The sequence below is a fragment of the Streptomyces sp. NPDC041108 genome, assembly GCF_055592645.1.
Map to the genome: position 1 here is coordinate 352,830 of NZ_JBVIYK010000001.1, position 115,343 is coordinate 468,172.

The 115,343-nt window shown below is 72.2% G+C and carries 88 protein-coding genes and 3 pseudogenes (2 of these 91 cut by a window edge); 43 read left to right on the forward strand and 48 right to left on the reverse strand.

Going from position 1 to position 115,343, the window contains the following annotated elements:
• Nucleotides 1-574 carry the 3' end of a damage-control phosphatase ARMT1 family protein gene (locus ACZ6BB_RS01465; protein WP_471613296.1) on the forward strand. 587 nt of this gene lie to the left of the window's left edge, so 574 of the gene's 1,161 nt are visible here — the last part of the coding sequence; the start codon falls outside the window, past its left edge; it ends in the stop codon at nt 572-574.
• Nucleotides 575-705: 131 nt separating this feature from the next.
• Nucleotides 706-2,913 (forward strand): germacradienol/geosmin synthase Cyc2, encoded by a 2,208-nt coding sequence (gene cyc2, locus ACZ6BB_RS01470; protein WP_471613297.1) that lies wholly within the window; start codon nt 706-708, stop codon nt 2,911-2,913.
• A gap of 11 nt (nt 2,914-2,924) precedes the next feature.
• Here cyc2 and ACZ6BB_RS01475 read toward each other — a convergent pair whose 3' ends face one another.
• Nucleotides 2,925-3,521, reverse strand: coding sequence for a glutamine amidotransferase-related protein (locus ACZ6BB_RS01475; RefSeq protein ID WP_471614090.1), 597 nt, complete (start codon nt 3,519-3,521; stop codon nt 2,925-2,927).
• Between ACZ6BB_RS01475 and ACZ6BB_RS01480 the strand changes: the two genes are divergently transcribed.
• The 4 genes from ACZ6BB_RS01480 to ACZ6BB_RS01495 all read left to right on the forward strand — a co-directional run bounded on the left by ACZ6BB_RS01480 (nt 3,492) and on the right by ACZ6BB_RS01495 (nt 7,409).
• Entirely contained in the window at nt 3,492-4,163 is a 672-nt protein-coding gene (locus tag ACZ6BB_RS01480; RefSeq protein WP_471614091.1) for a LysR family transcriptional regulator, read from the forward strand. The two genes, ACZ6BB_RS01475 and ACZ6BB_RS01480, sit on opposite strands and share 30 nt — an antisense overlap.
• A gap of 252 nt (nt 4,164-4,415) precedes the next feature.
• Nucleotides 4,416-5,033, forward strand: a complete 618-nt coding sequence (locus tag ACZ6BB_RS01485) for a PDZ domain-containing protein (RefSeq protein ID WP_471613298.1) — start codon at nt 4,416-4,418, stop codon at nt 5,031-5,033.
• Nucleotides 5,034-5,360: 327 nt separating this feature from the next.
• Complete coding sequence (locus ACZ6BB_RS01490) at nt 5,361-6,434, forward strand: M24 family metallopeptidase (RefSeq protein ID WP_471614092.1); 1,074 nt, start codon at nt 5,361-5,363, stop codon at nt 6,432-6,434.
• Between the two features lie 48 nt (nt 6,435-6,482).
• Complete coding sequence (locus tag ACZ6BB_RS01495; RefSeq protein WP_471613299.1) at nt 6,483-7,409, forward strand: aminoglycoside phosphotransferase family protein; 927 nt, start codon at nt 6,483-6,485, stop codon at nt 7,407-7,409.
• A gap of 108 nt (nt 7,410-7,517) precedes the next feature.
• Here the strand turns inward: ACZ6BB_RS01495 and treZ are convergent, their stop codons facing one another.
• Nucleotides 7,518-9,263 (reverse strand): malto-oligosyltrehalose trehalohydrolase, encoded by a 1,746-nt coding sequence (gene treZ, locus ACZ6BB_RS01500; protein ID WP_471613300.1) that lies wholly within the window; start codon nt 9,261-9,263, stop codon nt 7,518-7,520.
• Between the two features lie 240 nt (nt 9,264-9,503).
• On the opposite strand from treZ, the gene ACZ6BB_RS01505 reads away from it, so the two are divergent.
• The 3 genes from ACZ6BB_RS01505 (at nt 9,504) to ACZ6BB_RS01515 (ending at nt 11,977) form a co-directional block, all read left to right on the forward strand.
• Nucleotides 9,504-10,055 carry an FHA domain-containing protein gene (locus ACZ6BB_RS01505; protein ID WP_471613301.1) on the forward strand — a complete coding sequence of 184 codons (552 nt, stop codon included), beginning with the start codon at nt 9,504-9,506 and terminating at the stop codon, nt 10,053-10,055.
• Nucleotides 10,056-10,250: 195 nt separating this feature from the next.
• The gene (locus tag ACZ6BB_RS01510) at nt 10,251-11,573 is read left to right on the forward strand and encodes a M14 family zinc carboxypeptidase (protein ID WP_471613302.1); all 1,323 of its coding nucleotides are present in this window, start codon (nt 10,251-10,253) and stop codon (nt 11,571-11,573) included.
• Nucleotides 11,570-11,977 (forward strand): SSI family serine proteinase inhibitor, encoded by a 408-nt coding sequence (locus tag ACZ6BB_RS01515; RefSeq protein WP_471613303.1) that lies wholly within the window; start codon nt 11,570-11,572, stop codon nt 11,975-11,977. Before ACZ6BB_RS01510 ends, ACZ6BB_RS01515 begins: the two co-directional genes overlap by 4 nt.
• Nucleotides 11,978-12,026: 49 nt before the next feature.
• Here ACZ6BB_RS01515 and ACZ6BB_RS01520 read toward each other — a convergent pair whose 3' ends face one another.
• The 3 genes from ACZ6BB_RS01520 to glgX form a co-directional block, all read right to left on the reverse strand.
• Entirely contained in the window at nt 12,027-13,280 is a 1,254-nt protein-coding gene (locus ACZ6BB_RS01520) for a M14 family zinc carboxypeptidase (RefSeq protein ID WP_471613304.1), read from the reverse strand.
• Between the two features lie 217 nt (nt 13,281-13,497).
• Nucleotides 13,498-15,834, reverse strand: coding sequence for a malto-oligosyltrehalose synthase (gene treY, locus ACZ6BB_RS01525; protein WP_471613305.1), 2,337 nt, complete (start codon nt 15,832-15,834; stop codon nt 13,498-13,500).
• Between the two features lie 122 nt (nt 15,835-15,956).
• Nucleotides 15,957-18,086: a glycogen debranching protein GlgX gene (gene glgX, locus ACZ6BB_RS01530; protein ID WP_471613306.1), complete on the reverse strand. Its 2,130-nt coding sequence runs from the start codon at nt 18,084-18,086 to the stop codon at nt 15,957-15,959.
• Nucleotides 18,087-18,414: 328 nt separating this feature from the next.
• On the opposite strand from glgX, the gene ACZ6BB_RS01535 reads away from it, so the two are divergent.
• The 3 genes from ACZ6BB_RS01535 to ACZ6BB_RS01545 all read left to right on the forward strand — a co-directional run bounded on the left by ACZ6BB_RS01535 (nt 18,415) and on the right by ACZ6BB_RS01545 (nt 21,000).
• Nucleotides 18,415-19,662 (forward strand): SAV2148 family HEPN domain-containing protein, encoded by a 1,248-nt coding sequence (locus ACZ6BB_RS01535; RefSeq protein ID WP_471614093.1) that lies wholly within the window; start codon nt 18,415-18,417, stop codon nt 19,660-19,662.
• Between the two features lie 136 nt (nt 19,663-19,798).
• A complete protein-coding gene (locus ACZ6BB_RS01540; protein WP_471613307.1) occupies nt 19,799-20,518 on the forward strand; it encodes an exonuclease domain-containing protein in 720 nt (239 codons plus the stop codon).
• Nucleotides 20,515-21,000, forward strand: coding sequence for a GNAT family N-acetyltransferase (locus ACZ6BB_RS01545; protein WP_471613308.1), 486 nt, complete (start codon nt 20,515-20,517; stop codon nt 20,998-21,000). Before ACZ6BB_RS01540 ends, ACZ6BB_RS01545 begins: the two co-directional genes overlap by 4 nt.
• 16 nt (nt 21,001-21,016) lie before the next feature.
• On the opposite strand, the gene ACZ6BB_RS01550 is transcribed toward ACZ6BB_RS01545, so the two are convergent.
• The gene (locus ACZ6BB_RS01550) at nt 21,017-21,880 is read right to left on the reverse strand and encodes a phosphotransferase enzyme family protein (RefSeq protein ID WP_471613309.1); all 864 of its coding nucleotides are present in this window, start codon (nt 21,878-21,880) and stop codon (nt 21,017-21,019) included.
• 306 nt (nt 21,881-22,186) lie between these two features.
• Here ACZ6BB_RS01550 and mgt point away from each other — a divergent pair.
• Together mgt and ACZ6BB_RS01560 are read left to right on the forward strand one after the other, a co-directional pair.
• Nucleotides 22,187-23,480, forward strand: a pseudogene (mgt, locus tag ACZ6BB_RS01555) (macrolide-inactivating glycosyltransferase).
• A 200-nt stretch (nt 23,481-23,680) separates the two neighbouring features.
• The gene (locus ACZ6BB_RS01560) at nt 23,681-24,637 is read left to right on the forward strand and encodes a CDP-alcohol phosphatidyltransferase family protein (RefSeq protein ID WP_471613310.1); all 957 of its coding nucleotides are present in this window, start codon (nt 23,681-23,683) and stop codon (nt 24,635-24,637) included.
• Nucleotides 24,638-24,707: 70 nt separating this feature from the next.
• On the opposite strand, the gene ACZ6BB_RS01565 is transcribed toward ACZ6BB_RS01560, so the two are convergent.
• Complete coding sequence (locus ACZ6BB_RS01565) at nt 24,708-26,972, reverse strand: MMPL family transporter (RefSeq protein WP_471613311.1); 2,265 nt, start codon at nt 26,970-26,972, stop codon at nt 24,708-24,710.
• Nucleotides 26,973-27,207: 235 nt separating this feature from the next.
• On the opposite strand from ACZ6BB_RS01565, the gene ACZ6BB_RS01570 reads away from it, so the two are divergent.
• Both ACZ6BB_RS01570 and ACZ6BB_RS01575 read left to right on the forward strand, forming a co-directional pair.
• Nucleotides 27,208-27,756 (forward strand): DUF1697 domain-containing protein, encoded by a 549-nt coding sequence (locus ACZ6BB_RS01570; RefSeq protein WP_471613312.1) that lies wholly within the window; start codon nt 27,208-27,210, stop codon nt 27,754-27,756.
• 51 nt (nt 27,757-27,807) lie between these two features.
• On the forward strand, nt 27,808-28,407 hold the full coding sequence (locus tag ACZ6BB_RS01575) for a TIGR03086 family metal-binding protein (protein WP_471613313.1): 600 nt from the start codon (nt 27,808-27,810) through the stop codon (nt 28,405-28,407).
• A gap of 28 nt (nt 28,408-28,435) precedes the next feature.
• On the opposite strand, the gene ACZ6BB_RS01580 is transcribed toward ACZ6BB_RS01575, so the two are convergent.
• The 21 genes and pseudogenes from ACZ6BB_RS01580 to ACZ6BB_RS01680 form a co-directional block, all read right to left on the reverse strand.
• Nucleotides 28,436-29,179, reverse strand: coding sequence for a sirohydrochlorin chelatase (locus tag ACZ6BB_RS01580; RefSeq protein ID WP_471613314.1), 744 nt, complete (start codon nt 29,177-29,179; stop codon nt 28,436-28,438).
• 5 nt (nt 29,180-29,184) lie between these two features.
• A complete protein-coding gene (locus ACZ6BB_RS01585) occupies nt 29,185-30,087 on the reverse strand; it encodes an ABC transporter permease (RefSeq protein ID WP_471613315.1) in 903 nt (300 codons plus the stop codon).
• Complete coding sequence (locus tag ACZ6BB_RS01590) at nt 30,074-30,862, reverse strand: ABC transporter ATP-binding protein (RefSeq protein WP_471613316.1); 789 nt, start codon at nt 30,860-30,862, stop codon at nt 30,074-30,076. The genes ACZ6BB_RS01585 and ACZ6BB_RS01590 overlap by 14 nt, the downstream gene beginning before the upstream one ends.
• A 36-nt stretch (nt 30,863-30,898) precedes the next feature.
• Nucleotides 30,899-32,008: an aliphatic sulfonate ABC transporter substrate-binding protein gene (locus tag ACZ6BB_RS01595; RefSeq protein ID WP_471613317.1), complete on the reverse strand. Its 1,110-nt coding sequence runs from the start codon at nt 32,006-32,008 to the stop codon at nt 30,899-30,901.
• A 219-nt stretch (nt 32,009-32,227) separates the two neighbouring features.
• Nucleotides 32,228-33,562 carry a sulfate adenylyltransferase subunit 1 gene (locus ACZ6BB_RS01600; RefSeq protein WP_471613318.1) on the reverse strand — a complete coding sequence of 445 codons (1,335 nt, stop codon included), beginning with the start codon at nt 33,560-33,562 and terminating at the stop codon, nt 32,228-32,230.
• Between the two features lie 2 nt (nt 33,563-33,564).
• Entirely contained in the window at nt 33,565-34,503 is a 939-nt protein-coding gene (gene cysD / locus ACZ6BB_RS01605; RefSeq protein ID WP_471613319.1) for a sulfate adenylyltransferase subunit CysD, read from the reverse strand.
• The gene (cysC, locus tag ACZ6BB_RS01610; RefSeq protein ID WP_471613320.1) at nt 34,500-35,147 is read right to left on the reverse strand and encodes an adenylyl-sulfate kinase; all 648 of its coding nucleotides are present in this window, start codon (nt 35,145-35,147) and stop codon (nt 34,500-34,502) included. Before cysC ends, cysD begins: the two co-directional genes overlap by 4 nt.
• Nucleotides 35,144-35,899 carry a phosphoadenylyl-sulfate reductase gene (locus ACZ6BB_RS01615; protein WP_471613321.1) on the reverse strand — a complete coding sequence of 252 codons (756 nt, stop codon included), beginning with the start codon at nt 35,897-35,899 and terminating at the stop codon, nt 35,144-35,146. The genes cysC and ACZ6BB_RS01615 overlap by 4 nt, the downstream gene beginning before the upstream one ends.
• The gene (locus tag ACZ6BB_RS01620; protein ID WP_471613322.1) at nt 35,896-36,075 is read right to left on the reverse strand and encodes a hypothetical protein; all 180 of its coding nucleotides are present in this window, start codon (nt 36,073-36,075) and stop codon (nt 35,896-35,898) included. Before ACZ6BB_RS01620 ends, ACZ6BB_RS01615 begins: the two co-directional genes overlap by 4 nt.
• Nucleotides 36,072-37,763, reverse strand: coding sequence for a nitrite/sulfite reductase (locus ACZ6BB_RS01625; RefSeq protein WP_471613323.1), 1,692 nt, complete (start codon nt 37,761-37,763; stop codon nt 36,072-36,074). The genes ACZ6BB_RS01620 and ACZ6BB_RS01625 overlap by 4 nt, the downstream gene beginning before the upstream one ends.
• Nucleotides 37,764-37,932: 169 nt before the next feature.
• On the reverse strand, nt 37,933-38,016 hold the full coding sequence (locus ACZ6BB_RS01630; RefSeq protein WP_309474722.1) for a putative leader peptide: 84 nt from the start codon (nt 38,014-38,016) through the stop codon (nt 37,933-37,935).
• 92 nt (nt 38,017-38,108) lie between these two features.
• Nucleotides 38,109-38,690 (reverse strand): GNAT family N-acetyltransferase, encoded by a 582-nt coding sequence (locus ACZ6BB_RS01635; RefSeq protein WP_471613324.1) that lies wholly within the window; start codon nt 38,688-38,690, stop codon nt 38,109-38,111.
• Between the two features lie 81 nt (nt 38,691-38,771).
• Entirely contained in the window at nt 38,772-40,202 is a 1,431-nt protein-coding gene (locus tag ACZ6BB_RS01640; protein ID WP_471613325.1) for a hypothetical protein, read from the reverse strand.
• Between the two features lie 191 nt (nt 40,203-40,393).
• Nucleotides 40,394-41,722 (reverse strand): helix-turn-helix domain-containing protein, encoded by a 1,329-nt coding sequence (locus tag ACZ6BB_RS01645; RefSeq protein ID WP_471614094.1) that lies wholly within the window; start codon nt 41,720-41,722, stop codon nt 40,394-40,396.
• Between the two features lie 355 nt (nt 41,723-42,077).
• Nucleotides 42,078-43,721 carry an acyl-CoA dehydrogenase family protein gene (locus ACZ6BB_RS01650; protein ID WP_471613326.1) on the reverse strand — a complete coding sequence of 548 codons (1,644 nt, stop codon included), beginning with the start codon at nt 43,719-43,721 and terminating at the stop codon, nt 42,078-42,080.
• A 15-nt stretch (nt 43,722-43,736) separates the two neighbouring features.
• A pseudogene (locus ACZ6BB_RS01655) lies at nt 43,737-44,114 on the reverse strand (IS200/IS605 family accessory protein TnpB-related protein); the annotation flags it as partial.
• Nucleotides 44,115-44,486: 372 nt separating this feature from the next.
• The gene (sbnA, locus tag ACZ6BB_RS01660) at nt 44,487-45,497 is read right to left on the reverse strand and encodes a 2,3-diaminopropionate biosynthesis protein SbnA (RefSeq protein ID WP_471613327.1); all 1,011 of its coding nucleotides are present in this window, start codon (nt 45,495-45,497) and stop codon (nt 44,487-44,489) included.
• 47 nt (nt 45,498-45,544) lie between these two features.
• A complete protein-coding gene (sbnB, locus tag ACZ6BB_RS01665) occupies nt 45,545-46,585 on the reverse strand; it encodes a 2,3-diaminopropionate biosynthesis protein SbnB (protein ID WP_471613328.1) in 1,041 nt (346 codons plus the stop codon).
• A complete protein-coding gene (locus tag ACZ6BB_RS01670) occupies nt 46,582-47,646 on the reverse strand; it encodes a TauD/TfdA family dioxygenase (RefSeq protein ID WP_471613329.1) in 1,065 nt (354 codons plus the stop codon). Before ACZ6BB_RS01670 ends, sbnB begins: the two co-directional genes overlap by 4 nt.
• Nucleotides 47,643-50,105: a non-ribosomal peptide synthetase gene (locus tag ACZ6BB_RS01675; RefSeq protein WP_471613330.1), complete on the reverse strand. Its 2,463-nt coding sequence runs from the start codon at nt 50,103-50,105 to the stop codon at nt 47,643-47,645. The genes ACZ6BB_RS01670 and ACZ6BB_RS01675 overlap by 4 nt, the downstream gene beginning before the upstream one ends.
• Before the next feature lie 14 nt (nt 50,106-50,119).
• Nucleotides 50,120-52,630 (reverse strand): Pls/PosA family non-ribosomal peptide synthetase, encoded by a 2,511-nt coding sequence (locus ACZ6BB_RS01680; protein WP_471613331.1) that lies wholly within the window; start codon nt 52,628-52,630, stop codon nt 50,120-50,122.
• Between the two features lie 566 nt (nt 52,631-53,196).
• Here ACZ6BB_RS01680 and ACZ6BB_RS01685 point away from each other — a divergent pair.
• Nucleotides 53,197-54,321, forward strand: a complete 1,125-nt coding sequence (locus tag ACZ6BB_RS01685) for a YihY/virulence factor BrkB family protein (protein WP_471613332.1) — start codon at nt 53,197-53,199, stop codon at nt 54,319-54,321.
• A 64-nt stretch (nt 54,322-54,385) separates the two neighbouring features.
• Complete coding sequence (locus ACZ6BB_RS01690; protein WP_471613333.1) at nt 54,386-55,072, forward strand: helix-turn-helix domain-containing protein; 687 nt, start codon at nt 54,386-54,388, stop codon at nt 55,070-55,072.
• Nucleotides 55,073-55,094: 22 nt separating this feature from the next.
• Here the strand turns inward: ACZ6BB_RS01690 and ACZ6BB_RS01695 are convergent, their stop codons facing one another.
• From ACZ6BB_RS01695 to ACZ6BB_RS01705, 3 genes are all read right to left on the reverse strand, one after another.
• The gene (locus tag ACZ6BB_RS01695) at nt 55,095-55,499 is read right to left on the reverse strand and encodes a VOC family protein (RefSeq protein ID WP_471613334.1); all 405 of its coding nucleotides are present in this window, start codon (nt 55,497-55,499) and stop codon (nt 55,095-55,097) included.
• 109 nt (nt 55,500-55,608) lie between these two features.
• Nucleotides 55,609-57,711: a sulfatase gene (locus ACZ6BB_RS01700; protein ID WP_471613335.1), complete on the reverse strand. Its 2,103-nt coding sequence runs from the start codon at nt 57,709-57,711 to the stop codon at nt 55,609-55,611.
• A gap of 202 nt (nt 57,712-57,913) precedes the next feature.
• Nucleotides 57,914-59,023, reverse strand: coding sequence for a LacI family DNA-binding transcriptional regulator (locus ACZ6BB_RS01705; RefSeq protein WP_471613336.1), 1,110 nt, complete (start codon nt 59,021-59,023; stop codon nt 57,914-57,916).
• Between the two features lie 394 nt (nt 59,024-59,417).
• Here ACZ6BB_RS01705 and ACZ6BB_RS01710 point away from each other — a divergent pair, with 394 nt between their 5' ends.
• On the forward strand, nt 59,418-61,106 hold the full coding sequence (locus tag ACZ6BB_RS01710; protein WP_471613337.1) for a carboxylesterase/lipase family protein: 1,689 nt from the start codon (nt 59,418-59,420) through the stop codon (nt 61,104-61,106).
• Nucleotides 61,107-61,378: 272 nt separating this feature from the next.
• Here the strand turns inward: ACZ6BB_RS01710 and ACZ6BB_RS01715 are convergent, their stop codons facing one another.
• A complete protein-coding gene (locus ACZ6BB_RS01715) occupies nt 61,379-62,137 on the reverse strand; it encodes a GbsR/MarR family transcriptional regulator (protein WP_471613338.1) in 759 nt (252 codons plus the stop codon).
• A gap of 231 nt (nt 62,138-62,368) precedes the next feature.
• Between ACZ6BB_RS01715 and ACZ6BB_RS01720 the strand changes: the two genes are divergently transcribed.
• The 3 genes from ACZ6BB_RS01720 to ACZ6BB_RS01730 are packed head-to-tail and all read left to right on the forward strand — an operon-like array spanning nt 62,369 to nt 64,831.
• Entirely contained in the window at nt 62,369-63,040 is a 672-nt protein-coding gene (locus ACZ6BB_RS01720; RefSeq protein ID WP_471613339.1) for a DUF4097 family beta strand repeat-containing protein, read from the forward strand.
• A 43-nt stretch (nt 63,041-63,083) separates the two neighbouring features.
• Complete coding sequence (locus tag ACZ6BB_RS01725) at nt 63,084-64,049, forward strand: ATP-binding cassette domain-containing protein (RefSeq protein ID WP_471613340.1); 966 nt, start codon at nt 63,084-63,086, stop codon at nt 64,047-64,049.
• A complete protein-coding gene (locus tag ACZ6BB_RS01730; RefSeq protein ID WP_471613341.1) occupies nt 64,046-64,831 on the forward strand; it encodes an ABC transporter permease in 786 nt (261 codons plus the stop codon). Before ACZ6BB_RS01725 ends, ACZ6BB_RS01730 begins: the two co-directional genes overlap by 4 nt.
• A gap of 166 nt (nt 64,832-64,997) precedes the next feature.
• Here the strand turns inward: ACZ6BB_RS01730 and mmuM are convergent, their stop codons facing one another.
• Nucleotides 64,998-65,951 carry a homocysteine S-methyltransferase gene (gene mmuM / locus ACZ6BB_RS01735; protein WP_471613342.1) on the reverse strand — a complete coding sequence of 318 codons (954 nt, stop codon included), beginning with the start codon at nt 65,949-65,951 and terminating at the stop codon, nt 64,998-65,000.
• 134 nt (nt 65,952-66,085) lie between these two features.
• Here mmuM and ACZ6BB_RS01740 point away from each other — a divergent pair, with 134 nt between their 5' ends.
• Complete coding sequence (locus ACZ6BB_RS01740; RefSeq protein ID WP_471613343.1) at nt 66,086-67,555, forward strand: amino acid permease; 1,470 nt, start codon at nt 66,086-66,088, stop codon at nt 67,553-67,555.
• A 60-nt stretch (nt 67,556-67,615) separates the two neighbouring features.
• Here the strand turns inward: ACZ6BB_RS01740 and ACZ6BB_RS01745 are convergent, their stop codons facing one another.
• Complete coding sequence (locus ACZ6BB_RS01745; protein ID WP_471613344.1) at nt 67,616-69,727, reverse strand: autotransporter; 2,112 nt, start codon at nt 69,725-69,727, stop codon at nt 67,616-67,618.
• Nucleotides 69,728-69,963: 236 nt separating this feature from the next.
• Between ACZ6BB_RS01745 and ACZ6BB_RS01750 the strand changes: the two genes are divergently transcribed.
• Nucleotides 69,964-71,037 (forward strand): glycoside hydrolase family 43 protein, encoded by a 1,074-nt coding sequence (locus tag ACZ6BB_RS01750; RefSeq protein WP_471613345.1) that lies wholly within the window; start codon nt 69,964-69,966, stop codon nt 71,035-71,037.
• A gap of 11 nt (nt 71,038-71,048) precedes the next feature.
• Nucleotides 71,049-72,461 (forward strand): RICIN domain-containing protein, encoded by a 1,413-nt coding sequence (locus ACZ6BB_RS01755; RefSeq protein WP_471613346.1) that lies wholly within the window; start codon nt 71,049-71,051, stop codon nt 72,459-72,461.
• A gap of 7 nt (nt 72,462-72,468) precedes the next feature.
• Here the strand turns inward: ACZ6BB_RS01755 and ACZ6BB_RS01760 are convergent, their stop codons facing one another.
• A complete protein-coding gene (locus ACZ6BB_RS01760) occupies nt 72,469-74,229 on the reverse strand; it encodes a rhamnogalacturonan lyase B N-terminal domain-containing protein (protein WP_471613347.1) in 1,761 nt (586 codons plus the stop codon).
• Between the two features lie 189 nt (nt 74,230-74,418).
• On the opposite strand from ACZ6BB_RS01760, the gene ACZ6BB_RS01765 reads away from it, so the two are divergent.
• Together ACZ6BB_RS01765 and ACZ6BB_RS01770 are read left to right on the forward strand one after the other, a co-directional pair.
• Nucleotides 74,419-75,465 carry a rhamnogalacturonan acetylesterase gene (locus ACZ6BB_RS01765; RefSeq protein WP_471613348.1) on the forward strand — a complete coding sequence of 349 codons (1,047 nt, stop codon included), beginning with the start codon at nt 74,419-74,421 and terminating at the stop codon, nt 75,463-75,465.
• Nucleotides 75,466-75,712: 247 nt separating this feature from the next.
• Complete coding sequence (locus ACZ6BB_RS01770; protein ID WP_471613349.1) at nt 75,713-77,464, forward strand: DUF2264 domain-containing protein; 1,752 nt, start codon at nt 75,713-75,715, stop codon at nt 77,462-77,464.
• 299 nt (nt 77,465-77,763) lie between these two features.
• Here ACZ6BB_RS01770 and ACZ6BB_RS01775 read toward each other — a convergent pair whose 3' ends face one another.
• On the reverse strand, nt 77,764-78,348 hold the full coding sequence (locus ACZ6BB_RS01775) for a TetR/AcrR family transcriptional regulator (RefSeq protein ID WP_471613350.1): 585 nt from the start codon (nt 78,346-78,348) through the stop codon (nt 77,764-77,766).
• 171 nt (nt 78,349-78,519) lie between these two features.
• Nucleotides 78,520-79,839 carry a jacalin-like lectin gene (locus tag ACZ6BB_RS01780; RefSeq protein ID WP_471614095.1) on the reverse strand — a complete coding sequence of 440 codons (1,320 nt, stop codon included), beginning with the start codon at nt 79,837-79,839 and terminating at the stop codon, nt 78,520-78,522.
• 272 nt (nt 79,840-80,111) lie between these two features.
• Here ACZ6BB_RS01780 and ACZ6BB_RS01785 point away from each other — a divergent pair, with 272 nt between their 5' ends.
• Nucleotides 80,112-81,821: a PHP domain-containing protein gene (locus ACZ6BB_RS01785; protein ID WP_471613351.1), complete on the forward strand. Its 1,710-nt coding sequence runs from the start codon at nt 80,112-80,114 to the stop codon at nt 81,819-81,821.
• 8 nt (nt 81,822-81,829) lie between these two features.
• Nucleotides 81,830-82,336 (forward strand): hypothetical protein, encoded by a 507-nt coding sequence (locus tag ACZ6BB_RS01790; RefSeq protein WP_471614096.1) that lies wholly within the window; start codon nt 81,830-81,832, stop codon nt 82,334-82,336.
• 354 nt (nt 82,337-82,690) lie between these two features.
• Here the strand turns inward: ACZ6BB_RS01790 and ACZ6BB_RS01795 are convergent, their stop codons facing one another.
• The 6 genes from ACZ6BB_RS01795 to ACZ6BB_RS01820 form a co-directional block, all read right to left on the reverse strand.
• Nucleotides 82,691-85,606 carry a glycoside hydrolase family 2 TIM barrel-domain containing protein gene (locus ACZ6BB_RS01795; protein WP_471613352.1) on the reverse strand — a complete coding sequence of 972 codons (2,916 nt, stop codon included), beginning with the start codon at nt 85,604-85,606 and terminating at the stop codon, nt 82,691-82,693.
• A gap of 21 nt (nt 85,607-85,627) precedes the next feature.
• Entirely contained in the window at nt 85,628-86,443 is an 816-nt protein-coding gene (locus ACZ6BB_RS01800; protein WP_319692373.1) for a carbohydrate ABC transporter permease, read from the reverse strand.
• A 59-nt stretch (nt 86,444-86,502) separates the two neighbouring features.
• Nucleotides 86,503-87,471, reverse strand: coding sequence for a carbohydrate ABC transporter permease (locus ACZ6BB_RS01805; protein WP_471613353.1), 969 nt, complete (start codon nt 87,469-87,471; stop codon nt 86,503-86,505).
• Nucleotides 87,472-87,491: 20 nt separating this feature from the next.
• A complete protein-coding gene (locus tag ACZ6BB_RS01810) occupies nt 87,492-88,757 on the reverse strand; it encodes an ABC transporter substrate-binding protein (RefSeq protein ID WP_471613354.1) in 1,266 nt (421 codons plus the stop codon).
• A gap of 249 nt (nt 88,758-89,006) precedes the next feature.
• The gene (locus ACZ6BB_RS01815) at nt 89,007-90,296 is read right to left on the reverse strand and encodes an ROK family transcriptional regulator (RefSeq protein WP_471613355.1); all 1,290 of its coding nucleotides are present in this window, start codon (nt 90,294-90,296) and stop codon (nt 89,007-89,009) included.
• Between the two features lie 207 nt (nt 90,297-90,503).
• Nucleotides 90,504-91,751, reverse strand: a complete 1,248-nt coding sequence (locus ACZ6BB_RS01820) for an FAD-binding protein (protein WP_471613356.1) — start codon at nt 91,749-91,751, stop codon at nt 90,504-90,506.
• Between the two features lie 155 nt (nt 91,752-91,906).
• On the opposite strand from ACZ6BB_RS01820, the gene ACZ6BB_RS01825 reads away from it, so the two are divergent.
• From ACZ6BB_RS01825 to ACZ6BB_RS01855, 7 genes and pseudogenes are all read left to right on the forward strand, one after another.
• A complete protein-coding gene (locus ACZ6BB_RS01825) occupies nt 91,907-92,914 on the forward strand; it encodes a hydroxyacid dehydrogenase (RefSeq protein WP_471613357.1) in 1,008 nt (335 codons plus the stop codon).
• A gap of 121 nt (nt 92,915-93,035) precedes the next feature.
• Nucleotides 93,036-93,407, forward strand: coding sequence for a hypothetical protein (locus tag ACZ6BB_RS01830; RefSeq protein WP_471613358.1), 372 nt, complete (start codon nt 93,036-93,038; stop codon nt 93,405-93,407).
• A gap of 296 nt (nt 93,408-93,703) precedes the next feature.
• Nucleotides 93,704-95,047 (forward strand): radical SAM protein, encoded by a 1,344-nt coding sequence (locus ACZ6BB_RS01835; RefSeq protein WP_471613359.1) that lies wholly within the window; start codon nt 93,704-93,706, stop codon nt 95,045-95,047.
• A 405-nt stretch (nt 95,048-95,452) separates the two neighbouring features.
• Entirely contained in the window at nt 95,453-96,994 is a 1,542-nt protein-coding gene (locus ACZ6BB_RS01840) for a cellulose binding domain-containing protein (protein WP_471613360.1), read from the forward strand.
• A gap of 269 nt (nt 96,995-97,263) precedes the next feature.
• Nucleotides 97,264-98,100, forward strand: a complete 837-nt coding sequence (locus ACZ6BB_RS01845) for an alpha/beta fold hydrolase (protein WP_471613361.1) — start codon at nt 97,264-97,266, stop codon at nt 98,098-98,100.
• 325 nt (nt 98,101-98,425) lie between these two features.
• The gene (rsgA, locus tag ACZ6BB_RS01850) at nt 98,426-99,535 is read left to right on the forward strand and encodes a ribosome small subunit-dependent GTPase A (protein ID WP_471613362.1); all 1,110 of its coding nucleotides are present in this window, start codon (nt 98,426-98,428) and stop codon (nt 99,533-99,535) included.
• A gap of 266 nt (nt 99,536-99,801) precedes the next feature.
• Nucleotides 99,802-99,987, forward strand: a pseudogene (locus ACZ6BB_RS01855) (methylated-DNA--[protein]-cysteine S-methyltransferase); the annotation flags it as partial.
• A gap of 60 nt (nt 99,988-100,047) precedes the next feature.
• On the opposite strand, the gene ACZ6BB_RS01860 reads toward ACZ6BB_RS01855, so the two are convergent.
• Entirely contained in the window at nt 100,048-100,530 is a 483-nt protein-coding gene (locus ACZ6BB_RS01860) for a DUF456 domain-containing protein (RefSeq protein ID WP_471613363.1), read from the reverse strand.
• A gap of 389 nt (nt 100,531-100,919) precedes the next feature.
• On the opposite strand from ACZ6BB_RS01860, the gene ACZ6BB_RS01865 reads away from it, so the two are divergent.
• Together ACZ6BB_RS01865 and ACZ6BB_RS01870 are read left to right on the forward strand one after the other, a co-directional pair.
• Complete coding sequence (locus tag ACZ6BB_RS01865) at nt 100,920-102,923, forward strand: protein phosphatase 2C domain-containing protein (RefSeq protein ID WP_471613364.1); 2,004 nt, start codon at nt 100,920-100,922, stop codon at nt 102,921-102,923.
• 440 nt (nt 102,924-103,363) lie between these two features.
• Nucleotides 103,364-103,858, forward strand: coding sequence for an ATP-binding protein (locus ACZ6BB_RS01870; RefSeq protein ID WP_471614097.1), 495 nt, complete (start codon nt 103,364-103,366; stop codon nt 103,856-103,858).
• Between the two features lie 163 nt (nt 103,859-104,021).
• Here the strand turns inward: ACZ6BB_RS01870 and ACZ6BB_RS01875 are convergent, their stop codons facing one another.
• Together ACZ6BB_RS01875 and ACZ6BB_RS01880 are read right to left on the reverse strand one after the other, a co-directional pair.
• The gene (locus ACZ6BB_RS01875; protein WP_471613365.1) at nt 104,022-105,080 is read right to left on the reverse strand and encodes a DUF2637 domain-containing protein; all 1,059 of its coding nucleotides are present in this window, start codon (nt 105,078-105,080) and stop codon (nt 104,022-104,024) included.
• Nucleotides 105,081-105,416: 336 nt separating this feature from the next.
• Entirely contained in the window at nt 105,417-106,283 is an 867-nt protein-coding gene (locus ACZ6BB_RS01880; RefSeq protein ID WP_471613366.1) for a (2Fe-2S)-binding protein, read from the reverse strand.
• A gap of 198 nt (nt 106,284-106,481) precedes the next feature.
• Here ACZ6BB_RS01880 and ACZ6BB_RS01885 point away from each other — a divergent pair, with 198 nt between their 5' ends.
• On the forward strand, nt 106,482-107,366 hold the full coding sequence (locus tag ACZ6BB_RS01885; protein ID WP_471613367.1) for a GntR family transcriptional regulator: 885 nt from the start codon (nt 106,482-106,484) through the stop codon (nt 107,364-107,366).
• A gap of 194 nt (nt 107,367-107,560) precedes the next feature.
• On the opposite strand, the gene ACZ6BB_RS01890 is transcribed toward ACZ6BB_RS01885, so the two are convergent.
• Nucleotides 107,561-108,337 (reverse strand): hypothetical protein, encoded by a 777-nt coding sequence (locus tag ACZ6BB_RS01890; protein WP_471613368.1) that lies wholly within the window; start codon nt 108,335-108,337, stop codon nt 107,561-107,563.
• Nucleotides 108,338-108,487: 150 nt separating this feature from the next.
• Nucleotides 108,488-110,173 carry a PucR family transcriptional regulator gene (locus tag ACZ6BB_RS01895; protein ID WP_471613369.1) on the reverse strand — a complete coding sequence of 562 codons (1,686 nt, stop codon included), beginning with the start codon at nt 110,171-110,173 and terminating at the stop codon, nt 108,488-108,490.
• A gap of 341 nt (nt 110,174-110,514) precedes the next feature.
• On the opposite strand from ACZ6BB_RS01895, the gene ACZ6BB_RS01900 reads away from it, so the two are divergent.
• From ACZ6BB_RS01900 to ACZ6BB_RS01915, 4 genes are all read left to right on the forward strand, one after another.
• Nucleotides 110,515-111,402, forward strand: coding sequence for an FAD binding domain-containing protein (locus tag ACZ6BB_RS01900; protein WP_471613370.1), 888 nt, complete (start codon nt 110,515-110,517; stop codon nt 111,400-111,402).
• Complete coding sequence (locus ACZ6BB_RS01905; protein WP_471613371.1) at nt 111,402-112,004, forward strand: (2Fe-2S)-binding protein; 603 nt, start codon at nt 111,402-111,404, stop codon at nt 112,002-112,004. The genes ACZ6BB_RS01900 and ACZ6BB_RS01905 overlap by 1 nt, the downstream gene beginning before the upstream one ends.
• 2 nt (nt 112,005-112,006) lie before the next feature.
• Complete coding sequence (locus ACZ6BB_RS01910; RefSeq protein WP_471613372.1) at nt 112,007-114,394, forward strand: xanthine dehydrogenase family protein molybdopterin-binding subunit; 2,388 nt, start codon at nt 112,007-112,009, stop codon at nt 114,392-114,394.
• A 323-nt stretch (nt 114,395-114,717) separates the two neighbouring features.
• Nucleotides 114,718-115,343 carry the start of an NCS2 family permease gene (locus ACZ6BB_RS01915; protein WP_471613373.1) on the forward strand. The gene runs 820 nt beyond the window's last position, so only the first 626 of its 1,446 coding nucleotides appear in the window; it begins with the start codon at nt 114,718-114,720; its stop codon lies beyond the right edge, outside the window.

Below are 115,343 nucleotides of genomic sequence, written 5' to 3' on the forward strand. Positions count from 1 at the left end.
CACCGCCGGGCGCACCCTGTGCCTGGTCGCCGACAACGCGGGCCGGGAACTGATCCCCGACCTCCTCCTCGTCGACCATCTCCTCACCCACGGCCACTTCGCCCGTGCCGTCCTGCACCTGAAGCCGTACCCGTACTTCGTCTCGGACGCCACCACCGCCGACACCCTGGACGCGGTGCGCCACCTGGTCGCGGCGAAGACCGACGCGGGGGACCGGCTCCACGCCGCCCTCTCCGAAGGCCGCCTGACCCTGCGCACCCACCCCTTCTCCTGCGCCCCGCTGCCCTACGCGGCCATGCCCGCCGACCTGCGCGCGGAGTTCGCCTCCGCCGACCTGACCCTGATGAAGGGCGACCTGAACTACCGCCGCCTGGTGGGCGACCGCCTCTGGCCCCCCACCACTCCCTTCGCGGAGGTCACCTCCTACTTCCCCGGTCCGGTGGGGGCCCTGCGCACCCTCAAGTCCGACGTCGTCACCGGGCTGACCCCCGAGACGGAGACGGCCCTCGTGACCGCCGAGGCACAGCGCTGGCGCACGAGCGGGACGAGAGCGCTGATCCAGGTCAGGGCCTGACGGGCGCGGGCGTCCGCCGAGAGCCGTGCCCCGGTCCACCGCGCACTCGGACTCACGTCCAGATTCACGCGATGGTGTGATCATGTACCCCCGTCCGGATGCCCGCCGCACGCCACGGGTAGGGCCCGGCCATGACGCAGCCGTTCGTACTCCCGCACTTCTACCTGCCGTATCCCGCGCGGCTGAACCCCCACCTCGAAGAGGCCCGTGCTCATTCCTCCGTGTGGGCGCGGGAGATGGGCATGCTGGAGGGCTCCGGCGTATGGGACCAGGCGGACCTGGACGCGCACGACTACGGACTGCTGTGCGCGTACACCCATCCCGACTGCGACGGGCCGGCGCTCTCGCTCATCACCGACTGGTACGTGTGGGTGTTCTTCTTCGACGACCACTTCCTGGAGCTTTTCAAACGCTCCCAGGACCGTCCCGGCGGCAAGGCCCACCTCGACCGGCTCCCGCTGTTCATGCCGCTGGACCTCTCCACCCCCGTACCCGAGCCGCGGAACCCGGTGGAGGCGGGCCTCGCCGACCTCTGGGCCCGTACGGTGCCGTCGATGTCGATGGACTGGCGCCGCCGCTTCGCCGTGGCGACCGAACATCTGCTCAACGAGTCGATGTGGGAGCTGTCCAACATCAACGAGGGCCGGATCGCCAACCCGGTCGAGTACATCGAGATGCGCCGCAAGGTCGGCGGCGCGCCCTGGTCGGCCGGCCTGGTCGAGTACGCGACCGCCGAGGTACCGGTGTCCGTCGCGGGGGCGAGGCCGCTGAGGGTCCTGATGGAGACGTTCTCCGACGCCGTCCACCTGCGCAACGACCTGTTCTCCTACCAGCGGGAGGTGGAGGAGGAGGGCGAGAACAGCAACGGCGTGCTCGTCCTGGAGACCTTCTTCGGCTGCGGCACCCAGCAGGCCGCCGAGACCGTCAACGACATCCTCACCTCCCGGCTGCACCAGTTCGAGAACACCGCGCTCACCGAGGTCCCCGCGATCGCCGTGGAGAAGGGCCTCACCCCGGGCGAGGTCGCCGCCGTCGCGGCCTACACGAAGGGCCTGCAGGACTGGCAGTCCGGCGGCCACGAGTGGCACATGCGCTCCAGCCGCTACATGAACGAGGGGGCCACGTCCGCGCGCGGCCCCCTCGACCTCGGCGGTGCGGTCCTCTCCGGCCCCGCCCTGGTCACCCGGGCCGGGCACGGCACGTCCGCCGCGGACGTGGGCGCGCTGCTGGCGACCGCCGCCGCGGAACGGCTGCGGGCCCACACGCACCAGCCGTACCAGAAGGTGGGACCCTCGCGCCTGCCCGACTTCCACATGCCGTTCCGGGTCGAACTCTGCCCCCACCTGGACGGCGCCCGCCCCCGCCTCACCGCCTGGGCGCACGCGATGGGCATCCTGTCCGAGGGCGTCTGGGACGAGGAGAGGCTCGCCGCCGCCGACCTGCCGCTCTGCTCGGCCGGCCTCGATCCCGACGCCACCCCCGAGCAGCTCGACCTCAGCTCCCACTGGCTGGCCTGGGGCACCTACGGCGACGACTACTACCCCCTGGTCTTCGGCCACCGCCGCGACCTCGCCGCCGCACGCCTGACCACGGCCCGGCTCTCCGACTGCATGCCCGTCGACGGTGAACAGGCCCCCCTCCCGGCGAACGCCATGGAACGGGGCCTCATCGATCTCTGGACGCGGACGACGGCGGCCATGACCCCCGACGAACGGCGCGGTCTGAAGGAGTCCGTCGACAAGATGACCGAGAGCTGGGTGTGGGAGGTGTTCAACCAGATCCACCATCGCGTCCCCGACCCGGTGGACTACCTGGAGATGCGCCGCGCCACCTTCGGCTCCGACCTCACCCTCAGCATGTGCCGGATGGGTCACGGCCCGCAGATCCCGCCGGAGGTGTACCGCAGTGGCCCCGTCCGCTCGCTGGAGAACGCGGCCATCGACTACGCGTGCCTCATCAACGACGTGTTCTCGTACCAGAAGGAGATCGAGTACGAGGGTGAGGTGCACAACGCGATCCTCGTCGTGCAGAACTTCTTCGGCTGCGACTACCCGGCCGCGCTCGGTGTGGTCCACGATCTGATGACCCAGCGGATGCGGCAGTTCGAGCACGTCGTCGCCCATGAACTCCCCGTCGTCTACGACGACTTCCGGCTGTCACGGGAGGCCCGCGCCATCATGGGCGGCTATGTGACCGACCTGCAGAACTGGATGTCCGGCATCCTCAACTGGCACCGGGCGGTGGACCGTTACAAGCCGGAGTTCCTGGCCCGCCGGGCCCACAACTTCGTCCCGGACCGGCCGCCGGTCCGGCCCTTCGCGACGCTGCACGCGGGCTGAACCCCACCGCGTCAGGCCGGGTGGGGTGCCGCCGCCCGGGTCGCGTGCTCGACCGCGGCCCGGGCGAACGCCCGCACGACCGGGTGCGGTCGGCCGCCGTCGCCGGCCAACTCCGGCTGGAAGAGCGTGGCCAGGAAGAAGGGGTGGCCGGGCAGTTCGGCGATCCGGACGTGCCCGTCCTCGTCGTGCCCCGAGTACCGCAGGCCGTGCGCGCGCAGGGTGTCGAGGTGACGGGTCGGCCCGTACGCGCAGAAGTACCGCTCCACCGACCGCTCGGTGTTCATCACGGACTGCGCGAGCGAACCGGGCTCGACGAGGACCGTCGCCTCGTGCCCGATCAGGGAACAGGCGAGCGGTTCGATGAGGAAGTCCTCGGCCTCCGGCTCGTTCTCGGCGTGCGCGACCCGGGTGAGCCCGCACACGTGCCGGGCGTACTCCAGCAGCGCGTGCTGGAAACCGCCGCACGTCCCCAGGAACGGGATGCCCTCCTCCCGTGCCGTCCGGATCGCGGACAGCACCCCGGCCTCGCTGCGGTACGGGCTGCCCGGCTCTCCTCCTTCTCCGAGGCGGCCCGCGAACTGGGCTACACCCAGTCCGCGGTGTCCCAGCACATCGCCGCGCTGGAGCAGGACCTCGGGGCCCCGCTGCTGAACCGGCGCCCCGTCCTGCCCACGCCCGCGGGCGAGCGGCTCCTCGAACACGCCGGACCCCTGCTGCTGCGCCTGGACGCGGCCCGCGCCGACGTCGTACGGATGGCGACCGCCCCCGAGCACGGGCTGACGCTGGCGGCGACCCCGACGGCACTCGGCCCCCGTACGGTCGTCGCGCTGCCCGCCGCCGGGGTGACCCTGCGGACCCTGGCCCGGGACGGCATCCCGGCGGCCGTCGCCACCGGCGCGGCCGACCTCGGCCTGGTCGACGGGCTCGCCGCCCCCAGCGACCCCCTCCGGCTCCCCGACGTGGCACCCCTCAGCACCCGCGGCGTCGGCGAGGAGGCCGTCTGCGTGATCCTCCCCGCCGGTCACCCCCTCGCCCGCCGCCCCGGACTGCGCCTCACCGACCTCGTCGACGCCCTCCCCCACTGCCTTAAGGGCGTGGGAGGTGCCCCCAGCTCGACGCCCCCGGCGCGGGCCTCCCCCTGGACCGGCTCCGCGCGGCGAGCGGCACCGGCGGCGTCCGCACCGGCCTCCGGTACGAGGGCACCGACCTGCGTACCCTCACGACCCTCGCCGCCGCGGGTCACGGCCTGACCGTCCTGCCCCGCGGCTTCGCGGCCGACGTCCCCGGCGCGGTCGCCGTCCCATTGGTCGAGCCGCGCCTCGTGCACCGCACGGAGATCGTGTACGGCGGCACACCCGGCGGAGCCGCCGCGGCCCTGGTCCGGGAGCCGGCCGGGCCGCAGTCGGCACCCGGGCCGATATGACGGGGTGTCAGTCTCACTCTTTCGTGGCTCGTCGGGCCGTGACGGCCCGGGTAGGTGTCCGGCCGGAGGTGGCGACACCATGGAACAGTCCGCGTTGAGACCCAAACCCATGCCGGGCCGGGAGTCCGGTGACGACCGGCCGTCGGGCACCGCCCGGCGCCCGCACGCCGCACCCCGCCGCGCCCGGCAACGACTGATCACCCTGCTGTTCGCCCTGGTCACCTGCGTGATCCTCGTTCTGTCGGGCGTGGGGCTCGGCACGATGGGCGCCACGGTGATCGGCATGAGCCGACTCGCGGAGTCGCGGGAGACCGCGCCGCGGGCCGCCGCCCCGCCCGACAGCGGCCGGTCCCGGCCGGGGGCTCCCAGGTCGGCCCCGGGGCAGGGGAGTTCACTGTCCGCGATCCCCATGGCGGCCGTGCGCCCGACCCTCGGCGTCGATGTCGTCGACGCCCCCGGGGACGCCCGCGGCCGAGGCGCGCTCGTGGCCGGTGTCCATGTGCCCGGCGCCGGGTACCGCGCGGGCCTCGTCCGCGGTGACGTCGTCCTGTCCCTGGGCGGCACCCGGACCGGTACGGCGGCCGACCTCGCGCGGGCGATCGCCGCCGCCCGCCCCGGAACGGCGCTCAGACTCGCCGTGCGCCACGCGAACGGCGCCCGGCAGTACCTGGTGGCCGTACCGGGGGTGGCCACCTGACCGGCACCGTCGTCCGCGAAGGCCGACCGCCGGGTCCGGGGCCAGGCACCCGCCGGAGAGCCGCGTCGGAGCGCCCGCGCCGGGGCTGCGCGGCGACCTGGCCCCGCGCAGGCCGAGGTGATGCCGCAATGGGCTCGCGTGCGCCGCGGCGGAGGGGCAGGATGCTGCCCGTAGGCCCAGGGCAGCTCCGAGCGGACGGAGGCAAGGATGACCGGCACATCCGGCGAGCAGGACGCCGCGGCGCCCCGTGGCTCCGGCGGCCCGCCCTCGCCCGTCACCGCCGAGGGGCCGCTCCCGCCCTTCACCGCCGACGACCACCGGGCCCGGATGCGGCGCGCGGCACGGGCCGCCGCGGACGCCGGGCTCGACGGGCTGCTGGTCGCACCCGGCCCGGACCTGGTGTGGCTGACCGGGCACCGGCCGCCGGAGACCGAGCGGCTGACGATGCTCGTACTGCGCGACGGCGAGGACCCCGTGCTGGTGGTCCCCACCCTGGAGGCCGCGGACGCCGCCGCGGCGCCCGGGGGCCCCGCGCTCACGCTCCACGACTGGACGGACGGCAAGGACCCCTACGAGGCGGCCCTCGCCGTGCTCGGCCCGGGCGGCCGCTTCGGCGTCAGCGACAACACCTGGGCGCTCCACCTGCTCGGCCTGCGGCGGCGGCTGCCCGGGACGGAGTTCACGGCGCTCACCGAGGCCCTGCCGATGCTGCGGGCGGTGAAGGACGCGGCCGAGCTGCGGCGGATGGCGGCGGCGGGTGCGGCCGCCGACCGGGCGTACGAGGAGATCCGACAGGTGTCCTTCGCCGGGCGCCGGGAGGCCGAGGTCGCCGCGGACCTCGCCGCGCTGCTGCGCCGGTTCGGGCACTCCCAGGTCGACTTCACCATCGTCGCGTCGGGTCCCAACGGCGCCAACCCGCACCACGAGGCCGGGGACCGCGTCATCCGCGACGGCGACATGGTCGTCCTCGACTTCGGCGGCCTCAAGGACGGCTACGGCTCCGACACCTCCCGGACCGTCCACGTCGGTGAGCCGGCCGCCGAGGAGCGCGAGGTGCACGACGTCGTGCGGGCCGCCCAGGAGGCCGGGTTCCGCGCGGTACGGCCCGGCGCGGCCTGCCAGGACGTCGACCGGGCCGCCCGCGCCGTCATCACCGACGCCGGGTACGGCGACCGCTTCGTCCACCGCACCGGGCACGGCATCGGCGTCACCACCCACGAGCCGCCGTACATGATCGAGGGGGAGGAGCTTCCGCTCGTGCCCGGGATGTGTTTCTCGGTCGAACCCGGGGTCTATCTGCCGGGCCGTTTCGGGGTCCGGATCGAGGACATCGTGACGGTGACCGAGGACGGCGGCCGACGCCTCAACAACACCACGCGCGAGATGGCGGTGGTGGAGTGACCCACCGCGTACCCTCGCTGCTCTGAGCCCCCGGACGACGGCGCGACCATGACCCAGGCACCGACACCCACCGCGGACAGCGTCCGCCTGCTGGTCCGTTCCCTGCTGCGGAACGGGGCCGGCCGGAGCGGCGACGGACCCGACGTACGGCCCGTCGCCGGGGACGACTCCCACCGCACCTGGTGGGTCGGCACCCGCCATGTGCTGCGCCTGACGACCGACCGGCACGCCGTCGTACGGCAGAAGCGCGAGCTGCGGCTGCGGGACCTGGTGCGTGCGCACATCGGCGTGGCCGTCCCCGTGAGCGTCGCCCACGGGGAGTGGTCCGGCGGGCTCACCTACACGCTCGACACGAGGCTGCCGGGCGGCAGTGCGGAGGACCACGACGTGTCCGCGGTGGGCGAGGCCGATCTGGCGGCGCTCCTGACGGGTCTGCGCGAGGTGCCGGCCCGGCAGGCCGAGGCGCTCGGGGTGCCGCGGCTCGCCCCGCGTTCGCTGGAGACCCTGCGGGCGGCGGCCGGGCGGGCGGCGCGGGTCCTCGCCGACGCCGACGAGTTCGACGCCGGGCGGCTCGGGCAGCTGACGTCCGGGAGCGCCGCGCAGCTGACGGCGCCCGGGGCTGTGCTGGTCCACCACGGGCTGACGGGCGACCATCTGGTGGTGAGCGCGGACGGCCGGGTCCGGGGGGTCCTCGACTGGACCGGCACGGTCGTCGGTGACCCCGCCGAGGACATCGCCGGTCTCGCCACCGCCGTCGGTTCCCCGGCCGCCGTCCGCGCGGCCACCCTCGCGGGGTACGGCGCCCGCCCCTGTCTGCGCGGTCTCTGGCTGGCCCGCTGCGACACGGTCATCGCCCTCGCGGAGGGCCTGCGCGGCCCGGCCCCCGCCGCGCTCCCGGCCCTGCGGCACCGCCTGCGGCACGCCTGGGAGGCGATCCTGCTGGAGCGGGTGACGGATCTTCGGGGCGAGGACTGAGGGGCCGGGCGAGGACCGGCAGGGAGGAACGGGCGAGGACCGGGGGCACGACGCCGTCCGCCCCTGCCCCGGTCCCGGCCCCTGCCCCGGCCACCGCGCCGCCCCGGCTCACGCCACCGTCAGGACCACGCACGACTCCCCGCCCAGCGTCAGCACCCCGTCCGCGCCCGGTGCCGAGACCGGGTCCCAGGACGCCAGCACCCGTGCGTGCGGCACCCCGACCGGGATGGTGGCGGTCTCCTTGCCCAGGTTCAGCGCCACGCACACGTCACCCCGCCGGAAGCCGAACCACCGCGCCTCCTCGTCGTGGGCGACCTTGACGTCGGAGAGGTCGGGGTCGGAGAGGTCGGGACAGGCGCGGCGCAGGGCGATGAGCGTGCGGTACCAGGCCAGCATCCGGGCATGCGGCTCGCGCGCCGGTTCGGACCAGTCGAGGCAGGAGCGGTCGCGGGTCGCGGGGTCCTGCGGGTCGGGGACGTCCTCCTCGGCCCACCCGTGCGCCGCGAACTCCCGGCGCCGCCCGCGCCGTACCGCCTCCGCGAGGTCCGGATCGGTGTGGTCCGTGAAGAACTGCCAGGGGGTGGAGGCGGCCCACTCCTCGCCCATGAAGAGCATCGGGGTGAAGGGGCCCGCGAGGACGAGCGCGGCCGCGCAGGCCAGCAGGCCGGGGGAGAGGGCCGCGGCGAGGCGGTCGCCCTGGGCGCGGTTGCCGACCTGGTCGTGGGTCTGGGTGTAGCCCACCAGCCGGTGCGCGGACAGGCTCGTACGGTCCAGGGGGCGGCCGTGGTGGCGCTCCCGGAAGGACGAGTACGTGCCGTCGTGGAAGTAGCCGCCCGTCAGGGTCTTCGCCAGACCCGCCAGGCCGGCCCGCGCGAAGTCCTCGTAGTAGCCCTGCGACTCACCGGTCAGGGTGGTGTGCAGGCAGTGGTGGAAGTCGTCGTTCCACTGGGCGTGCAGTCCGAGCCCGCCCCGCGAGCGCGGGGTCACCAGGCGCGGGTCGTTCAGGTCCGACTCGGCGATCAGGAACAGCGGCCGGTCCACCTGGGCGGCGAGCGCGTCGACGGCCGTCGACAGCTCCTCCAGGAAGTGCAGGGCGCGGGTGTCCCTGAGCGCGTGCACCGCGTCCAGGCGCAGTCCGTCGAGGCGGTAGTCGCGCAGCCAGGCGAGCGCGCTGTCCAGGAAGTACGCCCGCACCTCGTCCGAGCCGGGCGCGTCCAGGTTGACCGCCGCGCCCCAGGGCGTGTGGTGCCGCTCGGTGAAGTAGGGGCCGAAGGCGGGCAGATAGTTGCCGGAGGGGCCCAAGTGGTTGTGCACGACGTCGAGCACGACGCCGAGGCCCCGTTCGTGCGCCGTGTCCACGAACCGCTTCAGTGCCTCGGGACCGCCGTACGGCTCGTGCACGGCCCAGAGCGAGACGCCCTCGTAGCCCCAGCCATGCGTCCCCGGGAACGGGCACAGGGGCATCAACTCCACGTGTGTGACGCCCAGTTCGACCAGATGCGCGAGACGTTCGGCGGCCGCGTCCAGGGTGCCCTCGGGCGTGTACGTGCCGATGTGCATCTCGTACAGGACCGCGCCCGGCAGCCCGCGCCCGGACCAGGCGGCACGCCATGTGTACCGCCCGTGGTCGACGACCGCGCTCAGACCGTCGGGGCCGTCCGGCTGCCGGCGCGAGCGCGGATCCGGCAGGACCGGGCCGTCGTCGACGGCGAAGCCGTAGCGCGTGCCGTCCGACGCCTCCGCCTCCACGGTCCACCACCCCGGCCGCCGCGGATCGCGCTCCATCGCGTGGGTCGCCCCCGCGCGGTGGAGCGTCGAACGGTCGGCCTGCGGTGCCCACACCTCGAACTGCACGGAACGGTTCTCCCTCGGCTGCCGGTCGTCGTGGGTAGTCAGGGGCCGAGCCGCCCCGGGACGCGCAGGACACGCCACCGGAACCGCTCCCTTCCATCGTGCGCCAAACGGGATCTCCGCGCGGCCGGATCGCCGCATTCGCCCCATGGGTCGCACCGCCCGTCCGGCATGTGTCCGGGGATGGTCACCGTTCACGGCTTGTCTGGACACCCCAGGCCCCCCTGACCGACAATCACACGCGTGACGTCGTCCTTCGAGTTCCACACGTATCCCGCGCGACTGTCGGACGCCGAGCGCGACAGCGCGCTGAGGGCGCTCCGTGACGGCGTCGCACTGGGCCGCCTGTCGCACGACACGTTCATCCGGCGGATGGAGCTGGCCCTCACCGCCCGGCGTTCCGACGAACTCGCCGCGCTCACCGCCGATCTGCCCGTCGAGAAGCGCTGGTCCCGGCTGGTGCTCGGCACCGTCGGGGCGGTCTCCGGCTTCGGTGTGAAGCTGCGCCGCGCCTGGCAGGCCGAGCGGCTCCCGAAGCTCCAGCTGCCGCACCCGGGGAGCGAACACGCCCTGCGCATCGGCCGCGATCCCGGCAGCGGTCTGCGGCTCAGCCACGAGACGGTCTCCCGGGTGCACGCCGAGCTGAGCCGCCAGGGCGGCCTGTGGATCCTGCGCGACCTCGGCTCCACCAACGGCACCACGGTCAACGGCCGTCGGGTGATCGGCGCGGCCGTCGTCCGGGACGGCGATCAGGTCAGTTTCGGCCGGATGAACTTCCGGCTCTCCTCGGAGTGACCTTCCGACCGATCCCACGGCAAAGCTCTGGCCTGGCATTTACGCAGCGAGTTTGTCACCTTCCCTTGCCTTCCAGGGTGTTGACGCACGTTCTCGGCCGTGACTGACTGTGGGTACACCATGCACACCAGGTGAACCGACGGCACCACATTCGTGGAGGTGTGTGCCCTGCCGCCACTCCTCCGCTATCCGACCGTGGACGAGTTGTCCGCCCGTGCCGTCGGGCTCGTCGACCGGCATCCGCACCGCGCCCGGCTGCGCCGCGTGGGCACCTCACGGGCCGGCACCCCGATGTGGCTGCTGTCGGTCGGACGGGGCGACCGCCACGCCCTCGTCGTCGCGGGCCCGCACGCCAACGAGCCCGTGGGCGGCGCCACCGTCCTCCGGCTCGCCGAACGGGTCCTGGCCGACCCCCGGCCGACCGACGCCGCCGACACCACCTGGAACCTGCTGCTGAGCCTCGACCCCGACGGCTCACGCCGCAACGAGGGCTGGCTGTCCGGCCCGTACACCCTCGGGCACCACTTCCGGCACTTCTTCCGCCCCGGCTTCCTGGAACAGCCCGAGTGGCTGCCCGACGGCGCCGCCGGTGCCGTCATGCCCGAGACCCGCACCCTGCTCGACCTCCAGGACGAACTGCGGCCCTTCTTCCAGTGCTCGCTGCACGGCGTCGACGTCGGCGGCGGCTTCGTCGAGCTGACCCGCGACCTGCCGGGCCTGGACCGGCGCGTCGCGTGCGCCGCAGCCCGCCTCGGCATCCCGCGCGAGCTGAGCCCCTACGACACCCTGTACTGGCCCCGCCTCGGGCCCGCCGTCTACCGCATCCCGCCCCCGAGCCGGGGCGACCTCGCCGCCGCCATCACCGAGGCCGCCGTCGAGTCCACCTGGTACCACCCCCACCGTTACGGCACGGTCACCGCCGTCGTCGAGGCACCCATGTGGGGCGTGAGCGCCGTCGAGGACGCCTCCCTGCCGACCGACGCCGACGCCGTGCTCCGCCGGGTCAGCCAGGCCCTGCGCCGCGACACCCGGCTCCTGGAGGGCATCCTCGCCCGCGTCCGCCCCTCGGTGGCCGGCGGCCCGGACGCCGCCCGGTTCCTCGCACCGGTCGACGACTACCTCCTGGTCGGACCGGGCCTCGCCGACTCCTGGGACCCCGACGCCCACGACGCCGCCGCCCGGCCGCTGCCCCCGCTCGACACGGCCCGGCTCACCACCCTCGCCATCTCCGGCCGCCGGGTCGCCCTGCGCACCGCCGGGCTGCTGCACCAGTTGGTGACCCACGCCGGACGCGACCCGGCGGACGCGCTGCCCGAGCTGGACCGGCTCGTCGACCTGTGGTGCGCCGACTACCGCGACGGCTACCGGGCGCGCTGGATCCCCGTCGCCCGCCAGGCGGAGTACCAGGCCCGCGTGGTCCTCGCCGCGTTCGAGCTGGCCGCCGGAGGTGCGGGCGAGTCCCTTTCGGGTGAGCCGGGATGGAGTTCCGAGCCCGTCGTGCCGATGCACCGGGAATGACGCATTCCACCCGCGCGGCCCGCGCCGGCCTGCTCGCCGCCCTCGCCCTCCTCACCGTCGCCGCCTCGGCCCCCGGCCGGGCTGCCGCCGTCCAGGGCGACTGGCTCTACGTCTCCCTCACCCGAGGCGACGCCCGCTCCTCCGACACCCGCGGCACCCTGCTCCTGTGCGACCCGCCCCAGGGCCACGGCCGCGCCACCCAGGCCTGCGCGGACCTGCGCCGGTCCGACGGCGACATCGCCCGCATCCCCCACCGGCCCGCCGTCTGCACCGAGATCTACGCCCCTGTCCGGGCCACCGCCGAGGGCCAGTGGAGCGGCCGGCAGGTCGCCTACGAGCAGACCTTCGCCAACGCGTGCGTGATGGCGGCCCGGACGGGCGCGGTGTTCGACCTCGCGGACTGACCCTCCGCGCGCCGCCTCCCCGGCCCGGCGGGGCGGCCGGTGGGCGCGCTCAGAACCCCGCGTCCCCCCGCGCACAGGCCGCGGCGGCCAGCACCGTACGCACCTGATGCTCGACCTGGTCGGCCAACGGCACCCGCCGCGCGCGGAACCGGTCGGCGAAGGACTCGCACCACTCGGCGACGAGGTCTTCGAGGAAGGGCGCCCCCGGGGCGTCGGCGTCCGCCAGGACGCGCCGCAGCATCGCCGCTGCCCGCAACGGCAGCCGGCGCCCGAAGGCGTCCACACTGCCCACGTACGCCGTCGACAGGTCCGGTGGCGGCCCGTCGGTCCAGTCCCGGGCCAGCCCCGGCACCAGGGCCAGCGCCCACCGGGCGGCCCGCAGCAACGGCCCCTCGGGCCCCGGCAGCCGGGGCAGCTCCTCGGCCAGCACCCGCTCCACCCGGCCCGCGTCCGCGAGGAGCCGCCGCGCCAGATGCCGCAGCGCCGCCGCCGGGGCCGGGTGCGGGGCGATGTCGTCCACCAGGTCGCTCGCCCACATCGGCACCTCGACGACCGCGGTCAGGCCGCCGTACCGGTGGGCGTGGTACCAGGTGCTGTGCCGGGCGTCGTCCGGCATGCTCGGGTAGGCGGCGTGGCCGCCCGGCCGGGGCATCACGAACACCCCCGGCCCGGACACGGGCCAGCCCGCGGCGTCCGAGGCGCTCCGCTCGACCGGTATGCCCAGCTCGGCCGCCGACTTGGCGAACGGCTCGGCCAGCCCCGGCACGTTCCTCGTCAGCTGCACCCAGCTGCCGCCGAGATCCGTGCCGTGCAGGGTCACCTGGAGGTACGGCCGCAGCTCGTCCAGCACGCCGAACAGGGCGTGCGTCTCGGGCGGCAGCCGGTCCGGCGGCAGCACCGACGGCGACCACTCCGGCTGCTCGGGACCGGCCGGACGGAAGAACCCCAGGTGGTAGTCGAGGAGCGTGCGCGGCGCCGGGGTCGTGTGCAGACTCGCCCCGTCCGGGTCCGCGCAGAGCACGAAGTGCCACGAGACCCCGGAGCGCAACTCCCGCTCCCGCGCGACCCGTTCGGCCAGCGCCAGCACCGTGGAGCCGCCGGTCGGCTCGTTCGCGTGGGCGCCCGCGACGACCAGGACGGCCCGTCTCGCATGGCCCACGGACAACAGCCGCAGCGGCCGGCCCGCACGGGACACCCCGATCCGCCGCAGCGCGCACAGCCCCGGCCGGCGCTCCGTCAGCGTCCTTGCCGCCGCCTCCAGTTCCGCCACCGTGGGATAACCGAGCTCCGACAGCAGACCCACCCCCGATCAGTCCACCTGGCATCAGCATCCGCGCACCCGGCACGGCCGAGTGGGGGATATGCCCAGTGTCCGTCCATATGGGGGGCGGCGCCCAGGGGCGCCCGAGCGCACTCGCCGTTTTCGGCCACGCGGGCCGTCGCTCCCCGGCGGCCGGCGTCCGGCCGCCTGCGTCACCCGGCAGGGGATCCGGACGGCCGCGTCCTCGCCGAAGGACCCGTCACACGCCGACCCGCTCCAGCAGCGCGACCGGCAGCGTCGCGAAGAGGTCCGCCACCCGTACGTCGCCGGTGAACTCCCGCCCCTCGCCGACCACCTCGGCCCACCGGCCCTTCGGCAGCGTCAGCCGGGTGTCGCCCCAGCCACCGGCCTCCGCCAGCCGCAGCGACAGACGCGTCACCGCCGTGACCACCTCCCCGGACCGCGTGAAGGCCACACAGTGCCCGGCCCGGGGCCCATCCGCCGGCAGCGGCACATACGTCGCCGCGTCCCCGAACACCTCCGGCCGCCGCGCCCGCAGCCGCAGCGCGGCCGAGGTGAGCCGGAACTTGTCGGTCCCGTCGCCGTCCTCGTCCCGCGGCGCGAAGGGCCGGCGGTTGTCCGGGTCCACCAGCGCCCGGTACTCGCCCTCCGTCCCCTGGTAGAGGTCCGGCACCCCCGGCATGGTCAGCTGCACCAGGGCCGCGCCGAGGCTGTTGGCCCGCGCGTACGGCTCCAGCTCCTCCCGCAGCGCGGCGACCCGCGTGTCCACGGCGGGGCCCCGCCCGACGAAGTCCGCCACCGCCTGCTCGTACTCCGGGTTCTGCTCGGTCCAGGACGTGTGCAGGCCGGCCTCCCGCACATGCTTGAGCAGGGCCTCCCGCAGCCGGTCCGGATCCGCGGGCCCGAGCCCGAACGCCGTCTGCCAGGCCGCCCACGCCAGCTGCGGATCCGGTGCGCCGGGCCCGTCCCGGGTCACCTCCGCCAGAACGCCGGCCCACCGCTCGGGGCACTCGGCGAGCACCGCGACCGCCGCCCGCACATCCGCGCTGCGCTTGGTGTCGTGCGTCGACAGCACGGTCCCCGTGGCCGGCCAGTCGCGCTGCACCCGGGCGCAGTAGGCGTGGAAGTCCCGCGCCGACACGGCCGGGCTGCCGGGATCGCCCCCCACCTCGTTCGCCGACAGCAGCGGGACATAACGGTAGAACGCCGTGTCCTCCACCGACTTCGCCCGCAGCGCCGACGAGGTCTGCGCGAACCGCGCCCGGAACTCCGCGTGTTCGGGCCCCTCGCCGGCCCGGCCCAGCACCAGATCCCGTACGGCGTCCACCGACCGGGCCTCCTCGGGCACCACGAACACCGCGCGCGCCTCGGCCGCCGCCTCCTCGGTGACGACGAGCGAGGCGTCCTGGGAGGGATAGGGCCGGTACACCTCCATGCGGGCGAGCAGTTCGCACAGCGCGGTGCGCAGCGCCCACGGCGCCTGGTCGCGCAGCGCGAGGTCGGGGGAGCGTTCGCACAACCGGTGCGCCACCCGGGTGAGCCGTTCCACCTCGGCGACCAGCTCGTGCGTGAGCACCCGGTACGCGGCCCGGCGGACCGTCGCGTCCCACTCGCCGCCCCGGTCCGTCTGCGCGGCGGTGAACTGCCGGTAACCGCCCAGCAGTTCGTCGGCCCCCGCCGGATCCGTGAACAGCCCGTCGACGTGCCGCAGCGCGTCGTAGCCGGTGGTCCCCGCGACCGGCCAGTCCGCCGGCAGCGGCTCCCCGTCCGCCAGGATCTTCTCGACGACGGTCCACCGCCCGCCGGTGGCCCCGTGCAGTCGCCGCAGGTAGGCGCCGGGGTCGGCCAGCCCGTCGGGATGGTCGACGCGCAGCCCGTCGAGGACGCCCTCCTCCAGCAGCTGGAGGATCTTCGCGTGGGTCGCGTCGAAGACGTCCGGATCCTCGACCCGCACCCCGATCAGCTCCGAGATGCTGAAGAACCGCCGGTAGTTCAGCTCCGTCCGGGCCAGCCGCCACCACACCGGCCGGTACCACTGCGCGTCCAGCAGCTGCGGCAGCGGCAGCTTCTCGGTGCCCTCGCGCAGCGGGAACCTGTGGTCGAAGTAGCGCAGCTCCCGCCCCTCCACCACGAACCGCCCGGTCTCCGCGCCGAGCGGCCCGCCGAGCACCGGCAGCAGCACCCGGCCGCCCTGTGCCTCCCAGTCGATGTCGAACCACCGCGCGTACGCCGACTCCGGACCGTCCCGCAGCACCTCCCACAGCGCCCGGTTGTGACGGGGTGCCATGGCCATGTGGTTCGGCACGATGTCCGCGACGAGACCGAGCCCGTGGTCCCGGGCGGTACGGGCCAGCGCCCGCAGCCCCTGCTCACCCCCGAGTTCCTCCCGCACCCGCCCGTGGTCGACCACGTCGTACCCGTGCGCGGACCCGGGCACGGCCTCCAGCACGGGGGAGAGGTGCAGATGGGAGACGCCGAGAGAGGCGACGTACGGCACGGCGGCCGAGGCGGCGGCGAAGGGGAAGCCGGGCTGGAGCTGGATGCGGTAGGTGGCGGCAGGCACGACAGAGGTCATGCAGTCCTACGTACCCGCCCCACGACATTTGGAGCATCCCGACACGCGACGCCGCCCGCCCCGCCCGCCCTCAGGGCGCCGGGGCCGGGCGTGTCCTGTCACCCAGGGCCCTTCCGACGGGCCTAGGCCGGCCTCCGGAACACGGCCAGACTCCGGTCCACCAGCGCCACCCGGTCCCCGGCCGCGACCTTCGGTCCGTCCACCGCGACCGCGTCCTCGCGTCCCGTGTCCACGACCAGCTGCCACTGCGGCCCGTGGTTGACCGGCACCACGAACTCCAGCCGCTCCGCCGACGCGTTCACCATCAGCAGGAACGAGTCGTCGCTGATCCGCTCGCCGCGCGCACCCGGTTCGGAGATCGCGTTCCCGTTGAGGAACACGGTCAGCGCCCCGGCCTGCGCCGAGTCCCAGTCCCGCTGCACCATCTCCTGTCCGCCCGGCGTGAACCAGGCGATGTCCGACAGCTCGTCGTGCGTGCCCTCCACCGGCCGTCCGTGGAAGAACCGCCGCCGCCGGAACACGGGGTGGTCCTTGCGCAGCCACACCATCGCGCGGGTGAACTCCAGCAGGTCCCCGAAGCCCTCGTCGCCGTCGCCGTCCTCGCCGGACGGCCACGGCACCCACGACAACTCGTTGTCCTGGCAGTAGGCGTTGTTGTTGCCGCCCTGCGAACGGGCGAACTCGTCCCCGTGGCTGAGCATCGGCACACCCTGCGACAGCATCAGGGTGGCGATGAGGTTGCGCATCTGGCGGACCCGCAGCGCGGTCACCCCGGGGTCGTCGCTCTCGCCCTCGGCCCCGCAGTTCCAGGACCGGTTGTGGCTCTCCCCGTCCCGGTTGTCCTCGCCGTTGGCGTCGTTGTGCTTCTCGTTGTAGGAGACCAGGTCCCGCATCGTGAAGCCGTCGTGGCAGGTCACGAAGTTGATGGAGGCCAGCGGGCGCCGCCCGTCGTCCTGGTACAGGTCGGAGGAGCCGGTCAGCCGGGACGCGAACTCCGCGAGGGTGCGCGGCTCGCCCCGCCACAGGTCCCGCACGGTGTCGCGGTACTTGCCGTTCCACTCGGTCCACAGCGGCGGGAAGTTCCCCACCTGGTAACCGCCCTCGCCCACGTCCCAGGGCTCGGCGATCAGCTTCACCTGGGAGACCACCGGGTCCTGCTGGACGAGGTCGAAGAACGACGACAGCCGGTCCACCTCGTGGAACTGCCGGGCCAGTGTGGCCGCGAGGTCGAAGCGGAAGCCGTCGACGTGCATCTCGGTGACCCAGTACCGCAGCGAGTCCATGATCAGCTGAAGGACGTGCGGGGACCGCATCAGCAGGGAGTTGCCCGTGCCCGTCGTGTCCATGTAGTAACGCGGGTCGTCCATGAGCCGGTAGTACGACGGGTTGTCCAGGCCCTTGAACGACAGCGTCGGCCCCAGGTGGTTGCCCTCGGCGGTGTGGTTGTAGACCACGTCGAGGATGACCTCGATCCCCGCCTCGTGCAGCGCCCGTACCGCCGACTTGAACTCCAGCACCTGCTGCCCGCGGTCGCCCCAGGAGGCGTACGCGTTGTGCGGGGCGAAGAAGCCGATGGTGTTGTAGCCCCAGTAGTTGTTGAGGCCCATGTCGGCCAGCCGGTGGTCGTTCACGAACTGGTGTACGGGCATCAGCTCCAGTGCCGTGACACCCAGGGCGGTCAGGTGTTCGATGATCGCCGGATGGGCCAGTGCCGCGTACGTGCCGCGCAGCTCCTCGGGCAGCCCGGGGTGGCGCATGGTGAGGCCCTTGACATGGGCCTCGTAGATCACCGTGTGGTGGTACTCGGTGCGCGGCCGCCGGTCGTCGCCCCAGTCGAAGTAGGGGTTCACCACGACGGACGTCATCATGTGGGGTGCCGAGTCGAGGTCGTTGCGCTCCTCGGGCGCCCCGAAGCGATAGCCGTACACCTCCTCCCCCCACTTGACCGAGCCGCTGATGGCACGCGCGTACGGGTCGAGAAGCAGCTTCGCGGAGTTGGAGCGCAGTCCGCGCTCCGGCGCGTACGGGCCGTGCACACGGAAGCCGTACCGCTGTCCCGGCATCACACCGGGCAGGTACGCGTGCCGCACGAACGCGTCCGACTCGCGCAGTTCCACCGCCGTCTCGGAGCCGTCGTCGTCCAGCAGACACAGCTCGACTCGATGCGCGGCCTCCGAGAAGACCGCGAAGTTGGTACCGGCGCCGTCGTACGTGGCACCGAGGGGGTACGCCTGTCCAGGCCAGACCTGCATGGATACGACTCTTCCAGTTGTCGCGCGCCGCTGGGGGCGACTCCGAGGGGAGTCTCCCCCAAACTGACAAAACCTCCTAGGACATACGTCCCTCCTGCCCCGTGACGGGCACTTCGTGACGCCTCGGAGGCCGCCGGTGTCGCGTCCCCGCCCGCCCGCGGCCGTGAACCGGCTCACTCCCGGAGCGACAGCGGGCCGGAACGGCCGGGTCACATGCGGTAGTTGGGAAACGACCTGTCCATCCGGCTGTATCGTCACCCGCTACCGGAGTACCCTTCCTTGATCGTTGAGTAGGGGCGAGCTCGGGGGAGCGGAAGGCGGTGCGCGGGTGGGCTCGGGAGGGCTGGAGCTTCCTCCTGGTGACACGGGCGACACGGGTCACGAGGGGAACTCCACGGATGTCCCGCCCGGCGCGGTGTCCCTGGCACGGCCGATGGAGACGGGTTCCATCGGCCCGGAACTGGACTGGAACGCCGACGCCTGGCTCGAAGTGCGCACCCGCGCCCAGCGGGCGGGCCGCGCCTACATCTGGCTGAACCTCGTCGAGCAGCGGCTGCGCGCCGTGGTGGCCGCCGTGCTGCGGCCCGTCTACGAGCCCGTCCACGGCGACGACTGGGTGGTCGCCGCCGCCGGACCCGCCGGACAGGAGTGGGTGCAGCGCGCCGTCGCGGTCCGCGAGGTCAGCCGCCGCAAGGGCTATCTGCTCGACCCCGCCGACGACAACGTGCTCAGCTTCCTGACCCTGCCCCAGCTGCGCGAGCTGATGGTGCAGCACTGGCCCTGCTTCGAGCCCTACATCGACGAGCGGCGCGACGTGGAACTGGCCCTGGACGAGCTGGAGGTCACCCGCAACGTCGTCTCCCGCAACCGGGCCCTGTCCGAGGCCGTCCTCGCCCAGGCCGAGCGGGCCTCGGCGAAACTGCTGGAGATCCTCGGCGCGGGCAGCGACGTGCCCTCCGCGCGCCGGCTGCCCGTCGACGCGGTCGAGGAGCTGGTCGGCGACCGGTACGCGGACGTCGTGGGCGTCCACCCCGACCGGGTGCGGCTGCTGCGGCAGTTCCCCGCCGAGGACCTCTTCGGTGGCGCCCGCCGCCTCGACGCCATCGGCATAGGCCTGAACCTCCTCGTGCAGAACTTCTCCGGGCGGCGGCTCGTACGGCTCGCCGAGTCCGGCTGCCGGGCGCGGCTGCTCTTCCTCAACCCGGCCTCCAGCGCGGTCAAGCGGCGCGAGCGCGAACTGGGCATAAAGAGGGGCGAGCTGAGCCGTGCGGTCGAGATGAACATCCTCCACATGCGCCGGGTCCGCTCGCGGCTGCGCGACCCCGGCGCCTTCGAGATCCAGGTCTTCGACGAGACACCCCGCTTCACCGCCTACCTCGTGGACGGCGACGGCTCGGACGGGGTCGCGGTCGTCCAGACGTATCTGCGCCGGACCCGGGGCATGGAGGCACCGGTCCTCGTCCTGCGCGGCGGCAGCCGGGTCCTCAAGGCCGACGAGAACGGCGAAGTCGGGCTTTTGGACACCTATCGGGAGGAGTTCGAAGTGGCGTGGGCGGACTCACGACCGGTGTCGTGACCCGGACATGACGCGGGCGCGGCACGGCCGGTGACGGTGTGGCGCGGCGCCGAGCGGAATGCGGTCCTCGGATTGTCAGTGGCCCGTGCGATGGTGGTGGTCAATGGGGGAAAGCACCACCGAGAAGGGGGGCCACATGGGTTGGCACCGGCAGCTGCTGATCGGCTTCGACCTGGAGACCACCGGGACGGACCCGCGCGAGGCGCGTATCGTCACGGGCGCGGTGATCGAGGTCAGGGACGGGGAGCGGATCGGACACCGGGAATGGCTGGCCGACCCGGGCGTGGAGATCCCGGAGGAGGCGGTGGCGGTCCACGGCATCACCAACGCCCGCGCGGTGGCCGAGGGCGGACCCGCCGACCGGGTCGCCGACGCCATCGCCGACGTCCTCGTCTCCTACTGGCGCACGGGCGTCCCGGTGGTTGCGTACAACGCGGCCTTCGACCTGAGCCTGCTCTCCGCCGAGCTGCGCCGGCACGCCCTGCCGTCCCTGCGCGACCGGCTCGGCACGGACCCGGCACCGGTCATCGACCCGTACACGATCGACCGCTCCGTCGACCGCTACCGCAGGGGCAAACGCAACCTCGAAGCGGTCTGCGGGGAGTACGGCGTGGCGCTGGACAGCGCGCACGACGCCTCCGCCGACGCCCTGGCCGCCGCCCGGCTCGCCCGCGCGATAGCCCAGCGCCACCCGAAGGTCGCCGCCCTCGGACCGGCCGAACTGCACCGCCGCCAGATCGAGTGGTACGCCGAGTGGGCCGCCGACTTCCAGGCGTTCCTCCGCCGCAAGGGCAACCCCGAGGCGGTCGTGGACGCGATCTGGCCGCTTCGCGAACTGGAGGACGAAACGGTATGACCGCGACAGCGATCTCCCTGCGCGAAGTACGCGACAGCGACCTGCCGTTCCTCTGGCGGCACTGGTCCGATCCCGAGGCGCAGCGGATGGCCGCCTTCACCGGGGAGTACCAGTACGACCGGGCGCGCTTCGACGACCACTGGGCGAAGCTCCGCGCCGACCCCGGGGTGCTCAACCGCACGGTGGTCGCCGACGGCGAGGTCGTCGGATCGATCGCGGTCTTCGGCCCACCGGACGAACGCGAGATCACCTACTGGATCGACCGCGCCCACTGGGGCCGCCACATCGCCACGGCCGCCCTCACCGCCCTGCTCGACCTCGTGTCCACCCGCCCCCTGCACGCTCGTGCGGCCGCCGACAACACCGGCTCGATCCGCGTGCTGCAGAAGTGCGGTTTCGTCGTCACCGGGCACGACCGGGGCTTCGCCCGGGCCCGCGACGCCGAGACCGACGAAGTGGTGCTCATCCTCCCGGCCGTCTGAGCCGGCACCGCTCCGATCAGAACGGGTACCAGCGGACCGTCTCGTCCCCGTCGCGCAGCGAGGCGACACGGCGTTCGAACTCCGCCAGCGCCCCGGGGCTGCTCGGCGCGTGCTGGGCGACCCAGGCGCAGCTGGCCGTCTCACGGGCGCCCCGCAGCACGGAGCAGCCCTCCCACTCCCGCACGTCCCAGCCATAGGTGGCGGTGAAGGCGTCGTAGTCCCGCGCCGGCAGGCCGTAGCGGTCGTGGGAGAGGGCCATGACGACCAGGTCGTGCTCGCGCAGGTCGCCGGAGAAGGTCTCCAGGTCGACGAGGACCGGGCCGTCCGGGCCGACGTGCACGTTGCGGGGGAGGGCGTCACCGTGGATCGGGCCCGGGGGCAGCCGCGGGGTGAGGGCGGCCGCGGCCGCCGCGAACCCGTCCCGGCGCTCACGGAGATACGCCGCGTCCGCCGGGTCGATCGCGTCCCCGGCCAGGCGCAGCCAGCGCTCCACACCACCCAGCAGTTCCCGGCGGGGCAGGGCGAAGGGCGGGGCGGGCAGGGCGTGGACCAGCCGTAGCAGTTCGGCCACATCACGGGGGCCGGCCGGGCGTACGGGGTCGGGCAGGCGGTGCCACACCGTCACCGGGTGCCCCTCGACGAGCAGGGCCTGCGCCGAGGCGGCCCGCACGGCCGGGAGGCCCGCCTCGGCGAGCCAGGCCGCGACGACCAGTTCATGGCGGGCCCGGTCCAGGAGTTCGGCGTCGCGGCCCACCCTGACCACCAGGTCACCGGCGGCGAACACCGCGTTCTCGCCCAGCGCGAGCAGCCGCGCCTCCCCGGCCGCACCGGGCAGTACACCGGCCGCGTCCAGGACGTCCCGCGCCCCTGCCTCGTCCATCCATCGCCTCCGTGTCCGTACGGCCGGCGCTCCCCTCGGGGGTGCCGGGTTCACGCCAATCGAAGCCAGTCTCGCATTCGCACAGGTCGGAGCCTGTGGGCGCTGCCCTGACGCTCTGTCACGCCCTCAGGGAGCGGAACGTCTTCGGCCCGGCCGAGGGCTCTGCGCCCGGTGCGCAGCCGCAGCAGGCCCCAGCCCTGGGCGAGGAACGCCCGGTTCAGGCCGGACTGCTGCTGGTCGTGCAGGTCCCCGGGCCCCTTGGAAGGCCGGCTCCCACGCACCCGCACTCGGCAGCGCATCCCGGAAATGAATTTGCACGATACGTCTCGTCTCGCGTACGGTCGGACGCATGACCTTCCACATCGCCATGTTCTCCATCGCCGCCCACGGTCACGTGAACCCCAGCCTCGAAGTGATCCGCGAGCTGGTGGCCCGGGGGCACCGGGTCACGTACGCGATCCCGCCGGCCTTCGCGGAGAAGGTGGCCGAGACCGGCGCCGAGCCGAAGCTCTGGCGATCGACCCTGCCCGGACCCGACGCGGATCCCGAGGCATGGGGGACCACGCTGCTCGACAACGTGGAGCCCTTCCTGGACGACGCGATCCAGGCCCTGCCGCAGCTCACCGAGGCGTACGAGGGTGACGAGCCCGACCTCGTGCTGCACGACATCGCCTCCTATCCGGCACGGGTGCTCGCCCACCGCTGGGGCGTCAAGGCGATCTCCCTCTCCCCGAACCTGGTCGCCTGGACCGGCTACGAGGAGGAGGTCGCGGAGCCCATGTGGGCCGAACCGAAGAAGACGGCACGCGGCCGGGCGTACTACGCCCGGTTCCAGGCGTGGCTGGAGGAGAACGGGATCACCGAGCACCCCGACCCCTTCGTCGGCCGGCCCGCCCGCTCCCTGGTCCTCATCCCGAAGGCGCTCCAGCCGAACGCCGACCGGGTCGACGAGAGCCGGCACACCTTCGTCGGCGCCTGCCAGGGCGATCGCGCGGCACAGGGCCACTGGGTGCGACCGGAGGGTGCGGAGAAGGTGCTGCTCGTCTCGCTCGGGTCCGCCTTCACCAAGCAGCCGGACTTCTACCGCGCGTGCGTACGGGCCTTCGGCGACCTGCCCGGCTGGCACATGGTGCTCCAGGTCGGCAGGCATGTCACCGCGGCCGAGCTGGGCGAGGTCCCGGCCGGCGTGGAGGTGCGGGACTGGGTGCCGCAGCTCGCGATCCTCAGGCAGGCCGACGCGTTCGTCACCCACGCGGGCGCCGGCGGCAGTCAGGAGGGGCTCGCCACCGCCACGCCCATGGTCGCCGTGCCGCAGGCCGCCGACCAGTTCGGCAACGCCGACATGCTCCAGTCGCTCGGCGTGGCCCGTCATCTCCCCAGGGAGGAGGCGACGGCCGATGCCCTGCGCGAGGCGGTGCTCGCCCTGGTCGACGACCCCGAGGTGGCCCGCCGCCTCGACGAGGTGCGGCGGGGGATGGCGGAGGAGGGTGGCACCCGGCAGGCCGCCGACCTCATCGAGGCGGAGCTGGAGGGCGCGTCCCGGCGGCGCGAACAAGTGGCGGATAGCGGGGCAAGCCATCAGGTTCCGCGTTTACCGTGAAGTCCCGGCACATTTTAGGTAACGGTCCGGTCATTTCATAACGTTGGGGTAACGCCCGCCCTGCGAGACGAACGCATCGACTCTGTTGCCGGGTTGGACCGTTACCCCCTGCGAAAGGTTGTGGTCGGCACTTCTTGTTCCTCGGGTGAACCGAACTCAAGCTGGGTGTGAATTCATTTCGAACGCCAGGAAGTTGACCCATGCGCCGAGACATACCCGACCTCGCGGAAGTGCGCCGCGTCACGCAGAAGAAGCGCGACGCCTGGTGGACCGTGCTGCTCGTCGACCCGGTCGCCACCCCGCTGGTGCGGCTGACCGCGAAGTACACGAGGATCACACCCAACCAGTTGACCTGGGGTGCCTTCGTGCTGGGTCTGGTCTCCGCGGCCTTCTTCGCCCTCGGCGACTGGCGCTGGCTCATCGCCGGCGCCGTCGTCTACCACCTGAGCTTCATCCTCGACTGCATGGACGGCAAGGTCGCCCGGCTCACCGGCCAGGGTTCCGTGTTCGGCGCCTGGCTCGACTTCGTCTTCGACCGTGTCCGCGTCGCCGCGTGCTCGGTGGCCCTGATGGCCGGCCAGTACCACCGCACGGGCGACACCTTCTACATCTGGCTCGCCGCCGCCGTCATCGGCTGCGACGCCCTGCGCTACATCAACTCCCTGGAGACCTTCAAGGTCCGCCACACCATGCGCAAGCAGATCAAGGCCCGGCTCCGCGAGGCCCGCCGCGCCGAGAACGAGCGGGACCTGGCCTTCATGGAGGACCTGCTGCGCGAGAACCCCGAGGCCGACATCGAGCAGGACCTGCGCACGGCCGCCGCCGAGGTCACCCAGGCCGCGCCGCGGACCCAGGTCGTCGACCTGCACCAGGAGTTCCGCCGCCGCTTCCCCGCCTATCTGCGCGTCCGGTCCTTCCTGCTGCGCCACCGTGTCCGCCCCCACCTGGTCAGCGGCATCGAGTTCCAGATGGGCGTCTTCATGATCGGCCCGTTCGTCGACTCCGTGCTGACGGCGACCATCGTCTCCGGCGCCCTGCTGCTCGTCTTCGAACTCGCCATCGTCTACAAACTGCTGCTCTCGACCCGCGACTTCACCCGCACCCTCGACTCCTTCGACCGGGGAGACGTGCGCGAGGACGTGGCCCAGGCCGCCTGAGCCGGCGGACGCGCGTGTGGGCCGGGGGGGCGGTGACACCCCCCGGCCCACACGCACGTCCGGAAACCGGTCAGACCCGTACCCGCGTGTCCCGCCCGGCCGGCAGCGGCTCAGGGCCCGGCTCCGGCGACTCGTCGTGGGTGAGGTCCGGCAGCCGGTTCAGCCACGTCGGCAGGTACCAGTTGCGCTCGCCCAGCAGGGCCATCACCGCCGGGAGCAGCACGCCCCGGATGATCGTCGCGTCGATGAGGACGGCGGCCGCCAGGCCCACGCCCATCTGCTTCATCGACTGCATGGACAGCGTCCCGAAGATCGCGAACACGGCGACCATGATGACGGCGGCACTGGTCACGACCCCCGCCGTGGTGACCACACCGTGCCGGATCGCCTCCTTCGTCGTACGGCCCCGCAGCCGGGCCTCACGGATCCGCGAGACCACGAACACGTGGTAGTCCATCGACAGCCCGAACAGGATCACGAAGAGGAACAGCGGCAGCCAGGTGATGATGGCGCCGACCCCCTCCGCGCCCACCAGCGAGGCACCCCAGCCGTGCTGGAAGACCGCGACGAGGATGCCGTACGCGGCGCCCACCGACAGCAGGTTCAGCACGATCGACGTGACCGCGATCGTCAGCGAGCGGAACGACAGGAGCATCAGCAGGAAGGCGAAGACCACGACGAAGGCGAAGACCGGGACGACCGCTCCGGTCAGCTGGTCGTTGAAGTCCTTGTTGCCCGCGACCTGCCCGGTGATCGGCGCCTGGACTCCGTCGACCTTGCCGAGCGTGGCGGGCCGTACCTCGTCGCGCAGCCTGTCCAGGCTCGCGCCCGCCCTGTCCTGGTCGGAGCCGCCCACCAGCGGCACGTACACGAACGCCACGTTCTGCGCGTCGTGGACCTTGATCTCCACCGGGCCGCGGGAGGCGCCCGAGGCGACGGCCTCCGCCTTGAAGTCGGCCAGCGCCGCCCGCACCTCGGGGGCGTTGATGTCCTTCGCCTTCACCACCACCTCGGCCGGCTCGGAACCGCCCGGGAAGGCCTCGTTGACCCGGTTGTAGGTCTGCACGATCGGCAGCGAGTCGCCGAACTCCTGGTCCAGCGTGAGGTTCTGCGTCTTCATCCCGACCGCGGGAGCGGCCACGGCGAGCAGCGCGCCGGTCGCGACCACCAGCGACAGCGCCGGCCTGGCGAGGACGACCCGCAGCACGGCGTTCCAGAAGCGGCTCTCCGCACCGGCCCCGGAGCGGCCGTTCTTCCGCCGCTTGTCCGGGTGCAGGAACGGGATGCGGCCCTTCTCGACCCGCCCGCCCAGCAGCGACAGCAGCGCCGGCAGCACGGTGACCGAACCGACCATCGCCACGGCGACGACCATCAGGGACGCCAGGCCCATCGCCTCGAACTCGGCGAGTCCGGTGAACAGCATGCCCGCCATCGCCACGCACACCGTGACACCGGAGACGATGATCGCGCGGCCACTGGTCGCGGCGGCCACCCGCAGCGCGGTCTGCGCGTCCCGGCCCGCCGCACGCTCCTCGCGCTCGCGGCGCAGATAGAACAGGCAGTAGTCGACGCCGACGGCCAGACCGACCAGCAGCATCACGGAGTTGGCGGTGTCGCTCATCGGGATCACATGGCTGACGATCGCCATCAGCCCCATCGTCGCCATGATCGCGGTGACGGCCAGCGCCACCGGCAGCAGGGCCGCGACGACGGCGCCGAACGCGATCAGCAGGATGCCGAGCGCCACCGGCACGGCCGAGTACTCGGCCTTCTGGAAGTCGTCCCCGAAGGCGTCGTCGAACGTCTTCATCATGGAGGCGCCGCCGATCTCCTCGATCCGCAGCGTCCCGTGCTCCTTCTGGACGTCCTCGACGGCCTTCAGCACCGGCTCGATCCGCTCACCGGCGGTGTCCGACGCGCCGCGCACGTCGAACTGCACCAGCGCGCTGCGGCCGTCCTGCGAGATCGTCCCCGCGGCGTACGGCGAGGTCACGTCCATGACCTTCCCGGTGTCGCCGACGGCCTTCATCACGTCGTCCACGGCGGCCCGGAACGCGGGGTCCGTGGCCCCGGTGCCGTCGTCCTTCGCCTGGATCAGGACGCTCTCACCGGCGGGCTCCTCGATCCCCGCCTCCTCGACGATGTGGGCCGCCGTGCTGGTCTCCCCCTTGAGCTGGTCGCTGTCCTTGACCTCGACCGAGCCCATCGCCGAGCCGATCCCCATCGTCAGCACGACGAACAGCACCCAGATCCCGACGGCCGCCCATCGGTGCCGGGCGCTCCAGCCGCCGGCGCGGGCGGCGATCCCCCGCACCCGTACGTCTCCGTTCCCCATGACGGGCCAGCCCCCTCGGTGACGATGGCGGCCCCCTGCCGCCACCTTTCGTCTCGAAGGTATGCCCCGGATAAAGCCATCTCGTCGTGCTGTCCGGTGAACCCCGGCGCCTGGGAGTCCTCCCCCCGGACCGCACCCTCTCCCCACCAGGGAGGACAGTGGCCCCCTACACCTATCCCGCCCTCTCGGGGCCGCCCCCAGGGTGTACTGGCCCCGACCTGCCTATCGTGGCCCCATGACGACGTACGCGGCGCTCCTGCGCGGGATCAATGTGGGCGGCAACAAGAAGGTCCCGATGGCCGACCTGCGCACCCTCCTGACCGGCCTCGGCCACACCGGTGTGGCCACCTACCTCCAGAGCGGCAACGCGGTCTTCACCAGTGACCACGGCGACGAGGACTCCCTCGCCGCCGAACTCACGACCGCCCTCGCAGGGCACTTCGGCTTCACCGTCGACGTCCTGGTGCGCGACCACGCCTACCTGGAGGCCGTCCGTGAGGCGTGCCCGTTCCCGGCGGCGGAGCTGGAGGGCAAGCAGCTCCACGTCACGTACTTCTCGGAGAACGTGGAGGCGACCCGCTTCGAGGGCGTCGACCCCCAGGACTTCCTTCCCGAGGAGTTCAGGATCGGCGACCGCGCGCTCTACCTCTACGCCCCCGCGGGCCTGGGCCGCTCCAAGCTCGCGGAGACCCTGGCCAAGCCCCGCTTCCAGAAGGGACTGATCGCCACCACCCGCAACTGGAACACGGTGGCGAAACTGGCGGAGCTGACCGGGGCGGGCTGACTGTCGCGTTTGTTCAAGAGGACCGGGCGCGCGGTCCCTAGCGTGGGCCGCATGGAGAGCCACGACAGCACCACGCACCCGCACCACCCGTACATGCGCGAATGCGCCGCCGAGGCGGCCCGGGTCGCCCGGGGCGTCACGGCGGACCGACTGGCCGCGCCCACCCACTGCGGCGACTGGGACGTCCGCGCCCTGGTCAACCACTGGGTCCTGTACACCTCGCACGGACTCGAACACCGCGCCCTGCGCAAGCCCCTCCCCGAGGAACTGACACAGCGCGACTTCACCACCGCACCCGACTGGGCCGACGCCTACGCGGCCCAGCTGGACCGCGCGGTCACGGCCTGGGCCGACCCGGCGCTGTGGGAGGGCGACATCGACCTCGGCATGGGCCCGCTGCCCGCCGCCGACCTCGCCGGCATGATCATCAAGGAGATGGCCGTCCACGGCTGGGACGTCGCGACCGCCACCGGTCAGTCCTTCCGGGTCTCGGACGACACCGCCCGTTTCGTCCTCGGCGTCGTGGAGACCCACGGCGACCTCTACCGCCGCTACGACGGCTTCGCCGACCCGGTCCCGGTACCGGCCGACGCGCCCGTGTTCGACCGGGCGCTGGCGTCGAGCGGCAGGAACCCCGCACCGGGCGCCTGACGACGCCGGGCGCGGCGGCGGGACGGACTCAGGCCGCGGCGAGCTGCCACTGCCCGAGGGCGGCGGTGTAGCGGCGCAGCAGCAGCGCGGCCAGCTCGGGGGAGGGGCCGAGCACCTCGGCCAGGACGTCCGCGCCCGCGCCGGCCGCGCCGGCCGCGATCCGGTCCGGCAGCCGTCCGGGGGCGATGACGTACGGAGCCACGGCCACCCGCTCGCAGCCCAGTCGCCGCAGTTCGCGTACGGCGTCCTCGGTGCGGGGCAGGGACGCGGAGGCGAACGCGGGTCGCACGGCGCACCAACCGGTGTGCCACCACTCCCGCGCGATGTCGGCGATCACCGCGATCGCCTCCGGGTCGGAGGACCCCGCCGAGGCCAGGACGACCCCGGTCGAGGACTTGTCGGCGGGGCTGAGCCCCGCCTCGTACAGCCGGCGTTCGAGCGCCGACAGCAGCAGGGGCGAGGGGCCCAGTACGTCCGCCCGGCGGACGCGCAGGCCCGGCGGAGCCTGCCGCAGCACCGCCGGGATGTCCGCCTTGGCGTGGAAGGCGCGGGTCAGGAGCAGGGGCAGGGCCACCACGTCCCGGACGCCCTCGGCCGCCAGCGACTCCAGCACTCCCGGGACCGAGGGGGTGTCGAAGTCGAGGAAGCCGGTCTCCACGCGCAGCCCGGGGCGCATCGCCCGCACCCGCCGTACGAGGGCGTGCACGGTCGCGGCGTGCCGCGGGTCGCGGCTGCCGTGGGCGACGACGAGGAGAACCGGCGTGCCGGACATGGCGGTCAGCTCTTGACCAGCAGGCCGCGGCTGCGCAGCACCCACCGCTCCAGCGGACTGAACAGCAGCAGGTCGATGGCGATACCGACGATCAGGATCAGGAAGATCGCGAGGAACACCTGCGGCATGCTGCTGTTGGTGCGGCCCGCCTCCAGCATCTGCCCGAGGCCCGAACCGATGTCGGGTGCCTTGGCGATGATCTCGGCGGCCATCAGCGAGCGCCAGGAGAACGCCCAGCCCTGCTTCAGGCCGGCCACATAGCCGGGCAGCGCCGCCGGCATCACGATGTGCCAGGTGCCCTTCAGCCCCGTCGCGCCCAGGGTGCGGCCGGCCCGCAGGAACAGCGGCGGCACCTGGTCGATGCCGGACACCAGACCGTTGGCGATCGACGGGACCGCGCCGAGCAGGATCACCGTGTACATCACCGACGGCTCCAGCCCCAGCCAGACCACCGCGGCCGGCACCCACGCCACCGACGGCAGCGACTGCAGACCGGACAGGATCGGGCCGATCGCCGCGCGGACGACCCGGACGCGGGCCACCAGCAGCCCCAGCGGGGTGCCGATCGCCAGCGCGGCCAGGAAGCCGAGCAGACCGCGGGAGACGCTGGTCCAGATCGAGTCCAGGAGCGTCCCCTGCAACCAGGCCTGCCGTACCTCGTCCCACACGGCGGAGGGCGCGGGCAGCTTGTAGGCCGGCGCGACCTCCGCCAGCACCAGGAGCTGCCAGACCGCCAGCACCAGGGCGATCGCGATGACCGGGGGCAACACCTTCTGGACGAGCACCTGGCGCAGCGGCGGGCGCCCGGTCTGCACCGAGTCCAGCGCGTCGAGGCCCGCCTCCAGCCCGGCGAGATCGTCCGCGTCCTCGGCGGGTCCGGGGCCGCTCTTGGTCTCAGTGCTGGCCATGGCGGCGGATCTCCCTACGCAGTTCTTCGGTGATCTCGACGGACAGCTCCGCCACGGCGGTGTCCTCGATACGGCGCGGCTGCGGGATGCCCACGGTCCACTCGCGGGCCACCCGGCCGGGGCGCGAGGACAGCAGGACGACCCGCTCGGCCAGCCGTACCGCCTCGCGCACGTTGTGCGTCACGAACAGCACCGACACCTGTGTCTCGCGCCAGATCCGGGTCAGCTCGTCGTGGAGCACGTCCCGGGTGATGGCGTCGAGCGCGGCGAACGGCTCGTCCATCAGCAGCAGCTTGCTCTCCTGGGCCAGGGCGCGGGCCAGGGCCACGCGCTGGCGCATACCGCCGGACAGCTCGTGCACGCGCTTGCCGTACGCGCCCTTCAGCCGGACCAGACCGAGCAGGTCCTCGGTCCGCTCGCGCCGTTCGTTCTTCGGAACTCCCCGCAGTTTCAGGGCGAGTTCGATGTTCTTGCCCGCGGTGAGCCACGGGAACAGGGCGTGCTCCTGGAACATCAGAGCCGGACGCCCGTCGGTCGTGATGCTGCCCGCGGTCGGGGCGTCGAGACCCGCGACCAGGTTGAGCAGCGTCGACTTGCCGCAGCCCGAGGCCCCCAGGAGGGTGACGAACTCGCCGGGGGCGACATCGAGCGTGATGTCGTCCAGCACGAGCTGCTGCCCGGCCGGTCCGGAGAAGGACTTCGATACGTGCTCGATACGGGCGGCGTGCTCGGCCGCCTGGACGCCGTCGGCGGCCTTGGCGAGTGCGGTGGCCATGGTCGTCACCTCCTGGGAACTCATCGGACTTCGCGGTTACTTGACGCCGAGACCGGCGTCGCTGACCTCGTCGTCGCCCTCGGCCTTGAGGACCTTGTTGAGCAGCGTCAGGTCATAGATCCCGTCGAGCTTCGGGTTCTCCAGCAGACCGGCCTTGACCGCGTGGTCGGCCTCGGTCTGCAGGGTGGACGCCAGCGGGTCGTTGATGAACTGGATGGACTTCCACGCCGGGTCGAGCACGTCGGCCGGCAGCTCCTTGCCGGAGTCGGCCTTGAGCTGGGCGTTCGCCGCGGCCTTGGCCTCGTCGGCGTTGGAGCCGATGAACGCGTTGGTCTTGACCGAGCCGCGCAGCACGGCCTCCACCACGTCCGGGTGCTCCTTCAGGAACTCCTGGCGCACGATGATGTTCGTGATCACGAACTTCTTGTCCGGCCACAGGTCGGCCTCGTCCAGCAGCACCTTCCCACCCTCGGCGACCAGCTTGGACGCGGTCGGCTCCGGCACCCACGCGCCGTCGACGGCACCGGACTTGTAGGCGTCCGGGGTGACGGAGTTCTCCGTGCGGACCACGGACACATCGCCCTTGCCGGTGTTCGCGTCGACCTTCCAGCCCTGCTCCGCGATCCAGTTGAGGAACGCCACGTCCTGCGTGTTGCCGAGCTGCGGGGTGGCGATCTTCTTGCCCTTGATGTCCTTCAGGGACTTGATCTTGTCCGGGTTGACGACCAGCTTCACACCGCCGGACGCCGAACCGCCGATGATGCGCAGGTTGGCGCCGTCGGCCTTGGTGTAGCCGTTGATCGCCGGGGACGGGCCGATCCAGCCGATGTCGATGGAGCCGCCGTTGAGGGCCTCGATCTCCGAGGGGCCGGCGTTGAAGGTCGTGTACTTCGCCTTGGTGGCGCCGAGCTCCTTCTGGAAGAAGCCCTTCTGGATACCGACGAGAGCGGTCGCGTGGGTGAGGTTGCCGAAGTAGCCGATGTTGACGGTGTCGAGACCGTCGATCTTCTCGGCGCCGGCGGCGACCTTGTCGGTCTTGGCGTCCGTGGACTCGGAGCCGTAGCCGCAGGCGGCCAGGGCCAGCAGCGGGAGTGCGGTGACGGCCGCGAGGGTGCGGCGGAAAGCGGCGGAGCGGTGTGCAGGCACGGGAGGTGTTCCTCTCGGAGGCCCGGCGGTCACGGTCTCTCAGGTCGTGGCCGGGAGGTCGGGTTTTCGTCTACGGCGGTGGGGGGTGAGGGCGCGCAGGCAGTGCGCGTACGTCAGCGCACACATCGCGCCACCCCGCCCTGTCCACTGCCGAGGGCGCCGCTGCCCACACGGCCGCCCTCCTTCGCGAACGTCGCGTAGAAGTCCTGGGAACTCATGTCAGAAGTCCCACCCGTCGTCCTCGGCCTCGTCCTTGACGGGCTCCGGGGAGGCGAACGACTCGCCGACCATGCCGGCGGTCAGTGTCGTGCCGTCGGAGGGGTCGATCAGGATGAAGGAGCCGGTGCGGCGCGAGTCGGCGTACGAGTCGACCGGCAGGGCCTCCGCCGTACGGATCTTCACCCGGCCGATGTCGTTGGCGACGAGCTGTCCCGGGTGCGGGTGCAGGGACAGGTCGTCGAGCGTCAGCCGGGACGGGATGTCCTTGACGATCGCCTTGACCGTGCGCGTGCCGTGCTTGAGCAGCACCCGGTGGCCCACGGTGAGCGGCTGGTCGGCGACATGGCAGACGGTCGCCTCGATGTCCTGCGTGGTCGCGGGCGCGTCCTTGCTGGGCACGAGCAGATCGCCGCGCGAGATGTCGATGTCGTCCGCCAGCAGCAGCGTCACCGACTGCGGGGTGTACGCGGCCTGGACCGGCTCGCCGAGGAGGTCGATGCCGGTGACCTTCGTCGTACGGCCGGAGGGCAGCACGGTCACCGAGTCGCCGACCCGGAACGTGCCCGCCGCGATCTGGCCCGCGTAGCCCCGGTAGTCGGGGTGCTCGGCGGTCTGCGGACGGATCACGTACTGGACGGGGAGCCGGGCGTGGCAGTGTGCCAGGTCGTGGCTGACCGGCACCGACTCCAGGTGCTCCAGGAACGTCGGGCCGCCGTACCAGTCCATCTCGGCCGACGGCTCCACCACGTTGTCGCCGGCGAGGGCCGAGATCGGGATGGAGGTGATCTCCGGGACACCCAGCTCGGAGGCGTACGCCGTGAACTCCTCGGCGATCGCTGCGAAGACGCGCTCCTCGTAGCCGACGAGGTCCATCTTGTTGACGGCCAGCACCACGTGCGGGACACGCAGCAGCGCGGCGATCGCGGCGTGCCGGCGGGTCTGCTCGACGACTCCGTTGCGGGCGTCGACCAGGATCACCGTCAGCTCGGCGGTGGAGGCGCCGGTGACCATGTTGCGGGTGTACTGCACATGGCCGGGGGTGTCGGCGAGGATGAAGCGGCGGCGCGGGGTGGCGAAGTAGCGGTAGGCCACGTCGATGGTGATGCCCTGCTCCCGCTCGGCCCGCAGGCCGTCGGTGAGCAGCGCGAGGTCCGGGGCATCCTGGCCGCGGCTGGCCGAGACGCGCTCCACGGCCTCCAGCTGGTCGGTGAGGACCGACTTGGAGTCGTGCAGCAGCCGGCCCACGAGGGTGGACTTGCCGTCGTCGACGGAACCGGCGGTCGCGAACCGCAGCAGCGTGGTGGCCGAGAGCTCCTCGGCGGTGATCGTGCTCATGCTTAGAAGTACCCCTCGCGCTTGCGGTCTTCCATCGCGGCCTCGGACATCTTGTCGTCGGCGCGGGTCGCGCCCCGCTCGGTCAGCCGGGAAGCGGCGATCTCGGTGATGACCTGCTCCAGCGTCACCGCGTCGGAGTCGACGGCGCCCGTGCAGGACATGTCCCCGACCGTCCGGTAGCGCACGAGGCGCTTCTCGACGGTCTCCCCGTCCTTGGGGCCACCCCACTCGCCGGCCGTCAGCCACATCCCGGCCCGCTGGAACACCTCGCGCTCGTGGGCGAAGTAGATCTCCGGCAGTTCGATGCCCTCGCGGGCGATGTACTGCCAGACGTCCAGCTCGGTCCAGTTGGAGAGCGGGAAGACGCGGACGTGCTCGCCGGGCGCGTGGCGTCCGTTGTAGAGGTTCCACAGTTCGGGGCGCTGGCGGCGCGGGTCCCACTGCGAGAACTCGTCCCGCAGCGAGAACACCCGCTCCTTGGCGCGCGCCTTCTCCTCGTCCCGGCGTCCACCGCCGAAGACGGCGTCGAACTTCTCCGCCTGGATCCTCTCGGTCAGCGGCACGGTCTGCAGCGGGTTGCGGGTGCCGTCGGGGCGCTCGCGCAGGACGCCGCGGTCGATGTAGTCCTGGACGGAGGCCACGTGCAGCCGCAGCCCGTGTGCCGCGACGGTGCGGTCGCGGTACTCCAGCACCTCCGGGAAGTTGTGCCCGGTGTCGACATGCAGGAGGGAGAAGGGGACCGTCGCGGGGGCGAACGCCTTCAGCGCCAGGTGCAGCATGACGATGGAGTCCTTGCCGCCGGAGAAGAGGATCACCGGCCGTTCGAACTCGCCCGCGACCTCGCGGAAGATATGGACGGCCTCGGACTCCAGCGCGTCCAGGTGGGACAGGGTGTACGGGGTGCCGGTCTCCCCGGAGACGGCGGCGACGGTCGTCGTCATGCCAGACCCCTCTCGGTGAGCAGCTTGTGGACGAGCGCCGCGGACTCCTGGACCGTCTGGTCCTGCGACTCGATGCGCAGGTCCGGGGTCTCGGGAGCCTCGTACGGGTCGTCGACCCCGGTCAGCCCCGAGATCTCCCCGGCCGCCTGCTTGGCGTACAGACCCTTCACATCGCGCTCCGAGCACACCTCGACCGGCGTGGCCACATGCACCTCTACGTACGCGGCACCGCTCGCCGCGTGGCGCTTGCGGACCGCCTCACGGCTGTCGGCGTAGGGCGCGATGACCGGTACGAGCGCCTTGACGCCGTTACGGGCGAGCAGGTCGGCGACAAAGCCGATGCGCTGCACGTTGGTGTGGCGGTCGGCGCGGCTGAAGCCCAGGTCCGCGGTGAGGAACTCGCGGATCTCGTCGCCGTCGAGGACCTCCACGAGGTGGCCGTCCTCGCGCAGGCGGGCCGCCAGCTCATGGGCGATGGTGGTCTTGCCGGCGCTCGGCAGACCCGTGAGCCAGACGGTGGCTCCGGTGGCTCCGGTCGTCACGTGGTTCTCCTGGTTCGTCGCGGGGGCACGGCCCGTCCCGGGGCCGGTGGTCCCGACGGTGTCGGCTGTCTCTGCGGTGTCGGCGGGCTCTGCGGCGCTCACAGGTGCAGCCCGCACTCGGTCTTGGCGTTGCCCGCCCAGCGGCCGGCCCGCGCGTCCTCGCCCGGGGCGACCCGGCGGGTGCAGGGGGCGCAGCCCACGGAGGCGTAGCCGTCCATGAGCAGGGGGTTGGTGAGCACGCCGTGTTCGGCGACGTAGGCGTCCACGTCGTCCTGCGTCCAGCGCGCTATCGGGGAGACCTTGACCTTGCCGCGCTTGTCGTCCCAGCCGACGACCGGGGTGTTCGCCCGGCTCTCGGACTCGTCGCGGCGCAGCCCCGTCGCCCACGCGTCGAACCGGGTCAGACCCTCTTCGAGCGGCTTGACCTTGCGCAGGAAGCAGCACAGGTCGGGGTCGCGGTCGTGCAGCCTCGGCCCGTACTCGGCGTCCTGCTCGGCGACGGTCTGCCGCGGGGTGATCGTGATGACGTTGACGTCCATCACGGCCTCGACGGCGTCCCGGGTGCCGATGGTCTCCGGGAAGTGGTAGCCGGTGTCGAGGAACACGACGTCCACGCCGGGCCTGGCCCGGGAGGCGAGGTGCGCGACCACCGCGTCCTCCATGGAGGACGTCACGCAGAAACGCTTGCCGAAGGTGTCCACGGCCCACTGGAGGATCTCCAGCGCCGAGGCGTCCTCCAGGTCGCGGCCGGCCTGCTCGGCGAGCGCCTTGAGCTCGGCGCGCCTCGCCTCCTCCGGGCCGGCCGGGTCCGGGGAGGAAGCCGATGTGCCGGAATCCGCCTGGACGGCAGTCATATGCGATCCCCTCCGCTGTCGGCTCGCTGAAGTCCCCGGGACAGCAGCCCGAGGAACTTCAACTGGAAGGCTCGATTGCAGGCTCCGCATTCCCACGCGCCGTGTCCGGTCTCGTTGGGGCGCAGGTCCTCGTCACCGCAGTAGGGGCAGTAGAAGGGGGCGGCTCGCTCGCTCACGACAGGGCCTCCTCGTCGGCGCGGGTGACCCACGCGGCGAACCGCTCGCCGTCCTCGCGCTCGTCCTGGAAGCGCTTGAGCACGCGCTCGACGTAGTCGGGGAGTTCGTCGGCCGTGACCTTCAGACCGCGCACCTTGCGGCCGAAACCGGCCTCCAGGCCGAGCGCGCCGCCCAGGTGCACCTGGTAGCCCTCGACCTGCTCGCCCGCGTCGTTCAGAACCAGCTGGCCCTTGAGACCGATGTCCGCCACCTGGATACGCGCGCAGGCGTTCGGGCAGCCGTTGATGTTGATGGTGATCGGCTCGTCGAACTCCGGGATGCGGCGCTCCAGTTCGTCGATCAGCAGCGAGCCGCGCGCCTTGGTCTCGACGATGGCCAGCTTGCAGTACTCGATACCGGTGCACGCCATGGTGCCGCGCCGGAACGGCGACGGGTTCACCGTGAGGTCCAGCGCCTCCAGGCCGGCGACGAGCGAGTCGACCTGCTCCTCGGTGACGTCGAGCACGATCATCTTCTGCTCGACGGTGGTCGCGACCCGGCCGGAGCCGTGCGCCTCGGCGAGGTCGGCGATCTTCGTCAACGTGGTGCCGTCCACGCGGCCGACGCGCGGGGCGAACCCGACGTAGAACCGGCCGTCGTTCTGCGGGTGCACGCCCACGTGGTCGCGCCAGCGGGCCATCGGCTGGTCGGGCGCCGGGCCGTCGACCAGCTTGCGCTTGAGGTACTCGTCCTCCAGGACCTGACGGAACTTCTCCGTGCCCCAGTCGGCGAGCAGGAACTTCAGGCGGGCGCGGGTGCGCAGCCGCCGGTAGCCGTAGTCACGGAAGATCGAGATGACGCCCTCGTACACGTCCGCGACCTCGTCGAGCGGCACCCACGCGCCGAGCCGCTGCCCGATCTTGGGGTTGGTGGAGAGGCCGCCGCCGACCCACAGGTCGAAGCCGGGGCCGTGCTCGGGGTGGCGGACGCCGACGAACGCGATGTCGTTGATCTCGTGCGCCACGTCGAGCAGCGGCGAGCCGGAGATCGCGGACTTGAACTTGCGGGGCAGGTTGGAGAAGTCCGGGTTGCCGATGATCCGCCGCTGGATCTCCGCCATCGCGGGCGTGCCGTCGATGATCTCGTCCGCGGCGATCCCCGCGACGGGTGAGCCGATGATCACACGCGGGGTGTCACCGCAGGCCTCGGTGGTGGACAGGCCCACGGCCTCCAGCCGCTCCCAGATCTCCGGTACGTCCTCGACGCGGATCCAGTGGTACTGGACGTTCTGCCGGTCGGTGATGTCGGCCGTGCCCCGCGCGAACTCCTGCGAGATCTCGCCGATCACCCTCAGCTGGCGGGTGGTGAGGCGGCCGCCGTCGATCCGCACCCGCAGCATGAAGTACTTGTCGTCCAGCTCCTCCGGCTCCAGGATCGCGGTCTTGCCGCCGTCGATCCCGGGCTTGCGCTGGGTGTAGAGCCCCCACCAGCGCATCCGGCCGCGCAGGTCGTTGGGGTCGATCGAGTCGAAACCGCGCTTGGAGTAGATCGTCTCAATACGCGTCCGCACATTGAGACCGTCGTCGTCCTTCTTGAACTGCTCGTTGCCGTTCAGCGGGGTGAAGTGTCCCGCGGCCCACTGGCCCTCACCACGGTGACGGCTCACCTTGCGGCGGGGCGTGGCGGGGTTCTGCGGGGTGGCGGCCATGGGTGTATGTCCTTCGGGAAAGGCGGGGAGGCGGCTCTGACCTGCGCTTGCGCGCGCATGCGGGCACACGCGGGCAGCGTGTGCGGCGCCTGCGCGTCCTTGCGCCGGCTGAAACAGAGGAGGGTGCGGCGGTGTGGCCCGGGGTCGTCCGACCCCTCGCGGTCGGGCGTCAGCTCACCGGACAGATGGCGCTGGACATGCGGCCGAGGTCGACGTGCCGCCGACTCACCAAGGCAATTCCAGTTCCAGACATGACGGAAGCGTGGCACGGCTCTTTAGACCGAGTCCACCGTTATCCACATGTCGGACAGGGATGTCTCGCATGGCGAGACGGTGTGATGTGGGTCATGGTGTGGGAACGGTCGCGCCGGGCCAGGGGCCCGGAGCCGGGGTGTCCGGCTCCTCGGTCACCTTCGTGTCGAACAGCCGGAAACCCCGCCGCTGGTAGTTCCCCATGGCGTGCTCCCCGTCCAGGGAGCAGGTGTGCAGCCAGACCCGCTTGGTCGGCGGCAGCTCCGGCCAGCGCTCGGCGAGGTCCCAGGCGCGGGCCGTCCCGTACGACAGCAGATGTCCGCCGATGCGCCGGCCCCGGAACGCCGGGACCAGCCCGAAGTACGCGATCTCCACGACCCCGCCGTCCTGCGGTTCCATCTCCACGTACCCGGCGGGCGTGCCCCGGTCGTGGGCGACCCAGGTCTCCACCCCCGGGCGGCCCAGATGCCGCAGCCACCGCTCGTACGACCACGACAGCCGGTCGATCCAGCGGATGTCCCCGCCGACGGAGGCGTACAGGAACCGGCTGAACTCGGGGGAGGGGACCTCGGCACGCACGATGCGGACGTCGTCACCCTCGGGTGCCGCGGCGGGAAGCAGATCGCTGGGCGAGGTCTGCTCCAGGGACCAGGTGGTGACGGGGCTGCTGCTCATGGGCCCAGGGAACCATGGGGCCCGGCCCGCCTCCAAAGGCGGGCCGGGTCGCCGGGGGTGCGGACCGGGCGGCGGGCCGCCCTACTCCAGTGCGCCGTCCACGTCCCGCAGCCGCACCGCGTAGAGCAGGCGCTCCGGGATCGGGTCGGTGAGCGTCCACATCTCGCCCGTCTCCGGCGAGTAGGAGAGGGAGGAGGTGTGCCGTCCCCAGCAGGCGTACGACTCCAGGTCCGCGCCCGAGGTCCCGCTCGACCCGCCCGCCGGGCACTTGGCGGCGTCGGCCCCGCCCTCGTCCTGCCGCCAGAGCGTGCCGTGCGTGCCGCGCTCCTCGGCGGCCTGGTCGACGTACCAGTCCCCCTTGTGGGCGAGGACGCCCTGGACGCCGGTGGCCTCGGTCTCGTACGCCTCGGTGGCGACGGCGTCGCTCCGGCGTCCGCCGGTGGTGAGCAGGCCGGTGCGGTCGCCGGTGATGTCGAGGGCGTAGCGCCAGATTCGGGCGGGTTCCTCACGGCCGGGGCGGAACCGCTCGGTCGCGACGACCGTGGGCGGTGTCGACGTCCGGTCCAGGGAGAGCGAGCCGAGGCAGGGCACCCCGTCGTTGTCGCGCGCGTCGCAGCCGCCCGCCGGGGGGCTGTAGGCGGCGACCGCCGGCAGCGCGTACCGGTAGTGGTGGGCCGACCAGCCCTCGCCCGTCCTGCCGATCGCGTCGCTGTCGGTGACGTCGGCGCGCAGGAAACGGGCCAGGTCGAACACGTACAGGGAGTCGTCCTGCCCGCCGCGGCCGTGCGGGCCCCGCGCGGTGACGATCAGTTTGTCGTCGTACCAGGCCATGCCGCCGAGCCGGGAGCGCAGGCCATCGAAGCCCTGCCCGCCGGAGGTCGGCACGACCAGCAGGACCCATCGGTAGACCAGGTTCGCCGGGTCGCTCGCGTCGACGAAGGCGACCCGGGCGAGCCCCTTCTCGTCGACGGGGGCGGCCGCGGTGCCGCCTCGGCCCGAGCCCGCGCGGTCCGCGTTCGCCGAGCCGCCGCCGGGCGGGACGCTCCGCAGACCCGTGTGCGACCAGCCGGCCGCGATGACCCGGTTGTTCCGGGACGTGGTGACCGAGCGGGGGACCCACTTGGCGTCGACCGCGTCGCCCGCCTCCCAGCAGTACGCCCGCACGGCCGCCGGTTCGACGGGCAGATTGCCCTTCTCGCTGTCGAAACAGTCGCCCTTGCCGCGCATCGCGTGGTTCGCGCTGCGCAGCACCTCGTCGACACCGACCGCCCCGCCCGTCCGGCCGGCCAGGGTGCGCAGCGCGGCGGGGTCGGTCAGGGTCTCCCGCAGCTGGAGCCTGCGCAGCTCACCGGCCGAGGTGATCGAGGACAGGGCGCCCGGCGTGCTGCCGCCCGCCGCCTGCGAGGTGCTGATCAGCGTGGCCGCCGCCGTGAGCGCCAGCGCGGTGCCCGCCAGGGACGCGCGCAGCGCACGTCCCCTTCTGCGTCGTCGGTGCCTGCCACGGTGCTGCATAAAACCTCCCGGGGACGGCCAACTGCCCTCCGTGAAGAAGATCTTGACGGGGAGGCAGGTGGGGCGGCCTGGCAGCGATGCTACGGCAGTGGGACACGTGTCACGCCGAGGTCCCGGGAAATACAGGGAGATCCCTCACTCCGAGGCCATGATCCGTTCACCGGGAGGTGTTGCGGATGTTCGAGCGGGGCTCACACGACCGGCCCTGCCCGCTCGTGGCCCGGGGGCTCCTCGTGGGGGAGGACGCCGAGGGGAACGGTCCCCCGCGACCGCACCACCCCCGGTGCCACCGAATGCGGCAACAGGTCCAACGGAGTCCCGGGCAGCCGGACTTCGACGTCGGCCCGCTCGGTGAAGCGGTACGGGCGGTGGTCGAGGAAGGCGCCGAGGTAACGGCGCACACGGGACATCTCCGCGCGGACGGTGACCGTGCGCGCGGGGTCGCCGAACATGTCGGCGGCGAGGGCTGAGGCGCTGCGGCCGCCGCGGTGCAGGGCGAGGAGGTACAGCAGTTCGGCGTGGCGGGGGGTGAGTTCATGCGTCCAGGAGCCCGCGCAGCCGGCCACCGTGACGCTCCAGCGGCGCGGACGGGAGACGTCGAGGGTGATGTGCGTGGCGGTCGGGACGAGCGCCGGATCGGCGGTGGGGCGTATCAACCAGCCGCCGGGCAGCGGCTCGACGGTGCACGGCCCGAGCGCCGGGAGCCGGCAGCGGCCGGGGGAGAGCGACGTGGGCAGGGCGACGCGGCTGGTGTACGGCATGCCGGTCACCGCCGCCGTCCAGCCGTCCCGGTCGACGGCGACCGCGCGGCCGCCGATGCGGGCCAGCACCGGCGCCGCCACCGCGCGCAGCCGTTCGAGCGAGGTCAGATGCAGGTCCCGCAGCCGGGCCTGGGCGAGTTTGGCGACCGCGTCGACCAGGGCGAGGGTGGAGGGGTGCAGGGTCTCCAGGGGGCCGCTGATGTCCACCACACCGAGCAGCCTGCCGTCCCGCGGGTCCGTGACCGGGGCGCCGGTGCAGGTCCAGGGGTGCAGCGCGCGCACGAAGTGCTCGGCGGAGAAGACCTGTACGGCCCGGCGCGAGACGAGGGGCGTGCCGATGCCGTTCGTGCCGACGGTCTCCTCGCGCCAGTCCGCGCCGATCCCGAGCCCCTGTCCGTCGGCCTTGCGGAGCACGGCCGGACTGCCCTCCCGCCACAGCAACCGGGCGTCGGCGTCCGCGACCATCATGATGTGCTGAGAGGTGCCCGCGAGGGAGAGCAGCCCTTCGCGGAGGACCGGCAGGACGTGACGCAGCGGTGTGGTCCGGCGGCGGCGCTCGATCTCGTCGCGGCCGAGGAGATCGGACCGGAAGTCGTGGTCGGGGTCGACGCCGCTGCGCACCGTACGCCCCCAGGACTCACGGATCGCGGGGCGCGGGGCGGGTTTCGAGGGCCGTCCGTCGAGGGCGTGGGCGCGTACCTCACCGAGGATGCGGGCCGCCCGGGCGGCGTCCGTGGCGGTGAGCCGCGCGACTTCCATCGGCGAGTGCGGCACGCGTTCCTCCCCGGCAGGCCGGTGACTCCCCGGCCCCGGTGGCCTGGAAGCCCGGATCTGCGCGACGGCGTTGACTGCGGGCTTCATAGTCTGCCGCTCTTCGGCCACGGAGGGACGCACTCCGGCCACAGAGCGCGGACGAGTTGCAACCCCCTGCAACCCTGGCGGACCGCCGGGCCCTGCTTGAAACTTGTTCGACGTCGCCCGGTGCGGCGTACGTGCTCCGCTCGTGGGGGCTCTGGTGGCGGGGGTGGTGCCGTGTCGGCGCAGCACCACCCCCGCGTACCACCCGAAAGAGGGGCGCCCGCCGCGGGCGCGGCGTCCCTCGCGGGGCAGCGGCTCAGCCGACCGGACGCGCCCGTTCCACGATCGACGCCAGATCCAGGGTGTGCGGCAGGGTGCCGAACGCCGAGCCCCGGTCACCGCCCAGCCGGGAGGCGCAGAACGCGTCGGCGACCGCCGGGGGCGCGTACCGCACGAGGAGCGCGCCCTGAAGGACGAGGGCGAGCCGCTCCACGAGCCGGCGCGCGCGGGCCTCGACGCCGTCCAGGTCGGCGAGTTCGGTGAGCAGGTCCTTGATCGCTCCGTCGAGCCGGTGGTCGGCGCCCCGGGCCGTGCCCACCTCCCGCAAGTAGGCGTCCAGTGCGCCCGGTTCGCGCTGGAGCGCGCGCAGCACATCCAGGGCCTGCACGTTTCCGGCGCCCTCCCAGACCGAGTTGAGCGGGGACTCGCGCAGCAGCCGGGGCATGCCGGACTCCTCGACATAGCCGTTGCCGCCCAGGCACTCCGCCGCCTCGGCCACGAGCGGGGTGCAGCGCTTGGTCACCCAGTATTTGGCCACCGGCACCGCCAGCCGCATGAACGAACGCTCGTTCTCGTCACCCGCCTCCGCCGCGTCGTACGCCGCGGCCACCCGCATCCCCAGCACCGTCGCCGCCTCCGACTCCAGCGCCAGGTCCGCGAGCACGTTGCGCATCAACGGCTTGTCGATCAACGGCCCGCCGAACGCCTCCCGGTGCGCGCAGTGGTGCACCGCCTGCGCGACCGCCTGCCGCATCAGCGAGGCCGCGCCCAGCGCGCAGTCCAGCCGGGTGGCCGCCACCATCCCGATGATCGTCCGCACCCCCCGCCCCTCGTCCCCGACCCGGCGCGCCCACGTCCCGTCGAACTCGACCTCGGCGGAGGCGTTCGACCGGTTGCCCAGCTTCTCCTTCAGCCGCTGGATACGGAACACGTTCCGCGCCCCGTCGGCCAGCACCCGGGGCACCAGGAAGCACGTCAGCCCTCCCGGAGCCTGCGCCAGCACCAGGAACCCGTCCGACATCGGCGCCGAGCAGAACCACTTGTGGCCGGTCAGCTCGTACGTCCCGTCCTCGGCCAGCGGCCGCGCCGCGGTGGCGTTGGCGCGTACGTCGCTGCCGCCCTGCTTCTCGGTCATGCCCATCCCGAAGAGGGCCCCGGCCTTCTGGCCGGCGGGCCGCATGTCCCAGTCGTAGAGCCGCGACGTCAGCCGCGGCTCCCACTCCGCGGCGAGCGCCGGGTCCGTGCGCAGGGCGGGCACCGCCGCGTGCGTCATCGACAGCGGGCAGCCGTTGCCCGCCTCCACCTGCGTCCAGACGACGAACGCGGCGGCCCGCCGCACATGCCCGCCGGGCCGCGTCCAGGCCGCCGTCAGCCCCGCCGAGACGCCCTTGCCGAGCAGCCGGTGCCACGAAGGGTGGAACTCCACCTCGTCCACCCGGTTCCCGTACCGGTCGTACGCCCGCAGCTTCGGCGGGTTCTCGTTCGCCAGCCGCCCCCACTCCTGCACCTGGGCGGAGCCCGCCGTCCGGCCGAACCCCGACAGCTCCTCGCGCGCCTCGTCCAGCACCTCCGGCGCCAGATGCCGTTCGACCGCCTCCGTGAGCACCTTGTCGGCGGCGAAGACGTCGTAGTCCACCAGGGGCGGAGCCTGATTGGTCACTTCGTGGGTGCTGGATGCCATATCCGGAACCTACCGTTAAGGACTGAGCGGGAGTGAGTCCTGTTGCCAGGTCGCATGCTCGGTCGAACGCCCCGGACGGTGTTGGGTGTTCTGGTGGCCCGCGTTCGCTCCGCATCCAGCGCCGACGGACCGTGTCGGTGGTCCGGGAGTGGGAGGGCGGGTTCCCTCACGCCCGGGAACTCCGGGTCGGGCCTGGACGGTCCGATGCCCCTGCTCATCACTCCGGTGAGCAGGGGGCGGTGCCGTCCGTCGCCGGATCGGGTGTTGCCGGGCGCGCCTTCCGATCGCCACGGCGGCAGCATCGTGGCGAGTGGTGGTGCGGGTTGTCGCGGTAAGGGGCTTTTGCCGGTGCTGGGCGCCCCACCGGCTGGTGTGGGCCGGATCGACGGCGAGCGCGGGTCCGGACGGCCACGCCACCCGGACCGGACGCGACGAACGACGCCGCCGCACTCCTCAGCTCACCCACCCCGTCACCCCCGCCCGGCTCCACCCGAACATCCCGGCGCCATGAGAAACGAGCACGCCCCCCCAAGGTCACGCATTCGATGAAAGAACGCCAGTTCCCCACCAAGCCACCGAGGTGCGCGGCACGACACGGACCAGCAACACTCACTCCCGCTCACCAGAACACCTTGTGAACGCACTCCAGCCACAGCAGCTCCAACCCCTGGCCGTCACCTCGTCACGGCGACGGCCACCGGTGTCCGGCCCGCGGGTGACCGGTGCCGGACCGGGGCGGTCCGGCACCGGGGCTCGGAGGCCGGCTCAGACGGGCGCCGCCAGCTCGCCCGTCCCCACCTCACCCGTCCCGAACTCCTCCTCGGGAGCCGGCACGGCCTCCCCGTACTGCTCCTGCGGCCAGCCCGGGCGGTAGATCGTGTCGAGGTAGCGCTCCCCGAGGTCCGGGGAGATCGCCACCGCCGTGATGTCGGGCGAGCCGTTGCGGGCCAGCCAGGCGCCCGCGCCGCTGACGACCGTGCCGGTGGAGCCCCCGAACAGGAACCCGCGCCGGGCCATGCCGTGACAGGCCCGGACGGTGTCGATCTCCTCCACCCGGACGACGTCGTCCACGTACGACGCGTCGAGCAGCGCCGGGGCCACGCTCGTGCCGAGCCCCGGGATCATCCGGCGGCCGGGCGCCCCGCCGAACGCCACCGAACCGACGCTGTCCACGGCGACGATCCGCACCCGGCGCCGCCGCTCCCAGAACCACTGGGCGCAGCCCATCAGCGTCCCGGAGGTGCCGACCCCCACGAACAGCACGTCCAGGCACGGGAACTGCCGGGCGACGGCGGGCGCGGTGGTGCGGTAGTGCGCCTGCCGGTTGGCCTCGTTGGTGTACTGGTCCAGCCACACGTACCCCGGGTCCGTGGCGCACAGCGCGCGGACGTACGAGATCCGCGCCCCCAGGAAACCGCCGTGCGGGTCCGGCTCGGAGATGACGTGGACCCGGCTGCCCAGCGCCTCGATCATGCGCCGGGTCTGCGGATTGCACCGGGAATCGGTCACGCACAGAAACCGGTAGCCCCGGCTCGCCGCGATCATGGCCAGCGCCACGCCCAGATTGCCGGACGACGACTCCACGAGCGTCGCGCCCGGCCCGAGACGCCCCTCCCGTTCGGCGGCCCGCACCATCTCGGACGCGGCCTTGAGTTTGATCGAGCCGGCGAAGTTGAACCCCTCGCACTTCAGGAAGAGCCGATGTCCGACGACCTGGCGCAGATCGACGTACAGCTCCTCCTCGTTGAAGTCCGTGGGAACGGATATGACTGGCACCGCTGCCCCCCTGGTCGTGCACTGTCGTACGCGCTGCGCCCGGCCCCTCAGCCGTGGCGGCGCAGCTCGTGGAAGAAGTCGTCCACGACCCGCAGTCCGCCGGAGCGGGCCACTTCCCCGTGGACATGGGCTCCGACCGCGAGGTCGAGGACCCCGAGGCCGAAGGGCGAGAAGACCACCGGACGGTCGGCCGGCACGGCCGCCCGGCCGGTGAGGACGTCGTGGAGCGTTCCGTCGAGGAAGTCCCGCGCGCCGGTGAGCCGTTCGGTCAGGTGCGGTGACGTGTCCGCCTTGAGGCAGTGCTCGACGTCGTCGACGAAGTTCGCCGACGCGAGCAGCACCTCGGGCGCGAGATCGCGCAGCGACACGTGCAGCACCAGCGGGTTGTGGTCGAACCACTTCGGTTCACGGACGTGCGGCCGGCCCGCGATCGTCGCGAACACCACCAGGTCGCTCGCCCGGATCACGTCCTCGGCGCCGTCGTACACGGTCACCCGACCCGTGGCGCCGGACCGCTCCAGGTACCCCCGGAACCCGGCCGCGCTGTCCGCGGACAGGTCGTGCACCCCCACCTCCTCGAACACGAAGTCCGTCGCCGCGAGGAACGTGTGGACGTACCGGGCGATCAGGCCGGTGCCGACGAAGCCGACCCGGACCGGGCGCGGCGCCCCCCGGCGCGCGCTCAGCCGGTCGGCCGCCAGCGCCGCCGAGGCCGCCGTCCTCGTCGCGCTGATGACCGAGGCCTCCAGACACGCGAACGGATAGCCGGTGGCATGGTCGTTGAGGATCAGCACGGCCGACGCGCGCGGCAGCCCGGACGCCGTGTTCTCCGGAAAGCTGGAGATCCACTTCAGCCCGTCCACCGGGCGCCTCCCGCCGAGCGAGGCGGGCAGCGCGATGATCCGCGAGGACGGACGGTCGGGGAAACGGAGGAAGTACGACGGCGGGTTGACCGTGTCGCCCGTGTCCCCGTCGCCGTGCAGGAGGTAGGCGGACTCGACCAGTTCGACGATCTCCCGCTCCCGGCCCCGCAGGGCCTGTTGCACCTGAGCACCGGAGATCACGGCGAAACCCGGAACCTCGGTCATACGCGACTCACCTCGTCCTTCGTCGGGAAACCGGCCGGCCGTACCGGATCGGCCAGGCCCACCAGCACCTCGCGGGGCCCCTCGAAGGGCTCACGGCCGTGGGCGCAGCGGATGTTGTCGACGAGGAGCAGGTCGCCCGGCAGCCACGCCCGCCGGACGGTGTGCGCCTCGTAGACCTCGTTGAGCGTCTCGACGACGTCGGCGTCGATCGGACGGCCGTCGCCGTAGCGGGTGTTGAAGGGCAGTCCGTCGGCCCCGTACACGTCCACCAGGTACGCGCGCACCTCGGCGTCCAGGGTCCACTCGCTGAGGAACGCGATCTGGTTGAACCAGCAGCGGCGCCCCGTCACCGGATGCCGGAGCACGGCGGGGCGTCGTTGGCGGGTGCGCAGCGACCCGTCGGGCCGCCAGTCGACGTCGATGGAGTGCGCCCGGCAGTAGGCATCGACCGCGGCCCTGTCGTCGGTGCCGAACGCCTCGGCGACCGACGCCCCGATCTCGCCGTTGTACGAGCGGGTGAGCAGCCAGCCGTCCCGCTCGAACCGCTCGGTCAACTCCGCGGGCAGCGCGTCCAGTACGGCCGCCGCGTCGGCGACCCCGGTCGCCCCGCCCCGCTCGGCGGCCTCCAGACAGGCGAAGAGCAGCAGGCCGGGGAACTCCAGGGCGTAGCTCGACTCGTGGTGCATGCACATCGGCTGGTTCGACGGCCAGGCCGTCGGCGCGTGCACGCCGTCCGCGTACGTCCGCCGGGGCGCGAACGCCTCCCGCTCGACCGTCAGCGTGTCGGTCAGGCCCCGGAAGACCCCGCCCGCCTCGGCGGCGTCCCGCAGTCCGAGTCCGCGCACCAGCAGCGAGCCGTGCTCGGCGACGGCGGCCCGCAGCGCCTTTCGCCGTCCGGCCGCCCACCGGGAGGCGGGTTCGCCGGGGGCGACGGTGAGGAGCGGCGGACTGTCGGTCGACAGCACGACGTCCGGCAGGGGCAGGGAGGCCGCGGTCGCCGGGGCGGTCGCCGTGTCCTCCCGGCGGCGCCCGGCCGTGCGGCGACGGCTCAGAAAGCTCATGACGGCCTCCCCGCGCCCCTCGCACCGGCCCTCGTGTCGATCAGCCCGGCCAGCCCGGACAGCACCGGATGCGCGGTCACGTCCCCGGGGGACACCGCCCGCCGCAGGGCGATCGCGAGCCTCACCGCCGACAGCGAGGTGCCGCCCCGGTCGAAGAAGTGGTCGTGCCGGCCGATCCGGGCCCGCGGCACACCGAGCACCTCGGCCCAGGCGTCGGCCAGCCGTTCCTCGGTCGCCGTCGCCGGCGGCTCACTCGCGTCCCCGTCCCCCGCGCCGAGTTCCTCCGCCAGCGTCGTCAGCGCCCGCCGGTCGGTCTTGCCGTTGGCGGTCAGCGGCAGGCTCTCCCGCCGGTGGAACACCGACGGCACCATGTACGCGGGCAGCGAGGCCGCCAGCCGGTCCCGCAGCTCCTCGACGGCCAGGGGCCGGCCCGAGTGGAAGGCGACCAGGTGCCCGCCCCCGGCGACCACCACCGCACCGTCCCGCACCCCCGCCACCCCGAGCAGCGCGTTCTCCACCTCGCCGATCTCGATACGGAAGCCGCGCACCTTGACCTGGGTGTCCCGGCGGCCCAGGAACTCCAGCTTCCCGTCGGGCCGCCAGCGCCCGTGGTCCCCGCTGCGGTAGAGCCGCTCGCCGGGCCGGTACGGGTCGGTGGTGAAGGCGTGCGCGGTGCGCTCGGGGTCGTTCACGTACCCCCGCCCGACACAGACCCCGGAGAAGACGATCTCGCCCGGCGCGCCCAGCGGCACGAGCGAGAGGCGCTCGTCGACGACGTACACGCGGACGTTGCGCACCGGACGGCCCAGGGGCACCCGGTTCCCCTCGGGAGCCCGGTCCATGACCTCGTGATTGGTGTCGTCCGAGGTCTCGGTCAGCCCGTAGGCGTTGACCAGGGGTATCCCCGGCTGGTGGGCGAACCAGCGTTCCACCAGCTCCTTCTTCAGCGCCTCCCCGGTCACCGACACCCGCCGCAGGTCCGGCAGCGCGCGGGGGTGCCGTTCCAGATGGGCGAGGACCGCTTCGAGGTACGACGGCACGACCTGGAGCACGTCGACCCGGCCGTCCGCGACACGGTCGACGAACCGCTCGACGTCCAGGATCGCCTCCTGCTCCACCAGGAGGGTCCGGCCGCCGGCCAGGGGTCCGGCCAGCAGCTGCCACAGGGAGATGTCGAAGCACTGGGGGGCGGTCTGCGCGACCGTGTCCCCCTCGCCGATGCCGAGGTCGTCGAGCTTGGCGTGCAGGTGGTTGAGCATCCCGGCGTGCTCGCACATCGCGCCCTTGGGCTCGCCCGTGGAACCGGAGGTGAAGTAGATGTACGCGAGCCGGTCCGGCCCGATCTGCAGGCCGAGGTCGGAGTCCTGGTGGGCCTCGTCGTAGGCGTCCTCCACCAGCAGCCGCCGCACCCCGGGCAGCGTCGCCAGCGCCCCGTCCAGCGTGGCCGTGCCGCCCCGTTCGGTGAGCACCAGCTCGCACCCGGCGCGGGCCAGTGCGGTGGCGATGCGCTCGGCGGGGAAGTGCGGTTCGACGGGCAGGTAGACGCCGCCCGCCTTGAACACCGCGAGGACGGCCGCCATCCAGTCGAGGTTCCGCTCGGTCACCACCGCGACGACCCCCTCGTGGCCGAGGCCCCGGGCCAGCAGGGCCCGACCGAGCTGGTTGGCGCGGGAGTTGAGTTCGCGGTACGTCCAGAGCCGTTCGCCGTGGACGGCCGCGACGGCGTCCGGGTGGGCCGCCACCCGCTGCTCGAACAGCTCGTGCACCCGGCGGTCGGGCAGGGCGCGGTGCGGTCCGGCCAGCCCGTCGAGCTGGAACCGGAGTTCGTCGTCCGACACCAGGCTCCGCCGCCCGTGCCCGGCGTCCGGTTCGGCGGCCGACAGGGTGAGGGCGGTCAGGTGGTACCCGGCGATCCGGGCCGCGGCGCCCTCGTCGAGCACATCGGTGCGGTAGCGCAGCCGCAGCGCCGGCCGGCCGTCGCGGTGGGCGGGCCCCACCCGCAGGAGCGCGTCCCCGCCGAGGCCGTCGTCGCCCCCGCCGGTGTCGAGCACCGTCTCGAACGGCGGCTCGGCGAGGCCCAGTTCGTGCCGCAGGGCGTCCACCGGATACCCGGCGTGCGTCCGCAGCTCCGCCGTGACCCGGTGGGCCCGCTCCAGCAGCGCGCGCCAGGTGTCGCCGGGTGCGACGGTGATCCGGCACGGCAGCAGACGGCCGTCCTCCAGCAGGCCGGTGGTGACCTCGCTCTCGCCCGACAGCGCGGCGAGCACCTTCGCATGGGCGGCCAGCAGCGCGGCCGTACCGTCCGTGGCGGTCGACCATCCTTCGGGCAGGGCGACTTCGAGGACGCCCGTGCCTTTCTCCGGGTGCGTGCTCCACCGCGGTATCACGGTCCGCCCGCCGGCGGTGAGCACCTCGTGCCAGTACGCGCGGGCAGCGTCGCCCGACTCCGACCGATCCATCGTTCTCCCCCGATTCACCGTGATCCGGTGTTCTCCGTCGCCGGGTTCCCGCCCCAGCGCGCGTGCGGTGGCACCTGCTCGCCCTTCATCAGGAAGGAGTCGGGCGCGAGCACCGCTCCCTCGCCCAGGACGACGCCGTAGTGGACGAACGCCCCGACCTCCAGCGTGGCGCCGGCGCCGATCGTGACGTGGTCGGACTTGAAGGTGCCGTCCTCCTGCGAATGCGCCTGGATCTTGCTCCCGGCGGCGAGGGTGCAGTCGTCCCCGACGGTCGTCAGCGTCCGTTCGGTGATGTACACCCCGTCGTCGAAGACCCGGCGCCCGATCCGCACCCCCAGCAGCCGCCAGACGAGAGGCTTGTACGGGGTGCCGTTGAACACCTCCAGGTGGGCGTCCGGCAGCTTCCACAGCCGCTCCTGCCGCCAGAAGACGGGGTCGTAGATGGAGCACAGCCGGGGCCGCAGCGGCCGGAAGCGGGTCAGGGACCGTTCCACCAGCGCGTGGAACAGGACGGTGAACACGAGCCCGGCCAGGGGCAGCGCGGCGAGCGCGAGCAGTCCCTGCGGCCCGTCCCCGTGCCCGTAGAGGTCGTAGGCCGCGAAGCCGAGGACGGTGAGCGCGCAGGTGTGCAGCCAGCGCAGGAACAGGAACAGCCCCATCGAGCGCAGGTTGAAGCGGTTCTTCGCGGCGAGCCTGCGGCCGAGTTCCGGTCCCTCGCGCAGATGGTCGAAGCGGCTGTCGCGCTCGACCGAGCGGGGGATCTCGAAGGGCGGCGAGCCGAGCAGCCCGACCCCTTCGCGGATCTCGCCGTCGAGCGGCACCAGCACCTTCGTGGCCAGCAGACAGTTCTCGCCGGTCCGCCCGCCCACCGGGTAGGCGATGGCGTTGCCCAGGAAGTTGTGCCCGCCGATCGCCGTGCGGGACACCCGGAAGGAGGTGCCGGAGTAGTCCGCGTTCATCACCGACAGACCGTCCGCGACCATCGTGCCGCTGCCGACCCGCACCAGGTACGGCGTCTCGTGCTGCACCGCGGTCCCGAAGTTGGAGCCGGTCTGCTCGACGCGGGAGAGGTCGTACCCGAGGGCCCTGAGGCAGGGGACGATGTAGGAGCTGTCGCCGCACAGCCACGTGAAGAATTTGCGGTTGGTCAGCCGGGCGATCGCGCGGTGCACCGAGTAGTGGAAGCCGTACAGCGGATAGGTGCGGTCCGGCCGCACCAGCGGGCGCAGCAGCCGCGGGACGAGGAACACGGCGACCGCTCCGAGGACGACGGAGCCGGCGAACAGCGCGAGCGACAGGGCCGTCGCCTCGGCGTAGAAGCGGGCCGAGGTGAGGTGCAGCGCCGCCGGGTCGAGCAGGGTCTCCAGCTCGGGTGCGGCGGTGAGCAGCAGATAGGCGCCGCCGAGGGTCAGCGGCACGTACAGCAGCAGTGCCTGGAGCAGGGCGGCCAGGCCGTATCCGGCCCGCCGGAGCGTGCCGCAGGGGAGTGGGGCGACCCGGATGTGGTCCACGTCCGTGCGCCGGGCCGGTGAGCCGTGCCAGCTCTGTCCGGCCGGGACCGACTCGCCGTCCCGCAGCGCGGAGGAGTGGCCGAGCTGGGCGCCGTCTCCCAGGGCGGTGCCGATGTCGAGGACGGTGTGCTCGCCGACGAAGACGTCCCGGCCGAGGGTGACGGGGCCGGTACGGATGTGCCCGGCGCGCGCCCGGTAGCAGAGGAAGGCGGAGTCCTTGCGGATCACCGTGCCCGCGCCGATCGTCAGCAGGTCGGTGCAGACCGGGAGGGTGCGGCTGAGGATGGTGACGCCCGGTCCGATGCGGGCTCCGAGGGCGCGCAGGTACAGCACGTACAGCGGGTTGCCGACGAACAGGATCATCGGGCTGGTGCGCAGCAGTGCCTTGACGGTCCAGAACCGCAGGTACGCCGGCCCCCAGACGGGGAACTCCACGGGCTTCCACCGTCCCACCAGCAGCCATTTGGCGGCGACCGGCAGGGTGCACAGGGCGAACAGGGCGAGCGCGCCGAAGACCGCCGAGCGCAGGTAGACCGTGACGAGTCCCGAGGCGTCCGCCACCCACTCGTACCCCTGTACGTATCCGGCGGTGCCGAGCAGGCAGTACCCGGCGAAGAGGAGCAACTGCAGGGCCCCGCACAGGGTGTAGCGCAGGGTGCTGCCCGGGGGCACGGGCCCGGTGGGCGGCGGTGGGGCGGCCGGCCTCGCCGGGGCGTTCGTCAGCGCGGCGGCGAGGCTGCGGACGGTGGGGTGACCGTAGACGTCCCGGATGGAAACCGACGGCAGGTCGGGGTGTTTCCTGACGCGGGCGCAGAAATGCGCCATTGTCAGCGAGTTGGCACCGAGGTCGTCGAAGAAGTGGCTTTCTGCGGGCACGTGTTCGACATGTGCGACGTCGGCCAGGAGTTCGGCCATAAGTCGTTCGATGGTGGTGTTCGATTTCTCCGCGTCCGGCTCGGCCCCCTGGACCTCGCCCGGTTGTTCCGCCACGGGTCGTGGCGCTGGCAGTGTCATTGAATTTCTCCGCGACAGGTATTGCGATGGAAGGCGCCCGGGGGTGAACGGGACGGCGCGCGGAATGACAGAAGGAGGGGGGAGTTGCGGAAAAGGAAAGCGGTGACGTGTGTGACGGAATCGATCTGGGCTGCTCGTGCCCTGGATGGACGGCCCGGTATGGGCTGTGCCGGCGCCTGCTCCGAACAGGCGCTGCGGAATGCAATCCGGATTCTTTCGGTACATTCGGGAACGGGTCAAGCGTGGCCGGGTGATTGACGCTTTCCCGCCCTTTCCCCGATCTCTTCGGAGATGTCGGACCCGAACTCACCCCGTGCTTCAGCGGGCAACTTTCCGCGAAAGGAAACGAATGTGCCTGATCGTTCATCTTTCGTTCTCGTCATGATTCGGCCAGCACGTGCATGACAGAAAAAGCGATCCGAAATCACCTTTGATTTCTTCTGGGTTTCCCATGGTTTGCTGTCTCGTCACGCGACCGGAGGGGACCGTGCGGCGCCCGCGGACCCTGTCGCGGCCCACGGCACCGGGAGGTGAGGGTGACACGCGCAGGCGGATACCTTTAGGGCGTGCAGTCAGCAAGTCAGTCACCCCCACCGTCGACGAGCCCCCATGGGCGTCTCCACCGCGCGCGTGCCCTCTACCGGGACGTGTCCAAGCGCAGGACCGCCTGGCTGCTCCTGAAGGACACCGTCAACTCCTGCATCGAGTACCGCATCCTGGGCCTGGCGGCCGAGGCTGCGTTCTTCACGCTGCTCTCCGTGCCGCCGCTGCTGCTCAGCATGATCGGCCTGCTCGGCTACGTCGACGACTGGACCGGCGCCGACACCATCGCCAGCCTGGAGCTGAACCTGCTGGAGGCCTCGCGGACCGTCCTGTCCGAGAAGGGCGTCGCGCAGATCGCGCAGCCGATCCTGGACGACGTGATGAAGGGCGGACGCCCCGACGTCATCTCCATAGGGTTCCTCTTCGCCCTGTGGTCCGGCTCCCGCGCGGTGAACGTCTTCATCGACACCATCACCGTCATGTACGGCCTCGACGGCGTCCGCGGCATCGTCAAGACCCGCCTCATGGCGTTCCTGCTCTTCCTCGTGGGCCTGCTGATCGGCTCGATCGCCCTGCCGCTGATGGTGGCCGGCCCCGACGCCGTCGTCCGGATCGTCCCGTGGTCCGCGACCGTCGTCCAGGTCCTCTACTGGCCCGTCGTGATCGTCCTGTCCATCGTCTTCCTGACGACGCTGTACCACGTGTCGGTGCCGGTCCGTTCTCCCTGGGTCGAGGACGTCCCCGGCGCCCTCGTCGCCCTCGGCATGTGGGTGCTGGGCAGCTTCCTGCTGCGCATCTACCTCACCAGCACGGTCGAGGGGGCGACGATCTACGGCTCCCTGGCCGCCGCCGTCGCCGTCCTGCTCTGGATCGGTGTGGGCGCCTTCGCCGTCCTCGTCGGCGCCGCCGTCAACGCCGCGATCGACCGCGTCTGGCCGGCCGCCGCCACGGCCGCCGCCCGCGCCGCCAACGAACGCCTCCGCGAGGAACAGGCCGCCGAGTACGTCGCCCGTGCCGCCGCCGCTCGCACCTACGACCCCGAGGACCCCGACATGCCCTCCGAGTTCCCGGAACGCTGGTCCCGCTTCCTCCCCCCGGAGGATGTGACGTCGAGACTGCGGCCACCCGTGAAGAAGGGGGAGGACTGACGGACGCCTCGCCCCGAAGGGCGGGCGGGCGCGGGCCGGCTCCCCGAGGCGTAGCCTCGTTCCCGTGTACGCGGAAAGGGCTTCCCGGCTGGACGGGGCCGTGGTGTGGACCGACGGCCCGAGCGGGCCGGGCGCGGGACGGGTCCTGCCCGACGGGTGCATGGACCTGCTCTGGCACGACGGGCGGCTGCTGGTCGCCGGCCCCGACACCCGGGCCTACGTCACCGGCGGGTCGCCCGGCGGCTGGGCGGGGCTCCGGTTCTTCCCCGGTCAGGCGCCCGTCTTCCTGGGGGTGCCCGCGCACGAACTGCGCGACCGGCGGGTGGCGCTGGCCGACCTGTGGTCGCCGGCGGACGTACGGCGGCTCACCGCGCGGGTGAACGCTGCTCCGGATCCCGCGAGCGGACTCGAAGAGGTCGTCCTGGAAAGGGCGGCCGAGGTGGGGCGGCCCGACCCGGTGCTGCGGCGGGTCGTCGCCGCCCTCGACGCGGGTCGGCCGGTCGCGGCGACCGCCGACGAACTCGGCCTCGGCGCCCGGCAGTTGCACCGCAGGTCGCTCGCCGCGTTCGGGTACGGCCCCAAGACCCTGGCCCGTGTGCTCCGGCTGCGCCGGGCACTCGCGCTCGCCCGGGACGGCATGCCCTTCGCCGAGACGGCGGCCCGCAGCGGGTACGCCGACCAGGCGCATCTCGCCCGTGACGTACGGGAGTTGGCGGGCCTGCCGCTCGGCGAACTGCTCGGCGGGCGGTAGCGGCCCCCGCCCGGGTGTCGGGTTACTCGGGGGCAGGGGCCGGCAGCGGTGCGAAGAGGTCGACGCCGTTGCCGTCGGGATCGAGGACGACCGCGTACCGCTGGCCCCACACCGCGTCCCACGGCGCGGTCTCGCCGCGGTACCCGGCGTCCACCAGCTCCGCGTACACCGCGTCGACCTCGGCCGGACCGTCGCACAGCAGGGCCGGCCCGACGCCGCCGCCCGCCCCCGGGCGGAACCCCGGACGGAAGGACCGGACGGTCTCCACGGTGTCGAGCAGCAGCCGCAGCCCGCCGGGCAGGCGGGCCTCGGCGTGCGGCAGGTGCTCGGCACCCTCCGGGAAGGCGAAGCCGAGGCGGCGGTAGAAGGCGACGGAGGCGGCCATGTCCGAGGCCACCACGCCGATCGCGTCGAGTCGTGGAGTCATGCGGCCACCGTAGGCGGACCGCCGCGGACCGGTCTTGAAGGAATCGGACACGGACCCCGCACCCGTCGCGGGGCCCGCCCGGGGCAGCGCAGTCCGCGTGCCGCGTCCGTCAGGACGTACCCCCGGGCTGCTGCGGGCCGAACGCCGTCATGAAACGGTCGCGGAACTTGTCCATCCGCCACACCGGAGTGTTGTCGGCGGGCTGGAGGCCGTCGGTCCAGCCCCAGTCGGCGACCTTCTTCAGTACCTCGGGGTCCTTGGCGACGATCGAGACCGGCACGTCGTGGCTGGGGTTGTCGCCGGTGACCGTCTTGTTGGGCTGATGGTCACCGAGGAAGACCAGCACGGTGTCCCGGGAGCCGTGCTTCGCGACGAAGTCGACGAGACTGCTCACCGAGTACTGGATCGACTTGCGGTACTCGTCCCGTACGGCCAGCGGATCCTTCCAGACCTCCGTGGGGTTCTTGCCCTCGGCCTTCTGCAGCGCGTGGTAGACCGACCCGTCGCCGACCCGGTCGTCGGGAATCGTGCTCGGGATGGGCGCCCAGGGGTTGTGGCTGGAGGTCAGGATGATCTCCGCCATCATCGGCTCACGGTCCTTCTTGCCGTGCTCCAGCTCCTCGAACGCCTTCAGTGTGTACTGGTCGGGCATGGTCGACCAGCTGAACTTCGGTCCCTTGTAGCCGAGCTGGTCCGAGTCGTAGATGTGGTCCAGGCCGAAGTACTTGCCCTCCGGCCACGCCTTCTGGGTGCCCGGCACGACACCGACCGTGCGCCAGGCGCCGGTGCGGCGGAACGCCTCGGTGAGGGTGAGCCGGTCACTGGCGACGAGGTTGGCGTAACGGGACTGGTTCTTGATCCACAGGCCGGACAGGAACGTGGAGTGCCCCAGCCAGCTGCCGGCGCCGGTGATGGGGGAGCGCAGCCAGCCGCTCTGCGACGCGTACCCGGCGTCCTTCAGCTCCTGCGTCTTCTGCGCGAGCGTCTGGCTGAGCGGCTCGCCCATCCGCGGGTCGTCGATCGCGGAGCGGCCGTAGCTCTCGATGAACGTGATCAGTACGTCCTTGCCGCGCAGTCCCGTCAGCAGCTGCTCGGGCGGCACGTCCGCGAAGGCGTCCACCGCGGACTGCTTGCGGAACGCCTCGCCGTCCTTCAGGCCGTCGCTCACCGACTCGATCCGGTTCTCCACGAGCGTCGCCGCGCTGTGCGAGGCGACCGGGACGTCGGACACCTCCAGCGTCAGCGTCGAACAGGTGATCCATGCGGTGCCCAGGACGAGCAGCGTACGGCTCGCCGTGTGCCGGTGGCGCACCATCAGCCGGCTGATCCGCACGACCGCCAGCGTCATCAGCACCGGCAACGCCAGCGCGAGGAGGATCACCCCGACCGTCGCGGCCTGCGCCGCCGCGCCGCCCAGCGAGTCCTTCATGAACGACTGCGCGTCGTCCAGGAGGATCCAGTCGAGCACCAGGTCGAACGGGCGGTCCAGGGTCCAGTACGACCCCATGTCCAGCACCTTGACGATCGTCAGCAGCCCGAGCAGCACGCCGACCACCACCACCGCCACGCGCCGCGCCTTCGCCGGCAGCACCAGCAGCAGCCCCGCCACGAGGATGCCCTCGGCCGGGATCCGCAGGAAACGTCCGAACTCGATGTCGGTGATGTCGTTCGGCACGAGCAACGCGAACATGACGAGCGCGACGGCCAGCCCGGTCACGGCCCAGGTGACGTACCGCGCGGCCCGGGGGTGCGCGGCCCGCCGGCCGGAGGGGGGCGCGGGGGTGGGTGCGGGTGCGGGTGCGGGTGACGGGTCCGACGACCGGGCCGGGCCCGATGACGGCTCCGGCTCCGGCTCCCGCTCCGGTTCCGCTTTCGGCTTCGGCGCTGGCTTCGACTCCGGCCCGGACTCCGACTCCGCCTTCGGTTCCGCCTCCGCCTCCGGTTCCGGTTTCGGTTCGGGCGAGGTTGCCGGCTCGGGATCGGGCTCGGACCTGGCATCAGGCTCGGCCTCGCTACTGGTTGCCGGCTCTGCCCCGGTGTCGGCCTCTGCCCCGGTACGAGCCTCCGCTTCCGCCTGCTTGCTCGCCGTCGCCGCCGTGTCCGGCGAAGCCTCTACGGACGTCGGCTCCGCAGGGGTGGCTTCGTCCGGGGTCCTGTCGTCGTCCGGTGCCGGTGTCGATCCCGGAAGCTGCGGCGAGCGTATGTGCGACAACCCGAAGGTCCTTCCCTGTGGAGCATGTGGAGCTCAGTGCTGGTGGAGCGGAGTGGGCCGGGGCCGCTTGAACCGCCGGACCACCCGATGGGCCGATTGCTATGCCGTACGGTCCCACGACGCCAACCGTTCACCCGCACTCAGGGTCTTCGCAACCACTTGACCGAACCAAAACGCGCCCTTCGCCAACCCGCCCACCTGCTCAGATCTGGTGCCCGTCGTCACACTCCCGGCTGCCTGACGACTCCGGGCGACGACGGGAAGGCGACGACAGGCCTTGGCGCGGCGCCCCCGTACTGGACCGCTCCACCAGTCGCGTCGACAACTCGGTGCGTGTGCCCTCCGGTTGGTCGCCCTCCATCATCCGCACCAGCAGCCGGAGCGCCGTCTGCGCCATCTCCGACAGCGGCTGACGGACCGTGGTGAGGCCGGGAGTCGCCCACTGGGCCTCGGGGAGGTCGTCGAATCCGACCACACTGATGTCGTCCGGCACCCGCAGCCCCCGCTCGGCCAGGGCCGCGTACGCCCCGAGGGCCATCTTGTCCGAGCAGACGAACACGGCGGTCGGTGGCTCGGGGAGGTCGAGCAGCTGGAGCATGCGGTGATGGGCGGTGGTCTCCATGAAGTTGCCGTAGCGGACGTACTCCGGTCGGTACGGGATCTTCGCGGCCGCCAGCGCCGAGCGGTAGCCCGCCACCCGGGCGCTGCTGCACATCTTGCGCCGGTACCCGGCGATCACCGCGATCCGCTCGTGCCCCAGGGACAGCAGATGGTCGGTGGCGGTCATCCCGCCCTGCCAGTTGGCCGCGCCGACCGACACGACGCCGGGCGGCGGTTCCAGGACCGGGTCGATGAGCACGAACGGGATGCGGTGCTGGGTGAGCCAGGAGTGCTGGGCGGGGGACAGCTCGGCCAGGTTGAACAGCACGCCCGCGGAGCCCCGGGCGGTGAGCTTGTCGAACCAGCCGCGTTCGGGACGGACGCCCCGGGTGCGGGTCTGGCCGGCCGAGACCACGACCTCCAGGCCGGCGTCGTGGGCGGCCTGCTCGACACCGTGCAGGACCGCGCCCGACCAGGAACTCTCCAGGGAGTGGACCACCAGGTCGACCATGCGCGGCGGCTTCGACGCCTCGAACCGGGGCCTGCGGACGTAACCGAGCCGGTCCAGCGCCTCGGTGACCCGGCGCCTGGTCTCCGGGGCCACGTCCTCCCGGCCGTTGACCACCTTCGAGGCCGTCGGCACGGACACCCCGGCCTCGCGTGCCACCACCGCCAGCGTCGGCCCGGCCGTCGCGCTCCCGCCACGCACCATCGCGACTCCACCTCTCAGGCCCCGTCCCGAGGGCCGGTGAAATTTTCGAACAGCGTCGCTCGCACGACGGAGGCGTCCATCGCGTAGCAAGCGCTTCCTACGGTAAGCCCAACTCAACACGGCGGGAAGAAGCAGGGATTCACAGGACCGCCCAGGTCAAAACTTTCGAAACTTCGAACAAGTGGGGTCCGGGGAGTGCCGGGCTGCGCGGCCACGGCCCCGACGGCGGCGGACACGACCGGCTGGGCTTGCGCACCCCGACGTACGCCGGACGGGCCCCCGTCCCCCGAACGGCCGTCAAAGGCCCGGCACGACCGGAATACCGCGAAGGGATGTGGTGCTCTGAGGTGGACGACGACGTTCCACGAGCGGGCGGGCGTGAGGAGCTGGTGCGATGACGGCAGACCGGCAGGGCCCCGTGGTCAGGACGCCGTACGGCCTCGTACGCGGCGCGTACGAGTACGGGGGCGAGAGCCGGAGCGGGGGCGAGGGCGGGAGCGGGGGCGAGAGCCGGAACGGGGACGAGGGCGGGAACGGGGACGGGGACGGCAGCGGCAACCGGATCGCGGTGTTCCGGGGCATCCCCTACGCGGCCCCGCCCTTCGGCCCCCGCCGGTTCCGTCCGCCGGTCCCGCCCGAGCCCTGGACGGAGGTGCGGGAGGCCGTCGCCTTCGGGCCGACTCCTGCGAAGCCGCCGTACTCGGAGGCGTTCGCCCGCTATCTGTCGGACCCCGTCGTCCCGGGCGACGACTGCCTCAACCTGAACGTGTGGACGCCGGACCCGCGCCCAGGGGCCCGGCTGCCGGTCATGGTCTGGATCCACGGCGGGGCCCTCACCCGGGGTTCGTCGGCGGTGCCGGTCTACGACGGCGCCGCCTTCGCCCGTGACGGTGTGGTGCTGGTGTCCCTCAACTACCGCCTGGGAGTGGAGGGTTACGGCCTCTTCCCGGACGCCCCGCCCAATCTCGGGCTGCGTGACCAGCTGGCCGCGCTGGAGTGGGTGCGGGAGTCGATCGCCGGGTTCGGCGGCGACCCGGACCGGGTGACCCTGGCCGGTCAGTCGGCGGGAGCCATCAGTGTCGGCGCGCTGCTGGCCGTCCCCCGTGCGCGGGGCCTGTTCCGGCGGGCCGTCCTGCAGAGCGGGCCGCCCGAGGCCCTGGACCGGGACAAGGTGCGCCGCATGGTCCGCCGGATGGCGACCCGGCTGAAGATCCCGGCGACCGCCGAGGCCTTCGCCGTCGTGGACCGGTCCGCTCTCGTCGAGGCACAGGCGGAGGTCGGCCGCCTCAGCAGTCCGGTGCTGGGCGGCCCCGCCTTCGGCATCGTCGTCGACGGCGAGCTGCTGCCCACGGATCCGCTGGAGGCCCTGACCGAGCACGGCGCGGCCCCGGGGACCGACCTCCTCATGGGCTGGACCCGTGACGAACACCGCCTCTGGCTCGTCCCCGGCGGCCTTCAGGAACGCGTCGACCGTCTCGGCGCGGTCGCCCTGGCCGGCGCGCGCGCCCGCTGCCGCTGCGGGCCCGAGCTGCCCCGCGGCTACCGCGACCTCCACCCCGACAAGGGAACCGCCGACCTGGTCGGCCAGCTCGTCACCGACCACCTCCTGCGCGTCCCCCTGCACCGCGTGGCGGACGCCCGCCTCGGCCAGGCCCGGTCCTACCTCTACGAGTTCGCCTGGCCCTCCGGCGTCCCCGCCCTCGGCTCCTGCCACGCCCTCGAACTCGGCTTCGTCTTCGACACGGGCGACACCTCGGCCTCCGCCAAGCTCGCCGGCGAGAATCCCCCGCGCGACCTGGCCGCCGCCATGCACACCGCCTGGGTCCGCTTCGCGACGGAGGGCACCCCCGGCTGGCCCGCCTGGGACCCCACCCACCCGGTCCGCGTCTTCGACACCCCGGACACCCCGGCCACTCCGGACGCTCCGGAGGGCCCCCGGATGGTCTTCGGCCCCTACGACCCCGAACTCGCGCTCTGGGTCGCGGACACCCGGCGCCCCCGGCGGGTGCAGGGAGGGGGAACCTTCGTCACCTCCGGCGGGGGCCCGCGCCCGGCCCTGCGCCGCTTCCGCCGCAGTCCGTGAGGGCGGCCCGGCCGGCGCGCGCTCCGCAGGCCCTCGACTCCCGGCACAGCCGGATCCAGACCCACGCCCACCTGGGACGCACCCGGTACCTCCTCGGGGATCCCGCGCAGGCGGCGCACCACCTGAGGACCGTCCTGACGGCGGCCCGGGAGAGCGGCGAACAGGACAGCGAGGCGTGCCGACCCGTACGGCCTCCCCTGCCGACACGACGGCCGCGGCCGATCCCGTCGATCACGGCCGGCGGGCCGCTCGGCCGTCGCTGAGTCACCCTCCTAGCCGTGCCGTGCGCCGGGCTCGGCGGGGCCGTCGTCCGTGGGCGTGCGGGGTTGGGTGTGGAGGACCTCGCGGGCCTGTTCCGCGGCGCGGACGGTGCTCTCGCTGACGAAGTCGAGGAAGCGGGCGACGTTCTCCAGACGGGCCGCGGCGGGTGTGCCGCTGCCGAGGACCCCGACGCCCTCACGGGCGGTCTCGACGAGCCGGGCGATGGCGCGGGCGCTGGCGATCATCGACTGGTACCAGACGTCGTCGTCGACGACGTAGCGTTCGCGGCGGCGCTCGCCCTGCTCCCGGCGGACCATCCCCTGGCCGTCGAGGAACGTGATCGCCTTGGAGATGGACGCGGGGCTGACCTGGAGGCGCTGGGCCAGCTCGGACGCGGTGAGGCTGCCGCTGTCGGTGAGGGTGAGGCAGGCCATCACCCGGGCCATCATCGTGGGCATGCCGGAGGCCATCATGACGGTCGTGAACGTCTCCTCGTACTCGCGTACGGCCTCGGCATCGCGCCCATGGGCCTGCTCGGGCGCCTGTGCCGTGAGCGGTGTGGTCCGGCGACGGCGGTGGGCGCGGCGCTCGGTCGCGCGATGGGCCAGCTCGGCGCGGTAGCCGGTGGGGCCGCCGTTGCGCGTCACCTCGCGGGTGACCGTCGAGGTCGGACGGTCGAGCCGTCTGGCGATCTCCGCGTAGGCGAGTCCGTCGGCCAGCCCCTGGGCGATCTGCCGACGTTCCTGCTGAGTGAGCCTGCCTCCCGGCATCGCTGTCTCCTTCGTGCTCCGTCTCGTGCCCCGTGGTGTCCAGCCTAGCGTTCACTCTCATTTCATTGCAACGAAAGCGTGTGGCGCGTTGCGTTAGATTCAGAAACATTGCAACGATTTAGGTGCCTCTACCTGCTCATTCTTTCAATCTATGCAACAAGTATGTTGCTCGATCCGTGAATGCAACGTAGCTTTTCCATCGTCAGAAACGAAGACGTGAAGGAGAGAACGATGCACACCTTCGACACCCCCGCCCCGATCTCCGCGGTCCTGAACATCTCGGCCGGACGCGTACGGTTCATCGCCGCCGACCGGGCCGACACCATCGTCGAGGTCCGGCCCGCCGACGCCGCCAAGGGGCGTGACGTCGAGGCCGCCGAGCGGACGACGGTCGACTTCCGCGACGGGGAGCTGCGGATCGAGGCCCCGAAGGCCAAGAACGAGCTTTTCGGCCCCTCCGGAACCCTGGAGGTCACGGTCCGGCTGCCCGCAGGCTCCCGCGTCGAGGCCACGGCGGCCGCCGCCGAGTTCCGCGGCGTCGGACGACTGGGCGACGTCTCCATCGACGGCGCGCACGGCTCGGTCAAACTCGACGAGGCCGCGAGTGCCCGTCTGGTCCTGCTGGCCGGCGACGCCCTGGTCGGCCGCCTGGACGGCCCCGCCGACATCACCAGCGGCAAGGGCGACCTGCGCGTCACCGAGGCCGCCGGCGGCACCGTCACCCTGCGCACCGGGCACGGCGAGATCTCCATCGGCGCCGCCGCCGGGATCTCGGCCTCCCTGGACGCCTCCACCTCGCACGGCCGCATCCGCAACTCGCTCAGGAACGGTGAGGGAGCCGCCGCGCGGCTCGACATCCACGCGACCACCGGCTACGGCGACATCACCGCCCGCAGCCTCTGACCCGCAGGCCCCCGGGCCCCAGCTTTCGAAGGAGCGAACCATCGTGACCGACCCGGCCATCGCGGCGTACGGGCTGCGCAAGTCCTACGGCGACAGGACCGTCCTCGACGGCGTCGACCTGGCCGTCCCCGAAGGGACGATCTTCTCCCTGCTCGGGCCGAACGGTGCCGGCAAGACCACCGTCGTGAAGATCCTCTCCACCCTCATCGGCGCCGACGCCGGCCAGGCCCAGGTCGGCGGACACGACCTCGCGGTGGACCCGCAGGCGGCCCGCGCCGCGATCGGCGTCACCGGCCAGTTCTCCGCCGTCGACGGCCTGATCACCGGCGAGGAGAACATGCTCCTCATGGCCGACCTGCACCACCTGCCCAGAAGCCGAGGGCGCCACGTCACCGCCGAACTCCTGGAACGCTTCGACCTCACCGAAGCCGCCAAGAAGCCCGCCTCCACCTACTCCGGCGGCATGAAACGCCGCCTCGACATCGCCATGACCCTCGTCGGCGACCCCCGCATCATCTTCCTCGACGAACCCACCACCGGCCTCGACCCCCGCTCCCGCCACACCATGTGGCAGATCATCCGCGAACTCGTCACCACCGGCGTCACCGTCCTGCTCACCACCCAGTACCTCGAAGAAGCCGACCAGCTCGCCGACCGCATCGCCGTCCTGCACGACGGAAAGATCGCCGCCGAAGGCACCCCCGAAGAACTCAAACGCCTCGTCCCCGGCGGACACGTCCGCCTCCGCTTCACCGACCCCACCGCCTACCGCCGCGCCGCAACCGCACTGCCCGACGCCACCCGCGACGACGACGCTCTCGCCCTCCAACACCCCAGCGACGGCACCCAGCGCGAACTACGCGCCCTGCTCGACCAACTGCACGCAACAGACATCGAGGCCGACGAACTCACCGTCCACACCCCCGACCTCGACGACGTCTTCTTCGCCCTCACCAACACCACCACCCTCCCCACCCAGCCCAACCCGTCCAAGGAGACCGTCCGATGAGTGCCCTGTCCCTGGCCGTGCGCGACTCCACCACCATGCTGCGCCGCAACCTCCTGCACGTACGCCGCTACCCCTCCCTCACCCTGAACCTGCTGCTCACCCCGATCATGCTGCTCCTGCTCTTCGTCTACATCTTCGGAGACGTGATGAGCGCCGGCATCGGCGGCAGCGACCGCTCCGACTACATCGCCTACCTCGTCCCGGGCATCCTGATGATGACCATCGGCGGCACCGTCGTCGGGACCGCGGTGTCCGTGGCGACCGACATGAACGAGGGCATCATCGCCCGCTTCCGCACCATGGCGATCCACCGCGGCTCCGTCCTCGTCGGACACGTCGTCGGCAGCGTGCTGCAGTCCCTCGCCAGCGTGGCCCTCGTGGGTGTGGTCGCCGTGGCCATCGGCTTCCGGTCCACGGACGCGACGCCCCTGGAGTGGCTGGCGGCGTTCGGACTGCTCGCGCTGTTCTCCCTGGCCCTCACCTGGATCGCGGTCGGCATGGGCCTGGTCAGCCCCAATGCCGAGGCCGCCGCCAACAGCGCACAGCCGCTGATCCTCCTGCCCCTGATCTCCAGCGCCTTCATCCCGGCCGACACCATGCCCGGCTGGTTCCAGCCGATCGCCGAGTACCAGCCGTTCACGCCGGCCATCGAGACCCTGCGCGGGCTGCTCCTCGGCACCGAGATCGGCCACAACGGCTGGCTCGCCCTCGCCTGGTGCCTGGGCCTCGCCGTACTCGGCTATTTCTGGTCGGCCGCCCGGTTCGACAGCGACCCGAAGTAGCGCGATGCCCGGCACGTACACCACCGGCCACCAACCACCGGCCACCAGCGACCGGCCACCTGTCTCCGCTCCCCGCTCCCCGCTCCCCGCAAAGGGTGCGGGGAGCGGTGCGACCGGCCACGGACCGTCTCGAAGTGGCGGAGGTGTGACGGGTGGGCCGGGCCTCTCAGACCAGTGTCCGCGCGATCGCCGAGATGGCCTCGGGTCCCACCCGGCAGCATCCGCCGATGAGCCGGGCCCCGGCCGCCCGCCACCCCAGCACCTGTTCCGTGGTGAACGTGGACCGCCCGGTCCAGGACCGGGCCGACGCGTCCCAGGTCTCGCCGCTGTTCGGATACACGACGACCGGTTTTCCGGTGACCCGGACGGCCGTCTCGATCGCGCCGTCCACGTCCTCGGACGCGCAGCAGTTCACCCCGACGGCCACGACCTCCTCGGCGTCGGCGGCGAGCGCGAAGGCCTCCTCCAGCGGCTGCCCGGCGCGGGTGCGGTCACCGGCGACGGTGTACGACAGCCAGGCGGGCACGTCCAGACCGCGCACCGCCCGCAGCAGGGCCTCGGCCTCGTCCATGTCCGGGATCGTCTCCAGGGCCAGCACGTCGGGGCGGGCGGCGGCCAGCACCTCCAGCCGGGGCCGGTGGAACCGTTCCAGCTCGGCCACGCTCAGCCCGTACCGGCCCCGGTACTCGGAGCCGTCCGCGAGCATGGCCCCGTACGGGCCGACCGAGCCGGCCACCAGCAGCGGGCGCGTGCCGCCGCGGGCCCCGGCCTCCGCCGCCGCGTCCGCGGCCAGCCCGATGCTCAGGGCCATGAGTTCGGCCGCCCGGCCGGCGTCGATCCCGCGCTTGGCGAAGCCCGCGAAGGTGGCCTGGTAGCTGGCGGTGATCGCCACGTTCGCACCCGCCTCGAAGTAGGCGAGATGGGCCTCGGTGATCGCCTCCGGGCTCTCCGCGAGCAGCCGCGCCGACCAGAGCTCGTCACTCAGGTCGTGCCCGGCCGACTCCAGCTGGTTGGACATGCCGCCGTCGAGAACGAGGACGTCGGCCGCCAGGGCCGCGGCGAAGCGGCCGGGCGGAGGGCCGGGGACAGGAGAGGGGCTGCCGGGTGCGTAGCTGGTCATGCCGACGACGGTAACCGAGCCGCGGGGGCGGACCCACCCCCCATGTGTCCATTCCATGAACAGATCGCCCACCATGTGGAATGCGGCGATACGATCGCGCCCTCCCCTTCCCCGCTCATCCCCCGGGAACCGCCATGACCACCACCAGTACCCCCGAGGCCACCGAGCCCGAACCGGCCCCGGCCGCCGACGCCGAGGCGACCCCGGCCTCCGGGCCGGGCGCGGGAGAGGCCGCCCCGGGCCGGAAGTTCGGCGTCGTGGCGGCCACCGCCCTCGTCATGGGCAACATCATCGGCGGCGGCATCTTCACGCTCCCCGCCGCCGTCGCCCCGTACGGAACGGTCAGCCTGCTCGCCTTCGGTGTGCTCTCCGTGGCCGCCGTCCTGCTGGCGCTGCTCTTCGGGAAGCTGGCCAGGCGCAGCCCGGTCACCGGTGGCCTCTACGTCTACCCGCGCGACGCCTTCGGCCCCTTCGCGGGCTTCCTGTCGGCCTGGTCGTACTGGACGATGTGCTGGGTCAGCATCGCCGCGCTCGCCGTCGGTGTGGTCGGCTACGTGGACGTGCTGATACCTCTGGGCGACAGCAAGGTCGTCCTGGCGCTGGTGGCCCTGGCCGCCCTGTGGCTGCCGGCCGCCGCGAACTTCGCGGGCACCCGCTATGTGGGCGCCGTGCAGATCGTCTCCACCGTGCTGAAGTTCGTACCGCTGTTGCTGGTGGCCACCATCGGCCTGTTCTTCGTCGACGCCGACAACTACGGCCCGTTCAACGCCTCCGGCGAGAGCGCGCCCGGTGCGCTCGCCGCCGCCGCCGCGCTCCTGCTCTACAGCTTCCTGGGTGTCGAGTCGGCCGCCGTCAGCGCGGGCGAGGTCAAGGACCCCGAGCGCACCGTGGGCCGCGCCAGCGTCCTCGGCACGCTCGCCTCCGCGCTGGTCTACATCCTCGGCACGGTCGCGGTGTTCGGCCTGGTCCCGCACAAGGAGCTGGTGGAGTCCGGGGCGCCCTTCGCCGACGCCGTGAACGCGATGGCCGGCGGCAGCTGGGGCGGCACGGTGATCGCGTCGGTCGCCGTCGCCTCGATCGTCGGCTGCCTCAACGGCTGGGTCCTGCTCAGCGCCCAGATGCCGTACGCCGCCGCCCGCGACGGCCTCTTCCCCGAGCGCTTCGCCCGGGTCGGCAAGGGGGGCGTGCCCGGCTTCGGCGTCCTCGCCACCGCCGTCCTCGGCACGCTGCTGATCGTGATCAACTACGCGGACGACCCGGACACCGCCTTCCGCGTCCTGGTCCTCATCACCACGTTCACCGGCTGCGTCCCGTATCTGCTGTCCGCCGCAGCCCAGCTGTACTGGCTGGCCAGGGGCACCCGCGAGCGGGTCCGCCCGGCCGGACTGGTCCGCGACCTGATCGTCGCCGCCCTGTCCTTCGCCTTCTCCTTCTGGCTGATCGCCGGCGCCGGCTACGCGGCCGTCTACCAGGGCGCCCTGTTCCTGTTCGCGGGCATCCCGGTCTACGTGTGGCTGCGGGGCCGGCAGGAGGGCACCGAGGAGACGGGAGCCGAGAGTGCGCCCGAGGGCGGGGCGGAGGCGGTCGCCGAGTTCCGGGCCTGAGCCGCAGCGCAGGAGCACACCTCCGTACCGCGCCCGGCACGGCCGGGCGCGGTACGCGGCTCAGCCCGCGGCCGCGTGCCGGCCGCCGCCCCTGCGCCGGTCCTTCCCACGGCGGCGGGCCACCGGAACCAGCAGCGCGCAGAGCCCGCCGAGGGCGAGCGCGTACGGCCACCAGCCGAGTCCGGAGTCGGCGGAGGCGCTCAGCGTGCGCGTACGGGTCTCGATGGCACCGGCACCGGCGGTGCTCTCGGCCGACGGCGCCCGGTGCGCCTTCACCCTGGTCAGAACGACGTCGTTGCCGTCACCGCCCCGGTAGGAGATCCGGTACGTGTGCTCGGCCGGCCTCACCTCGGCGCCCTCGGGGAGCCCGGTGAACGTACCGGTGGTCCGGCCCTTCCCCCGGTGGTCGATCACGGTGACCCGCGCGCCGGGACGGTCGTCGGACGTCAGCGCCGCGAGATCCAGTCCGCCGGCGAGCCGGGCCGACCCGTTCACCCTCAACGGCCGGTCGCGCAGCACCAGTTCGCCCTTCGCGGTCTGGGTGTAGCCGCCGGTCACCGTGAGCCCGGCCACGACCACGCCCGCGTTGGTCACCGCCCCTTTCACCGTGCCCCTGCCGGACAGCGACCTGGTCACTCTCAGTCCGGCCGTGCCCACGTCGAGCCTCGCCCCCACGGTGGTGAGCCGAATGGTCCTGCTCCGGCCGAGAGTCGCTCCGTCCCGGAGCGCCAGCGTGCCCTTCGTGACGGTCGTCGCTCCGGTGTAGGTCACCTCGCCACCGGTCAGGGTCGTGGTGGCCGTGCCCGCCTGGGTGAGCGAGCCGCTGCCGCCGACCCGCGACAGGGTCACCGGCTTCTCGACGTTCCGGACGATCAGCGAGCCGTCGTCGATCACCCGGCAGAGGCCGCCCGCGGTGTGGAGACCACCGTCCCCGCCCGGCCTGCCGCTGCCCAGCCGCAGCACCGCGCCCTTCTCGACCGTCGTCGACCCGTCGTAGTACTGGACGGCGGCGAAGGTGACGTCGTTGCCCCGGGTCCCCGCGATGACGACGTCCCCGGCGCCCGGCGCGGAGAGCGTGTCGTGGAAGCGGCCGCCGCCGATGGGGGCGCCCAGGGTGACGGGCCCGTCGTAGTCGAAGGTGAGCCGTGAACGGGAGCGCGCGGCGAGGAGGTTGATGTAGACCGTCTCGGCGGTGCCCGGCATGAAGATCTTGTTCGTCGTCCCGTCGCCCCACTGGACGTTCGCGCCCTTGATGTTGGTGCCGCGCTTGTTCACGTTCTTGCGCGCCGGCGTCCAGTTCAGGGCGGGGTCGCTGAGCGAGGGGTCCGTGTCGCCGCCCCGGTCCGACCAGCTGTACTGGCCGGTGAGGATCACCTTGCCGCCCGGCCGGGACTGGACGTTGATGTCGCTGCCGTACTCGCGCTGGTAGAAGTCCATGCCCTGGGTGACGGTCTGGCCCAGCGGGGTGTCCACGGTCCAGGTGCCCTGGTTGAGGACCTTGCGCGCGTGCGGTAGCGCGGTCGCGAACTCCGGGCGCCCGGCGTTCACCTGCGTGCCGTTGTCGATGACGCCGGTGAAGGGGTGGGTGCCCGACAGGTCCCAGGTGGCCCACAGGAACCTCGGCTGGCTGACCAGGCCGGAGCCGCTGATGGTCCCCAGGTTGTACGGGACGTCCTTCAGGGCGAGCCGCAGGGTGCCGTCGACGCGGATGTTGTTCTGGTTCAGCCGGAACGCGGGGGTGCCGTACGGGTAGTGGCCGATCACCCCGGTCGCGCCGCTGTTCCCGTACTGGAGGGTCGCGCCCCGCTCGACGGTCACGGCCGGCGGGTCCGGGCGAGTGACGGTGACGTACGGGTGGTTGCCGCCGAGGATCCGCACGCGCTGCCGCTGCCGGGACTTCGGCAGGGTGAAGTCGCTGTCTCTGGTGAGGACCAGCGTGCCGGTGCCGCGCACGGTGAGGGTGCCGGTGCCGCTGAACACACCGTCGTACGTGGTCGTCCCCGGCGGCACGGTCACCACCGTGTCCCCGGTGAGCGTGACGTTCCGCCCGGCCAGCACGTCGGGGGTCGCGTCGCGGGGTCCGGCGGCGGTGGCGGTGGGGGCGCCGAGCAGCAGGGCGGTGACCGCCAGGGCTCCGGCGGCGGCCGCTGTCTTGTGGGTTTGGCTGTGCACGGCATCGGAGACGGTCCGGGGCTCACGCCGATAACAGAAACTTCGCGGGGGTCCGGCTTCTCCCCATCGGTTCGTTCCTGTGAGCTTGTGTTCGTCTCGCCCGACCCGTTGACCTGGACGTAACACGCCCTTACCTTTTCGCCGTTCGCCATGACCGATCTTGTGCGAAATGTCGAACGATTCTGTTTTCTTTTGTCTCCCCCCACCGTGCAGCACTCTGCAGAGAGGCAGACCGCGTGAGCCGCGAGCACGAAGTCCCCCAGCCCCCCGACCGAAGGCTGCTCCTGAAGGGAGCCCTGGCCGCCGGCGCCTTCGCCGCGCTGCCCCCCGCCGCCGCCCACGCGTCCCCCGGCCGGCCCGCGTACGTCAATCCGCTGGTCCGCAACCGCGCCGACCCGCACATCAACCGGCACACCGACGGTTTCTACTACTTCACGGCGACCGCGCCCGAGTACGACCGGATCATCCTGCGCCGCTCCCGCACCCTGCGCGGGCTGTCGACGGCCACCGAGTCCGTGATCTGGCGCAAGCACGCCACGGGCGTGATGGGCGCGCACATCTGGGCGCCGGAGATCCACCGCATCGACGGCAAGTGGTACATCTACTTCGCCTCCGCGCCCGCCGAGGACATCTGGGCCATCCGTATCTGGGTGCTTGAGAACTCCCACCCCAACCCCTTCAAGGGGACGTGGGTCGAGCGCGGTCAGCTGAAGACCGCCTGGGAGACCTTCTCCCTGGACGCCACCACCTTCACCCACCGGGGCTCCCGCTACCTCGCGTGGGCACAGCACGAGCCCGGGATGAACAACAACACCGCCGTCTGGCTCTCGAAGATGGCCGACCCGCTGACCCTGACGGGTCCTCAGGTGCGGCTGACGACACCGGAGCTGGACTGGGAGGTCATCGGCTTCAAGGTCAACGAGGGCCCTTCGGTCATCAGGCGCAACGGCCGTCTCTTCATGACGTACTCGGCCAGCGCGACCGACTTCAACTACTGCATGGGCCTGCTGACCGTCGACGCGGACGCCGACCTCATGGACCCGGCCAACTGGTCCAAGTCCCCGACCCCCGTCTTCACCAGCAACGACACCACCAAGCAGTACGGGCCGGGCCACAACAGCTTCACCGTCGCCGAGGACGGCCGCACCGACGTCCTCGTCTACCACGCCCGCCAGTACAAGGACATCGTCGGTGACCCGCTCAACGACCCCAACCGGCACACCCGTGTCCAACGCCTGGGCTGGAAGCCCGACGGCACCCCTGACTTCGGAGTCCCCGTAGCCGACACGACCACCCCGAACACCAGGTAAGGAGAGCTGACATGAGACGTGTGTACGCGACGCTCCTCGCGCTCTGTCTGGCGCTGGCCGGCGCCCTCGTGACCGCCGGCCCCGCCCAGGCGGCGCCGCAGACCGTCCCCAACGGCACCCAGTTCAAGGACACGTCGGGCAACGCCCTGCACGCCCACGGCGGCGGTGTCATCAAGGTCGGCGCCTACTACTACTGGTTCGGCGAGAACCGCAATGCCGACAACACCTTCAAGTACGTGTCGGCGTACCGCTCCACGGACCTGAAGAACTGGGAGTTCCGCAACCACGTCCTGACCGAGGCCACCGACCCGGAACTGGCGACCGCCAACATCGAGCGGCCCAAGGTCATGTACAACGCGGCCACCGGCAAGTTCGTGATGTGGATGCACAAGGAGAACGGCGTCGACTACAGCGAGGCCCGCGCGGCCGTCGCCGTCTCCGACACCGTCGACGGGAACTACACCTGGCGGGGCAGCTTCCGCCCGCTGGGGCAGCACATGTCCCGTGACATCACCACGTTCGTGGACAGCGACGGCACCGGCTACATGATCTCGGCGGCCCGCGAGAACTACGACCTGCAGATCTACCGGCTCACCGCCGACTACACCGGTGTCGCCGCCCTCGTCGCCGACCCCTGGCACGGAGGCCACCGCGAGGCTCCTGCCCTGTTCAAGCGCAACGGCGTCTACTTCATGCTCACTTCGGGCGCCACCGGCTGGAACCCCAACCAGCAGCAGTACGCCACCGCCACCAGCATCGCGGGCCCCTGGACGGCCATGTCCAACGTCGGCGACGCCACGGCCTTCGGCTCGCAGACCGCGTACGTCCTGCCCGTGCAGGGCACCTCGACCACCTCGTACCTCTATCTGGGCGACCGCTGGGGCAACTCCTTCGGCGGCACGGTCAACGACTCCCGCTACGTCTGGCTGCCGCTGACCTTCCCGACCTCCACCACGATGTCCATGTCGTGGACCCCCGAGGTCACGGTCGACACGGCCACCGGCACGGTCAGCGGCACCGGCGCCACGTACAACACGCTGATCGCCCGCCACTCGTCCAGGTGCGCCGACGTCACCAGCCAGTCACAGTGGGCGGGAGCCCAGATCAAGCAGTACACCTGCAACGGCGGCAACAACCAGAAGTACTGGTTCAAGTCCGTCGGCAGCGGCTACTACCAGCTGACGGCCCGGCACAGCTCCCTGTGCGTGCAGGAGAACACCGGCACGGTCACCCAGGAGAACTGCAACTCCTCGTCCACCGCCCAGCAGTGGTCGCTCACCACCACCGGCTCCTATGTGAACATCAAGTCCCGCGCGACCGGCAAGTGCCTGGACGTCAGCGGCGCGTCCACCGCCGACGGTGCCGCCGTCATCACGTACGCGTGCGGCAGCGGTACCAACCAGCAATGGACCCGCGGGACATGACGAAGCCTCAGCCGAGCAGGTCGATCGCGTCGATCGACGTTCCCGCGCTGAGATAGGACGTCGACCCCGATCCGCTCACCACGTTGATCCGCAGCACGTTGTACTGACTCGTGTCGGTCAGCCAGGCCGACGCGGGGACGCTGTAGGTGAACGTGTGGTTGTTGCCCCGGTAGGACCCGTTCGTCAGCGACCGGGTGTTCGGCTGGGTGGGCGGAGAGGGGATCGCCGAGGTCCACCTGTCGTTGACGACGACCTGCGGCCGGCCGTTGGCGTAGGCCGTCGTCACCCCGATGCGCAGGGTGTGGGCGGCGGCGGCCTGCGCGGCGGTCAGCCGGAAGTACACGAGGAGACCGCTGTTCACGTCCTTCCAGAGGTAGCAGGGGAAGCCCGAGGTCTCGGTGCCGCTGCCGATGACCACATTGCCGGTCCAGGCGGCGGCCCGGACGTCCGACGGATGCGCGTACGTCATCAGCTCGGCGTTCTTGAAGCCGCCCGGTGTGCCGTTCCAGTCGTTGATCCGCCAGATCGCGCTCGCGTTGGACGGGTCGTTCGAGGACGGGATCGCGATCGAGTTCAGTGTCGTCGTACCGCCCGCGGTGACCGTCACGGAGGTGGTGTACACCGCCAGCTCGCCCTTGAAGACCGTCAGCGTGTACGTCCCCGGCAGCACCCCCGCCACGGAGAACCAGCCGTCCGACGCCCGGGCCGGACCCCAGTACTGTGCCGCCGCGTTGGCGAGCCCGACCGTGTACGCGTACGCCGTGTTCCGGCCGGTGATGCCGACGCCCGCGACCCTGCCCCGGCCGCTCGCGGGGACGTGGCCGGACAGGCCCAGCGAGTCCGCCCACGGGGTGGTCAGCGTGCCCGGGAACAGCGACGAGGAGGGCGCCCCGCCGTCCGTGAAGGCGATGACGTAGGGCCCCTGGAGGCCGAACCGCTGGTCCTCGGTCTGGTTCTGGCCGTAGTACAGGATCTCGTAGAGGCCGCCGCCGTCCGCGCTCTGGTGGCGCAGCAGAGAGCGGTAGAAGGGGCCGCCGGAGGCCTTCTCGTGGTTGCTGCGGACCATCCACAGGCCGACCGAACCGGTCCTCCAGCCGATGTAGTCGTAGTCCATCACCCGCAGCCTGGAGTAGTGCTTGGAGCGGGTCTGGCCGTCGGACTTCGCGAAGACGTCGGAGGCCTCGATGGTGGTGGGCGCGTAGGTGTACGCGTCGGGCTCGTCGTTGAGGAAGAGGCCCGCCTTCACGCGCACGATGTAGCGGGTCGCCGAGACCGAGATGTCGGCCTTGTTGGTCCACAGGTAGATGTTGTTCTCGCCGCTGCGGGCCGCGTAGTAGTGCCTCAGCGTGCCGTGGGCGACCGAGACGAGGATCGTCGAGCCGGACTGCCTGATGGTGACGGTCGAGCTGCCGAGGCCGGACTCTATGTGCGAGTTCATGCCCCCGTAGCCCTGGTACTCCGTGCCCCGGTGGACGAGCGAGGAGAGGTCGCCGTTGCTCTTGCGGACCTTGAACACGAGGTTCGCGCCGGTGTCGATCACGTAGTGGGTGCCGTCGTCGGTGTAGCCGAAGGCCGCGGCGCGGGCGGTGCCGGCCAGGGGGCCGGTGAGCGCGGCGCCGGCGGCCGTCGCGGCGGCACCGACGACGAACGCGCGCCGGCCGGGGCGGGCCGCGGGGCGGGAAGCGGCCGGCGGTCCGCCGGTGGCTCCGGACGAGACCTCGGGCGAGACCTCGGACAAGGTCTCGGACGGGGACGGGGATTCGGACATGGGGATCCTCCTCGGGTGCCGTGGGGGGAGTGCGGTGATTCGGAAGGGTGACAGTTGAATCGTTTTCGCGAAAGGGCTTTCGCGCGACGGAAGTTGACAATCATGTGAATGGTGCACCACCTCTAGAAAGCGCTTGTCGAACCATGTACCGTCCAGCCGCCGGGCTTTGTACCTCGCGGAGGAGCCGCAATGAGACGTTTCACCCTCGCCGCGCTGACGGTGGCGACGACGCTGGGCTCCGTCCTCACGGCCGTACCGGCCGAGGCGCGGGCGGACCGGCTCGTGCTGGGCCCGGAGAACTGCGCCGGGAACTCCTGCCACTTCGACGTCCCCGCCGGGACCTACGAGGTGAGGGTCCGCCTCGGCGGGGACGCGGCGGCGAGCACGGCCATCACCGGCGAGACGCGCCGCACGCTCCTGGCGGAGACGGCCACGGACGCCGGTGAGCACGTCCGCCTCGGCTTCACCGTCGACGTCCGCACCCCCGAGGGCGAGCCGACCGGCCCCGACGGCACCCCCGGCCTGGACCTCTTCGTCGGCGGATCGGCCCCCGCCCTCGCCGACATCCGGGTGACCCGCGCCGAGCGGGCCCACCAGATCTTCCTCGTCGGCGACTCCACGGTCTGCGACCAGCCCGGTGACCCCTACTCCGGCTGGGGTCAGCAGCTCCCGCAGTACCTCAGGAAGGGCTTCTCGGTCGCCAACCACGCCGATTCCGGCGAGAGCACGGTCTCCTACCTCGCCGACTCCCGGCTGTGGGCCACCGTCCAGCCTCGGATCCGCCGCAACGACCTCGTCCTGATCCAGCTGGCCCACAACGACAAGCAGACCGACGAGGCCACCTACCGGGCCAACCTCGAAACCCTGGTCGCGGGCGTCCGCGAGAAGGGCGGGAAGCCCGTGCTGGTCACCCCGATCGTCCGCCGCTGGTTCAACTCCGACGGCACCCTCGACAACGGCACCGCCCTGCTGGTCAACGGCCTCGGCGTCGACCACCCCGCGGTGACCCGCGCGGTCGCCGCCGCCCGCGGTGTGCCCCTGATCGACCTCACCGCGAAGACGAAGGCGCTGGTGGAGTCGCTGGGCACCGAGGGGTCCAAGGCGCTGTACCTCTACAACGAGAAGCGGGACAACACCCACACCTCGGTGCGCGGCGCGACCGTGTACGCCGGCCTCGTCCGGGACGAACTCGTCGCCCAGGGGCTGGTGCCCGAGGGGAAGACCAGGGTGGGATAGGACCCCTGGGGCGTCCCGACCGGAACCGGGGCGCCCCAGGTCTGTACGTGAGTTCTCCACGCGGGAGGGTTCGGGCGGGTGAGGTGTCGCGTCGGGTGCGGTGGGTGGATGCCGGTCGCGCGGTTCCGTGCCTTTCAGGGGCTCGGGGAGCCGCGCGAGAACCCCCATCCACCCGCACCCGGCAACGCACCCCGCCACCCCGGACCTCTCCGCCCACCCCGGCCCCCAGTCAGAAAGCCCGCGCCACATGTCCTCCCCGCCACAGGCCAACCGCACCCTCAGCCCGTACACCGGCTACACCCGCGCCCACTGGGAGGCGGCGGCCGACGCGCTGCTGGCCGCCGTGGAGCCGTACGCCAGTGCCGACGGGGCGCTCTACCAGCTGCCCGGCGACCGGGCCAGCTGGTCGGGCCGGCTCTCCGACGGACTGGAGGGGTACGCCCGCACGCTGCTGCTCGCCGCCTTCCGCCGCGACGAGAAGGCGCTCGGGCGATACGCGGACGGCCTCGCGGCCGGAGTCTCGGGCGTCTGGCCGCGCATCGAGGACCGCAGCCAGCCCCTCGTCGAGGCCGCGTCGATCGCCTTCGCCCTGCGCGTGACCCGGGACCTGCTGTGGGACCGGCTCGACGACGACGTCCGCCAGCGCGCGGCGGCCTGGCTCGGCGACGCGCTCCACGCCGAACCCTGGCCCTGCAACTGGGAGTTGTTCCCGGTGACGGTCGGCGGCTTCCTGGAAGAGATCGGCCACGAACCGGAGCTGGCCCGCCGTGTCATCGACCGGCGCCTGGACCGCATCGAGCAGTGGTATCTCGGCGACGGCTGGTACACCGACGGCGACGGCCGCAAGTTCGACTACTACAACGGCTGGGCCATGCACCTCTACCCGGTCCTGCACGCCTGGCTCGCGCACGACGACCGCCTCCTCGCACACTACGGCGACCGCCTCTCGGTCCATCTCGCCGACTACGCCCGGATGTTCGGCGGCGACGGCGCCCCCCTGCACCAGGGCCGCTCCCTCACCTACCGCTTCGCGACGACCGTCCCGCTGTGGCTGGGCGCCCTCACCGGCCGTACGCCGCTGTCGCCGGGCCGGACACGGCGACTGGCGTCGGGCGCGCTGAAGTACTTCCTCGACCGGGGCGCGGTCGACGAGCACGGCCTGCTGTCGCTGGGCTGGCACGGACCGAACTCCGCTGTTCTGCAAGGGTATTCGGGCCCCGCCTCCCCGTACTGGGCCAGCAAGGGCTTCCTCGGCCTCCTGCTGCCCGCGGACCACGAGGTGTGGACGGCGACGGAGGAACCGGGCCCGGTGGAGCACGAGGACGAGCTGCGTCCCGTCGGCCCGCCCAACTGGCTTCTCCAGAGCACGAGTTCGGACGGTCTGGTCCGCCTGCACAACCACGGCAGCGAGGACGTCCGCTACGACCCCTTCTACACCCGGCTCGCCTACTCGACGGTGACGGAGCCCGTGCCCCTGGCGGAGCCCGCCGAGTCGTACGACAACAGCGTGGCCGTCGGCGGCGACGCCGGCCGCACGGACATCGAACCGCTGGGGGTGGGGGAGGGCTGGGCGGCCTCCCGGCACACGGTCGGCGAGGACGGTGTCCGGGTCACCAGCCTGGTGGTGGCCCGGGGGGCCGTCGAGGTCCGGGCCCATCTGGTGACGGGGGCGGCCCCCGGTACGCCGGTGCGGGTGACGGGCTGGGCGCCCGCGGAGGGTGTGCAGAGCGCGGTGCATCCCGTGCACGGCCTGTCGGGCGCCGTCACCGGGCCGGGCCTCACCGGTGAGACGGCCGACGCGGACGCGACCCTCTTCGTCGCCCTCGCCCGCCTCACCGCCGACGCCGACCCTCAGCCCATGCCGGAGCTGGTCTCCGTGGAGGTGCGGGGCGCGTACGAGATCTCCGTGGACTGGGCCGACGGTGAGCGGGCCGCGTTCGTCCTCACGGAGTCAGACGGGCGATCCTCAGCGTCTTCGTGGTCGGTGACGCCCCGTTGAGGGCGGTCGTGTAGGACGGGGTGACGGGGGCGTAGGCCCAGGCCGGCGTCCCGTCCTTCAGGACCGCGATGTCGCCGGAGATCCGGGCCTCGACGATCTCGTCGGCGCCCGATCGCTTCCCGGCGGCCGTCAGCGGGGTGACATGGACGCCGTCCGAGGCGGGCCGGGCGACCCGCAGTGGTGGGTGTTGCAGGTGTCATGCCCGGTGGTCGTCCCCGGAGGGCGAACGGTTGCCGTCGGGCGGGCTCTCGCTCGAGATCTCAAGGATGTCTGGTCGTGGCGGACCGGCACCGGCCGGGCTACGCCCCAGCGGGGTCCTCCCGGGGCCAGTGGGTGAGCGCCAGGTGCAGCGCCTCGACGCACCGGTCCCAGGAAACGCGTACGTCGCGGGGCGCACCGAAGCCGCCCCCGGCCTCCAGGGCGCAGAAGCCGTGGAAGGTGCTGCGCAACAGCCGTACGGCGTCCGTGAGATCGGGCTCGTCGAGACCGTAGGCGCGGAGCATGCCGTAGGTGATCTCGGCGGTGCGGCGCAGGGCGGGGGAGTCGGTGACGGGGATCTGGGCGAGCGGGAGCTGGGTGGCCGCGTACCGGCCGGGGTGCCGGAGGGCGTACTCCCGGTAGGCCCCGGCGAAGGCGGCGAGCGCGTCCTTGCCGGCCCGGCCGGCGACGGCCGCAGCGATCTGGTCGATCATCTCGCCGCCGGCCAGCAGGGCCATCCGGCCGCGCAGGTCCTGGAGGTTGCGCACATGCGAGTACAGGCTCGCGTCCTTGACCCCGAAGTGGCGGGCCAGGGCGGACAGGGAGACGCTCTCGAAGCCGACCTCGTCGGCGAGAACGGCGGCGGCCGCGGTGATGCGGTCGGGGGTGAGACCGGCTCGGGGCATGGGCCACCTCTGGACGGGACGAGAACCTAGGGTCTCTAGGTTAAGGCCGCGCACCCCCGTGCCGTACTCGGCTCCGTCGGTGGCGGCCCTCGCCGTGGAGAGGGTCCGGCCGGCCCCGCCCCGAGGACCTCGGGGGAGGGCCGGCCGGACCGTCGCCGTGGCGGGTGGTGCTCAGCCGATCGGCGCGTACAGCACGCCCAGCTTGTCGATCTCGTCGCCCGCGCGCCCGGTGAAGCCGACGATCTGCCAGCCGGCGGGAGCGGTGAAGGTCCTCGCGTCCGAGGTGGCGGTGCCGGCGGCGAGGGAGCGGCCCTTGTCCGTGCCGAAGGCGGCGGAGAAGATCCGCGTACGGCCGTCCTTCTGGCCCTGCGTCAGCTTCACCGAGGTCAGGTGCTCACCGGAGGCCAGGGTGAGGGAGGCCGCCGTGCCGCCCGTACCGCCGTGGGCCAGCGTCGTGCCCCCGTCGTGCGTGAGCGAGATCCCGTCGAGACGTGCGGCGCCGCGCAGGGTCAGGGTGCGGGGCGAGACCGTCGAGGGCAGGTCGTCCGCGTCGCTGAACGCCGTGCCGTGCGGGCCGCCGGCGAAGTCGCTGGCCCGCAGGCGCGGGTTGAGCTTCCAGGAGAAGTCGACCGTGTGCGGGAAGTGGTCGGAGAGGTTGCCGCCCGCGGAGTCGAGGAACTTCGCCCACTCGTCGTTGTAGCGGTTCGCGGTCAGATCGACGACGTTGCTGTCCCGGTAGAGGACCTTGTCGACGACCTCGCAGCCGTTGGCCGGGGCCGTCTTCGGGCAGACCAGCGGTTCACTGCCCAGCGCGGGGGCGACGCCGCCCTTGACCAGCTGCACCCAGGGGTCCGTCAGGCCGTTCTCACCGACCAGGCTGCGGATGTTGTCGCCGGTGCGTGTGTAGCGGGTGTTGGTGTCGCCCATGACGATCACCGCGTTGCCCGCCGAGTTCGCCTTGATGAACTCCGAGAGCTGGGTGACGTTGGCGCGGCGCGCGGCCAGGGCCGCGTCGTCGTCGTCGGCGTTGGTGTGCACGTTGTAGAGGTCGACGTAGACGCCGTCGTCGAGCCGCACCCGGGCGAGGGAGAAGCCCTTCGGGGTCAGGCAGTTGGTGCCGGTGCAGGTGTTCCACTTGACCCGCTCGAAGTCGTCGAACGCGTAGTCGGAGAGGGTGTTGAGGCCGTCGCCGAACGGCACCCCGCCGCTGGTCGCGGTGCGGTAGGGGTGGTTGTCGCCCGCGTACAGGGCCGCGTGGTAGTTGAAGTCCTCCTGCACGTTGACGATGTCGTACGCCCCGAGACGCGGCGAGATCAGCGGCGTGTTCGTCGCGGGCTTGCCGGAGCTGAGGCCCTCGGGGAGCCCCGCGACGTTGTACGTCAGCACGTTGAAGCTGCCGCTGGTGGCCGCGGCCGCGGGGGTCGCGCCGGTGGTGGCGAGACCGGTGACGGCCAGCGCGCCGGCGGCGAAGGCGCCGAGCAGTCTTCGCAGGGGGCTTGCGGTCTTCATGGGGCTCGTGGAACGCATAGGGGCTCTCCGGGAGGCGTGGGGAAGGTGAGGGGTGCTCAGGTTCAACGCCAATCAGTGTGACGTGCAAGGTCGGTTGGGGAAACAGTGAGGGACGAGATGATCCGTCGTGTCCATGACACTCGACAGCCACTCTGTGATCGTTCGACGTTCATGTGACCCCTCGATCCTCCACAGGCGGCGCGGTCGCGTCGCGAAGGCAGCCGCGGACGGCAGCGGCATCCGGGAGGCGTTTCATGGGGCACGGGCACACGCACGGCCATCACCACCACGGGCACGACCACGATCACGATCGCGGGGAAACGGCCGCCGCGATCCCCCCTGCCTTCGACGCCTCCGTGCCCGACGAGGCGCTGACCCCCGAGCAGCGCTCGCGCCGCTCCCTGCTGCGCCGTGCCGGCCTGCTCGGCGCGGGCCTGACCGCCGCGAGCGTCCTGGGGCCGACGACGGCAGCCCCGGCGCACGCGGCCTCCCGCGGCCGCGGCGGATTCCTGTGGCTGGCCGGCGACCATCACATCCACACCCAGTACAGCAACGACGGCAAGTACCGCGTCGTCGACCAGGTCCGCCAGGGCGCCCGGCACGGCATGGACTGGCTGGTCATCACCGACCACGGCAACGAGACCCACGCCAGGATCGGTGTCGAGAAGGTCAACCCGGACATCAAGGAGGCCCGCGCCGCCCACCAGGACACCCTGGTCTTCCAGGGCCTGGAGTGGAACATCCCCGGCGCCGAGCACGGCACCGTCTTCGTCCACCCGGGCAGGAACGAGGTCTCCGTCCTCAAGGAGTTCGAGACCTCGTACGACGGCGGTGTGAAGAAGGCGACCGACTCGACACCCGCCAACGAGGCGCTCGCCATAGCCGGGCTCGACTTCCTCTCCCAGCAGGTCCGGCGACGCCGCGTCAAGGACGTCCTGATGCTCGCGAACCATCCCGCGCGCAAGGGCATCGACTCCCCGCACGAGATCCGCAACTGGCGCGACGCCACCGCTGCGTCGGGTCACCAGATCGCCGTGGGCATGGAGGGCGCGCCGGGCCACCAGGCCGCGGGTATCGGGAAGACGATCGGGATGGGCCGTGCCCGGGGGCTCTACGACGGCAGTCCGGGCGCCAACTCCTTCGCCGGTTATCCCCTGGAGAGCTACCGCACCTGGGGCGGCTTCGACTGGATGACCGCGACGGTCGGCGGACTGTGGGACAGCCTCCTCGCCGAGGGCAAGCCCTGGTGGATCACCGCCAACTCCGACTCCCACCACGTCTACACGGACACCACGGTGCGCGGCGGCCCGGAGAGCGACTACCTCGCGCACGGCAAGCACACCGACCCCGTCTACGGCGGCGGGATCGACCTCACCGAGGGCGACTACTGGCCCGGCCAGTACAGCCGCACCCACGTGGGCGCCGCGGCCTTCTCCTACGCCGCCGTCATGGACGGCATCCGCGCCGGCCGGGTCTGGGTCGACCACGGCGGACTCCTCAGCGGCCTCGACGTCCGCGTGTCCGGCGGCGGCCGCTGGGCCACCCTCGGCGGCGCCCTGCGCGTCAGGAAGGGCGCCAACGTCACCCTGACCGTCGACGTGGCCCTGGCCGGAGGCCCCAACTGGGCAGGATTCGTGCCCAAGCTGGCCGGTGTCGACGTCATCCGGGGCGAGGTCACCGGAACCCCGGACGACAAGGACACCTTCACCGCCCCGACGGCCAAGGTCGTGAAGTCGTACGAGGTGAACAAGTCCACCGGCACGGTCCGGCTCACCTACCGACTCGGCCGGGTCGACCGCCCGCTCTACCTCCGGCTGCGCGGCAGCGACGGCAACCGCTCCGCCGTCGGAGCGAGGGGCGCGGCGGTCGACCCGGCGGGCCCCGCCATCGACGTCGTCGGTGACGCCGACCCGTGGCGCGACCTGTGGTTCTACTCCAACCCGGTGTGGGTTCTGCCCTCGTGAGCGTGACGATGTACGCCCTCACCGTGGACGCCGACATCCGGGACCTGCGCGCCGCCGATCACCTCCTCCACGCGTTGGCCGCCGAACTTCCCCTGCCCGAGGGAACGTTCGGCTGCACCCACCTGCTGCGGGGAAACCGCCCGCGGGTCGCCCTGTCCCTCGCGGTGCCGTCCGAGCCGCTCCTGAGCACCGTCCAGGAGCGGCTCGCCGCCCGTGACCTCACAGGGGCACCCGGCATCCCGGACGCCATGGGCCGGGCCGTGATCTATCCCGGCGTCACGGCCCTGACCGGCACGCTGACGATCGCGGACGTGCTCGACCGCTCCGCGATCTCCCGGGTGACCGTCCTCGGCTCACCCGGCCGGCCCTCGCCGGACACACCGCTGGTGACATGTGATCACGTACGGCCCTACTGGCACGAGGGGGAGCTGGTCCTCGCCGCCATGCCCGCCGTCGGCGGCACCCTCGTCCCCTTCGAGGTCCCCGAACCGACACCGTGCTGCGCGGACCACTGACACAGCGCCCGTGCTCCCACGTCGGGGGCTGGGGCTCGGGCGTACCGGCAGATCCTTCATCCGGCAGGCAGGGGCCGCGTCGTGCGCGACCCGGTCGGCGGGAGCCGGTCGAGGTGGCCGGGGCCCTCTTCGCCGTGGTCGTCCGGCCGAGCCCACACCTGCGCCACGGACCCCGCAGACCCCCGCACCAGCTGCCCGTAGCCGGGGAGCCGGGGAGCCGGGGAGCCGGGGAACCGGGGAGCCGGGGAGCCGGGAAGTCCGGCAACGGGTGACGGCGACCCACGCCCGTCATGGCGAACGCAGAAGCGGCCGGTCGGCTGCGTCGCCGGCCGGCCGCTCCGCGTCGGCCGACTATCAGCCCGTTGAGTCCGTCGTCGAGAACACGAACGAGAACTCCGCCGGCCCGGCGGGCAGGTGGTACTGCGGCAGCGCGCCCGGCCCGCAGGACTGGGAACCGATGCCCATCTGGCCGTGGTCCAGGTTGACCCACACCGTGTCGCCGGCCCGGAGGTCGGTCAGGTGCGCGGCGGCGTCCAGCTGTTCGGTGGTCCAGCGGCGGGCCGTGAACCAGAACTCCGGGTCGCCGTCGATCCGCAGGCCGCCCAGCTCCGCCCAGCGGACATCGGGGCGGGCGCCGTTCTCCTGGGGGCGGACGTACGGGGTCTGCAGCTCGTCGACCGTGGAGTGGTGGCGGTACAGCAGGGACGCCGACCGGGTGTCGGGATAGCCCTCGCCGGGGCCGCCGCCGTACCACTTGACGGCGTCGGCGGACGACAGACCGAAGCGGATGCCGAGCCTGGCCAGGGGGACGGTCCACTGCCCTTCCGGGACCACCGACACGGTCAGCCTCAGCCGGGTGCCGTCGGAGGTCCACCGGTAGGCCGTGCGCAGGCCGATCTCCCGGGCGGCCGGCGCCACCCGCGTCCGTACCGTCAGCGCGTCCTCACCCAGCTCCACCGCGTCCAGACGGTGCCGCATCCGGTGCAGGCCGAGCGTGCGCCACAGCTCGCTGTACCGCGTACCGTCCCGCCAGGAGGCGCCGTCGTCGTTGTCCGTCGGCGCCCGCCACACGTCCAGACGCAGCCCGGTCACATCGAGCCCGCCGATGGTCTTCAGCGCGCCCGTACGGACGTCGAAGGAGGCGGGGCCGAGGTAGATGAGCTTCTGGCTCGCCGTGGGCCGGTCGGTCGGCGCGACGGACGGCGACGGCCGCTCCCCGGCCGGCAGCTGGGCCCAGGCGACCTGATGGTCCTTCCTGCCCCACGCCGTGTCCTTGGCCAGCAGTGCCCGTACGGTCCACAGCGCCTCGCCCGCCGGTCCGCCGGTCGGCGGCTGCGGCAGCTTCACCTCGGCCGACTCGCCGGGCCTCAGGGCGGGCACGGAGAGAGCGCCGGCCTCCACGGTCTTCCCGTCGACCTGGTACGACCACTCGAAGGCCAGGCCGGACAGGTCCGCGAAGTCGTACGCGTTGCGCACCCGGACGGTCCCGGCCGTACCGTCGCCGTCGATGCGGACCGGCTCGATGACCTTCTTGAACTCCAGCAGGCCGGGGGACGGCGTCCGGTCCGGGAAGATCAGGCCGTCGCAGACGAAGTTGCCGTCGTGCAGCTCCTCGCCGAAGTCGCCGCCGTAGGCGTAGCCCAGCTCGGGGTGGGTGATCCCGTGGTCGATCCACTCCCAGATGAAGCCGCCCTGGATGCGCTCGTGCGCCTCGAAGATGTGCTGGTAGTCGGCGATGCCGCCGGGGCCGTTGCCCATGGCGTGGCCGTACTCGCACTGGATGAAGGGAAGCTGCCGGCGCCTGAGGGGGCCGCCGTCCAGGCGCTTGCCGATGAGTTCGGTCTCGGCGTGGTCGGCGTACATCCGGGAGTAGACGTCGGTGTCCCGGCAGTCCCAGTCGCCCTCGTAGTGCACGAGACGTGATCCGTCGCGGCCGTGGATCCACTCGGCCATGGCGGTGAGGCCGCGGCCGGTGCCCGCCTCGTTGCCCAGGGACCACATGACCACCGACGGATGGTTCTTGTCGCGCTCGACCATCCGGGCCGCGCGGTCCAGGAGGGCGGGGGTCCAGCGGTCGTCGTCGACGGGGTTGTCCCGCCAGTTCTGCTCGGTGAAGCCGTGGGTCTCCAGGTCGCACTCGTCGATCACCCACAGGCCGTACTCGTCGCACAGGTCGAGGAAGGCCGGGTGCGGCGGGTAGTGGGAGGTGCGCACGGCGTTGATGTTGTGCCGCTTCATCAGCAGCACATCCTCGCGCATGGTCTCCAGGTCGAGCGTGCGGCCCTTCACGGGGTGCCACTCGTGCCGGTTGACGCCCTTGAACAGGATCGCCTTCCCGTTGACCTTGAGCAGACCGTCCTCCAGCACGACCGTGCGGAATCCGATCCGCAGCGGGACGCGCTCGCCCGCCGTGACCAGCTCACCGTCGTACAGTCTCGGACTCTCGGCGGTCCACGGCTCGACCGGGACCGTCACCGGCTCACCGGCCGCGACATCGATGTCGAGGGCGGGCACGAGGACCCGGCCGTCGACGTCGGAGTCGACACGCAGGGTCCCGATGCCGCCCACATGGTCGTAGGAGGCGTGCACGAAGAAGTCGAGGGCGCTGCCCGCCGGGCGGTGCAGCAGCGTGACGTCCCGGAAGATGCCGGGCAGCCACCACTGGTCCTGGTCCTCCAGGTAGGAGCCCGCCGACCACTGGTGGACCCGGACGGCGAGGACGTTCCCCGCCGGCTTCAGCAGGTGCCCGACCGCGAACTCGTGCGGCAGCCGGGACCCCTTGAACTCACCGATGTCCGTGCCGTTCAGCCACACCCGGGCACAGGACTCCACACCGTCGAACCGCAGCACCGCCCCGCCCTCGTCGAGAGCGGGCCACCCCTCGGGAAGGTCGAAGAACCGCAGGTGGTCGCCGGTCGGGTTCTCCGACGGCACCCTCGGCGGGTCCACCGGGAAGGGGTACAGGTGGTTGGTGTAGATCGGCGCCCCGAAGGCCCCGTCCCCCTGCAGCACCCAGTGGCCCGGCACCGCCACCTCGCCCCAGCCCCCGGCGTCGTACCCCGGAGCCGCGAACGAGTCGTCCTCGGCGTCGGCGGTGGGGGAGAGCCGGAAGCGCCAGCTCCCGTTGAGCGACAGCGACCGGGCGTCGGAGGACGCGTACCAGGCGCGGGGCGGCAGGGCCCCGCTGCCCGGCGAGACGTCCTCGACGTAGTCGACGGATGTGCCGGTGGCGGTCGTGGCGGCGGTGGTACCGGTGGTGCGGAAAGACATCGGTCTCCTTGCTGATTCTTCCTAGCCCTTGATCCCAGTCTGCGCGATGCCCTGCACCAGCCAGCGCTGGAGGAAGAGGAAGACGAACACCAGGGGCAGGATGGATATGGCCGTGGCCATGAAGATCAGGTGGTAGTTGACGGTCTGGTTGGTCGCGTACGACGACAGCGCCACCTGCACCGTCCACGCGCTGGGGTCCTGCCCGATGACCAGGGGCCACAGGAACGCGTTCCAGCCCGCGATGAAGGTGATCGTCGCGATGGCCGCGAAGAAGTTCAGCGAGTTGGGTACGACGACCCGCCAGTACGCGCCCATGTAACCGAGCCCGTCCACCCGTGCCGCCTCCTCCAGCTCCTTGGGGAACCCCAGGAAGTACTGCCGGAACAGGAAGCAGGTGAAACCGCTGAACAGGCCCGGAATGATCAGACCGCGATAGGTGTCCACCCAGCCGAGCGACGAGACCAGCACGAAGCTCGGCACGAAGGTGACGGCCGTGGGCACCATCAGGGTGGTCAGGACGAGGTAGAAGACCTTGTTGGCGTGCTTGTACGGGATGCGCGCGAGGCCGTAGCCGGCCAGCGAACAGATCAGCAGGATGCCCGCGGTGTGCAGGACGGCGACGACCAGGGAGTTCCACATCGACTGGGCGAAGTCGACCGTGACGTCGTCGAACGGCTCGCTGACGTTGCCCCACTGGATGTCGGTGGGGAACCACTTCCACTCCTCGCCCGTGATCTCCGGGTCCGTCATGAAGGCGTTGCGGAGGATCAGATAGAACGGGACGAGGAAGAGGAGGGCGGCCACGCCCGTCGCGATGTACAGACCGGTGTTGCCCATGACGCCGCCGACGCGCTTCTTCTTCGCCGGCTTCCTGACGTCGGGTGCTGTGGTGGTGGTCACTGGGACTCGTCACCCCTTCCAAAGCCCATGATCTTGCCCTGCAACAGGGTCACGAGGCAGATGAGCACGGTCAGGACCAGCGCACCCGCACTGCCCGCGCCGTAGTTCTGGTTCTCGCCCAGCGCCATCTTGTACAGCTCGACCAGCGGCGGCATGCCCCAGGTGGCCTTGCCGAGCAGGATGAAGAACTCGTCGAACGCCTGATAGGCGGCGATGAGCAGCAGCAGGATCACCGCGGTCGACGTCGCGCGCAGCTGGGGCAGGGTGATGTACCAGAAGGTCTGCCAGCCCGGCTTTGCACCGTCGATGGAGGCGGCCTCGTACAGCTCCCGCGGGATGTTCTGCAGCGCCGCGATGAAGAGGATCATGTAGAAACCGGACTGCAGCCACAGCCGGACGGTCACGATGACCAGCCAGTACCACGGCGGGTCGGGGTTGCCCAGCCAGGCGATGTTCTCGATCCCGAACCAGCCGATGACCGTGTTGGCCAGGCCGAAGCGGACACCGTTGAAGATGGACATCTTCCAGATCAGGGCGGCGGCCGCGTAGCTGACCGCGGTCGGCAGGAAGAAGACCGACCGGAAGAACGCCCGCATGAACCGCAGCCGGTTCACGAGGAGCGCCAGCCCGAGGGACAACGCCCAGGTGACCGGCACGATGATCGCGGCGAAGACGGTGAAGGTGACCAGAGAGTTCCTGAAGTCCGTGTCCGACAGGATCTGCCGGTAGTTCTCCAGGCCGACGAACTCGCTCGGCGTGACGGTGAACCGTGCCTCGAAGAAGCTGAGATACAGGCTCCAGCCGATCGGCACGAAGACGAAGATCACCAGGCCGATGAGGAACGGCCCGGTGAAGAGCCAGAAGTTGAAGGTGCTGTTCGCCCGCAGGCCCCGCCTCGGCCGGTCCTGGGAGACCTTGGCCGGGGCGGGGGAGGAGGCGACCCCGCGCGTGGTGGTGGTCGACATGTCGAGATCCGTCCGATGACCTATCCGAAGAGCTTCTTGAGCTCGGTGTCGACCTTCTTCTCGGCGGCGGCGAGCTGGGCCTTCGGGTCACCGTCCTTGCGGACGGAGTTCGCCATCACGTCGTTGACCGCGGAGATCATCGCCTGCGTCCAGCCGATGTTGTCGAAGTGGCCGAACTCGTTGAAGAGCTTGACGCCCTCCGCCGGCAGGCCGGTCTTCAGCTTGGTGGCGGACTCGGCGATGGAGGCGCGCGGCGGGATGTGGAAGCCGTAGGACAGCGCCCAGTCCTCCTGGTACTCCTTCTGGTCGATCCACAGCCACTTGACGTATTCCTTGGCCGCCTCGACGTTGTCGCCCTTGGCGTTGACGAACATCGACCAGCCGCCGTTGGTGACCGACTGCTTGCCCGCGGAACCGACCTTCGGGAAGGGGAAGACGCCGATGTCGTCGCCGAGCGCGTCGATCATCGCGGGCATGGCCCACATGCCGCACCACTGGATCGCGGTCAGGCCCTGGGTGAAGGCCGACGGGTCCCACCAGTCGGTGGGGGCGTCGAGCAGCAGGTTGCCGCTGGTGAACAGGCCACGCAGCTGCTTCAGGCCTTCGGCGACCGCGTCCGTGTTGAAGGCGGGCTTGTTGTCCGCGCTGAGGGTGTCCGCGCCGGCCGACCAGATCAGCGGGTTCTGCACCGTGGTGATGTCGTTGCCGAGGAAGGCGCCCTTGACCTTCTTGGTGGTGAGCTTGTCGGCGGCCGCGATCAGCTCCTCCAGGGTCTGCGGCACCTCGATCTTCGCCTTCTCGAACACCGAGGGCCGGTAGAAGAAGAACTGCGGGTCGTCGATCATGCGGACGCCGTATATCTTGCCGTCGACCGTGTGCGACGCGATGTCGGCCTGGTTGAAGTCGTCCTTGACCGGCTCGATGATGTCGGTCAGGTCGGCCACCTGACCGCTCTTGATGAGCTGGATCTGCGGGTGGAACTCGAAGACGTCAGGCGCGTTCTTGGTGAGCAGCGCCGCGAACAGCTTCTGTTCGAAGTTGTTGCCGGTGATCCACTGCGTGGTCACGTTGGCGCCCTTGTAGGCCTTCGCGTACTTCTTGATCGCCTGCTCGGTGCCCGCCTCGCCGTACGCGTGGAAGTACTGCGTGAGACCGGCGCCCGACCCCCCGCCGTTGCTCCGACCGGTGTTGCTGCCGCATGCGGCCAGACCGCCGGCGGCGGCCAGGCCCATGGCGGCCCGCAGTACGGAGCGGCGGTCGAAGTTGCTGTTGCTCATTGCCGACATGCTGACGTCCTTGTCTCGAGTACGGCTGTGGCGCTGTGCCTGAAGGCTCTGCGGCTCAGTGCCTGTTGACCCAGTGGCTCAAAGGGGCTTGCGGTGCGGGACGTTAACCTTCGGCTAAGGCTTCGGCAAGGGGTTGGACGAAGTCTGTTCGAAGCGTTGTATTCGGTTCGGTGTTCCGAACGTCCGTGCGGTGCTGTGGATTTGACGTGGGGGTGAGGGCCGCCGGGTCAGGGTCCGGCGGCCCTCGGCTCAGGGGTGCGGGCGCAGCCGTTCGCGCTCCTCGGAGCGCCCTCGGTGGCGTACGGCGGGCTTGCCCGGGGCGGCGCGTCGGCCCGGTTTCTGCCCGACCGACTGGAGCGCGCCTTCGAGCGCGAACGTCGCCGCGCCCAGGCAGGCCGGGTCGGTCGGGATCAGGGAGAGCACGATGTCGGTGGCGGCCATCGGGCGCGGCAGCGCGTGCCGGGCGACGGCCTCGCGCACCTCCGCGACCAGGGGCTCGCCCAGGGCGGCCGCGACCCAGCTGCTGAGCACGACCACCTCGGGATTGAACAGGTTGACCAGGTCGGCGATGCCCGCGCCCAGGTAGCGGGCGGTGTCCCGCACCACCTTGACCGCCACCGGGTCCTGCCGGGCCACCCCGCGCGCGAGCGCGGCGATGGTGGCCGTCTGGTCCTCGGGGTGCAGCAGGGTGCTGCGCGGACTCAGCTCCCGGAGGTTCAGCATGATCCCGGGGGCGCCCACGTACGTCTCCACGCACCCGTGGTTGCCGCAGTGGCACAATCGGCCGTCCAGCACGATCGTGGTGTGGCCCCACTCCCCGGCGCTGTTGCTCACGCCCCGGTGCAGCCCGCCGCCCAGGACGAGCCCGGCTCCCACGCCGGTCCCGAGGTTGACGATCACGGCGTCACCGCGCCCCCGCGCCGCTCCGAACCACAGCTCGGCCACCGCGACCGCGCGCAGCGGGTTGTCCAGGTACAGGGGGTAGGCGATGTGCTCGGTCAGCAGGTCGAGCAGCGGCACGTCATGCCAGTCCCAGTTCGGCGCGTACTCCGAGATGCCGGTGGCGCGGTCCACCTGCCCCGGCACGCTCACCCCGACGCCGAGCACCCTGGCGCCCTCGATGCCGGCCTGTGCGACCACCGAGCCGACGGCGGCGGCCACGTGCCCCACCATCTGCTCGGGCAGGTTCTCGCCGGGGCGGACGTCCTCCTCGGCCCGGGCCAGGACGTTCAGCGCCAGGTCGAACAGCTCGACATGGACGTACGTCTCCGCGATGTCGACGCCGATCAACGCGCCCCCCGACGCGTTGACGGCCACCAGCCCACGGGGGCGGCCCCCGGCCGAGTCCTCGAACCCGACCTCGGTGATCATGCGGAGGTCCAGCAGCTCGCCCACGAGCGTGGCGACCGTGGCCAGGCTCAGCCCGGTGGCCGCCGCCAGCTCCTGCCGGGAGGTGGGAGACTTGGCGATGATCTGGCGCAGCACCTCGTAACGGTTCGCGGTGCGAATGTCGCGTGAGGTGCGCTTCACCGACGACATGATCCCCTCGATCCCTCCAGGCCATGACGAGGCCTGCTGCCCCGGCGCGGTCGAAGGCTATGGCGCGGAAGGGGCTTTCTACAAGGGGTTAGGAAAGGGGGTTTACGAAGTCGCCCGGTGAATCGCGTGCCCATGGCCGGAGACCGACGGCGCGACGGGTCACGGCGGGGCCCGCGCGGGCCGACCGGTACACGCGCCTGACGTGCCTCACGCGTCGAGAACCTCCCGGACGAAGGCGTTGCGGAACTTGCCCGCCGGGTCCAGCCCGTCGGCCACCCGCCGGAAGTCACCCAGCCGGGGGTACAGCCGCCCCAGTCCGGCAGCCGGCACGGTGAACACCTTGCCCCAGTGCGGTCGTGCCTCGAACGGCGCGAGCACCTCCTCCACCCGCCGCACCACCGGCAGGACGGGCGCCGCGTCCGCGATCCACGTGAAGTGCAGCGCGACCGTGTCCCGGCCCTCGGCGGGGCTGAGCCACTGCTCGTCGGCGGCCATCGTCCGGACCTCGCAGACCTGCAGCACCGGTGCCACCGTGTGCCGGATCGAGTCCAGCGCGCGCAGGGCGTCCGGGGCGAACGGGCGCGGCATCAGATACTCCGACTGCAGCTCCTCCCCGCTGCTCGGCGTGAACTCCGCCCGGAAGTGCGGCAGCCGCTCGTGCCAGGGTCCGGGCACCCCGAACTGCTCGGTGCAGTTCACCGCCGGCATTCCCGGTACCGGATGCATCGCCTCGGTCGCCGGCTCGGCCCACGGGAAGTCCGTCGTGGGCCGGTCCTGCCGCCGCTTGACCCATGCCTGGTCGAAGCCGGAGTGCTGCCAGCGGGTGAAGAGGCTCACGCTGTACGCCGACGCCGACACGGCGGCGAAGTCCAGCCCGTCCAGGGAGAGTTCACCGAAGACGTGCTGAGTCACCCCGAAGGCGGGTTCCAGGTCGAGGGTGAGTGCCGTGACCACGCCGAGGGCCCCGAGCGAGGTGACCGCCGCGCCGAAGCGGTCGTCGCCACGCGTGAGGGTCAGCGCCGACCCGTCCGCCGTGACCAGCTCGACCTCGCGCACGGCCGCCGCCAGCGGGCCGTTGCGGTCGCCCGAGCCGTGGGTGCCGGTGGCCACCGAGCCCGCCACGGAGATGTGCGGGAGGGAGGCCATGTTGTGCAGGGCGAGACCGCGCGCGTGCACCGCTCGGGCCAGCTCCGCGTACCGGACACCGCCGCCGACCCGTACCGTTCGGGCCGCCGTGTCCACGTCGATCGCCGGTGGCAGCCCGGTCAGGGAGAGCAGGACGCCCTCGGGGCCGGGCTCCGCGATCTCGTTGAACGAGTGCCCGCTGCCCAGCACCCGCACGCGCTCGCTGCCCGCGACCAGGGCCCGCAGCGCGTCGACGGAGTGCGGCCGGTGCAGCTCCTTCGCGGTGTACGTGATGTTCCCGGCCCAGTTGGTCAGGGTCTCCGTCGTCATGCGGCTGTCCTCCGCGCTCCGTGAGCCGTAGCTGTCGTGGTCATCCTCTCCGCTCCGGGCCGGTACCCGTTCATTGACCCTCTCGGGAGCGCCTGCCTACGGTAGAGAGCGGTTGCTACCGCCGCCACCTCCTCCTTCAGCCGGAAGGTCCTTCCTTGCCCGAGCGTCCGCTCGCTCTGTTCGCCATGACGGCCGAGAACGTTCCGCAGGTCTTCCCGCCGGAGGTGCTGTCACGGCTGCGCGAGACCGTCGAGATCGATCCCGCCCTGGTCGCCGAGGACTTCTCCGACCCCCGGGTGCGCAAGGTACTGGCCGAGACCGAGGTACTGGTCACCGGCTGGGGCTGCCCCCGTATCGACCGGGCGGTCCTGGACGCCGCGCCCGGGCTGCGGGCGATCCTGCACTCGGCGGGCTCGGTGAAAGGGTTCGTCACCCCGGACGTCTGGGAGCGCGGGATCGTCGTCTCCACGGCCGCCGACGCCAACGCCGTGCCCGTAGCCGAGTACACGCTCGCCATGATCCTGCTCGCCGGCAAGGACATCCTCAACCACCGCGAACGCCTGCGGACCGAGCGCGTCTCGCCGGGCTGGGGGTTCGTCCCCGGCATCGGCAACCACGGCCGCCGCGTCGGTGTCATCGGCGCCTCCCGCATCGGCCGCCGTGTCATCGAGCTGCTACACCCCTTCGACCTGCGGGTGACCCTCACCGACCCCTACGTCGACGAGGCCGGGGCCGCCGCCCTCGGCGTACCGCTGCTGCCGCTCGACGAGCTGCTGCGCACCTCCGACATCGTCACCGTGCACGCCCCGGACACCCCCGAGACCCACCGGCTCCTCGACCGCCGTGCGCTCGCCCTGATGCCCGACGGGGCCGTCCTGGTCAACACCGCGCGCGGCGCGCTCGTCGACCACGACGCGCTCGTCGACGAGCTAAGCACCGGCCGGCTCTCCGCGATCCTCGACGTCACCGACCCCGAACCACTGCCGGCCGACTCCCCCCTCCTCGACCTGCCGAACGCCTTCGTCACCCCCCACCTGGCCGGCTCCCAGGGCAACGAGGTCGCCCGCCTCGGCCTGGCGGTCACGGAGGAGGCCGAACGGCTCGCCGCCGGAGCGGAGCCGGCGTACGCGCTGGACCGGTCGGCGCTGGAACGGATGGCATGACGTCCACCAGCGGTTTTCGACGCTGGTCGAAAGGGGGTGCGGACGAGCCCCGTGAGTCGGCAGGCTTCGGTGCGGGACTGGGCCGAAGGGCTCATGTCATGACATGAAGGGAAACACGTACATGAGGTTTCGATGGCTGGTCGCCACCGCCGGCCTGGCGGCCGCGCTCGGCACGACCCTCGCGGCGCCGTCCGCGTCCGCCGCGTCCGCCTGCTGGCGGCACGAGGACGGCATCAGGTACTGGTGCAACAACGTCGCCGGCGCCCCGGTGTACGGCTCCGTGGGCAACAACCCCCTGTACCCCAACCCCAACCAGGTCGTCGGGACCATGAACACCAATCCGAGCTGGTTCTTCTGCAAGATGGACAACCAGGCCTGGGTGGGCGGACCGCACCCGACCCGCTGGATCAAGACCGTCGCCGACAACGGCCAGGGCGGCTGGATGAAGGACACCGCCATCTACAGCGAGACGGACCCGCTGCGCGACTGCTGACCCCCCGGGAAGGCCCACGTGGCCCGCTGCTCGCGCGGCTCCCGCACCCGTGACGGCCCAGGGGCCGCCGAGCGGGCCGGGGCGCAGTCCCCGGCCCGGCGGGCCACCGGCTCCCCGGCTCCCCGGCTCCAGCAGCGTGGGGAGCCGCACGAGCAGGCAGCCCCCTCCCACCCCTCCGAGCCGCTCTCGCCGACGCGCCCCCACCCCCCACCCCTCCGCCCGACCGCTGGAGGCATACCGTGGGGAGTTGCGTGCGGGCGATCCCCGGACGACGTCGGGAGCGAGGAGACAACGGGATGGATGGCAGCCGCACCGCACTGGTGGAGGACCTGATGGAGAGGTTCCCGCACGTGCCCCGGGAAGCCGTCTTCAAGGAGGACCTGCTCAGGGGTGGTGTGGCCTTCGACGCCTCCGCGCTGAGCGACAACGAGAAGGGCGAGGTGAAGCCGAAGTCGTACTTCATCTTCTCCTTCGACCACGGCACCCTCCCCGAGCTGGGCGAGGCCGCGCTGCGCCGCCCACCGGAGGAGATCATCCTCACCGGCGGCCCGTACGACCTGCGCCGCACGGTCGTCTCCGTGCGCGTCAACCCGTCCTCGCCCTACCGCGTGGCGTCCGACGAGGACGGCCTCCTCGGTCTGTACCTCGACGGCAAGCGCATCGCGGACGTCGGCGTTCCCCCCATGCCGGAGTACTACAAGCACACCCTCTCCAACGGGAAGTCCGTGATGGAGGTGGCCCCGACCATCCAGTGGGGCTATCTGATCTACCTCACCGTCTTCCGGGTCTGCCAGTACTTCGGCGCGAAGGAGGAGTGCCAGTACTGCGACATCAACCACAACTGGCGCCAGCACAAGGCGGCGGGCCGCCCGTACACGGGCGTGAAGGACGTCGACGAGGTCCTCGAAGCCCTGGAGATCATCGACCGGTACGACACGGCGAAGACGTCCACCGCCTACACGCTCACCGGCGGGGCCATCACCAAGACGGTCTCGGGCCGTGACGAGGCCGACTTCTACGGCCACTACGCCAAGGCCATCGAGGAGCGGTTCCCGGACCGCTGGATCGGCAAGGTCGTCGCCCAGGCGCTGCCGCTGGACGACGTCAAGCGCTTCCACGACTACGGCGTGAAGATCTACCACCCCAACTACGAGGTGTGGGACGAGTACCTCTTCAAGATCTTCTGCCCCGGCAAGGAGCGCTACGTCGGCCGCGACGAGTGGCACAGGCGGATCCTGGACTCGGCGGGTGTCTTCGGCGCGCGCAACGTGATCCCCAACTTCGTGGCGGGCGTGGAGATGGCCGAGCCCTTCGGCTTCAAGACGGTCGACGAGGCCATCGCCTCGACCACCGAGGGCCTGCGCTTCTTCATGTCGCACGGCATCACGCCCCGCTTCACCACCTGGTGCCCGGAGCCCACGACCCCGCTCGGCAAGGCCAACCCGCAGGGCGCGCCGCTGGAGTACCACATCCGGCTGCTGCAGGCCTACCGCGCCACGATGGAGGAGTTCGGGCTGTCGTCGCCGCCCGGATACGGCCCGCCCGGACCCGGCAACGCCGTCTTCTCCGTCAGCTCCTTCATGGACAGCCTGCCGGCCGTCGAGGAGACGACCGAGGGGGCGGCGAAGGGGAACGGCTGAGGGGACGGCGACGGAGACTGCGAAGGGGAACGGCTCAGGAGCCGGCCCGGGGCACGGGCGCAGGAGCGGTAGCAGGGGCTGGAGGGCGAGCCGGGGCTGGAGGAGGGGGCAGGAGCAAGGGCTGGAGCGGGAGCAGGAGTGGGGAAGAGGGCCGACACGGAGAGTGCCGACGATGTTTCCGTTCGGTAACTCCTGTGGCGGTTGAGTCGTTCGGGGTCGGCGTACGTACAACTCCTCAAGCGTGACTGCTGGTAACGGCTTTTGAAGACGCAGCTTGTCAGTTGTGCGGAAACCGTGAAAAGCTCTGGGCCACCCGCAAGGTGGTCTCCCCGAACTCCCTTGAAGCAAAGGGTTGTTGACCGCTTTTGCGAACTTCCCCCCTCGCTCTGTGGATGCAGGAGACCCATGCCCGACCTGCCGAAGCCCCAGGACGCCGCCGAAGCCGCGCTGTTCTCGGAGTGCTGGGACGCGGTCCTGTCGTACGCCGACCTGTGCACCTCGGGGTCGGCCGCGGCGACCCAACTGGCCACCGACGCCTTCACGCACGGCATGCTCGAGGCGCAGGCCCTGGAGTTCGACGCGGGAGCCGAGCGTGGCGCCGGACGGCGTGCCCTGCGGCTGCCGCGAATACCCTTCCTCCTGACCTGGGTCAGGACCACCGCTGCGGCCTGGGAGGCGGGCGGCCAGGGCCACCGGCTCGACCCCGACCTGCGCCTGTGGCTCAACTCGGACAAGGCCGCGCGCTACACCGGCCCGCCGCTGCACCGCCCCCTCGCCCTGCGCGCCCTGCGGGACATGCAGGAACCCGACGCGGCCCTGCTGTGGCTCGCCGAGGTCGAGTCGCTGCCGCTGGGTTCGGTGGCCCGCCGGCTCGGCCTGGACCCGGTCGTCGCCGCGTCCGAACTCGACCAGGTGCGGGCGCTGTTCAGGGACCGCTGCCACCGCAGCCAGCTCGACACACCCATGAACCCCGACTGCCGCGTCTACGCCCGGCTGCTCGACGCGGTCACCCGCTCACCCGGCACCGACACCCCCGACGACCTGTCGCGCCACCTCGCCACCTGCGTGGGGTGCGCGGAGGCCGCGGCCTGTCTCGGCCTGCACGGCGGCGGGCTGCCCGCCGCGCTCGCCGGCGGCGTGATCGGCTGGAGCGGACTCGCCTACCTGGAGCGCCGCCGCCGCGCGGCCGACGCGGGGCTGCTTCCCGGACGCGCCGATGCCACCGGCAGCGACCGGGGGCTCTCGCCGGGCCGTGAGGCCAGGCCCCGGTTCAGCCTCAGCCGCAACGGGCTGCTCGTCGCCGCCGGCGTCGTCTCCGTGCTGACGCTCGCGGTCTCCCTCACACCCTTCGGCGGGGACGACACGGTCGCCGGCGGGCCCTCCGGCGACGGGTCGCCGGTCGTCCAGCAGGACCCGAGGTTCCCGGTGACGGGGGCCCCGTCCGACGACGGGTCCGAACTGCAGAGCACGACACGGCCCGATGCGACCGGTTCCGGTGAGAAGGACGACGCGGGCGACAGCGACGACAAGGACAAGGACGGCAACAGCAACGAGGAGCCCCAGGGCGACGCCTCGACGCCGGCCCGCGTCTCCCACAAGCCGGTCGACCCCGGCAAGTCGCCCCGCGCCACCTGCCACGTCCGCTACCAGCTCGTCAACGAATGGCCCGGCGGCTTCCAGGCCACCCTCACCGTCACCTCCAGGAAGGCCCTCGACGGCTGGCGCCTCGGCTGGACCTACGCGGGCGACCAGCGCGTCACCCAGATGTGGGACGGCACCTTCGACCAGGAGGGCTCCCAGGTCAGCGTCACCGCCGCCGACTACAACAAGACCGTCGCGGCGGGCGGCACCTTCGGCGTCGGCTTCCTGGGCATCTGGCAGGGCTTCGACAACCCCGATCCCGTGAAGTTCACGCTCGACGGGCGTCCCTGCGCCACCGGGAAGTGAGCCCGGCCGGGCGAGCGGCCCCGCTCGCCCGGTCCTCGTCCTTGCGGTCGGTCCTCGTCCTCGCCTCCGGCCGTGTGGTCGGCCCGGTCGGACGGCGGCCCGGCGGAGGCCCGCGGGGCCGACGCCGCCGAACGGTTCTTGCGCTACGGGGCAAGAAGCGGTGCACTCGCGGACGAGTGACAGTGGTTCGTTCTTCCTAGAGTCGTCGCGGCCCCGCACCGCGGGCCGCCGGCCGGACGCCGGTCATCGTCGACGAAGGAACGATCCCCATGCCGTACATCACCGTGGGTCAGGAAAACTCCACCACCATCGACCTCTACTACGAGGACCACGGCACCGGGCAGCCGGTCGTCCTCATCCACGGCTTCCCTCTCGACGGCCACTCCTGGGAGCGGCAGAGCGCCGTCCTGCTGGAGGCGGGACACCGCGTGATCACGTACGACCGCCGTGGTTTCGGGCAGTCCAGCCAGCCGACGACCGGCTACGACTACGACACCTTCGCGGCCGACCTGAACACGGTCATGGAGACCCTCGACCTGCGTGACGCCGTCCTCGTCGGCTTCTCGATGGGCACGGGCGAGGTCGCCCGGTACGTGTCCGCCTACGGCACCGAGCGGGTCGCCAAGGTGGCGTTCCTCGCGTCGCTGGAGCCCTGCCTGCTGAAGTCCGACGACAACCCGGGCGGGGTCGCTCCGAAGGAGTTCTTCGACGGAATCGTCGCGGCCGTCAAGGCCGACCGCTACGCCTACTACACGGACTTCTACAAGGACTTCTACAACCTGGACGAGAACCTCGGCACCAGGATCAGCGAGGAAGCGGTCCGCCACAGCTGGGACGTCGCGGCGGGCGGCGGGTTCTTCGCCGCCGCCGCCGCACCCTCCACCTGGTACACCGACTTCCGCCAGGACATCCCCGCCATCGACGTGCCGGCCCTGATACTGCACGGCACGGGCGACCGCATCCTGCCCGTGGACGGCACCGCGCGCCTGTTCCACAAGGCGCTCCCGTCCGCCGACTACGTCGAGATCGAGGGCGCCCCGCACGGCCTGCTGTGGACCCACGCGCAGGAGGTCAACACCGCGCTCCTGGCCTTCCTGAAGAAGTGACGCCCCGTACGGGACCGGCGGCCGGGGAGACCCGGGCGCCGGTCCCGTACGCACGGCGGCCGTTCGAAGCCTCGTCGAAATCGGTTGGCGTCCGCCGCCGAGTGTTCCTATCCTGAGGGGGCTTCACACGGTGGCCCAGGGCCGCCGGTGTCAGTCGTATGTCAGTCGTACGGAGAAACGGGAGGTGTGACCGATGGCTGTCTCTGTGATGGGCGCTGCCCACAACCAGAAGATCATCCACTCCACCTCCGTGGCCTCCGGCTGACCTTTCCCGACACAGCGCGCACACGCGTGCCGCCGGGGCCGCCCTTGTGAAGGGTTTCCCTTGAACCACCTCTCTCCTTCGGCTTCCTCGACCTCCCCGCATCCGCTCGCCCCGTACGGCTGGGACGAGGGCTGGGAAGCGGAGTTCGCCGTCCACGCCGAGCAGGGGCTCCTGTCCGGCCGTGTCGTCCGGGTCGACCGAGGTCAGTGCGACGTCATCACCCCGGACGGTCTGCTGCGGGCCGACACCGCCTTCGTCACCCCCCACGACCCGCTGCGGGTGGTGTGCACGGGCGACTGGGTGGCCGTGGAACCCGCGGGCGACCCGCGGTACGTCCGCACCTACCTGCCCCGCCGCAGCGCCTTCGTGCGCTCCACCTCCTCCAAGCGCGCCGAGGGACAGATCCTCGCGGCCAACGTCGACTACGCGGTGGTCGCCGTGTCGCTCGCGGTGGAACTCGACCTCGGCCGCGTCGAACGGTTCCTCGCGCTGGCCTGGGAGTCCGGGGCGCAACCGGTGGTCGTGCTCACCAAGGCCGACCTCGTGCCGGACACCGCCACGCTGGCGCACCTGGTGCAGGACGTGGAGACGGTCGCGCCCGGCGTCGCCGTGCTGACGGTCAGTTCCGCCCACGGCGAGGGCCTCGACGTCCTCGCCGCCGTGCTCTCCGGCGGGACCTCCGTCCTGCTCGGGCAGTCCGGCGCCGGCAAGTCGACCCTCGCCAACGCGCTGCTCGGCGACGACGTGATGGACGTCCAGGCCATCCGCGACGTGGACGGCAAGGGACGGCACACCACCACCACCCGCAACCTCCTCGCCCTGCCCGGCGGTGGGGTCCTGATCGACACCCCCGGGCTGCGCGGCGTCGGCCTCTGGGACGCCGAGAGCGGGGTCGGGCAGGTCTTCGCCGAGATCGAGGCACTCGCCGCCGACTGCCGCTTCCACGACTGCGCGCACATCGCCGAGCCCGGCTGCGCGGTCCTGGGCGCGGTCGAGTCCGGTGAACTGCCCGAGCGGCGGCTCGACAGCTACCGAAAGTTGCTCCGCGAGAACCAGCGGATCGTCGCCAAGAGCGACGCGCGGGTGCGGGCCGAGATCCGGAAGGACTGGAAGCGCAAGCACGCCGAGGGCCGCGCGGCCTTGGAGGCGAAGCGGGGTGGCCGCCGCTGACCGTCCCGAGGGGGGAACGAGCGGGGCCCGTCGCGCGGCCCCGCCCGCCCCGGTGCACGGGGAAGGGGGGCCGCCGCGCCCCCGCTTCCCCCTGCCCCACCCCTCCGGACACGGCCCCCGAGATCGTCGTGTCCGCATCCCGTCGGCCCCGCACGTCGTCGCGGTCGTCGACACTTGAGGTCTTGCAGGACGAGCACACCGGGCACGAGGCCACCGGGCACGAGGCCCTACGGATGCCGGAAGTGAGCACCGGGCACCGGGGCAGGGGTGCCGTCGCCGCCCGTATCGGGGTGTCCCGAGCCGCGGTACGGGCCGTCGGCCGCGCGATCGGGGCGAACTCCCTGCTCCTCCTCCGCCCCTGCCACCGGGTGACCGGCGCGGACAGCAGCCTCACGGGGTACGCCGGCGGCCTCGGCCGCAAGCGCCTCCTCCTCGGCCTGGAGGGTGTGCTCCGCAGCGGCCCGGGGTGCGTGTCCAAAGGCGCGGCGGGGCCGGACGGCTCGGTCCCGGGTTCAGTTCCCGAACACCACGCCCACCCATGCCCCCGCCACCAGCAGGCACGCGAAGAGTTCCGCCAGGACGCTCGATCCGCCCGCGCGCATCGCCGTGCGGGTGGCGGCCCTCGCCGCGCCGTGACGGCCCAGGCGAAGCCGTTCGGAGAGGTAGATGCCGCCGACGAAACCGGGGATCGCGCCGAGCACCGGGAGCAGCACGAAACCGAGGAAGGCGCCGGAGCCCGCGTACACGCCCATGCGGGGGGTGGCACCGCTTTCGGCCAGTCGGCGGGGTGGCAGGCCCCAGCGCACCGCCCACGACGCCAGCAGCACGACGGTGGAGCCGACCAGCACCCACCAGGCGGCGGGCCGCGGGTCCTCCAGCGCCCACCACATGACCCCGGCCCACACCAGCCAGGACCCCGGCACACCGGGCACCAGCACTCCGCACAGGCCCAGCAGCAGCACCACCGCGACCAGCAGGAGTTCCCACGCTCCCATCTGCCCAGGGTGCCGGACCCCGCCCGAAAGCGCAGGTCAGGCAGGCCGGTCCCGGGTCATCACCGGTCACACACCGGTCGGCGACCACCGGTCTGCGAGCGATGGGGCGAGCCCCACAGCGGAATCCCAGGAACATCCCGCACACTCGGGGCGACCGGCCCACGCGCCCGCACCGCGCCCCGGTCGCCGACGCCGCCGGGCGGTTTCTCCTGTGGGGGGTGGCACCGCCCGGCGGTTCCTCGACGCCCATGTCCCAAGGATCCCCTGACTCCCTTGCCTCGCACCGAAGTTCGACGTGTAGTCCGACACGCCGTGTGGTCGTCGGCTCCGCGGACCGATTTTCCGGATGCCCCGTTTTCATACGGCTCCCGAGGTGGACAATCAGGGGCATGAGCCAGCAGGGGGAGAGGCCCACCGGTCACGAGGACGACTGGTGGCGGCAGTTGTACGACGACACCAACGGGGACACGGGCCCCTCGGTCGCGGCCGATTCCCTCGACGACCGCTTCGCCTCGGCGGCGGACACGGTCGGGGAGTCGCCGGAGACACCGACCGGCGCGCCGGACGGGCCGGGGGCGTCGGGGGCCTCGGGACCGACGGACACGGCCGGTCCCGCGGACGCGCCACGGGCGTCGGGTGCGCAGGGCGCCTGGGGGGCCGTACCGGGCACCTCCGGTGCCTGGGCAGCCGTGCCGGGCACGTCGGCCGCGAGGAGCGCGTCCCGTGGCGGGTCCGACAGACATCCGGGCGGGCCGGTCTCCGACCCGGACACGGCGAGGGACTCGGCCGACGCGGCTCCACGGCCCACCGGCCGCGCCCCGGTCCCGTACACGGACCGGGTCCCTCCCCAGAGCCGGTCGGCCGGGTCCCGGGGCCGGGAAGACAGGAGCGAGCCGGACGAGCACACGGTCCCCCTCGCGCCCTCAGCCCCGCCCCCACTCACCGACGCCACCCCGAGCACCGGCCCCACGACGTCAGCCGACCGCACGCCCCCACCCCCTGACCACGCCCCTCCGCCGCCTGTCCCCGACCACGCCCCTCCGCCCCCGCTCCCCGAGCACGCCCCTCCGCCGCCTGTCCCCGATCACGCCCCTCCGCCCCCGGTCCCCGCTCTGCCCCCCGACCGCGTCCCTTCTCCGTCGCCCCCCACTCCCGCCGAGGACCCCCGCCGGCGCAGCGGGCTCGTCTCGCGGCGAGCGCCCTGGGAGCCGCCGTCGGCGCAGCCGTCCGGGCCGGTGACCTTTCCGTCCGGGCCCACTCCGCCGGGCGTCCGCTCGGTCGCGCCCTGGAGGCGTGCGCCCGCGCAGCGGTCCCCGGGCGGAGAGCCCGCCGTGAGCCCGCCGACTGCCTCCTCGGCCGAACCGTCCGACGCCCGGCCCGCCACCCTCCAGGCACAGGAGGTCACCCTGGTCACCGGGAGTCAGCGCGTCCGGGTCGACTACGTGGGGTCGGGGCCGCCCACGTACGACGCGGAGCCGACCACGTTGCCGCCGGCGGACCCGGAGGACCTGGGGGACCTGGTCGCGGACACGGTGCTGGACGGCGCGCGCTACGGGTCGTGCACCCTGCGTGCCGCGTCGCTGCGCGGCGATTCGGCGCGCTACCGGGGCGAGCCGCGCCGCGACGCGCTCCTCACCGCCCGCTTCGGTGTCGGCGAGCAGGCACTGGTCCTGGTGGCCATGGCGACCGGCGCCCGCGCCACACCGGGCGCGCACCGCGCGGCGGCGGAGGCGTGCCGGTGGATCGGGCGGGCCGTAGGGCTGAGCCACACACGGCTGGTCGAGGACATCCGCGCGGCCCGGCGCGGTGACCTCAAGTCCGGGCTGCACCGGCTCACCGACCGCAGCCTCGGCAAACTGCGCGCCGGCGCGGTCGAGCAGGGGCTCGACCCGGAGGAGTACACGGCGAGCCTGCGCTGCCTGCTGATCCCGGCCGACCCCCGGTGCCGTACCCGCGTGTTCTTCGGGGTGGGTGCCGGCGGGCTGTTCCGGCTGCGGGACGGGGAGTGGCAGGACATAGAGCCCCGGGTCGCCGACACGGCCGGCGCGCCGGTGCTCGGCTTCGGCTCGTTGCCGCACGAGACGCCCGAGGGCGACCGCCTCACCATGGACCTCGGCATCACGACACCCCCGAGCCCGTACGAACCCGCCCCCGCGCCACCCCGCGAACCCTTCCGCTTCCGGGCCTCCGTCGCCCGGGAGGAGGACGTCCTGCTCCTGTGCAGCAGCGGTCTGGCCGAACCGCTGCGGGCAGAGGCCCCGCTCGCCGATCATCTGGCGTCGCGCTGGGGAGCGGGCGAGCCACCCGGTCTCGCCGCCTTCCTCGCCGACGTGCAGGTCAGGGTCAAGGGCTACGCGGACGACCGTACGGCCGCCGCCGTGTGGGAGGCGTGACGGCGCACCCGCGCGACGAGGAGGGGCGTCGATCAGCCGCGCCCGCCGGAGCGACGGCCCGTTCCGGCGCAGGTTTCCGGCCAATCAACATCATCGAGACGGGTGGCCGGTTCGGGCGGGGAGCACGGCGGGCGCCAGGCGCCCGTCTCCCGGTGGCCGGCGGCCGGATCCCCGGCCCGGCATGGGCGGTTGCGTCCGTCCGCCGCCCCGGGCGCGGGCTGCCGGACGTGCGGCGGGGCCGGGCGCGGCGGGCCGTGCGGGGGTTTCGGGGAGGGACAAGCGCTCTCACACCGTGCGACGGCTGGCTTGACCCTGTGCGTTTGAAAGCGTACGGAGGGTCGTTGACGATTCGACATGAGTGCCGCGATCCGGACGGGGCATGGATCCCCGTGTACGTGTTCGGAACAGGGGGAATCGTCATCGGCGCGTGGGCGGGGGTCATGAAGAGGCAGGCACGAGGGAGCGGTCCCGTGGCGACAGGGGCCACCTCGGCAGAGACGGTGGAGGATGCGGTCGGCGACCCGATGGACAAGGCCGACGCGGAGCAGTTGGAGCGCACACTGGGGCGGGCGGACCTGAAGGCGGTGCCCGAGGCCCGCAGGGCCCTGCGGGAGCTGCTGCGGCAATGGGGGCGGCCGGAACGATCGGAGATAGCGGAGCTGCTGACGAGCGAGCTGGTGACCAACGCGCTCATCCACACCGACCACGACGCGGTGCTGACCGCGACGGTCTCACCGAGCGGACTCCATGTGGAGGTCCGGGACTTCGTGGGGCGCAGGCCCAGACCGAGGGTGGCGAACGCCGACGACAGCACCGGTGGACGGGGCCTCTTCCTCGTCCAGGCCCTCGCCGACGCCTGGGGGGTACGGCCGCACGGGGTGGGCAAGGCAGTGTGGTTCGACCTCGACGGCGGGCTGGCGGCCCCCTCGACGTGAGACGGACCCGTGGAACCGACTCGTGAAGCGGGCGCATGACACGGATGCCGGAAACGGGTGCCTGAAGTGGTGCCTGACAACGGATGCCTGACAACGGACAGGGGCGCGGCTTCCTGCCGCGCCCCTGTCCGATGTGTGGCTCTGTCCGAGCCGTCGTCCGTGCTCAGCCGAACTGCTGCTCCAGGTCCTTGAGCTTGCGCTCCAGGGAGTCCAGTCGCGGCAGGGCCATGGTGTCGTCCTCGGCGGTGAGGTCGACGGTGAGCGACTTGTCAGCGTTGCGCACGGGCTGCAGGGAGGGACGCGAGCGCACGGGCAGCTGCTCCGGCGTCGATATGGCAGGCTCCGAGGCCACCTGGGCCGCCGGTACACGCTCCACGGTGGTGTCCACCTGGCGCTGGCCACCGCCGCCGCCACCTCCGCCACGACCGGGCAGACCCCGGTGGCCGCGGCTGATCGCCTTGAGGTGGGCGCGCTCCAGACGCTCCTGCTCACGCTTGCGCGAGCGGTTCTCGGCCTTGATCCGCTTGTCCTCACGCACCTCGTCCACGGCCTCGTCCAGGCTGCGCACGCCCTCCAGGAGCATCAGCGACCAGGCCTTGTACGTCTCGCGCGGCGCGCGCAGCCAGCGGACCACACGGATCTGCGGCAGCGGACGCGGCACGAGGCCCTGCTCGCGCAGCGCGGCCCGGCGGGTCTGCTTGAGCGCCCGGTCGAACAGGACCGCGGCGGACATGGACATGCCCGCGAAGAACTGCGGGGCACCGTCGTGGCCGAGACCCCGGGGGGCGTGCACCCAGTTGAACCAGGCGGCCGCGCCGGCGAACGTCCAGACGAGTATCCGGGAGCCGAGGGCCGCGTCACCGTGGCTGGCCTCACGCACGGCGAGCACCGAGCAGAACATGGCGGCGCCGTCCAGGCCGAACGGAACCAGGTACTGCCACCCGTTGGTCAGGCCCAGGTTCTGCTCGCCGAAGCCGACCAGGCCGCGGAAGGACAGCGCGGCGGCCACCGCGGCACAGCAGAAGAGAAGGATGTAGGAGGCCGTGCCGTAGAGGGCCTCCTTGCGCCTGCGGCGTTCCTCGCTGCGTTCCCAGGAATCCTCGGTCTTCGCGTGCTCCCCGGAGCGCTTGCCGCGCGCGAGCACCGCAACCGCCGCCAGCATCCCCAGGAGCAGTACGGCGCCCGGAAGCAGCCAGTTCAGCGATATGTCGGTCAATCTCATCAGGGGTCCCTTGCATTGGGATAGGGCGTAACGCCCGCCATAGTGGCCCAATCCTCGCGGCCCTCAGGGGGTTTCGGGGCAAGAGACCGCCAAAGAAGTGCAATGAGTGACGCCAGGCGGCATTCTGCTCGAACTACCGCGCGAGGGACGGGAGTTGAGTGCGAGTGAGATTACCCGTTCGAGTGGTTCCACGGAAAGTTCCTGCGGCAAGTGAGGAACTTGTGAACTACCTGTAATCAAACGAGGGTCCCACCCGGAGTTGATCTTACGGCACATGCCGCGGGCGATCACCGGGGGGTCGCCCGGCGAGAAGCATCCCTGTCCCGCGAGGGTCCGTCAACTGGTGGAGGCCGCCGTCAGTTTGCCGATCCGGTCCGCCTCGCAGGTGCGCGGGCAGGTGACGCAGGTGTCCTGCGGGGCCAGCGTGTAGAACATGCAGCAGCTCGCCCGGTCCCGCGTGGGCAGCGACTCGCCGCCGGGGCCGGTCAGTTCGCGGAAGCCCGCGGCGCCCACGTACGGCCGGGTCGCGCCCGGCAGGAGCAGCTCCAGCTCACGTCGGCAGCGCTCCTGCTCGTCGGCGCCCAGGAGTTCGGCGACGTACCAGATCCCCTCGACGATCTCGTCGGTCGCCATGCCCCACAGTGCCCGCCCCCGCCGCCGCATCCGGGGGCCGAAGCCGCCGAGGACCGGCTCTATGTGCTCCGCGAACGCCGCCCGCACCTCGGCCCGCAGTGCTTCCTCGTCCGGGACCACCCGCGCGCCCGGCTCACCGGCCGCCGGATCGCCCGGCAGGCAGCTGAACGTCTCGCCGCGCACCGCCAGCCGGCTCTCCTCGCGCTGGAACGCCACCTGCCCGGCCGGGAACCGGGGCACCCGGCGCCGCAGGAACCAGGGGACGGTGAATAGGAGGCAGGCGTACCAGGCGTACCGGTGCAGTCCGAAGGCCGCCACCACGTCCGGGCGCCCCTCGCGGCCGTGGTCCCTGCGTATCTGCGCCTCGTCCCAGGCGAGGAACGCGTCCAGCTCGGCTCCGGCCGCCGCGAGTCCGGCGGCGGACACCCACCCCTCGCCGGCGGGCAGCGGGTCCATGGGGGAGAGTTCTGTCACGCTCACCATCGGCAGGACCTCGGTCAGGCGGGCGTAGGCGGCCGTCAGCGGCGACGTGCGCGAGGTCGAGGCCGGTGCCGGAGCTGAGTGGGGCATACGGGGACCGCCGTTTCACCATCGCTGCCAGGTAAGGCTTACCTTACCCGAGGTGGTCGAGGTTTGAACTGAGGGCATGTGCGCCTATGGTGCTTTACGACCGGTAACAACCCCAGTAGTGACCTAAGCGCCCCCATGTACCCCGGCGGGCCGCGCTGCTCGACCACTCGACACACGACTCGGCTCGCAGGAGGACCCGTGGAGCAGGCCGGACCGCGCTCGCGTCAGGCCACCGCGCGTGCGCCGGAGGCCACCGCCGCCCGTCCCGCGTCGGCCTACCGCGTGCCCGCGCAGCCCGGCGTCGCGGACGTCGACCGGGAGCGGGGCATCGCGGCGGACGGCGGCGGCCCGGCCGCGGTGCGCCGCGACACCGTCGCCGACGCGGCCCGGGGCGAGCACACCCACAGCGAGACCCCCATCCCGCTGCCGCGTACGCCCGGGCGCCCCGTCGTCCAGCGGGCCTCCGTGCGGGGGCAGATCCTCGACGCGCTGCGGGCCGCGCTCGCGGGCGGCGAGCTGACGCCGGGCGAGGTGTACTCGGCGCCCGCGCTGGGCGAGCGGTTCGGGGTCTCCGCGACCCCCGTGCGCGAGGCGATGCAGCAACTGGCCATCGAGGGCGCGGTCGAGGTCGTGCCCAACCGGGGGTTCCGCGTCGTGCGGCGGGGTGCCCGCGAGCTGGCCGAGCTGGCCGAGGTGCGGGCGCTGCTGCAGGTGCCGGTGGTGCTGCGGCTCGCGCGTACGGTGCCTGCGGACCGTTGGGGCGAACTGCGGCCGCTCGCCGACGAGACCGCGCGCGCCGCGTCCTCCGGGTGCCGGGCCACGTACGGGGACGCGGACCGGGCCTTCCACCGGGGGGTGCTGGGGCTGGCCGGGAACGAGCAGCTGCTGCAGATCACGGACGATCTGCACCGGCGTACGCAACTGCCCTTGGGGGTCGGGCACTTGGGGGATGTCGGGAGTGGTGGGCGCGTGGAGCTGATGGCTGACGCGGCGGAGCACATCGCGTTGCTGGACGCGTTGATGGCCGAGGACCTGGAAGCGGCGTGCTGTCTGGTGGAGAAGCACTTCGGGGTGGTGGGCTGAGGGAGCGTCGGCGGGTGCGGGCCCGGTGGGGCTTCTCGCGCAGTTCCCCGCGCCCCTGAAAAGCCGGGGCTGCGCCCCATGCTTTTCAGGCCCGCACGGCCAACGCTCTCAGGCCCGCACGGCCAACGCTCTCAGGCCCGCACGGCCAACGCTCTCAGGCCCGCAGGGTTCGGGCCTTCACGGATGGCTGCCCGTCACGCCGTCGCGGCCGGTGGCGGTGCCAACTGCCGGGCCAGCCACGTCGGTACGCCGCCCAGCAGCCGGAACAACCGTCCCGCCTCCTCGCGCAGCCGCGACGCCTCCGGTTCGGACTCGGTCTCCGCGAGGGCGACGAGCGCCGGGGCGGTACCGACCAGATAGCCCAACTCCTCGCGGATGCGCAGGGATTCGGCGAAGCCGTGCCGTGCCTCGGCCAGCTCGCCGTCCCGCAGGGCGAGCCCGGCGAGGTGACGCCAGGTGAAGGACTGCAGGAGCATGTCGTCGTGGGCGGTGGCACCGGCGTGGGCCCGGCGATAGGCCGCGCGGGCGGCCTGCGGGGAGCGGGCCAGGTTCTCGGCGAGGACACCCCGCCGGAAGTCGAGCAGGGCCCGGCCGGGCGCGCCGGGGGCGATCAGGGCCGCCGCCCGGCCGAGCGCGGCCCGCGCCTCGTCGGCGCGGTCCCGGACACGCAGCAGCGTGGCCGCGTACGCCAGTTGCCCGCGCTCGCAGGCCGCGGCGCCCCGCTCGTCGTCGGTGCGGGCCTGCGCCTCGGCCGTGCGCAGCGCGTCCTCGGCCTCCTCCCAGCCCTGCTCGGTGTAGAGGCAGCGTTCGACGAGCAGCGCGGTCCGCTGCAGCGAGGACTGTGGGGTGTCGGGCTCGATCAGGGCTGCCGCGTCGACCCAGCACGCGCGTGAGCGCAGCCGCCATACCGCGGTCTGGAGTGGATCGTCACCGGCGGTCGTTCCGTTACCAGACATGGCGGTATGCGCCACGTTGCCCTCCCCGAGCACGCCCTTGAGCTTTGAGTGGTGGCCGCATCTCAGCACGGATTCCGGCGCCCGGCCAAGGGGGTGGGTGAAGGAATTCACAAAGTCATGGGGTGCGGACGGCGCACTTGGATCTTCGCCCACCACCCCATCGCCTCAGCTCATGCGCAGAGCCAGGAAGAAGTCCAGTTTGTCCTCGAGCCGGGAGAGGTCCCGGCCCGTCAACTGCTCGATGCGGCCCACCCGGTAGCGCAGCGTGTTGACGTGCAGGTGGAGCCGTGCGGCGCAGCGCGTCCAGGAGCCGTCGCACTCCAGGAACGCCTCCAGGGTGGGAATCAGCTCGGCGCGGTGCCGGCGGTCGTAGTCGCGCAGGGGGTCCAGGAGCCGGGCCGTGAAGGCGCGGCGCACGTCGTCGGGGACGAAGGGCAGGAGCAGCACGTGCGAGGCCAGTTCCTGGTGGCCCGCCGCGCACACCCGGCCGGAGCGGGCCGCCGCCACCCGGCGGGCGTGCCGGGCCTCCTCCAGCGCGCCGCGCAGGCCCTCCGCCGAGTGCACGGCCGCGCTCACGCCGAGGGTGAGCCGCCCGTCGTCGTCGAGTCCGGCGGTCAGCGGGTCCCGTACGGCGGTGAGGAGCGTGTCGGCGTGGATGCCGGGCTCCGTGCCGTCGGGCCCCGAGGCGAGCGCGGGGAGCGGGACGAGGGCGACGGCCTCCTCACCCGTGTGGGCGACGGCGATACGGTCCGAGGGCTCCGGCCCCGTGGCCAGGGGATCGACGAGGATCTCCTCCAGCAGCGCCTGGGTGACCGGGCCGCCGTCGGCCTCGTCGCCGTCCCGGTCGAGCCGGGCCACGACGATCTGCCAGTGCGGCGCCGACCCGAGACCGGGCAGCAGCACCGGCGCGGCCACCCGCAGCCGGGCCGCGATCTCGGCCGGGGCCGCCCCCGCCTGCACCAGTTCCAGTACCTCCTGGGCGAGCCGGCGCCGTACCGTACGGGCCGCGTCGCGCCGGTCGCGCTCGACCGCGATCAGCTGGGTGACGCCGTACAGCAGGTCGAGCCGCTCGGCGGGCCAGTCCCCGGCGTCGGCCTCGACCGCGAGGAGCCACTCGGACAGCGCGGCCGCGCGCACGTCGCGCGCGGCGGCCCCGCCGGGGTCCGTGCCCCGGCCCGCGCCGCCGACCGGGAAGAGCGAGTACGTGGTGGTGCCGACGGCCACGCGGTGCGGTCCCCGCCGTCCCGTGCGGGTCGCCGCGAGGTGTTCGGCGGCCAGCCGCGCGCGCAGTTCCGCGGGCAGGGCGGGCCCGCCGTCCTCGGGGCCCGCGACGAGCCGGCCGGTGGGGGAGAGCACCCAGGCGCGCAGGTCCAGGTCCGAGCCCAGCAGGTCCAGGACCACGTCCGGGCCGCCGCCCGCGGGGCCCGAGGTCATCATCCGGCGGTGCCGGTCCACCACCGCCGCCAGGTCCCCGGCGCGCTCGCCGGAGACCTGCCGTACGACGTGCTCGGTGATCGTCGCGAAGGCCACCGACTCGTTGACGGCGAAGAGCGGGAGCCGGTGCCGGGCGCAGGCCACGACGAGGTCCTCCGGAATGTCGCCCAGCTCGGCCTCCCCGGCCGCCAGCGCGGCCACCCCGGCGCCGGCCAGGAGCCGTACGAAGGGCTCGGAGTCGGAGGCGTCGCGGCGCCAGGCCAGGCCCGTGAGCACCAGCTCGCCGCCGGAGAGGTAGCGGCTGGGGTCCCTGAGGTCGGTGGTCATCACACCGCGCACGGTGCGGTCCAGCTCGTCCCCGCCGCCGAGCAGCCGCAGACCCAGCGCGTCGGTGTCCAGCAGTGCGCGCAGCCGCATTCTCGTCGCCGCCGTTCTTGTCTAGAAAACAACGTTCGGTTCGCCCGGGGAAGCATGTCCGGGGTTTCCGGAGGAGGGTGGTGGTGGAAGCCGGGGCCCCGCGTGTGTGCGGGATGTTTCCAGCCGAAAACGCAGAGGTTGCTGACGGCCTCCGTTCATACGAATCTACAAGATGTGCCCCTTGGCCAGCCAACTCCTTCATGTTTTCCGTGACTGACCGGGGCCCGCCGGGCGCTGTGTACTGAGACACACCACACGTGAACAGCCCATGGACGAGCCGGGCCCGCCGCACACGATCTGGCTCAAAGAGAACGACACAGACGAAGAAGAGAGCCGGTCACATGGACTTCCTTCGCCCCGCCAGCTGGGAGGAGGCGCTCGCCGCGAAGGCGGAGCACCCCACCGCTGTGCCGATCGCCGGCGGCACCGACGTGATGGTCGAGATCAACTTCGACCACCGCCGGCCCGCACACCTGCTCGACCTGAACCGGATCGGCGAACTCTCCGAGTGGGAGGTCGGCGAGGACACGGTCCGCCTCGGCGCGTCCGTCCCCTACACCCGGATCATGGAGAACCTCCGTACCGAGCTGCCCGGCCTCGCCCTGGCCTCGCACACGGTCGCCTCCCCGCAGATCCGCAACCGCGGCGGCGTCGGCGGCAACCTCGGCACCGCCTCCCCGGCCGGCGACGCCCACCCGGCCCTCCTCGCGGCGGGCGCCCAGGTCGAGGCCGAGTCCGTACGCGGCACCCGGCTCATCCCCATCGACGACTTCTACACCGGGGTCAAGCGCAACGCCCTCGCCCCGGACGAGCTGATCCGAGCCGTCCACATCGACAAGGCGGACGGCCCGCAGCAGTACTCCAAGGTCGGCACCCGCAACGCCATGGTCATCGCCGTGTGCGCCTTCGGGCTCGCCCTCCACCCGTCCTCGCGGACCGTCCGGACCGGCATCGGCTCGGCCGCGCCGACCCCCGTCCGGGCCACGGCCGCCGAGGAGTTCCTGAACGCGGCGCTCGACGAGGGCGGCTTCTGGGAGAACGGCCGGATCATCACCCCGTCGGTCGCCAAGCAGTTCGCCGACCTGTGCGCCGGTGCCTGCAACCCGATCGACGACGTACGCGGCACCGCGAGCTACCGCCGCCACGCGGTCGGCGTCATGGCCCGCCGCACGCTGATGTGGACCTGGGAGTCCTACCGCGGCACCGCCGCCACCGAGGGAGCTGCGTGATGCGCGTCAATTTCACGGTCAACGGCCGTCCCCAGGAAGCCGACGACGTGTGGGAGGGCGAGTCCCTGCTGTACGTGCTGAGGGAGCGCCTGGGCCTGCCGGGTTCCAAGAACGCCTGTGAGCAGGGCGAATGCGGTTCCTGCACCGTCCGGCTGGACGGCGTGCCGGTGTGTTCGTGCCTGGTCGCCGCCGGACAGGTGGAGGGCCGCGAGGTCGTCACCGTCGAGGGGCTGGCGGACTTCGCCAAGCAGCGCGCCGAGCACGGCGGTTGCGCGTCGGGCGCGTGCGGTACGTCCGGCGCGGACGGGACCTCGCTCGACTCGGCCCGGCGGTGGGCCGCCCGAGGCGCCGACTCGCACACCGGCGAAGGGGTCGAACTCTCCCCGGTCCAGCAGGCGTTCATCGACGCCGGCGCCGTGCAGTGCGGTTTCTGCACGCCGGGGCTGCTCGTCGCCGCCGACGAGATGCTGGAGCGCACCCCGAACCCCAGCGACGCGGACATCCGCGAGGCGCTGTCGGGCAACCTGTGCCGCTGCACCGGCTACGAGAAGATCATGGACGCGGTCCGCCTCGCGGCCGCCCGGCAGTCCGAAGGGGGCTGACCATGGGAACCACCGGCCTGCCCGTCCACCTCACCCAGGGCTCCCGTACCAAGGGCGGCATCGGCGAGTCCACGCTCCGCCCGGACGGCACCCTCAAGGTCACCGGCGAGTTCGCGTACTCCTCCGACATGTGGCACGAGGACATGCTCTGGGGCCAGATCCTGCGCTCCACGGTCGCCCACGCCGAGATCGTCTCCATCGACACGGCCGAGGCCCTCGCCACACCCGGCGTGTACGCCGTCATGACCTACGACGACCTGCCGACCGGGGTACGCCACTACGGCCTCGAGATCCAGGACACCCCGGTCCTCGCCCACGGCAAGGTCCGCCACCACGGCGAGCCCGTCGCGATCGTCGCCGCCGACCACCCGGAGACCGCCCGCCGTGCCGCCGCGAAGATCAAGGTGGAGTACCGCGAACTGCCGGTCGTCACCGACGAGGCCTCCGCGACCGCGCCGGACGCCGTCCTGATCCACGAGGGCCGCACCGACCACCACATCGGTCATGTCGCGCACCCGAACATCCTCCACCGCCAGCCCATCGTCCGCGGCGACGTGGCGGCGGCCCGCGAGCGCGCGGACGTGATCGTGGAGGGCGAGTACGTCTTCGGCATGCAGGACCAGGCGTTCCTCGGCCCCGAGTCCGGGCTCGCCGTACCCGCCGAGGACGGCGGTGTCGACCTCTACATCGCCACCCAGTGGCTCCACTCCGACCTGCGCCAGATCGCGCCCGTCCTCGGACTGCCCGAGGACAAGGTCCGCATGACCCTGGCCGGGGTCGGCGGTGCCTTCGGCGGCCGCGAGGACCTGTCGATGCAGATCCACGCCTGCCTGCTGGCGCTGCGCACCGGCAAGCCGGTGAAGATCGTCTACAACCGCTTCGAGTCCTTCTTCGGGCACGTCCACCGCCACCCCGCGAAGCTGCACTACGAGCACGGGGCGACCCGCGACGGCAGGCTCACGCACCTCAAGGCCCGCATCGTCCTGGACGGCGGCGCCTACGCCTCCGCCTCCCCGGCCGTCGTCGGCAACGCCGCCTCGCTCGGCGCCGGACCGTACGTCGTCGAGGACGTCGACATCGAGGCCCTCGCCCTCTACACCAACAACCCGCCCTGTGGAGCGATGCGCGGCTTCGGCGCGGTCCAGGCGTGCTTCGCCTACGAGGCGCAGATGGACAAGCTGGCGGCGAAGCTCGGCATGGACCCGGTGGAGCTGCGGCAGATCAACGCCATGGAGCAGGGCACCCTCCTGCCGACGGGCCAGCCGGTCGACTCCCCGGCTCCGGTCGCCGAACTCCTGCGCCGCGTCAAGGCGATGCCTCTGCCGCCGGAGCAGCAGTGGCTCACGGCGGGCGAGGCGGCCGACGTACGACAGCTGCCGGGCGGCCTGTCCAACACCACGCACGGCGAGGGGGTCGTCCGGGGCGTCGGCTACGCGGTCGGCATCAAGAACGTCGGCTTCTCCGAGGGGTTCGACGACTACTCGACCGCCCGCGTCCGTATGGAGGTCGTCGGCGGAGAACCCGTCGCCACCGTCCACACGGCCATGGCGGAGGTCGGCCAGGGCGGTATCACCGTCCACGCGCAGATCGCCCGCACCGAACTGGGCGTCGCCCAGGTGACGATCAACCCCGCCGACACACGGGTGGGTTCGGCGGGCTCGACCTCGGCGTCCCGGCAGACGTACGTCACGGGCGGCGCGGTGAAGAACAGCTGCGAGCTGGTGCGGGAGAAGGTGCTTGAGCTGGGGCGCCGCAGGTTCGGTACCTATCACCCCGCCTGGGCGACGGCCGAGTTGGTGCTGGAGGGCGGCAAGGTCGTCACCGACGGCGGTGAGGTGCTGGCCGACCTCGTGGACGTCCTCGGTGACGAGGCCGTCGAGGTCGAGGCTCAGTGGCGGCACCGGCCGACCGAGCCCTTCGACCTGCGGACCGGGCAGGGGTTCGGCCACGTCCAGTACTCCTTCGCCGCACACCGGGCGGTCGTCGAGGTCGACACCGAGCTGGGCATGGTCAAGGTCGTCGAACTGGCCTGCGCCCAGGACGTCGGCAAGGCGCTCAACCCGCTCTCCGTGGTGGGCCAGATCCAGGGCGGTACGACCCAGGGTCTCGGCATCGCGGTGATGGAGGAGATCGTCGTCGACCCGAAGACCGCGAAGGTCCGTAACCCGTCCTTCACGGACTACCTCATCCCCACGATCCTCGACACACCGACCATCCCCGTCGACGTGCTCGAACTCGCCGACGACCACGCGCCGTACGGGCTGCGCGGGGTCGGCGAGGCCCCGACCCTGTCGTCAACCCCGGCCGTCCTCGCGGCGATCCGGGCGGCGACGGGGCTGGAACTGAACCGGACGCCGGTACGGCCGGAACATCTGACCGGTACGGCGTAGACCGTGGGCGCCGGGCGCCCATGAGCTCGGTTGGTCCGGTTCGCGGGCGGGCGTGGGTCCGGTGGGGCCTCTCGTGCAGTTCCCCGCGCCCCTCAAGGGCCTACGGCCCTTTCGGGCCGAAAAGGCAGGGGCGCAGGCCCCGCTTTTCCAGGGGCGCGGGGAACTGCGCCACCCGACCCGCCCCCACCGGACCCGCACCGGACAACGCCCCCCTGCAATCCCCCCGTTCGTCTCGGGCCGTCCCCCGGGTCGGGCACCTTCCCAAATCCCGCCGAAGCCCAGTGCGCGGCCGGGTGTCCCTGTGAACCTTGGGAGAACGCCCCATGACCCAACAGTCGCTCAAGCCGAGGACGGCCGTCGACGGCGCCCCCGGCCCAGCCGGCCGGTCCCGCCTCGACCGGTACTTCCACATCACCCACCGAGGATCCACCGTCGCCCGAGAGATCCGCGGCGGCGTCACCACCTTCATGGCGATGGCGTACATCCTCCTGCTCAACCCGCTCATCCTGTCCGGCCGGGACGCCGCGGGCACCACCCTCGGCCAGCAGGCCCTGATCACGGCGACCGCGCTCGCGGCGGCCGTCACCACCCTCCTCATGGGATTCGTCGGCCGGGTCCCGCTCGCCCTGGCCGCCGGCCTCTCCGTCTCCGGTGTCATCGCCTCGCAGGTCGTCCCCCGGATGACCTGGCCGCAGGCGATGGGCATGTGCGTGCTCTACGGCGTGATCATCATGCTCCTGGTCGTCACCGGCCTCCGCGAGCTGATCATGAACGCCATCCCGCCGGCCCTGAAGCACGCCATCACCATGGGCATCGGCCTCTTCGTCGCCCTGATCGGCTTCTACAAGGCCGGCTTCGTGCACCAGGGCAAGGCGACCCCGGTCAGCCTCGGCCCCGCGGGTGAACTCGCCGGCTGGCCGGTCCTGCTCTTCGCCGTCACCCTCCTCGC

What these genes read in the sequence shown, in the direction of transcription:
- cyc2 (WP_471613297.1), top strand. Translation starts at nt 706, where the DNA reads ATGACGCAGCCGTTCGTACTCCCGCACTTCTACCTGCCGTATCCCGCG.
- ACZ6BB_RS01485 (WP_471613298.1), top strand. Translation starts at nt 4,416, where the DNA reads ATGGAACAGTCCGCGTTGAGACCCAAACCCATGCCGGGCCGGGAGTCC.
- ACZ6BB_RS01490 (WP_471614092.1), top strand. Translation starts at nt 5,361, where the DNA reads ATGCGGCGCGCGGCACGGGCCGCCGCGGACGCCGGGCTCGACGGGCTG.
- ACZ6BB_RS01495 (WP_471613299.1), top strand. Translation starts at nt 6,483, where the DNA reads ATGACCCAGGCACCGACACCCACCGCGGACAGCGTCCGCCTGCTGGTC.
- ACZ6BB_RS01515 (WP_471613303.1), top strand. Translation starts at nt 11,570, where the DNA reads ATGACGCATTCCACCCGCGCGGCCCGCGCCGGCCTGCTCGCCGCCCTC.
- treY (WP_471613305.1), bottom strand. Translation starts at nt 15,834, where the DNA reads ATGACCTCTGTCGTGCCTGCCGCCACCTACCGCATCCAGCTCCAGCCC.
- glgX (WP_471613306.1), bottom strand. Translation starts at nt 18,086, where the DNA reads ATGCAGGTCTGGCCTGGACAGGCGTACCCCCTCGGTGCCACGTACGAC.
- ACZ6BB_RS01540 (WP_471613307.1), top strand. Translation starts at nt 19,799, where the DNA reads ATGGGTTGGCACCGGCAGCTGCTGATCGGCTTCGACCTGGAGACCACC.
- ACZ6BB_RS01545 (WP_471613308.1), top strand. Translation starts at nt 20,515, where the DNA reads ATGACCGCGACAGCGATCTCCCTGCGCGAAGTACGCGACAGCGACCTG.
- ACZ6BB_RS01550 (WP_471613309.1), bottom strand. Translation starts at nt 21,880, where the DNA reads ATGGACGAGGCAGGGGCGCGGGACGTCCTGGACGCGGCCGGTGTACTG.
- ACZ6BB_RS01560 (WP_471613310.1), top strand. Translation starts at nt 23,681, where the DNA reads ATGCGCCGAGACATACCCGACCTCGCGGAAGTGCGCCGCGTCACGCAG.
- ACZ6BB_RS01565 (WP_471613311.1), bottom strand. Translation starts at nt 26,972, where the DNA reads ATGGGGAACGGAGACGTACGGGTGCGGGGGATCGCCGCCCGCGCCGGC.
- ACZ6BB_RS01570 (WP_471613312.1), top strand. Translation starts at nt 27,208, where the DNA reads ATGACGACGTACGCGGCGCTCCTGCGCGGGATCAATGTGGGCGGCAAC.
- ACZ6BB_RS01575 (WP_471613313.1), top strand. Translation starts at nt 27,808, where the DNA reads ATGGAGAGCCACGACAGCACCACGCACCCGCACCACCCGTACATGCGC.
- ACZ6BB_RS01580 (WP_471613314.1), bottom strand. Translation starts at nt 29,179, where the DNA reads ATGTCCGGCACGCCGGTTCTCCTCGTCGTCGCCCACGGCAGCCGCGAC.
- ACZ6BB_RS01585 (WP_471613315.1), bottom strand. Translation starts at nt 30,087, where the DNA reads ATGGCCAGCACTGAGACCAAGAGCGGCCCCGGACCCGCCGAGGACGCG.
- ACZ6BB_RS01590 (WP_471613316.1), bottom strand. Translation starts at nt 30,862, where the DNA reads ATGGCCACCGCACTCGCCAAGGCCGCCGACGGCGTCCAGGCGGCCGAG.
- ACZ6BB_RS01600 (WP_471613318.1), bottom strand. Translation starts at nt 33,562, where the DNA reads ATGAGCACGATCACCGCCGAGGAGCTCTCGGCCACCACGCTGCTGCGG.
- cysD (WP_471613319.1), bottom strand. Translation starts at nt 34,503, where the DNA reads ATGACGACGACCGTCGCCGCCGTCTCCGGGGAGACCGGCACCCCGTAC.
- ACZ6BB_RS01615 (WP_471613321.1), bottom strand. Translation starts at nt 35,899, where the DNA reads ATGACTGCCGTCCAGGCGGATTCCGGCACATCGGCTTCCTCCCCGGAC.
- ACZ6BB_RS01625 (WP_471613323.1), bottom strand. Translation starts at nt 37,763, where the DNA reads ATGGCCGCCACCCCGCAGAACCCCGCCACGCCCCGCCGCAAGGTGAGC.
- ACZ6BB_RS01630 (WP_309474722.1), bottom strand. Translation starts at nt 38,016, where the DNA reads ATGTCTGGAACTGGAATTGCCTTGGTGAGTCGGCGGCACGTCGACCTC.
- ACZ6BB_RS01635 (WP_471613324.1), bottom strand. Translation starts at nt 38,690, where the DNA reads ATGAGCAGCAGCCCCGTCACCACCTGGTCCCTGGAGCAGACCTCGCCC.
- ACZ6BB_RS01640 (WP_471613325.1), bottom strand. Translation starts at nt 40,202, where the DNA reads ATGCAGCACCGTGGCAGGCACCGACGACGCAGAAGGGGACGTGCGCTG.
- ACZ6BB_RS01645 (WP_471614094.1), bottom strand. Translation starts at nt 41,722, where the DNA reads ATGGAAGTCGCGCGGCTCACCGCCACGGACGCCGCCCGGGCGGCCCGC.
- ACZ6BB_RS01650 (WP_471613326.1), bottom strand. Translation starts at nt 43,721, where the DNA reads ATGGCATCCAGCACCCACGAAGTGACCAATCAGGCTCCGCCCCTGGTG.
- sbnB (WP_471613328.1), bottom strand. Translation starts at nt 46,585, where the DNA reads ATGACCGAGGTTCCGGGTTTCGCCGTGATCTCCGGTGCTCAGGTGCAA.
- ACZ6BB_RS01670 (WP_471613329.1), bottom strand. Translation starts at nt 47,646, where the DNA reads ATGAGCTTTCTGAGCCGTCGCCGCACGGCCGGGCGCCGCCGGGAGGAC.
- ACZ6BB_RS01675 (WP_471613330.1), bottom strand. Translation starts at nt 50,105, where the DNA reads ATGGATCGGTCGGAGTCGGGCGACGCTGCCCGCGCGTACTGGCACGAG.
- ACZ6BB_RS01680 (WP_471613331.1), bottom strand. Translation starts at nt 52,630, where the DNA reads ATGACACTGCCAGCGCCACGACCCGTGGCGGAACAACCGGGCGAGGTC.
- ACZ6BB_RS01695 (WP_471613334.1), bottom strand. Translation starts at nt 55,499, where the DNA reads ATGACTCCACGACTCGACGCGATCGGCGTGGTGGCCTCGGACATGGCC.
- ACZ6BB_RS01705 (WP_471613336.1), bottom strand. Translation starts at nt 59,023, where the DNA reads ATGGTGCGTGGCGGGAGCGCGACGGCCGGGCCGACGCTGGCGGTGGTG.
- ACZ6BB_RS01710 (WP_471613337.1), top strand. Translation starts at nt 59,418, where the DNA reads ATGACGGCAGACCGGCAGGGCCCCGTGGTCAGGACGCCGTACGGCCTC.
- ACZ6BB_RS01715 (WP_471613338.1), bottom strand. Translation starts at nt 62,137, where the DNA reads ATGCCGGGAGGCAGGCTCACTCAGCAGGAACGTCGGCAGATCGCCCAG.
- ACZ6BB_RS01720 (WP_471613339.1), top strand. Translation starts at nt 62,369, where the DNA reads ATGCACACCTTCGACACCCCCGCCCCGATCTCCGCGGTCCTGAACATC.
- ACZ6BB_RS01730 (WP_471613341.1), top strand. Translation starts at nt 64,046, where the DNA reads ATGAGTGCCCTGTCCCTGGCCGTGCGCGACTCCACCACCATGCTGCGC.
- mmuM (WP_471613342.1), bottom strand. Translation starts at nt 65,951, where the DNA reads ATGACCAGCTACGCACCCGGCAGCCCCTCTCCTGTCCCCGGCCCTCCG.
- ACZ6BB_RS01740 (WP_471613343.1), top strand. Translation starts at nt 66,086, where the DNA reads ATGACCACCACCAGTACCCCCGAGGCCACCGAGCCCGAACCGGCCCCG.
- ACZ6BB_RS01755 (WP_471613346.1), top strand. Translation starts at nt 71,049, where the DNA reads ATGAGACGTGTGTACGCGACGCTCCTCGCGCTCTGTCTGGCGCTGGCC.
- ACZ6BB_RS01760 (WP_471613347.1), bottom strand. Translation starts at nt 74,229, where the DNA reads ATGTCCGAATCCCCGTCCCCGTCCGAGACCTTGTCCGAGGTCTCGCCC.
- ACZ6BB_RS01765 (WP_471613348.1), top strand. Translation starts at nt 74,419, where the DNA reads ATGAGACGTTTCACCCTCGCCGCGCTGACGGTGGCGACGACGCTGGGC.
- ACZ6BB_RS01770 (WP_471613349.1), top strand. Translation starts at nt 75,713, where the DNA reads ATGTCCTCCCCGCCACAGGCCAACCGCACCCTCAGCCCGTACACCGGC.
- ACZ6BB_RS01775 (WP_471613350.1), bottom strand. Translation starts at nt 78,348, where the DNA reads ATGCCCCGAGCCGGTCTCACCCCCGACCGCATCACCGCGGCCGCCGCC.
- ACZ6BB_RS01785 (WP_471613351.1), top strand. Translation starts at nt 80,112, where the DNA reads ATGGGGCACGGGCACACGCACGGCCATCACCACCACGGGCACGACCAC.
- ACZ6BB_RS01790 (WP_471614096.1), top strand. Translation starts at nt 81,830, where the DNA reads ATGTACGCCCTCACCGTGGACGCCGACATCCGGGACCTGCGCGCCGCC.
- ACZ6BB_RS01795 (WP_471613352.1), bottom strand. Translation starts at nt 85,606, where the DNA reads ATGTCTTTCCGCACCACCGGTACCACCGCCGCCACGACCGCCACCGGC.
- ACZ6BB_RS01800 (WP_319692373.1), bottom strand. Translation starts at nt 86,443, where the DNA reads ATGGGCAACACCGGTCTGTACATCGCGACGGGCGTGGCCGCCCTCCTC.
- ACZ6BB_RS01805 (WP_471613353.1), bottom strand. Translation starts at nt 87,471, where the DNA reads ATGTCGACCACCACCACGCGCGGGGTCGCCTCCTCCCCCGCCCCGGCC.
- ACZ6BB_RS01810 (WP_471613354.1), bottom strand. Translation starts at nt 88,757, where the DNA reads ATGTCGGCAATGAGCAACAGCAACTTCGACCGCCGCTCCGTACTGCGG.
- ACZ6BB_RS01815 (WP_471613355.1), bottom strand. Translation starts at nt 90,296, where the DNA reads ATGTCGTCGGTGAAGCGCACCTCACGCGACATTCGCACCGCGAACCGT.
- ACZ6BB_RS01820 (WP_471613356.1), bottom strand. Translation starts at nt 91,751, where the DNA reads ATGACGACGGAGACCCTGACCAACTGGGCCGGGAACATCACGTACACC.
- ACZ6BB_RS01830 (WP_471613358.1), top strand. Translation starts at nt 93,036, where the DNA reads ATGAGGTTTCGATGGCTGGTCGCCACCGCCGGCCTGGCGGCCGCGCTC.
- ACZ6BB_RS01835 (WP_471613359.1), top strand. Translation starts at nt 93,704, where the DNA reads ATGGATGGCAGCCGCACCGCACTGGTGGAGGACCTGATGGAGAGGTTC.
- ACZ6BB_RS01840 (WP_471613360.1), top strand. Translation starts at nt 95,453, where the DNA reads ATGCCCGACCTGCCGAAGCCCCAGGACGCCGCCGAAGCCGCGCTGTTC.
- ACZ6BB_RS01845 (WP_471613361.1), top strand. Translation starts at nt 97,264, where the DNA reads ATGCCGTACATCACCGTGGGTCAGGAAAACTCCACCACCATCGACCTC.
- ACZ6BB_RS01860 (WP_471613363.1), bottom strand. Translation starts at nt 100,530, where the DNA reads ATGGGAGCGTGGGAACTCCTGCTGGTCGCGGTGGTGCTGCTGCTGGGC.
- ACZ6BB_RS01865 (WP_471613364.1), top strand. Translation starts at nt 100,920, where the DNA reads ATGAGCCAGCAGGGGGAGAGGCCCACCGGTCACGAGGACGACTGGTGG.
- ACZ6BB_RS01870 (WP_471614097.1), top strand. Translation starts at nt 103,364, where the DNA reads ATGAAGAGGCAGGCACGAGGGAGCGGTCCCGTGGCGACAGGGGCCACC.
- ACZ6BB_RS01875 (WP_471613365.1), bottom strand. Translation starts at nt 105,080, where the DNA reads ATGAGATTGACCGACATATCGCTGAACTGGCTGCTTCCGGGCGCCGTA.
- ACZ6BB_RS01880 (WP_471613366.1), bottom strand. Translation starts at nt 106,283, where the DNA reads ATGCCCCACTCAGCTCCGGCACCGGCCTCGACCTCGCGCACGTCGCCG.
- ACZ6BB_RS01895 (WP_471613369.1), bottom strand. Translation starts at nt 110,173, where the DNA reads ATGCGGCTGCGCGCACTGCTGGACACCGACGCGCTGGGTCTGCGGCTG.
- ACZ6BB_RS01900 (WP_471613370.1), top strand. Translation starts at nt 110,515, where the DNA reads ATGGACTTCCTTCGCCCCGCCAGCTGGGAGGAGGCGCTCGCCGCGAAG.
- ACZ6BB_RS01905 (WP_471613371.1), top strand. Translation starts at nt 111,402, where the DNA reads ATGCGCGTCAATTTCACGGTCAACGGCCGTCCCCAGGAAGCCGACGAC.
- ACZ6BB_RS01910 (WP_471613372.1), top strand. Translation starts at nt 112,007, where the DNA reads ATGGGAACCACCGGCCTGCCCGTCCACCTCACCCAGGGCTCCCGTACC.